This window comes from Streptomyces sp. NBC_00012, from assembly GCF_045040875.1.
In the GTDB taxonomy this organism is placed as follows: Bacteria; Actinomycetota; Actinomycetes; order Streptomycetales; family Streptomycetaceae; genus Streptomyces.
This window is the reverse complement of the sequence record NZ_CP108309.1, coordinates 1,658,862-1,769,791: the sequence shown is the minus strand read 5'-3', so window position 1 is coordinate 1,769,791 and position 110,930 is coordinate 1,658,862. Positions and strand designations below refer to the sequence as shown.

Genomic DNA, 110,930 nt, shown 5'->3' with positions numbered 1-110,930 from the left:
CCTGGTCCTGGTGAACGACGAGGGACAGCACTCGCTCTGGCCGTCCTTCGCCGAGGTTCCCGGCGGATGGGCGATCGCTTTCGACGAGAACAGTCGCGAGGCCTGCCTGGAGTTCATCGAGGCCAACTGGACCGACCTGCGCCCCCGGTCCCTCGCGGAGGCCGCCAACTGACCCCGCACGGTGAACCGCCCGCCTTCGCCCGCGGGAAGAACTCGTCGATGTTTCCGCCCCGTCGCGTCGGAGTGGCACGGCGACGAGCCGTTCTCCGATCGTGAACCGAGTGAGGAAAGTCTTGATCACGGCCACGCCGCGCCCGGTTCCGCTGCCGCCCGCGCTCCCCGTACAGACGCACTCTGTGCGCCCCGCCCGCCGCCGGGACGCTGCCGCGATCGCCGAACTGTCCCGGCCCTTCGTGCACATGGGGGAACTCCGGGAGCGGCCTGTCTCCCTCTACGCCGCCCACGCGGCCGACTTCCTCGTGGCGCAGGCCCCCGGATGCCCCGTCGACGGCGCCGTCGGCCTGCGGGTGCACCCGGCGGGCCCCGGGGAGAGGAGTGGCCCCGTCGGCGTTCTGTACAACTTCTGTGTGGCGGGGCACCGGCAGGGGTGCGGAGTGGGGACCGGGCTCCTGCGCGCCGCGCTGGCCACGGCGCGCGCCCGTTCGCTCGACGCCCTGTTCACGGCGACGACCGGCGGCGGTGACCTGTTCCTCAGGTACGGCTTCGCGCCCACGGACACGCGTCCGGCGCCCCCGTCCTGGGTGGAGTCCCTGGACCCCCGGCGCAACGCGCGGATCCTCGCGAAGATCCTCTGACCGCTTGTCACGCGTGCGCTCCGAGTGCGGCCCCGGACCGGTGTCCGGGGCCGCACTCGGGTCTTTCGCTCGGATCACGCCGGGGTCAGAGGGTGCCGCTGTCGCGCTCCGGGTCGTCGCAGGGAACCACGGTGGTGCCGGGGCCGGACCCGCCGAGGACGCCGTGGAGCACGGCGTGCGGCACGCGGCCGTCCAGCACCTGCGCCTTGCCCACGCCACCGCGGACGGCCCGCAGGCAGCCCTCCATCTTCGGCAGCATCCCCCCGGCCAGCCCCGGCAGCAGGCCGTCCAGTGCGTCGGCGGTCAACTGCCCGATCACCTCGGTGCTGTGCGGCCAGTCCGCGTACAGCCCCGCCACATCGGTGAGCATCACCAGCCGCTCGGCATCGAGCGCCACGGCCAGGGCGGACGCCGCGAGGTCGGCGTTGACGTTGTAGACCTGGCCGTCCTCGCCGCGTGCCACGGGGGAGATCACCGGGATGTGCCCCTGCTCCAGGAGCGTGCCCACCATGTCCGGGTTGACGTCCACGATGTCGCCGACGAGGCCGATGTCCACCGCCCGGCCGTCCACCCAGGCCGGCCGCCGCACCGCCGTCATGGTGTGCGCGTCCTCGCCCGTCATGCCCACGGCGAAGGGCCCATGGGTGTTGATGTGGCTCACCAGCTCCCGTTGGACGCGGCCGCTCAGCACCATGCGCACCACCTCCATGGTCTCCGGAGTGGTCACCCGCAGGCCCGCCTCGAAGCGGGTCTCCAGGCCGAGGCGGTCGAGCATCGAGCTGATCTGCGGCCCGCCGCCGTGTACGACGACCGGACGCAGCCCCGTGTGCCACAGCTCCACGACGTCCCGGGCGAACGTCCGTTGCAGCTCCGCGTCCACCATCGCGTTGCCGCCGAACTTGACGACGACCGTGCCGCCCCGCGGTTCCTCCGGCCGGCGAAGCGGCCTGGCGGACGGACGCGCGTTCGCGCGCTCCGTGACGACCGGTCCCATCTCTGCCCCCACGCTGGTCGTTCGTCCGAATCACCGAAATGCCAATTAGCTTAGCCTAACCTAAATAGATATCGGGGCTGTTGGTTCGCCCCGGTCACTCCCAGTCCCTTCATGGCGTCAGAAGCTGTCCCATCGCGATCGCGGCGGCCACCACGCCGCCGGCCGTCACCGCCGAGGCGGCGAACAGCGGGATCCTCGCGGTCCAGAGGCGCAGCAGCGAGGAGCGGGAGACCCGGTTCAGCAGTGCGTCACGGCCGCGCAGCACGATCAGGCCGACGCCCGTCAGGGTGAGGGCCATGCCCGCACCGAAGGCGGCCACCATCGCGAGGGCGGAGCCGGCCTTGCCCGTGAGCAGCCCGGTGAGCAGGACCAGGAAGGCGGACGGTGAGGGCAACAGGCCGCCGGACGCGCCGAGCAGGACCAGACCTCGCCGGGTGAGCAGCGCCGGGGCGTCGGGGATGTGGTGGCTGTGCCCGTGGCCAGGCCCGCCCGCGTCGTGGTGGTCGGGCGAACGGTCGTGCCCGTGCCCGTGCCCGTGTTCGTGGCTGTGGCTGTGGCTGTGGGAGTGATGTACGTGATGGTGTCCGCGCTGACGCAGATGCCGCCGCAGCAGGCTCACCCCCACCCCCGCCACCACCAGTGCGCCGGCCAGTTGCAGCCATCCCGTCAGCGCCTTCATGTCGGGCGCGTTCTTCGCCGCCAGCCACCAGCCGATCGCGAGGACGGCGACCGAGAGCGTGTGCATCACGGCGACGATGCCCCCGAGCCACACCGCGTCCCGCGGTCTGCCCCGGCCGCCCACCAGGTAGCCGGCGGCCAGTGACTTGCCGTGCCCGGGAGCACAGGCGTGCAGCGCGCCCACGGCCGCCGCCACGAGCAGCGCTGTCGGAAGGGCCACCCCGCGGTCGAGCAGTGAGCTGAGATCGCTGGTCCAACTCCCGTCGGCAGAAGCCGGGTCGGCGCGTGCGGCGGACTTCAGCGCGAGCGTGCGGGTGGGTTCCTTCGCCGTGTGCAGTCCGCCGCCGCCCAGATCGGTCACCGAGAGCGTCCGGTAGGCGGGATCGATGTCCGTCAGCGCGGTGACCGTCAGAGTGATCCGGTCCACCGGGTGCGGGCAGGCGAAATGGAGGGTCATGCCGTCCACCCGGTCCGCCCGGCAGGGGCTGCCGTCCTGGCGTACGACGATGTGTGCGCGCAGATAGCCCGTCACATCGCCGCCGGAGTTCTTCCGCAGGACGGCGATGTCGTCCTGCTGCGCGGACCAGGTCGCGTCCACGGCGGAGGCGCCCGCCGCCTCGACCCTGACCACGGGGGGTGTACCGAAGGGGTGCGCCTGGGCCGTCCCCGCGCTGCCGAACAGCAGCGCGGGGACGGCGGCCAGCAGGAGCAGCACCCCGGTGCGGAGTGATCGCACGGTGGTGCTTCCTCTCAGTTCCGGCGCGCGGCCAGCGCGTGGACCGTGCCGTCGTCCGTGAGGGCGAAGACCCGGTCACCGCTGACGGAGAGGGCCGACGCGACGCCCGCGCCGAGGTTGTACGCGGCGAGCTGCCGGCCGGTGGCACGGTCCAGGACGAGAAGCCGCCCGTCCCACGTCCCCACGTACACCAGCTCCGCGGTCACCAGCGGATGCATGGTCGGCGAACCGTCACCGGCCGAACACCCCATGGCGACCCGCCATTTGTCGTCCAGCGGACTCTCCCCGGGCAGATACCCGGACTTCGTCTCCCACACCGGCTTCGAGGGGTCGGCCGCGCTCGTGTCGTAGGCGCGTACGACACCGTCCCGTCCCGCCACGTAGGCGATGTCGCCCCGGACGGCCGGGCTGGTCAGCGGGGCGCGGCCCGGCTCGCAGGTGCTGCCGCCGCCCAGCTTGGACTCCCAGGTCACCGCACCCGTCGCCGGGTCGTGCCCGCGGACACCGGATGCGGTGAACGTGACCAGCTTCGCCGGGCCCGACGCGGGATCGGTGAGCACCGGCGACGAGTGGCTGTCGATGTCGCCCGCGGTGTCCTTCGCCCACAGCTGCTTGCAGCTCTTCAGGTCCATGGCGATGACCGTGTTGCTGGACGAGGAGTGCAGATAGGCGGTGTCGGAGCCGGGCTCGCGCACCGCGGTGCTGTGCGACTGGCCCCAGGAGGCGGCGGCGCCGAAGCCGCCGGGCAACGGAGCGCCGGTCTTCGCGTCACGGCAGCGGACGGTGTTCCAGTCCTGGTGGACGGCGACCGAGCGGTCCTGTCCGGTGAGGGCGAAGACGCTGACCGGTCCGCCCGCGCGGCCGTAGCGGCGCACCGTGTCGCCGTGCCGCTCCTCACGGTCGATCGACTCCCAGGCGACATGGCCGTCCCGGACGTCCAGTGCGTAGATCCGTCCGACACCGGTCGTCAGATACACCCGTCCCCCGTGGAGCGTGGGCGCCGATTCGGCGTCGCCGTCCAGGTAGGTGCGCCAGATCTCCCGCCCGGACCCGATGTCGTAGGCGAGCATCATGCTGTACGGCGAGTCGAACGCGCGGGACGAGACGATCATTTTGCCGTCCGCGACCACCGAGCCGTTCAGGTTGAACTGCTCGCCGGTGTGCCGGGCCCACTCCAGGTCGAGCTCGGGGCCCGGCTCGTCGGCGGACGAGGACCGCCCGGCCTCGTCGCCGCCCTGCCGAAGCCAGTTCTGCCCCGTCCTCGGCTCGGAGAGCTCGGACTGCCGTACGACGTCGAAACTGCTCCCGAGCGCGGGAAGCGCGGGGAACGCCTTGCCCCGGGTGTCGTACACGGTCGTCCTGGCGGTGTACGTGCCGGGCCGCAGCCCGTGCAGTGTGCCGCTCGCCCGGGTCCACGCCCCGCGCGCGTCGGGGCACGGCTCGGGGCTGCCGCCCGGCGGGGTGTAGCAGTTCTCGATGCCCGGCCCGCCGGTGTCCCGGCCGAAGCGCAGGGCGGTCCGCTTCACCACGTGCCCGCGGCTGTCCCGTACGGTCACCGAGGCTCCGGCCGGGGTGCGGCCGTCGTCCTCGGCGTACACCTCGACGGGGACTCCGGCGGTCGCGCCGTGCACGCTGTGCGGTGCGGGGCTGACCAGCGCGCTGTCGTCGTCGATGTCGAACTGCCGGTGCACACCGGTGACATGGCCGGTGTCCTCGTTGCGGCGAGTGCGCGGATCGTCCGTGATTCCGCTGAAGTCCAGCACCTTGTAATCGGGACGGGTGCCGTCGATTCCGTAGGTGCCCTGGTTGTTGATCTCCACGGACCGCTCGAAGGCACCGCGGCGGAACTCGGCCTGCTGGTTGTGGCCCGCGGCGACCATCCGGACGTCGTACCCGGCCAGCTCGTCGATCGTCGGCTGCATGCCCGCGCCAGGGCCCCACTGGGTGAACAGCGAGCGATGCGCGAAGACGAGCACCTGCTTGCCGACCGCGTGCCGGGCCAGGTCCCTGCGCAGCCACTCCAGCTGCGGCTTCAGCCCGCTCGCGTCGTAGTTGTCCTCCAGGACGACGATGTGGCGGCCGTTGCGGTCGAAGCTGTACCACTCGGGGGCGATGTTGCGGCGGTAGTACTCCATACTGCCGGCGTAGCCCTGTGAGGTGGCCGTGCCGCCGACGTCGTGGTTGCCCATGACCGGGTAGAAGGGGTGGCCGAGCCGCCCCTCCTCCAGGCCCTCGCTGAAGAGGTCGTATGCTGCCTGGCGGCGCGGCTCGTCCGCGTAGTCCGTGACGGTGAGGTCGCCGGTCGCGATCTGCATCGTGGCACCGTCGACCTCGGACATCGCCTGGACCTGACCCGTCCACTGGGGCAGTGCCGTGCGCGCCTGGGCGTCGCTGACGTTGCTGACCTCGGGGTCGGAGTTCATGACCCAGGTCTCGGTCGGATCGGCGGCGTGGCGGTCGGGTACGAGCGCGAAGTCGACGCCCTTGCCGCCGGTCTCGGGGACCTTGTGGAAGAACTGGGGGATGTAGTCCTTGCGGAGAGCGGGCGTATAGCCGTCGGGTGAGACGATGCTGACGATGTCGGTCTCGCGGCGCGCCGGATCGATGGCGAGGGAGTACGAGCCGTCCGCGCCGGTCGTGGTCCACACGGCGCCGTCGGTGACATCGACGCCGGACATGGCACGCTCCCCTCTGTCCCGCCTTCCGTTGCCGTTGGCGTCCTTGAAGACGGTGCCCTCGACGGTGACGGTGGCCGGTGCCGTGTCGTCGGCGAGAGCCGCCTGCGGAGCGAGGCAGGACAGGGCGGCGGCGCCCACGGTGGCGAGCTGGAACCGACGGCGTGTCCGCGACGACCGCAGCAGGGCGGGCAGTCGCAGCGCGGCGAGTACGAGCACGAGGCCGGCCGCCGTGAGTGCGACGGTGAGCCACGGGAAGCGGGGCAGGGCGTGCGCGCCCCCGGCGTCGACGAGCGGTGTGGCCGCGGAGGCGTCGACCGCCGTGCCGTCGAACTCGACGACGACCTGGGTCAGTCCGCCCTTGTCGATGAGCGGGCTCAGATCGAGGGCGTCGACGTGGCAGCTCCACGCCAGCTCGATCACGACCCCGCCGGGCACCCCGCCGTTGTCACCGGGGACGCCGGAGCCGGTGGCCGGGCAGCCGGCCGGAAGCAGCCCGGTCGCCCAGGCTCCGGCCCGCTCCGGGGACACGAGGTCGTGGTGGACGATGAGACGGCCGCTGGTGACGTTGTCCCCGGTGGCGACGACGAGTTCTGCGTGCTGGCGCGAGACATGCGCCAGTGCGGGCTGGGCGCCGACCCCCAGCACAAGGAACAGCAGCGCCAGACAGAGCCCGGCCGCTGTGTGTATACGTTTCATAGAAGCGGAAGCTAGCCAGTGTTCGCCGGTTTTCGATCAAGATCGAACAGCTTTCATCGACCCTTCCACGAGAATTCAGCTCCGGGCCCCGGCCGTCGAACCGGACCGGTCCGGTTCGGGTCGGTTCAGTCCTCGGACCCCTGGTGCCGGAGGACGATCTCGCGCTTGAGGATCTTGCCCGTGGCGCCCTTGGGGAGCCCGTCGGTGAACGTGATGATCCGGGGGTACTTGTAGGCGGCCACGCGCTGTCTGACGTAGTCCCGCAACTGATCGGCCGTGGCCCGTTCACCGTCCCGGAGCATCACCACGGCGGCCACCTCCTCCCCGTGCGTCCGGTGGGGCACGCCGACCACCGCCGCCTCGGCGACGGCAGGGTGCCCGTACAGCACCTCCTCGATCTCGCGCGGGTAGACGTTGTATCCGCCACGGATGATGAGGTCCTTCTTCCGGTCGACGATGAAGTAGTAGCCGTCTTCGTCGGCCCGGGCGAGATCGCCGCTGTGGAACCACCCGTCCCGGACGGCTTCCGCGGTCGCTCCGGGGCGGTTCCAGTAGCCCTTCATGATGTTCTCGCCGCGGATCGCGATCTCACCGACCTCGCCCGGGCCGACCGTGGTGCCGTCGTCCGCGACGAGCCTCAGTTCCACCCCGCGGATGGGCAGCCCGATCGAGCCGGCCTTGCGTGGCCGGTCCGGCGGGCTGAACGCGGCGACCGGAGAGGTCTCCGAGAGTCCATAGCCCTCCAGCACGGTGGCGCCGAATTCCCGCTCGAATCCGTGGAGCACTTCGACCGGCAGGGAGGCGCCGCCGGAAACGGCCAGGCGCAGCCGTGAGAGGTCATGGCCGTCGGGGATCCCGGCCTGGAGCAGGGCCGTGTACATCGTGGGGACGCCCAGGAAGACGGTGGCCCCGTCCCGGTGCATGACCTCCAGCGCCTTCGCCGGATCGAATCGCGGCAGCAGGGTCAGGGCGGCGCCCGCGGCGACGGCCGTGTTGAGGGCACAGGTCTGCCCGAAGGCGTGGAACAGTGGCAGGCCGCCGAACAGTACGTCGTCCGGCCCGACGCGGATCAGCGTCTCGACCGTGGTGAGCGCGTTGGTCAGCAGATTGCGGTGGGTCAGTCCGGCGCCCTTCGGGATCCCCGTCGTTCCCGAGGTGTAGAGGATCACAGCGGGGTCGTCCGCGGCCCGGTCGACGATGCCGGGCATCGGATCGGTGGCCCGCATCAGGAGGTCGAACGCCGTCGGGTCCGTGACCAGGCATTCGGCCCCGGCCGAAGCGGCGGCCGTCGCGGCCTCGTCGGCGAACAGCGGGGACGCCACCACGATGCGGGATCCGGAGTCCCGGAGGGTGAACTCGATTTCACGGGCTTTCAGCAGCGGGTTCATCGGAACCACAACGGCGCCCGCGCGGAGGATGCCGTAGTACGCGACGGGGAACCAGGGGACGTTGGGCATGACCAACGCCACGCGATCGCCCGGCCGAATGCCCCTGTCCCGCAACAGGTTGGCGAACCGGCCGCTCACGTCGTCGAGTTGGGCATAAGTGAGGGCGATCCCGTCCTGGCGGACGGCGATGCGACCGCCATCGGCCGAGGCGGATTCCACCAGGAGTGAGGCGAGGTTGTTCATTCGGCTTCCCCTTCGATCTGAGCTGGTGACGTCACCGATGGCCGCGGGAGCCGCGGCGGCCCGCCGGGTACTGCGTCGCGATCACGTCAACGAGCCGTTCTCCAATTCATCGGTGAGTCCGGCCAGTTCACCGGCCAGGGCCGGCAACGGAAAGTCGTCGGCGGTCACCTTCAGGAGCGGAAGGCCGCGCTCACGTACCGACCGCGGCGCCGTATCGAGTTCGCCGGTCGCGACGGCGACAGCCGCAGGACCCACTCGTTGGAGTTCAGCAGATCCGGACCCTGCCACGCGGCCGGCCCTTCGCAGGCCCGGTGCAGCACGTTGTCCACGTTCGCCATGGCGGCCTCACTCGGGTCGTCCATCCGTCCGGCCAGAACCCTTCTCCTTTCTGTGCGGAAGAATCCTGTGAATCCCAATCAGGTAATTCCGTCGAGAGCTGTTCATATGCATAGGATTCCCTGTCGATTTTCCAGAGGGCTGGTCAACGGTCGGAGTGTTTGCCATGGTGTTCTCCGCTGGATTTCCGATCGGCCGGGACGCCGAATCCGGGAGGCGGCCTCCATCGCGGTGGTGCAACGCTAGGTCACGGCCTGGCGCATCGCTTTACTTGACGTGACATCGTACTTACCATTTCGGGACAGAGCCTTGGAGTGCGCCCTTGAAGCCACTGGTCCGCAATGCGGCGCTGAACAGCTACGTCGAGGTCAGCCGGTCCCTCGGCATCGATCCGCAGGCGCTGATGAAGAGCGTGGGGCTGGACCCCGTGGGCCTCGCGGTCCAGGACAGATGGATCTCCGGCGTGGCAGTGGCTCAGCTGCTCGAACTCTCGGCGGCGGCCTCGCACCGTGAGGACTTCGGACTGCTCCTCGCCGAGCGCCGCCGCTTCGCCAACCTCGGGCCCATCAGCCTGGTCATCCGGGAGGAACCCGATGTCCGCAGCGCACTCGGGCTGCTCATGCGCCATGACTACATGTACAACGAGATGCTCCGTAGCCGAGTCTCCGAGGCGAACGGCCTGGCCACCCTCAAGGTGGGGCTGGAGCTGGGTGAGGCAATGGAGGCCCGGCAGGCCAAGGAACTGGCCGTGGGCGCCTTCCATGGAGTCCTCCGCACTTTCCTCGGCGCCCGGTGGCAGCCGGTCTCCGTATGTTTCACGCACGGCGCTCCCAAGGATCTCAGTACCCACCGACGTATATTCGGCCGGGCCGTGGAATTCGATCGGGAATTCACCGGAATTGTTTTCTATGCGGGCGACCTGGACACTCCCAATGCGATGTCGGACCCGCTGCTCCGGAACTACGCGCGGCAGTATTTCGAGTCCATCGCGGTCTCACGGGACACGACCGTGCCGGACCGTGTACGCGAGCTGATAGAAGTCCTGCTGCCGAGCGGGCGCTGTTCGATCGAGCAGGTCGCATCCAGCCTCGGCGTCGACCGGAGAACCGTCCACCGCCACCTGGCGGGTTCGGGCGAGACGTTCTCCTCCCTCCTCAACGCGACGCGTACCGAGCTCGCGGAGCAGCTCGTGGCGAACCCGCGCCGCTCGCTGACGGAGATCTCCGGGCTGCTGGGATTCTCCGGACCGAGCGGCTTCTCGCGCTGGTTCCGTGAGCAGTTCGGCAGCAGCCCGAGGGAGTGGCGCATCGGGCGGGCCAGGCAGCAGCACTCCGGCGAGGAGTGAACACCGGCGCTCGGGAGCCGGACATCGGAGCGGCCCGCCGCCCCGTCCTGCCCCGCCCGGGCCGGGGCGAGGCCGGCGGGTCAAGTCCTGTCCCCAAGTGGTAAGTCGGCTGTCACCCAGAGGAAAGCGCGGCAGGTAACCCGCCCTTAACGTTGCATTACCGCAGGGGATACCGACGGCCCCCGCAAGGACGAGCAGGAACCCTGCTCCCGGCTGTGAGCCCCCTTCCGGACTCGCTGATCGAATCCGAGCCGCCCCAGCGGGCCCGGCAACCCCGTCCGCGATCTCACCCCGCCCCTCGCCACGCCTTTCGGGTCTCGCGTCGCGGGCTGTGATGCGCGCGGCGAGTGAAGCCCCGTCCGACAAAGGAGATGGACCGTGCACTTCCTCGACGATTCCCTCTATCCGGAGAACCAGGAGAAGCTGGTGATCCAGGCGGCCCCCTACGGGCCGGAGTGGCTGCCCGGTGACGCCGACGACCTCCCGCTCACCATGGATGAGCATGTGCAGGCGGCGGTCGACTGCTACAACGCCGGCGCCACGGCACTCCACATCCATGTGCGCGAGCTGGACGGCCATGGCTCCAAGCGCATGTCCATGTTCAACGAGCTGATGGCCCGGCTGCGCGAAGCCGTGCCGGACATGATCCTCCAGGTCGGCGGGTCGATCTCCTTCGCCCCCGAGGACGAGGGCGCCGACGCCAAGTGGCTGAGCTACGACACCCGCCACCTGCTGGCGGAGATCAACCCCAGCCCGGACCAGGTGACGATCGCGATCAACACCAACCAGATGAACATCGTCGAGCTCTTCGACGACGAGGACATCGAGGGCACCTCGATGGCCAAGCCAGCGTACTACAAGGCCTACCGGGACATGGTGGTCGAGGCAGGACCGGACTTCTACCTGGAGCACCTGGAGCGCCTGCGCGCCTACGGCGTCCAGCCGCACTTCCAACTCGCCAACATGGCACAGCTGGAGACCGTGGAGCGGCTGATCCGCAAGGGCATCTACAGCGGGCCGCTGGTGCTCAACTACGTGGCCATCGGCGGCGGGTTCGCCGGCCGGCACCCGGCCGACCTGATCGAGTTCATCCGACGCGTCCCGGACGGCGCCGTGCTCAGCATCGAGGCGTCCATGCGCGCGGTGGCGCCGATGAACGCGATCGGCATCGCCCTGGGCACGCACGTCCGGGTGGGCAACGAGGACAACCTCTGGCGCCGCAAGGGCGAGCGGATGTCCTCCGTGAAGCAGGTCGAGCAGATGGTCCGGATCGCCGACGCGCTCGGCCGGGAAATCGCCACCGGGCAGGAAGCGAAGCAGATCTACCGGCTCGGCGAGTGGTACTCGGACACCGACGAGACCCTGGCCCGGCTCGGCATGGTGCCCAACCGCCGCCCCGGCCGGCGCGGATCCATGCTGCGCGACGTCAAGAGCTGACCCACCCCCACCAGCGGCAGTCCCGGGGCCGACCCCGTAGCCGTCCCGGCCGATCCGGGCCGGGCCGCGACCGCCGTACCCACACACGAGCGAACGGAGCAACCCGTGGCACACGCCATTCGCTTCCATGAGACCGGCGGCCCCGAAGTCATGCGGTGGGAGGAGGTCACCGTAGGCGACCCCGGCCCGGGCGAAGTACGGATCCGGCACGTCGCCGTCGGACTCAACTTCGCCGACACCTATTTCCGGTCCGGCCTGTACCCGGCTCCGCTGCCCGCCGGGCTCGGCGTCGAGGCCGCCGGTGTGGTCGAGGCAGTGGGCGAGGGAGTGACACATGTCGCCGAGGGCGACAACGTCACCTACACCGGCAGCCCGCTGGGGGCCTACAGCACCGAGCGGGTCATGCCCGCGGGGTCGCTGATCAAGCTGCCGGACGGCATCAGCTGCGAGACCGCAGCCGCGATGACCATGCGCGGCCTCACCTCCGCCTACCTGCTGCGCCGGATCCATCCGCTGAAGCCCGGCGACACCGTGCTGCTCCACGCGGCGGCGGGGGGCGTCGGCCTGATCGTCTGCCAGTGGGCGAAACTGCTCGGAATCAACGTGATCGGCACGGTCTCCAGCGAGGAGAAGGCCGAGATCGCCCGCGCCAACGGCTGCGACCACATCATCCACTACCGTCGCGAGGACGTGGCCGAGCGGGTGCGGGAACTGACCGCCGGCGCCGGGGTTCCCGTCGTCCTCGACAGCATCGGCAAGGACACCGTCGCCGGATCCATGGCCTCGCTCCAGCGCCGCGGTCTGCTGGTGTGCTTCGGCACGGCCTCCGGTGTGCCGCCCCTCGACGCCATGCAACTCGCCGTCCACGGATCCCTGTTCGTGACCCGGCCCGCGCTGGCCGACTACATCGCGGAACCCGCGGAGCGGGACGCCCTGGCAGGCGAACTGTTCGGGCACGTCGCATCCGGACGGATCAGGATCCAGATCAATCAGCGCTACTCCCTCCAGGACGCGGTACAGGCACACCGCGATCTGGAAGCGGGACGGACCACGGGATCCTCCGTCTTCGTCCTCTGAACACTCCGTGCCAAGCACTTCGAGAACGCCGTGCCCGGCACCTTCGAACACGCTGTGCCTCGCACCTCACCCCAGGAGTGAACACATGCCTCAAAGAGTCCACCCGAAGGAATCCGCGCCCGCTCTGGTGCGCCCGGGCGTCCTCCGCACATCGATCAAGGCCGAGCCGCTGACCTGCACCATCGGCGCAGAAGTCTTCGGCGTGAACCTCGCGGACGCCTCGCGCGACGACGATCTGTTCGCCGAGTTCAGGGAACTGCTGCTGAAGTACAAGGTCCTTTTCCTGCGGGACCAGGACATCACACGCGCCGAGCACGTCGCCATCGCCTCGCGCTTCGGTCCGCTGGAGGACCACCCCGTGGCCGGCAGCGACCCCGACCACCCGGGACTGGTCCGCATCCACAAGGAGCTGGACAGCAAGCCCGAGCACTACGAGAACGCGCTCCACTGCGACGGGACCTGGCGCGAGTGCCCGCCCATGGGGGCCGTGCTGCGCTGTGTGGAAACGCCCGAGGTCGGCGGGGACACCGTCTGGGTCAACATGGCCGAGGCCTACAGCAGGCTGCCGGAGCACATCCGGACGCAGATCGCGGGTCTGCGCGCACGGCACAGCATCGAGGCGACCTTCGGCGCCGTCATGCCCATGGAACAGCGCCACCAGCTGAAGGCCCGGTACCCGGACCCGGAGCACCCGGTGGTACGCACCCACCCGGAGACCGGCGAGCAGATCCTCTTCGTCAACGCCTTCACCACCCACTTCGTCAACTTCCATACCCCCGAGAACGTGCGCTTCGGCCAGGACCACGCCCCCGGGGCGAACAACCTCCTGAACTACCTGGTCAGCCAGGCGGCCGTCCCCGAGTACCAGGTGCGCTGGCGCTGGCGGAGGAACAGTTTCGCCATCTGGGACAACCGCTCCACACAGCACTACGCGGTCCAGGACTACTGGCCCGCCGTCCGCAAGATGGAGCGCGCCGGAATCGTCGGCGACAGGCCCTTCTGAGCCCCGACCGGAGACGAGAAGGTGACGCCGATGGGAGTTCACACCGCCGGCACGGCAGTGTCCGGCACGTCTCACCCCAAGCCGACCGTGTCCCGCGGGTACGCCCGGCTGGTCTTCGCGCTGAGTTTCGGGCTCCTGTTGATCGACTACATGTCGCGGCAGGTCCTCAACGCGGTCTTTCCCCTGCTGAAGGCGGAGTGGCTGCTCGCCGACGCCCAACTGGGTTCGCTCAGCGGCATCGTGGCCCTGATGGTGGGCGTGCTCACCTTCCCGCTGTCGCTCCTGGCGGACCGCTGGGGCCGGGTCAGGAGCCTGGTCATCGCCGCGACGGTGTGGAGCCTGGCGACCCTGGGCTGCGCCGTCGCCGCGAGCTACGGCCAGATGTTCCTGGGACGGTTCCTGGTCGGTGTCGGCGAGGCGGCCTACGGGAGTGTCGGCATCGCGGTGGTCCTCAGCGTCTTTCCCGTAACCCTGCGGGCCACACTGTCCGGCGCGTTCATCGCGGGAGGCGCCTTCGGATCCGTGCTGGGCGTGTCGATCGGCGGCGTCGTCGCCCAGCACCTCGGCTGGCGCTGGGCGTTCGGCGTCATGGGGATCGCCGGACTGGTCATGGCCGCGGTCTACGGGACTGTGGTCACGGAGAAGCGACTGGGATCCGCTGCCGGCGGCAGCAGCGGCTCATCCGGCGAACGGGCCCCGGTCCGGACCCTGTTGCCGCGGCTGTTCTCCTCGGTCTCCGTGCTCTGCGCCTACATCGGCAGCGGACTGCAGATGTTCATCGCGATGGCCCTGCTCGCCTGGATGCCCAGCTTCCTCAACCGCTACTACGGCATGCCCACCGCGAAGGCGGGCGTGGTGGCAGGCGCATTCGCACTGATCACCGGGGTAGGCATGATCCTCAGCGGGTTCGTCACCGACCGCCTCAGCAGGAGGGCCGGCGCCCGGAAGTGGACCGTCGCGATCATCTGCAGTCTCGGTTCGCTCGTGCTGCTGACGGCCGGATTCCAACTGTCCGCCGGCCCGCCGCAGCTGTTGCTGATCGGCGCCGGGACCCTGCTGTCCAACGCCACGGCCGGCCCGGCGGCCGCCATGGTGGCGAATCTGACCCCCGCCGCGGTCGCGGCGACGGCCATGGCCACGCTCACCCTGGCGAACAGCCTGCTCGGGCTCGCCCCGGGGCCCGCGGTGACGGGCATGCTGGCGGACCGCATGGGGTTGCTCGGCGCCCTGCGCCTGGTCCCTCTCGTCGCGGTCCTGAGTGGCGCGGCCTTCGCCATCGGCAAGCTCCGCTACGAGAACGATCTGCGCCGCGCGGCCCTGCTTCCCGCCGTGACCCTCACGAAACCGGAGCCATCGGCATGAGTCCCACCGCATCACCGACGGTCGTCATCGTCCCCGGCCTGCGCGATCATGTGCCGGATCACTGGCAGACCGTCCTCGCCGGCAGGATCGCCGGCGCCCGAACCGTTCCACCCCTGACGAGCGGCAGGCTGAGCTGCGGTGCCCAGGTCACCGCCCTGGACGAAGTGCTGTCGGACATTCCCGGTCCGGTCGTCGTCGTGGCCCACAGCGCCGGAGTCATGACCGTCGCACAATGGGCGCGACGACACCGGCGTCCGATCGAGGGCGCGCTGTTGGCGACGCCACCGGACTTCGCCACGCCGCTGCCCGAGGGCTACCCCACGCCGGAGGTCCTGCGTGAGAACGGCTGGCTGCCCGTGCCGCGGACGACCCTGCCCTTCCCCAGCATCGTTGCGGCGAGCACCGACGACCCCCTGGCCGATTTCGACCGCGTCGCCGATCTCGCCCGGGCGTGGGGGAGCCGTCTCGTGGACCTCGGCCCGGTCGGGCACCTCAACCCCGCATCAGGCCACGGCGATTGGCCTCGGGCGCAGGAGTTCGTGCGCGAGCTCGGCCGAGCGCTGTCCGACGTGCCCGCCGACGCCCGGCCCCACCCGCACGACCCCGCCTCCGGAGGCGCTGATGAACACCGGGACCGACCTGTTTCCTGGCCCACGCGCCGGTGAAGGCGGTGCCCGCCGCGTACTCGTCGGTGGCGAGCCGGCCCTGCGAAGATCCGTTCCACGAGCCCTGCGCACCGTGCCGGTCGGCGGACCTGAGCTGGAACCGGTTGCCGTCGGCGTCCACGATGTACCGGTCGCGTGGGCTGAGAGGAAGTCGACCGATGGCCTCAAGTGCCGTACGCCGCAAGTCTGTTGGAAACGCATCGGCCTCGATGTGGCCGGTCGGATCACAGCCAGCCGTTGCGCTGTGCCTGCAGGGCCATCTGGAAGCGGTTCGCGGCGCCCAGCCGGGCCATCAGGATCTGGAGACGGCGGAAGAGCGTGCGGCGGCTGATGCCCAGCTCACGGGCGATCACATCGTCGCCCGCGCCGCCCGCGAGGAGCCACAGCAGCCGGCGGTCGGCGGGCTGCAGGCCGCCAGGCCGAGTGGTGCGGCCGTGGAACGGCAGGGCGTTGTGCCAGGACTGCTCGAACAGTGCCATGAGTGCGGAGAGCAGCCCGCACGGCTGCACGATCAGCATGGTGTTGTGTACGTCCGCCTCCTGGATCGACAACGACACAAGTGCGTACGCCTCGTCGATGATCACGAGCTTGACCGGCACCGACGGCAGGACCCGGGCCTGCTCGCCGGCCTTGATGCACGGTTCGATGGCCTCCGCCAGGCGGCCCGGATGCTCCAGCGACTTCCGCGAGTACACGACCCGCTGTGTCACCCCTCTGGCGAGAGTGGCCAGCGCGTCGTCCGTGGCTTCGGGCAGGAGGAAGTACGGCGGTGACTCGAGCTGCCGGATCTGGTCGCGGGCGCTCGCCCAGGCGTGACGCATCCTGGGGCCGATGGCCTCGCCCGTGACGACCTCGACGAGATCGTCGTTGTACGCGGCCAGCCGCTGCCGCCGGAACGACTCGAACGCGCCCCCGACGGTGATGCGCGACTCCTCGACCTCGGCCGCACGGTGCCGGGCGAGGATCTCCAGGCCGGCGGCCGGCGGAACCGGGGCCACCACGTCCGCGCCCTCCTCGGCGGCACTGGCCAGACCGGCGTCGACCAGTGCCCCGTAAGCGTCGGCCAGCTCCGAGCCGTCCAGACCGGCCGCGGCGGCGATCGCACTCAGCGGAGCGGGGGCCAGGTCGAGCAGTGCCAGATACACCCGGCTCGCCTCTTGGCCGATGCCCAGCAGCCGGAGCGCCTCACCGAGTCGCACGTTCGTCATATGCCCCATTATCGACGCCTCCGGTCGACGGATGTGGCCGATCCGTGCCACTGGCACTGTCCGGCACCACACATGGACGGCGCGGGATAGCGTCCTGGAGCCGCCGACGACCGGCGGCGGCGAGAGTGCCGAGCGGCACCGGGAGCGAGCCGGCCCGTACGGCCCCGCTCCTCCCCTCGCCATCGAGGAACCCGACCAGAGGAAGGTGTACGCCGTGGCCAAGGGGCGAAAGAACGGTCTCTACTCAGAGATCTCCGAGGAGCTGTCCGCTCTGATGCGGACGGGCTGGGCGGACACCGAGCGGCACGACCTGCGGCTCGACGAGCAGGCGCCGTACGCGGCCCGTCGCCGTACCGCGCTGTCCGCGCGCTTCCCGGGCGAGCGCCTCGTGATCCCCTCCGGGAACCTCAAGACCCGTTCGAACGACGACACCTACCCGTTCCGTCCGCACTCGGGCTATGTGCACATGACCGGAGACCAGGCCCGGGACGGCGCTCTCGTCCTCGAACCCCGGGCGGACGGCGGCCATGACGCCTACTGCTACCAGCTGCCGCGGGACAGCAGGAACAACGACGAGTTCTGGACCGGTGCCACGGCCGAGCTGTGGATGGGCCGGCGCCGCTCCCTGGCCGAGTCGGAGCTCGTGCTCGGCCTGCCCTGCCGGGACGTGCGCACCGCGGCCGCCGACCTGGCCGCCGCCTCCGGCGCGCCGACCCGGATCGTCCGGGGCGTCGACCCGTCCCTGGAGGCCGCGGTCACCACCGACGAGGAACGCGACGACGAACTCGAGGAGGCGCTCAGCGACCTCCGCCTCGTCAAGGACGACTGGGAGATCGCCGAGCTCCGCAAGGCCGTGGACTCCACGGTGCGCGGATTCACCGATGTGATCGGTGAGCTCTCCACCGCGATCGCGTCGTCCGAGCGATGGATCGAGGGCACGTTCTTCCGCCGCGCGCGTCTTGAGGGCAACGCGGTCGGCTACGGCTCGATCTGCGCCGCGGGCGAGCACGCCACGATCATGCACTGGACGGACAACGACGGCCCGGTGCGCCCGGGGGAGCTGCTCCTGTTCGACGCGGGCGTGGAGACGCACAGCCTCTACACCGCCGACGTCACCCGCACCCTGCCGATCAGCGGCACCTTCTCCCCCGTGCAGCGCAAGGTCTACGACGCGGTGTACGAGGCCCAGGAAGCCGGCATGGCGGCCGTCAAGCCGGGCGCCGCGTACCGGGACTTCCACGAGGCGTCCCAGCGCCACCTGGCGGAACGGCTGGTCGAGTGGGGCTTCATCGAAGGCCCCGCCGAGCGCGCGTACGAGCTCGGCCTCCAGCGCCGCTTCACGATGGCCGGCACCGGCCACATGCTCGGTCTGGACGTCCACGACTGTGCGCACGCCCGGAACGAGGAGTACGTCGGCGGCGTGCTGGAGCCGGGCATGGTGCTCACCGTCGAGCCCGGCCTGTACTTCCAGCCGGACGACCTCACCGTGCCCGAGGAGTGGCGCGGCATCGGCGTCCGGATCGAGGACGACCTGGTCGTCACCGATGACGGCCACGAGAACCTGTCGGCCGGCCTGCCGCGGTCGGCGGACGAGGTCGAGGAGTGGATGGCCCGGTTCGCGGGTTGAGCGCACCCACGCGGGGCCCGGCGTCGTGACGGCCGGTCGTGTGCCGCGTACCGCGACGGACTCAGCGGTGCGGTGACCGCCGGACGGACAGGATGGCCACGTCGTCGTGTCGGCTGCCCCCTCCGGCGAACGCGCGCGCGTCGTCGTAGAGGGCGGCCGGCAGGTCGGTGGGGGAGAGCGACACGCGCTCGGTGACGCGTTCGGTGACGGGGTAGAACGTGCCGTCGGCGGCGCGGGTCTCGGTGAGCCCGTCGGTGGTCAGCAGCATCGTCGCACCGGGCGGGAAGCTGAACCAGCCGACGGTCGCGGGTTCGGCGGAGAGCCCGGCGAGTCCGAGCGGGACACCGGAGTCGAGCTCCGGCGTGATGACGGTGGCGTTGTGCAGCAGCTGCGGCAGGATGTGTCCGCAGTTGATGACCTGCACCTCGTCGTGCGCGTCGATGTTGACGACGAGTGCGGTGACGAATCGTTCGTCGTCGCCGGTCTGTGCGGCGTACGAGTTGTGCCGTACGACGGAGGCGTCGAGGGCGTCGGCGAGCGCGGTCAGGGTGGGCTCCCGGTGGGCCGCCTCACGGAAGGCACCGATGACGGCGAACGCGGCGCCGACCGCGGGCAGGCCCTTGCCCTGGACGTCGCCGATCAGAACCCGGGTTCCCCACGGGGAGTGGACGACGTCGTAGATGTCGCCGCCTACGAGCCGGTCCTCCTGCACGGGCTCGTACACCCCGTCGACCAGGACGTCGTCGGTGAGCAGCGGCAACGGGCGCAGGATGTGGCGCTGCATCGCCGCCGCGGTGGAGCGCAGCCGGAGCGTCTCGTGCTCGCGCTGGACCCGGCGGTGACAGGCGTACACGGAGGCCGCGCCCAGGGCGAGGGTGAGCAGCACCATGAGCATCCTGTCGAGCCACGACTGCCCGTCGCCGTTCTGGACCAGCACGGCGACGATCACCACGAGCGCGATCCAGGCGGACACGAACTCCGTCTGGCGTACGGTGCACAGCGCCGACGCCGTACCCGGCAGGAACACCAGGAGCCCGAGCAGCCACACCGGGGACCCGGACAGGGCACCGAGGAGCAACACAAGGAAGGTCACCGAGACCACGCCGATCACCACCTCGGTGTTGCGAGGCGCTTCCATGGCTTCGAAGGGATGTGCGAGTCGCTTCGGTTGTTTACGGGGCACGGGACCTCCCGGGCAGGTGGGTGTACTCCCCGTACGTTAGGCACGTCCGGCCGTCGGTGAGCCGCGCCCCGCCGGGCAGCGGCCTCCGCGAGGGGCCGCCGGCGCGGAGGCATGACGGTGCCCCGTCATGAACGTCCCGGTCGGGACGCGCGACGCACAGCGGCCGACGGCGGCGTTCCGGCCTTGGGATATGGTCCACCCGAACTGCGCCGAGGCCGGACGAGGCGGCCGCCCGAGGGAGAGCTGGATGCTGCAGGCATTGGGGCTGGGGCCGGCCGAAGAGCCCCTGTACACGGCACTGCTGGCCCGCCCGACAGCCTCCGCGGAGGAACTCGCCGGGCAGACCGGACTGGAGCGGGCCGAGACCGACCGCATCCTGCGGGACCTGGTGACACGTGGCCTGGTGGCGGTCGCCGCCGAGTCCGGGACACCCGTACCGGCCGACGGTGCGTCCGGCGACCGGCCCGCCCGCTACCGGCTCACCCCGCCCTCGGTGGCCCTGGCCCCGTTCCTCGTCGAGCAGCGCAACGCACTGCACCGGGCCGAAGCGGCGCTCTCGATGCTGACCGAGCAGTACCGCAGTACCGCCGCGCACCCCGCGGGCAGCGTCGTGGAGGTGGTCGTCGGCGTGGACCAGGTCGCACACCGGTTCCACCAACTGCAGCGCGGTGCCCAGCAGGAGCTGCTCGTCTTCCTCGTCGGCGATCCCATCGCGGTGCCGCGCGAGGACACCGGCATGTCGGAGAGTTCCGCACTGGACCGCGGCGTCGACTTCCGGGTGGTGGCCGCCAGGAGCTACCTCGACGGTCCTGACATGGTGAAGGAGGTGAGGGAGGGTATCGCGGCGGGCCTCGAACTGCGCCTGGTCGACTCGTTGCCGCTGAAGATGGTCGTGTCGGACCGGGAACGTGCCATGGTGCCACTGGGAATGGCGGACTGCGGCGGAGAGCCGAGCGCCATCGTGGTGCACCGCAGTGGCCTGCTGACCGCCCTGGTCCATCTCTTCGAGAAGGAATGGGCCCAGGCCCGGCCGCTGTACACCACCTCCACGGGTGTGCACGCGGAGCCGGCGGCCGACCAGTACCCGACCGAGGGGGAACTGGAGGTCCTCGCCCTGCTGCTGGCCGGGATCTCCGACCGGCGGGCGGCCTCCCAACTCGGTGTCTCCATACGCACCGTGGAGCGAAGGACGCGCCGACTGATGGACCTCGCCGGAGCGGATTCACGCCTTCAGCTCGGATGGCACGCCGCACGCGCGGGCTGGCTCTGACCTCCGGACGGGCCCTCTTGGGGAAGATCATCCGGGCGAACGCCGTCGACGGATGTGCCCGTGTGACGGAAATCCGACATGAGGGCAACCCGTCACGCGCGGCACCCCTGCACGATCCGCATGTCTGCCAGGCTGCACCGGCAGCACGGCATGTTCACGGTTTCGAGTGGGGAGATTCATGCGCTCCATAGCACGCATAGCGCTGGGCACGGCGACCGCCGCCGCCCTGACCGTCACGGCGGTCGCACCGTCCGGGGCGGCGGACGCGCCGCCCGGCGGAGTCCCGGGCAAGAGGCCCGTCGTCGGCAGCGGGACCGCGGCGAAGAACGGCAAGCAGACGACGGTCACCCTCATCACCGGCGACAAGGTGCTGGTGACCACGGACCCGTCGGGCCGCAGCTCGGCGGCCGTGCTGCCCCGCAAGGACGGCACGCAGCCCATGGTCCAGACCTATCAGCTGGGCAAGGACCTCTACGTCTATCCCGATGGCGCCTCCCGGGCGATCGCCGAGGGCAGGGTCGACGATCAGCTGTTCAATGTCACCGGGCTCATCCGCCAGGGCTACGACGACGCGCACACCGACGCGCTGCCGCTCATCGCCACCTACCGCAACGGTGTGGACGTCGCGCAGAGTGCTCCGCCGGCCCCGCGCGGGGCCGAGCGGGGACTGAGTCTGCCGGCTGTGGACGGCGTCGCGCTCAAGGCGGGCAAGGACACCGCCGCCACGTTCTGGCGGGACATCACCGACACCCGCTCACGTTCTGCCGCCACGTTGAAGAAGCTGTGGCTGGACGGCAAGGCCGAGGCCACGCTGGACCGGTCCACGGCGCAGGTGCACGCGCCGGAGGCCTGGGAGGCCGGTTACGACGGTAAGGGCACCAAGGTCGCCGTTCTGGACACGGGCGTGGACGCAGAGCACCCGGACCTGGTGAACCGGGTCGCCGAGTCCAAGAACTTCACGGACTCCCGGTCCACCGACGACCGGCAGGGGCACGGCACCCACACCGCCTCCACGGTCGGCGGGTCCGGAGCGGCCAGTGACGGTCGCAAGAAGGGGGTCGCTCCCGGCGCCTCCCTGCTCATCGGCAAGGTCCTCAACGACCAGGGCTACGGCCAGGACTCCTGGATCATCGCGGGCATGCAGTGGGCCGTCGACCAGAAGGCCGATGTCGTCTCGATGAGCCTGGGCAACCCCACGATCGGGGACTGCAGCGACCCGATGGCCCAGGCCACGCAGAAGCTCTCGCAGAACACCCGCACCCTGTTCGTCGTCGCCGCGGGCAACGCCGGTTCGGCCACCGAGACCGTCTCCTCGCCCGGCTGCGTGCCCGGCGTCCTGACCGTCGGTGCCGTCGACCGGGACGACACCACCGCCTGGTTCTCCAGCCGCGGCCCCGTGGCCGTCACCCACACCCTCAAGCCCGAGATCGCCGCTCCCGGCGTCGACATCTCGGCGGCCAGTGCGGGTGGCCGCGGCGTCTACGCCTACCGGACGATGTCCGGCACCTCCATGGCCACCCCGCATGTCGCGGGTGCCGCGGCCGTCGTCCGCCAGGCCCACCCCGACTGGACCGCGCAGCAGGTCAAGGCCGCCCTGGTCGCCTCCGCCCGCACCGGCGGCAAGGTCGCCGGCGCCGACCAGACCGGAGGCGGCGTCCTCGACGTGTTCGGCGCGGTGAACCAGAAGGTGCTCTCCGCGCCCGCCGTCCAGGCCGGCAGCTACAACTGGCCGCAGGACGCGTCGGACCGCACCACCGTGCAGGTGCCCTTCACCAACACCGGCGACAGCGACCTCACCCTGAAACTGAAGGTCAGCGGTGTGCACGGCAACGACGGCAGTGACGTCCGCTCCGGTGTCGTCGCGCTGGAGGACGGCAAGGTGAGGGTCCCCGCGGGCGCCACCGTCCAAGTGCCGCTGCGGATCGACCCCACCGCCCGTCTGAAGGACTCCCAGTACGGCGCGGTCACCGGCCGGATCCAGGCCACCGGCGACGACGTGCACGTCTCCGTGCCCGTCACGCTCCACATCCAGCCGGAGACGGTCACACTCCGGGTCGAGGTCATCGACCGTAACGGCAAGCCCGCGACCGGCGCCTCGTCCCTGGACCTCGTCAGCCTCGACACCGACAAGGGCGAGCGCCGCAGCAACAGCGGCGCGACCGACCAGACGTACCGTGTGCGCCCGGGTGACTATGCCCTCAGCAGCTTCGTGGCGACGTACGACGCGAGCAACGCGGCCGAGTCGGTCGGCTACCTCGCGAAGCCGCAGCTGCGGATCACCGGTGACACCACTGTCGTCCTCGACGCCCGCAAGGCCCACCGGCTGAGCCTGCACACCGACCGTCCCTCGACGGTGGACAACACCACGTTCAGCTACGCCCGCACGTGGGACGACACCTGGCAGATGTCCGGATCGCTCATGGCCGGCAGCACCATCCAGAAGTTCTACGCGGACGTCGACGGACGTGCCGGGAAGGGCACCTTCGAGTTCCGGCCCACCTGGCGCGCGTCCGGCTCCGAGGACGGCACGCCCTACGTCTACAACCTGTCGTTCCCGACCCAGGGTCCGCTGCACTCCGACCAGGTCCACAAGCCCAAGGACGCCAAGCTGGCCCAGGTCACCGAAAAGTGGAACGCCATGGGCAAGGAGGGCGACTACATCGACGCGATGTTCATCCGCCCCTCCGGGAGCAGCGGCAGCTACGTCCCCGTGAGCCCGTTCGGCTCCGTCCACGTGCCCGTCACCCGCACCGCCTACTACACGACCGGCGGCGACGCCTGGTCCCACGGCGCGATGACCAGCTTCCCGTTCGCCGCGTTCATGAGTGACCAACTGCGCACCTACCGGGCCGGACAGCGGAGCGCCGAGGAGTGGTACGGCGGCCCCCTGCGGCCGGCCGCACCGCGCGACGCCGACGGCGAGCTGATGCTGAACGCCGAGCGGCAGGGCAACTTGATGGGTTTCCAGAACGCGCTCTGGGTCGACGGCTCCGGCGACCACTGGTCCTACGGCGGGTCGTTCGGCGACCTCGGCAACCTGGTGCTGAAGCGCAACGGTGAGCAGATCGCCACCAGCACCTACCCGTACGACGTGTTCGAGGTGCCGGACGAGGACTCCGCGTACGAGCTCACCCAGAACCTGGAGAAGGTCGACACCTCGGACCGGAACTGGCTGCGCTCCACCGCCGTCAAAACCACCTGGAGCTTCCGCTCCCACCTGGAGCCCGACGTCTACTCGCGAGGCCTGCCGATCCTCTCCCCGGCGTACGACGCGCCGGTGGACGGCCTGAACACCCTGCCCGCGCAGAGCGGCATCGAGGTCGGCCTGTCGGCCGAGGGCCACGCCGGGTACACCCCCGGCGCCATCGAGGCGGCCACGCTGTCCTACTCCTACGACGGCGGCACCACCTGGACCAAGGCACCGACCGGGCAGAAGGACGGCGACTGGACGGCCGTCCTCGACCTCACCGGCGCCTCCGGCAAGCAGGTCACCACGAAGGTCACCCTCAAGGACGCCAACGGCAACGCGGTCACCCAGACCATCACCCGCGCCTACGACGTTCGCTGAACCACACGGTCCGGCCGGGCGGGCCTCCCACGGCGGGAGGCCCGCCCGATCGGAGTCGGCGGGCGCGGCGCACCCGCGCCGGGACGCGAGGCCGGGATGTGGAGGATCCCCGGCCGTCGGTGCACACATGCGGTGGACATATGGGGAGGTCCGGCGAGTGCCCGACCCCCTCTCCCGCCGGAAAATGTGCGCTATGGGAGCGTGAGCGGGTGAGTGAGACAACGACTGAAACCCTGCAGTACCGCTTTGACGGGCCGGACGACGCGCCGATCCTGGTCCTCGGCCCCTCCCTCGGCACCTCGTGGCACATGTGGGACCGGCAGATACCGGAGCTCACCCAGCACTGGCGAGTCTTCCGTTACGACCTCCCGGGCCATGGCGGCGCCCCCGCCCACCCCGCCACCGCCATCGCCGACCTCTCCGACCGGCTGCTCGCCACCCTCGACGGCCTCGGAGTCCAGCGCTTCGGGTACGCGGGCTGCTCCATCGGCGGCGCGATCGGCGCCGATCTCGCGCTGCGCCACCCGCAGCGGGTCGCCTCGCTGGCCCTGGTCGCCGCCTCGCCCCGGTTCGGCAGCGCCGACGAATTCCGCCAGCGCGGAGTGGTTGTGCGCACCAACGGTCTGGAGCCGATGGCCCGCAGCGCACCCGAGCGCTGGTTCACCCCCGGGTTCGCCGCCGCCCAGACCGCCATCGTCGACTGGGCCGTGCAGATGGTCCGCACCACCGACCCCGGCTGCTACATCGCCGCCTGCGAGGCCCTCGCCGCCTTCGACGTCCGCGGCGAACTCGGCCGCATCGGCGTCCCGACCCTCGTCCTGGTCGGCGCCGAGGACCGGGTCACCGGACCTGGCGACGCCCGCGTCCTGGTCGCAGGCATACCGGACGCCCGGCTCGCCCTCGTACCAGGCGCCTCCCACCTCGCCCCGGTCGAGCAGCCCGGAGCCGTCACCGATCTGCTGCTCACCCACTTCTCCTCGGCCTGGCAGGACACCCTCGCCGCCATCCCCGCACCATCCTCCATCCCGCAGCTCTCCGCCCCCGTGCTGCCCGTCGCGGAGATCACCGCCGCCACGCCGCGGCCCGACCCCGCGACCGCGGGACGCGCCGAACCGCACGAGCGCGGTATGAAGGTGCGCCGGGAAGTGCTGGGCGACGCCCACGTGGACCAGGTCCTGGCCGCCTCCGACGACTTCACCGAGGACTTCCAGGAGCTGGTCACCCGTTACGCGTGGGGCGAGGTGTGGACCCGGGAGGGCCTGGACCGCCGGACCCGCAGCTGTGTCACGCTCACCGCGCTGGTCGCCTCCGGCCGGCTGGAGAGCCTGGCCGCGCATGTCCGGGCCGCCCTGCGCAACGGCCTCACTCCGGCCGAGATCAAGGAGGTGCTGATGCAGACCACCGTCTATTGCGGAGTGCCCGCCGCCAGTGCCGCCTTCTCGATCGCCCGGACCGTGATTCAGGAAGAAACGAGGCCCCGGCCGTAGCAGGATGGGGCCATGGACGCCGTGAATCCCATGCACCTGACACTGACCAAGAAGACGCACTCCTGCATCCGGCTGGAGAAGGACGGGCGGACGCTCGTCATCGACCCGGGCGGATTCTCCGAGCAGGACGCCGCCATCGGCGCCGGCGCGATCCTGGTGACGCACGAGCACCCCGACCATTTCGACGAGGGCCGGCTGCGCGCGGCCATGGAGGCCGACCCGGCCGCCGAGATCTGGACCCTGCGCAGCGTCGCCGACCGGCTCACGGCAGCCTTTCCCGGCCGCGTCCACACCGTCGGCCACGGCGACACCTTCACAGCGGCGGGCTTCGACGTACAGGTGCACGGCGAGCTGCACGCGGTGATCCACCCGGACATCCCGAGGATCACCAACATCGGCTTCCTGGTGGACGGTTCGCTTTTCCACCCGGGCGACGCGCTCACCGTCCCCGACCGGCCGGTGGACACCCTGATGCTCCCGGTGATGGCCCCCTGGAACAAGATCTCCGAGGTCATCGACTACGTACGCGAGGTAGCGCCCCGGCGTGCCATCGACATCCACGACGCGTTGCTCACCGATCTGGCCCGCCCGATCTACGACAACCAGATCGGCAGCCTCGGCGGCGCCGACCACGGCCGGCTGGCCCCGGGGGACTCGACCGGACTGTGACCGGCGCCGGTCCGGCGGCTGTCAGTGCCAGCGGCTAGGTTTACGTACATGCGCATCGCCACCTGGAACGTCAATTCGATCACCGCCCGGCTCCCGAGGCTGCTGGCCTGGCTGGAGAGCACCGGCACGGATGTGCTGTGCATCCAGGAGACCAAGTGCACCGCCGAACAGTTCCCGGCGGACGCGCTCCGCGAGCTCGGCTACGAGTCCGCGGTCAACGCCACCGGGCGGTGGAACGGCGTGGCGCTGGTATCCCGCGTCGGCCTGTCCGACGTCGTCACGGGACTGCCGGACGGCCCGGACTACGACGGGGCGCAGGAACCGCGGGCGATCTCCGCGACCTGCGGCCCGGTCCGGGTCTGGTCGGTCTACGTGCCCAACGGCCGCGAGATCGAGCACGCGCACTACGCGTACAAGCTGCGCTGGTTCGAGGCCCTGCAGAAGGCCGTTGCCGCTGACGCGGCGGGCTCGCAGCCGTTCGCCGTGCTGGGCGACTTCAACGTGGCCCCGACCGACGAGGACGTCTGGGATCCGGCCCTGTTCGAGGGCGCCACGCACGTCACCCCCGCCGAGCGAGCCGCCCTCGCCGCGCTGCGCGAGGAAGGGCTGTCGGACATCATGCCGCGCCCGCTCAAGTACGACCGCCCGTACACCTTCTGGGACTACCGGGAGCTGCGCTTCCCGAAGAACAAGGGCATGCGGATCGACCTGGTCTACGGCAACGCGCCGTTCGTCGCGGCGGTCGAGGACAGCTATGTGGACCGCGAGGAGCGCAAGGGCAAGGGAGCGTCCGACCACGCCCCGGTGGTCATGGACCTCAGCATCTGAGGTCCGTTGTCAGTGGTGGCCGCTAGCGTGATTCCTGTCCTAATCGCGCTTGCTGGCTGCTTGCTGTGACCAGGACGGCCCCGCCCGTTCAGCGCCGGGCGGGGCTCCATCCACAGCTCTCGGTCAGACGGCGGGGACGCTGTCCCGGCCGCGCTCGGTGACCCGGCGCATTCCCAGTGACGCCCCGGCCGTGCCCAGTGCCAGGACCATCAGCAGGGCGCTGACCCACAGCGGCGACCGGAAGCCGAAGCCCGCACCGATCGCCAGCCCGCCCAGCCAGGGGCCGAGCGCGGCCCCCACATTGAACGCGGCCGTGGCGAACGAGCCGGACAGGGTCGGTGCCTCCGACGCCAGCCGGAACACCCACGAGATCAGCGCCGTGCCGGTGCCGAACGCGAGCATCCCCTGGACGAGGACCAGCGCCACCGTCGCGAACGGACTGCCGGCGGTCAGTGCGAACACGGCCCAGCCGACCACCAGCGCCACCAGGCCGAAGGCGGTGAAGGCGACCGGCCGCGCGTCGACGAGTCGGCCGGCGGCGGTGACGCCGATGAACGAACCCAGTCCGAACAACGCCAGCAGGCCGGGCACCCAGGCGGCGGTGAGCCCGGTGACGTGGGTGGCGAGTGGTTCGACGTAGGAGAACGCGCAGAACGTCGCCCCCTGCACCAGGGCACTGGTCAGCAGGGTCAGCAGCAGCCGCGGACGGGTCAGGGTCCGCAGCTCGACGCCCGCGGGAGCGGGCGTGGACTTGGGCCGCCCCGCCGGCACGGCCCTGGCGATCACGAGGACGGCCGGTACGGAGACCAGGGCGACGGCCCAGAACGCCGACCGCCACCCCCAGTGCCCGCCCAGCGCCGCACCGGCGGGCACCCCGGCGACACAGGCGATGGTGACGCCCCCGACCACCACCGAGGTGGCGCGGGCCCGGGCCTCGGGCCCGACCATGGAAACCGCGGTCACCAGGGCGACCGCCCAGAAGCCCGCATTGGCCAGTGCCCCGACGATCCGCGTGGCGAGGAGCAGCCCGTATCCGGGCGTGAGCGCGCCGATGACATGGACGGCGCTGAAGACACAGAGGAAGAAGACCAGGGCGCGGCGGCGCGGCCAATTCCGGCTGAAGAGCGCCATCAGCGGCGCCCCGACGATCATCCCGATCGCGAAGGCCGAGGTCAGCAGCCCGGCGGCGGGAATGGAGACGTGCAGGTCGGCGGCGATGTCCGAGATCAGCCCGGACAGCATGAATTCGGATGTGCCCTGGGCGAAGACGGCGAGCCCGAGCGCGTAGACGGCAAATGGCATGAAGGAACCCCATGGACGACTGATGGACGGACCAGGCAGGGGGTGTGGGCCCGCGCCCGCCCGTCGCGACGGGCGGCAACGCGGAAGAACGTCCGGGGTGTTCATGGACGTGATCCGGCGGCGCGGCAGGCGCCGGAGCCAGGGAATCCGCGCACGGCCGCATCGAGAGCGGTGCACGAGCGAGGAGGGGGAGCGCAGCCCACACAGCGGGGGTCCTGCGGCGGCAGCCGGTGGGAACCGACCCGGGCCGGTACTCGGCACCACGGGATCGGTTCGACGGCGGATCAGCCACCGGCGGACCGGTGGCTAGCCTCTGTCGGACTCGGGGCTGGACATGATCGAGAAACTACCAGCCCGCCTCGCCTCGCCTCCACCCCATTTTCCGCCGGAACCGTCCAGGGGTGGTGCGCGGCGTACGCTGCGGCGCGCGAACGGGCGCCCGCCTCGGATTCAGCACTCGAACGACAGGCCGCGCGCCCTGTGGTGCGTACCTCAGGAGGGATGCGACCCTGAGTGGTATGAACATCCCTTTCACGTTCCAACAACGGTCCAGGGATGGCGTCTGACCTGCAACTACCCGGGTTGTGTCACCGGGAGTGGGAGACGACTGGGAGTTAGCCCCACACTGCGTCTCCCATGCGGGCCGGGCACCGACTCCCACCGCTCCTGAAGCGTTTTCATGATGGCACGCTCCATCGGAACCGTCACGCTTGAGTACACGCCCTCAACGCCCGGAACTTCGTGCCCCATTCGCGACTCGACCGCGAACCGGCTGTGCCCGTCCTCGTCGAGCCAGGACTTCGCCCCATGCCGGATCAGGTACAGACGCTTCCCCGATAACGCAGGAACCTCCGGCAGAGCCAGACGCTCACCAGGCCAGCGCGGCCCCTCGTCAGCCTTCGCCCCGTCGGCGATCGGGCGCCAGTACTTGTGGTCGAAGTTCGCCGACCGCAAGTTTCCCCCGCTGATCGACGGGAACACCCACCGGGATTCGTGCTCCTTCAGGAGCCGCTCCAGCATCTCGGCGAGGAACGGGGGCACCACCAGGGTACTGAGTGACTCGTACTTCGGCGGGAAGAACTGCAACCCGCCCCCTTCGTACTGGACTTGGCGCTCCACCCGTACTGCGGGCATCAGCCCTTCGCCCTTGCCGTACCGCCCCACGTCCTCGGCGTAGCGCTCGGCCTCGTCAGGATCGACTCGCAGGTCCGACCCGGGCCACGCCGGGTAGCAGTACTCCCGGGTGAGGCCGTACAGCTCCGCCGGTCGCATGCCCGTCGCTGCCATCGTCCACATGAAGACGTACCCGGCCGGCCCGAGCACCGCGTGTGCGTTCCGCGCGAGGGCTTCGACGGCCGCGGGGGTCATGGGCGCCCGCCTCGGATTCAGCGCGCGGCATGCGCGACGAGCGCGACTGGCCCCAGTTCATCAAGCAGGGCGAAAAGTGGCCGTGGACCGCGTACAAGCCCATCGACGCCGACCAGTACACCGGCTACTCAGCGACAGGAGCGATCTGGTGACCGACCGCAACCCGCTCTACGGCGACGCCTGCGAGGCGTGCCCCACCTACGACGTCCTCCCGGAGTCCGCACTCCGCGACGGCATCGAGGGGCTCATCGCCGGCTACCGCTGCCCCAACTGCCGCCACACCTGGACGTGCGGATGGCAGATCGTCCCGGGCCGCGCGATACCGCCCGAGCCGGCCGTCGACTCGCCGATCTTCAACCGGCAAGTCACCGCCCAAGTCCACGAGCAAGCCGCCATCGCCCGAGCCCACAAGCATCTCAGTCGAGGAGACGTCGCATGACAACCACAACCGAGATCGCCCACGCCCACGGCTACACCGGACCGTTCGTCTGCCGGGACTGCGCCACCACCGCCAACCTGCACCTGATCGTCTGGGCCAACCCGGAGACCGGCGAGAGCGGAACCGCGCTGGAGTGCTGCGCCTGCGGCATTGCCGCCGGGGACCCGTCCGAGATCCACGACGACTGCGAGCCGGACGAGCCCGAGAGCGACGAGCTGGACGAACCCGACCCCGGGCCTGTAGTCCGCGTCTTCCGCCGCGACGCAGGCTGGGTGATGACCGGCTCGGACCCGGAGGCGTGCACCACCAACTTCCACCGCGAGCAGGACGGCCGGCCCGCCTGCACGGACATCGCGGCGTGGAAGGTCGTTGAAGACCACGGCATGCACCTGAGCATCGGCTTCTACTGCGACGCCGACCTGCCCGCCCAATACCGCCCGCGGGAAGGAAGCGCCGCGTGGCCCGCACGGTGACCCCCGACCCCGCCTCCGGCCGCATGAGCCCCGCCGATGGCTCGGGCGACGCGGACACCCCTCCGAGGCCGCCACGCGGGCGCACAGGGGCCCGCACGGGCCCAGCCGACATCGACGGGCCGATGCCCGGACAGACCGAGATCGAATTACGCCCCATGCAGCCGACCCTTTGGAGTCTCTGATGACCGACCACCTGCCCCACGACCCGTACATCACCGCCGTCATCGACGCACTCGCCGCCGCCGGCCTGGAGCCCGACAACTACTGGACGTCCGACGCCGAGATCGACCCCTACGCCACCGGCGACGACGCGGGCTGCACCACGATGCTGTCCGCCGTCATCGGCTGGGACGACACCGCGATCGACGAGGACGACGAAGCTGGCCAGGACGGCCTGTTCCTCTTCTGGGACCACCCCGCCGAGCAGTGGCAGTGGGCCCGCCCGCGGCCCGAAGGCGGAAACACCGAGCCCGAGTTCCTGCCCAAGCTCGGCCGGTACTCCGACCCGAACGCCGTCGTCGACACCGCTCGCGCGCTCCTCGCCGACGAGCCGCTGCCCGAGGGCTACGCCCCGTACTGGCACCCGGCCGACACGGTTCGTACCGCGGTCACCGCATGGGCCGCCACCACCCCGTGACGCACAGCTGGACGGCCCCGCCGGTAACGGGGCCGCCCGCCCCCAGCACACCACACCCTGCACGACGAACCCACCTGGAGAACCCGATGACGCAGCCCACCTCTCCTGCCGTCTGGATCGACGGCGACCTGCTCATGGAAGCCATCGCCGCCGCCGTCTGGGAGCAGTGCCACACCGAGCCCTCCAGCACCGTCGTGGACGACCCGCGGAACATCGCCGCCGTCGCCGCGGCGGCGGCCCGGCAGATCCTCGGCACCACCGAGCAGCAGCCCGCCGAGCCCGAGGCGCACCCGGCCGAGCACACCTGGGCCGCCGAGCTGCACGACCCGCTTGCCGATGAGTGGGTGCCCGGTACCCGGTACGTCCTCCGTGAGCGCGCTGTGAACCACCTGAAGCACGCGACCTCGATTGGGCCGACGTGGAAGGACGGCACCCCGACGCAGCGCCGTCTCGTCCGGGCGACAACCACGTACACCGTCGAGCCCACCCCGTGACGCACAGCTGGTCGCCCGCCCCGGGTCATAGCCGGGGCGGACGCCGGACCACTCCACCACACACCCCGAAGGAGATCCACATGTCGTACCCGCAGTTGCTCACCCCGGAAGAGAAGCTCGCCCAGGGCAAGGCCGCCCTCGGTATCCGTGACGTCGTCGTCCTCTGCGGCTCGATGCGGTTCGCCGACGCTATGGCCGAGGTCGCGATCGAGGAATCCGTGGCCGGCGCCCTCGTCCTCAAGCCTGACTGCAACATGAAGATCACCCACCCGCTGTGGGCTGACCCGGTGGAAGCGGAAGCCCTCAAGGTGCGCCTGGACGACCAGCACCGGCAGAAGATTCGCCTCGCCGACCGCGTGATCGTCGTCGGCGACTACATCGGCGACAGCACCCGCGCTGAGATTGCTTACGCGCGCCAGCTCGGCAAGCCGGTCGGCTTCACTCACCCCGAAGTCGACCCGGGTGCCGAGGAGACGGCCCGGTGACGGCCTCGCTGACCGGCAGACAGCGCGAGGTACTCCTCCTTGCCGCGAACGGGAACACCGCCGGGCACATAGCCCACTGGCTGGGCGTCAGCACCAACACCGTCAACGAAACCCTGGTCCGCGCCTACCGGGCCCTCGGTGTCCACGACCGCGCCCAAGCCGTTGCCGTCGCTCTCAAGCTCGGCGAGTTCGGGCTGGACGACATCCACGTACCGATCACCGAGCAGCAGCCGACCGCCTGACCCACCGCACCACCGGCCGGCCGGACCCCATCCGGCCGGCCACCCCGCCCAGCCCCACCGCACGCCCGCAAGGAGCCCGCCGTGAACGAGTCCGCCGAATGCCTCATCTGCCGCAGCGGCCTGTACGCCGACGAGTTCGGCAGGTACGCCTGCCGCCACTGCACCGACCGTGTCGACGAACACCTGCGTGCTCTCGCCGGACGCAAGGGCCTGTACGCCCGCCTGAGCTCCCAACTGGCCCCCAGGGTAGGGAATGGGGTGGCCCGGCGGTCTCCGGGAGCCGTGCAGCCCCCGTACCGCTCCGGCTGGATGTGCTCAACCTGATGACCGCCGGTGGCCCCGTTCTCGGCCCGCTCGAAACATGGGCGCGGGACTGGCGCGAGCACGGGCGGGCCGAGGTATGCGAAGCCGGGACACTGCAGCAGCGCGTCGACCACGCGGTGCGCACGCTCAGGTTCAACCTGCAGTGGGCCGCGGTCAATCACCCCGCTGTCGACGAGTTCGCCCGCGAGACGTCGCTCATCTCCCGCCAGTGTGAGGCCCAGGTGTCGGGGGAGCGGCGGCCGCGCACCGTGCCCGTCGCCTGCCCCTGCGGCCAGACCCTCCGCGTCACCCTCGACACCCCCGGCTGCCGCTGCCCCCGATGCGGAACTCAGTACGGACACAGCGAGTTGATGGACCTTCCGCTCGCCGAACGGCGGATCGCGGCATGACGAAGCGGCCGACCGCGGTCCTGCTCGGTTGGCCAAGGGCCGCGGGCGGGACAGGGCGGACGGGGGTGTTCCACCCGCCGCGGCTGGGCACACATGGGAGACCGCCACAGGGGAGGGAACTCGCAGTGAGCCGCAAGCTAACAGGCCTTCTGAAAGTTACCGCGATCGGTTTGGTGGCCATCGCGATCGTGGCCTGGTGGATTCTCTGCAACGGAGCCTTCGCGGCAGCGACCGCGCAGACAACGCTCAACGGCGAAATGTCCGGCGCCTGGTTCGGATACATCCTCGGCCTCTGCGGAACTCTCTTCTTCGCCGCTCTGGCGGGCGTTCCGATCGGCATCGCGATGGCCGTAACAGCATCCGCGGTCCGCGAAGAAGCGGCGCATTTGGGCTTCATCCTCGGAGCAACCCTTGGCGCCATCGCGATCCCCTGGCTCCTTTGGCATGCCGGCGTGCCATCACTCGATGCATTTCAAGGGGGATAGGAGTCCATGCCCAGGACAACCCAGCGAGGGGGCGGCGGGACACGACAAGGCCGCAGCCGGACATGGGTGTCAGTCAGTGACGGGGTGCAACTGCTCCGCCTCAAGGTCAACATCGAGGTCGGGGTGCTCGTAGTTTGCGAGGGCCAGGCCGAGGGCGAAGAACGTCGGCGCCCACTCACCCACGTAAATGCCCCAGTGATCCGCACGAGCCACCCCAAGGCGCTCGACTGTTATCGACCCGAACCACGAGGCGACCGACAAGCCGATCGTGAGGAAGCCGGCGCAGTAGGCGTGCTCGGACTTCAGGCCCTTCTCATGCAGCATCTTGACGATCATGGCTCTCCAAAGGGGAGTGAGGCCAGTGCTTCCTCCACCGTCGCGCAGGAGGCCACCCGCCGCATCTGGGGACATGGTGAAGCCCCAGCCATAGGACTGGGGCCTCGCCATGCAAGCTCTCAGCGGTACTCGGCGCGCGCCTTCACCAGCTGGGCGTGTACCGTCCGCAACTGCTCGACCCGCTCGGCCAGTGTGCCGATCACCGTCTCCAACCCATCCGGGTCCAGGCCCTCGACCCAAGAGTCCCGCATTACCTCGATGGAGACGTGCGGCCACGTCAGGAGTACCGGATAGCGGTGCCGTACCCCTGGTGGCCTGTTCGGGTCTCGATCGACTCGCCGGAAATGATGCCGTGGTGCGTGTGCGTATCTGGCATCGCGACGAACCGCACCGCGATGACCGCGTCAGCCCCTTGACTCGCGGCTATCGCCACAAGATTGGAATAAGCCTCAGTAAGAGTCCGGGCCTCAGCCCCCCAGATCATCCAGCTCAGCGCTATCTCACGCCCTGTCAATGGCGAATCTGTGGTGGTCATATGCACTTGCTGGCTCTGCTTCCCCATCGCATCAGTGTGCTGGTTGGCACAGCACCAACGAAACCCGGCCGCACCAACCGCCCACAAACGAGCCGGGCTACTCCGCGGGGAGCCGGCGGGCGACTTCAACCGCAAGGTCGATGGCCGCCTGCCCTGCCGCGCTGTCGTCGGCCAAGCGCAGCAGCAGGCGGACCACCTCCCGTGCCTCGTCCGCGGTCAGCAGCGGAAGCCGCGGGTCGGACGGGTACGTGCCGGCGACCGGGGGATAGGAGTCCAGGCCCAGGACAACCCGGCGAGGGGCCGGCAGGACACGGCGAAGCCCCAGCCATGTGGCTGGGGCTTCGTTTAGCGTCAGACCGGTCAGTCCATCTGCCGGCGCAGCACCCGCAGCGTGTCCACGAAGCTGAAGCCGCACTGTGCACCTCGCGGCCTGAGCCGAAAGGTACGAGGCCGGGTCGCGATCAACTACACCGCATGGTTCACGACTGGCTGGCCACCCACCGAGTTTTGGTTCGTGTCCCACAGCTCGACGTACACGTAGTCGGCCGCTCCAGCCCCCTCGAAGTCAACTGTGAAGTTGAAGCCCTTACTGGAGCCAGGCCCGCGACCACAAGCCGTCCGCGTCTCGAAGTACCACGTGCTTCCACGCCGGATTTGGAAGTTGGCGCTGGCACACCCCGTTGTATTCGACTTCACCGACCCAGTGATCTGAACACTGCGGTTGAAGAAGTTCACTGTCCCTGTCGTGTAACCCGTGCTCGGCACGTCAACGTTGAAAGTGCCACTGTCGATTGGTGCAGCCGAGGCCGAACCGGTCCCCAGTGTCGCCAACAGCGCGGCCGAGATAGCCGTCGCCGATGCCGCCTTGGCGAGAGTCCTCACGCGTTTCCCCTCCCAGTGGAACGAATTGGCATTCTTGATCGATGCCGAGGTGATCATAGAACGCCCGTTCGTTCATCCGTCAGGAGTGACGCGCTCTCGCGCTGACAACGCAACTGTCCCCGCCCGGATCTCCGGGCGGGGACAGTGCGCGTCACGGTCAGACCAGTCAGCCCATCTGTCGGCGCAGTACCCGCAGGGTGTCCACGAATGCCTGCGCTTGGGCGATGAAGATGTCCGCCTCGTCCGCGGTCAGGTCAATGTCCGTCTCGCCCTGGACGTACAGAAGCGGCTCAGCAACCTCCGACCCCTGATCTTCGCGATACAGCTCCGCGCGCAGCATCACCGCCGACAGGCCCGACAACGGCCTCGGGTTCGACAACTGGACCTGCTGTGACCAATGAGCCGTGGACGTCGGACCGAAGTGGTGGCCCATCGGGCGGTGACGGTCCTTGCACCACGACGGGCACGGAGATGGATGAGACACCGGGACGGACTGAGCCGGGACCAGAGCAGGCTCGGGCAGTACAGTAGTCATCGAGACTTCCTCTCCTACAGGGTGGATGGATCACTGGCCAGCGGTTGCGTCCGCTGGTTGAACAGGCCGGACGGGTGATGACCGTCCGGCCGTTCGCGTTCTCAGGGTGCTTTCACCCATGGGGCGGGGGTCCGGCTGGGGGCGAGGGCGCGCATGCTGGCCGCCACGAACGTGCCGAAGCCGTGGAGTCGCCGGATCGAGCCGTCGTTGGCGAGTTCACCGAAGGCGCGAACGACGGTGCCCTTGCTGACGCCGGAGGCCGCCGCCAGGTCCAGGGCGTCCGGGAGCCTGTCTCCTGCCTGCCATCGGCCCGCATTGATCTCGGCTCGGATAAGACCAGCCAGGGCGGCTGACTTCCCGCGAGGCGACGCCTTGACATCAGGCCAGGCCATCGGGTCGAACGGCGCCAACTCGTGGTTGTGACTGCCGTTGTAGGTGGGGCGCTCCGCGCGGATCGTGGCCGCTTCGATATCCAGGGCTTCGCGCCAGGATCCGTCAAGCCACGTGAGCTGCTTGCGCGCGACGTCTTTCCACCACCACTTCAGCAGCGCGTGCCGCTCCCAGCGGGCGTCCGGATCCGTGGTGATACCGACGTACAGCAGCCGCTCGTCGGTGTCGTAGAGGCGGTAGAGCGCGGTGCGCTTGGGGGTTTCGGGCATGCCGCTCCTTCATGGTCATCTTCACTTGGGTATCCAAGACGACGCACTGAAAGTAGCGCCAGTGGCGCGGAGCGTGCAAGTGGTGCGACGAATCGCGACGCAGGTAGCGTCGAGTCATGGAGATGCCAGAGGTGGAGCGGCGCCAGCGCTTCGCGGATGCCAGGGTGCTGCGGCTATCGACGGCGGATGCGGCAGGCAAGCCGCATCTGGTGCCAGCCACTTTCGCTGTTGTGGGGGGCCGAGTGGCGATCGCGGTGGACCACAAACCGAAGCGGCATAGCAACCTGAAGCGGCTTCGGAACATCCAGGAGAATCCTGCTGTCTCCCTGCTCGTCGATCACTTCGACGAGGATTGGGGGCAGCTCTGGTGGGTGCGCGCGGACGGCCAGGCGCGAGTGCTTGAGAACGTCGATGCCGACGAACTTGTACAGGCGCTTCTATCCAAGTACGACCAATATCGCGACCGGCGCCCGAGCGGACCAGTGATCGAAGTTCAGGTAAACCGCTGGTCAGGGTGGGTGGCGCGCACGGAGTAGACGCGCAACTTGGATATCCCGCTACGCTTTCAATGGGTATCCAAGTAGTCAGGAGCGCGATGTCAGCCGACCCGTCCAAGGTTCCGCCCTTCAGGCGGATCGCCAATGAGCTCAGAGCGGAGATCCTCCGCGGTGATCTGTCGCCCGGAGACAAAATTCCGTCACAGGAGCAGCTTGAGCAGCGCTTCGGGGCCAGCCGTGCCACCGTGCGCAAGGGAGTGGCTGTGCTGGCGACGGAAGGCCTCGTCACCACTAGCCAGGGAAAGGCCTCCATCGTCCGGGAGCGCCCCAACGTGAGTCTGCGACAGACGGGCAGTATCTATCGGGCCCGCCGTGCGACTGGGGAGGTGAACTTCAACGCTGAGGCCCGGGCTCAGGGGCAGCGGGTTCATCAAGAGATTCGCGAGGTGGCCGAAGCGCCGGCCCCGGAGGCGATCGCCGAACGCTTCCGGCTTGCGCCGGGGGCACCCATGGTTGTCCGTCGGCTGCTCTTCGTTGCGGATGGCAAGGACGGGGCGGGCGACACTCCTCTGCAATTGTGCGATGGCTACTACGATGCGACCGTCGCGAGAGGGACTCGGCTGGCCGATGCGCGTCTGATCAAGGGGGGCGCCAACGCCCTTATTGAGGACCCGGAAGGCCCCATCGGGCGTCGCATCACGCAGTTCATCGAAGACCTCGACATCCGAATGCCCTACCCGCACGAGATCGAACAGCTCAACATCCCCGTTGGTGTGCCTGTTGCCCGCGTGGTTCGTACCGCTTACGACTCTGCTGGGGATGTGCTCGAAGTCCTCGACTCCATCGTCCCCTGTGACCGGCATGTCTTCCGGTACGTGATCGATGTGTAGGCAGTGTTACCCCAGATGAGCCCCCAACTGTCCTGCGGTTGGGGGCTTTTTGCTGTCCTCGAACCTGTCGCAGTACTTGCATACCCAAGCTGTACTGGCTACGGTTGCATCAGTCGAACTTGGATAACTAAGTTTGGGAACCCAGTCCTGACCTGCCCAAATGACCGGAGGCCTCTGTGCCCACGCCCAACGACGAACTCGCCGAAGAGCTCGCCCAGTTGCAGGGCGCGCTCAAGCCGGCAGAGGTCGCCGAGTACCTGGAAGTCCACCCCGCGACCGTCTACCGCCTCATTGCCAGCGGCCAACTGCGCACCGTCCGAGTCGGAAGCGGCCAAAAGCGCCGCACCGGCCTGAAGGTTCCGCAGTCCGCCGTCGTCGAGTATCTGCGCAGCTCCCGCGCCACCCTCACTCAGCCCACTTCGGAGGTGGCGTGATCATGAGCACCGCAACCCCGACCCAGTCGACGGCCCTGATATCGAAAGCTGACGCGGCGGCCCACGAGATGGCGTCCTACGTCCGCACCCCCCGCGAGAACCGCATCCTGGCCGAGCCCGCGCCCCCCACCACGTGCCGCCGCGACTACGAGGCCGGCGCCGATGTCCGCGCCACGGCCGACCGGCAGCAGGCCCGCGCGCAGCGCTAACCCCTTACCGCCGCGGTCGCGCGGTGAGGCCCCAGCCCCCGCGACCGCGGTACTTCACCACACCCCAGACCACCCTGAAGGGCACCACCATGTCTCCGTACCTGATGACCGCGACCGACCTCGCCGCCCTGTCCGACGGCGACGACGCGACCGTGTCCGACCTCGCCACCCACCGTCGGGCCCGGATCACCGTCGCCCAGGCCGAGCAGGCCGCCGCCGGCGTCGACACCGACCGGCTCGGCCGCAACCTGCTGGACGAGTTCCGGGCCGCCTGGTCCGCCGGCGACCACGACCAGATGACGGCCGTGATCCTCGCCGCGATCGAGCTCGACCAGGCCACGCCGGGCGAGCCCCGCCTCATGGACGAGATCCGCGGCATCAACACCCCCGCCGCCGCCTGAACTTCCGAAGCCTCTGCCGCCAACACCAGTACCCACCGCCTGACCACCGCGCCTCGACCCGAAAGGACACCGCCCGACATGACCACTGCCGAGCAGCCCCGCGAGTACCACTTCGTCCTCACCGTGCAGAAGCCCGCATCGGGCGGCTGCATCGTCGCCGACTGGTCCGGCTACTTGACGCCCGAGCCCGGCTGGACCCGGCACGACACGTACCAGGCAATCCGGGCGGAGCACGTGAAGCAGAACCCGACCCTGGCCCATGCCGGCGTCCTCTTCTTCTCCCTCGAACCGAACCAGCTCTGAACACCCCTGCCCCCAGGAGGAGCCCCGATGATTTCCCGACCCGTCGCCGACCTGATCTGCCTCTGGCACGGCCTCGCTGCCCACCCGCGCGAGGCGCTCCTCACCCGCAACCACCACCAGTGGCGGGGCGCCGGATTCATCGCCCTCATCGCTCTCCTCGTCGTCACGGGAGCGCCTGGTTTCCCGGCCGGTGTGCTGCTCCCCGCGCTCCTGTTCGCCGGCCCCAGCTGGGCCCTCGACCTGATCGGCACCCTCACCCACGGGCTGTGGGAGTCCGGGCGGATCTGGCAGGGCGTCGAGTGCCAGTGCTGCGGCGGCGACCCCGACGACGGCGACGACGAATCCGGACCGGACGACCCGGCCGACGACGGCGGTCTCGCCCGCGACGTCGAGGACTGGCTCAAGAACCAGCCCACCAACGCCACCACCTGAACAGGAAGGACCGCCATGACCAGCCTGCTTGACCGCATCCTTCGCCGCCCCGCCACCGACCTGGAGAACCTTATGAGTACCGAGATCGCGACCGTCGATGAGAAGCCCGCACCCCGGATCCTCATGCAGTTCCTGACCCAGGGCGGCGCCACCGTCGACCTGTACGAGCACGCCTGGACCGTCCACCAGTACGGCGGCGGTGAACAGCGCGAACCGCTCAGGCGGAGCGGAATCCAGTGGGTCTGCCAAGGCTGCGACCAGGCAGGCAAGGACCACAGCCTCGGCTGGGGCTATGTCGAGACCGAGCCGCACTACTCCCGTGAGGCCGCCAACGCACACGCCGCCGAGTGCCGGCCATGCCGAAGCCCAAGGTCTGACAGCCCCTTCCCTCCTGATTCAGCCCCTCTCTGTAGAAAGGACTGCACGTCGTGACGACCAGCCCGCCCCAGGTGAACGGCCACGACCGTACCGCCGTACCCGTCATCCGGGACTGGCGGAGCGCGTTCAATGTCCCGTCGGTCGAACAGCCGGTCGTCGAGCCCGCCCCCGAACCGACTGGCCCCGTCGTTGACCTCGTCGCCCAGGCCGAAGCCGACGCGATCCGTACACGTGCCTACGCCGAGGCGGAGGAGCAGCGCATCAGGGCCGAGGCGGAGGCCGAGGCCCTGAAGATCAAGGCGGGCGAGGAAGCCCGCAAGCTCAAGCTCGCCAACGACAAGGCCGCGGCACGCGCCGCTGAGGAGCAGGCCGCCCGCGACGCGCGCATTGCAGAGTCCAACCGGAAGCGCGAAGAAGCCGACCGGGCCAAGTTGAAGGCGCGGCAGGACGAGGAGGAAGCGCAGCGGGCGGCGGCAGGCGTAGCCGAGGAGGTTGCGGTAGCCGACGACAAATGGCGGTCCTACGCTCTGTGGTTCTACCGCGTTTGCGCCGTCGTCGCGATGCCCGTCCAGATCGCCGCGTTCTACAACCCGCGCGCCCTGTGGCTGATGGTCGCACCGGTGATGCTCGAAGGTGGCGCCTGGGTCGTACAGAAGGGCGCTGCCTCAGCGGTGGCTAACGGGCGTCCGTCCTGGCACTACCGCCTGATCGCCTGGCTGCTGGCGTTCATCGCTGCCGGGATCAACCTGTGGCACGGCCTGAACGCATTCGATCCGGCAACCGCTCTTGGTACCGCCTTCGCGTCCCTCGCCGGCCCTGGCGTGTGGGACCTCCACGAGCACGGCCGGATCCGGCGGCGCGACGGGGTACTGACCCGGCGGGAGCGGAAGTCCGCGAAGAAGGCGGCCAAGAAGCAGGCCGCCGAGAAGGCGCTGCAGCAGGCTGACGAGCGGGCCGCACGCGAGGTCGCGACGAAGGCTGCAGCCGAGACTGCGAAGCGGCTCGCGGAGCGCCGCGCCAAGGAGTTCCCGAAGGTCTGGGAGCACGCCCAGAAGCTGGCTGCGGACCTCGGCGAGACGACCATCACCGAGTCCATCTGGAAGCGCGCCAAGCTCGACGTCGACGGCGCCCTGCCGGGCGAATCGGCCGAGGTGCTGCGCATGCGGAACGCGGCCGAACGACGCGTCGCCGCGGCCCGGGAAAACACGTCCGTCAACGCCGTCGGCAAGACCACGAACGCGCAGCGTGCAAACCAAATGCCCCGTACTCAGCGAGGGCCCGCGCGCAAGCCCCCACTGCGCCGCCGAGGCGACACCGCCCCCTACGTCGCAGCCGCCCGCAAGCAGGCCGCCATCACCGCCCGCAGCACCTCTGCAGAGAACAACTGACCACACGTTCCGGCGGGCGCCACCCGGGCGCCCGCCCACTCGAAGGAGAACCTCGTGAGCACTCCGCCCCGTCCGACTACCCGGCCCACTAACGGCGCCACCGTAGGCCCGCAGACCGTGAACAGGAACCGCAGCGGCGGCGGCTTCAACCCTGCCGCGTCCGTCGCCTTCAACAAGACGACCATCGTCAACGGCGGCGGGACCGCCGGGCAGGCCGGCGGAGCAGGTACCGCTGGAGGCGGGAAGGTCCCCGGCTCCGACTTCATGAGCAACGAGGACATTCGCGCGTTCTGCGAGCACCACCGTAAGAAGTCGCGGAACGGGGCCACCGAGCTGGCCATGGACGCCGACCATCTGCAGGCCGTCCTGCGCACCATCCCGGACGCGTCCGGGAGCCTCAGCGGATCCCGCGCCCGTGCCCGTCGGGTCGCGCGCTGGCTGAAGAAGGCCGCGGCTGCGGACAAGGCCAAGCAGAAGTACTTCGCCTCGGTGTACGCGACGTTCGAGAGGGAGTACGAGTCCGAGCTCCGCAAGATCGGCAAGGGGCGCCAACAGCAGCGCCCGGCCAGCAAGTTCGGCTGGCGCTAACCCCCGTTCTCCGTCCCTCACGAAGGAACGCACTCATGAAGCAGGCATGGACCGCCACCACCATCGCGGAGGCCATCAACCTCCTTGAGGCGGCGACGAAGCAGCTCGAAGCCCAGGCGCTGGCCCTGGAACCCGGGGACTACAGCGCCCGCAAGGACATCGAGCGCACCACCCCGATCCATCTCGCGATCGAGTTCGACCTCACCGACCTCATCCAGCAGACAGCCGACAAGCATGCCGACCGGAACAGCTGACCTTCCTCACGCACCCAGAACAGGAGTACATCTCGTGGCTGACAGCCCGAAGGCCGACCTGTGGAAGGCCACCAAGCACCCCCGCATGAGGCCGTGGCTGGCTGTCGCCGCCGAGGTCCCAGCCACGTTCGCCGCCCACCACTACTGGGGCGACTCCGTACCCGCTGCGATCGGGCTTACCATCGCAGCCGGCGTACTGACCGCCGCCACGTGGTGGGCGGGGGAGGGCACCAAGACCGGTCGCCGCGTCCACGCCACCCTGTCCACCGGCGTCGGCACCGCGTACCTCGTCGTCGGCACAGTCACAGGCCCGTTCGAGCCCGCCATGGCGTCCGTGCTCGTCATCGGCGGGTCCGTAGCCGCAGGGTCGTGGAACATCCGCCAGGCTCTCCGCGTCAACGTCGACCCGCAGAAGGAAGGCGGCTCGGTCGAGACGGGCATCCTCGTGAAGTCCATCGGCAACGCCAAGGCTGCACTGCGCGGCCAGCCGAAGGTCGAGCCGAACAAGGTCACAGCGCCGCTCAAGCTGGACGGCATCACCAATGACGAACTCGGCAACCGACTCAAGGAGATCGCCGTCGAGTTGGGCATCGCTCCCACGAGCGCGCGTCTCCAGCCCGACCCTGAGCGAGCCGATCACACCAACCTCGTGATCGTCCCCCAGGACATGCTGAAGACCAGTGTGGTCTGGCCCGGCCCGTCCAACCCTGACGGCAGCATCACGGATCCGATCGCCATCGGCATCTACGAGGACGGTCAGGAGGCTGTCCTGTGGTTCCCCTACGACGATCAGACCAAGCGCAATGGCACCCATTTCCTGGCCGCTGGGATGAACGGCTCCGCGAAGTCCACGGGCATCTCCGTCGCCATGACCGAGGTCCTGACGAAGCCTGATGTCATCGTGTGGGGCGTCGACCCGTCGAAGGGCATGCAAACGTTCGCGGCATTCCTGCCCTACATGGACTGGGTGGAGATGACGGAGGCGGGCGGCAACAACATGATCGACGCCCTGTCGCAGGTCATCACCGCCCGTGCCAACACCCTTGGCCAGCACGGATTCAAGAACTGGACTCCCGCCGCCTTCGAGCAGCTCGGCATGCCGTACATGATCGTGTGGATCGAGGAAGCGGCGAAGTTCTTCCGCAACGGCACCGAGATGGAAGGCCTCGGCTCGATCCGCCGGAATCAGCGTCATTATCAGCCTTCAGCGACCTTCCGCTACCTCGATGCCGACGGACGTCCGCGAACAGCTGGGCGGCGTCGTCTGCTTCGGCGTCAAGGGCTCCACCACCGCCGACATGGCACTGCCCGACGATGTGCGCGACGCCGGCGCTCGCCCCGAAGCATGGGAGAACCGCAAGCCCGGATACGCCTACCTCGTGGCCCCTGGCGTGGAGGAGGAGCGCTACGCCGTCCCGCTGCGCACCTACATGATCGACGACGACCAGATCAGCGGGACGCTCGCAGTCACAACGCGCGCCGATGTCGACCCAATCACTGCCGCCGCTGCGGGCGAGGCCTACGCCAACCGGACCCGGTACGACGCCGACACCGCCCTGACCAGCACTGACAGCCCGCGACAGGAGAGCATTGTCATGAGTAAGGACGAGACTGAGCAGGCCGAGAGGGAACTGCTGGAGAAGCAGGTCGACCGGGAGATCAGCGCCGCGGTCGGCGATGACCCCGACGATGACGGATACGCGCCTGACGTCGACGCCGACCAGGAGATCCCCCCGGCCGCCGAGACGTGGTCGTTCGGGCAGGTCCCGGCGCCCACGCTGGAGAACACCCCGGAGGCCGGCATGGACGTCCTGATGGCCATGCTCGACGAGTTCCGGGCCGAGGAACGCGAGTTCATCGGACCGAAGGACTTCGGGCCGTTCGGTAAGGGGGAGCGCATCGGAAGGTCCCGTGCGTGGGTGTCAGGAGCCCTCGGGGACCTGTCAGACGCCGGAATCCACCTGTCAGAAACCGATGACGCGGGCGTGTACCGGCTGCTGTACCCGGAGATGGCAGAGGTCTGACACCTAGGGGTGTCAGTGCTGACACCCCCTCTGACCTGCGGTGACGCCAGTTCTGACACCAAATTCCATGATCAGGAGTCAGTTTCGGGTGTCAGAACCCCTCCGGAGGGCCGATCTCTATAGGTCATGCGCGTGCGCGCGCGAGACGGCCCTCCGGTGACACCCCCAACCTGACACTGGAGACAAACCTCATGAAACCGCCCGAATCGGATGGCTCGCCTGCCAAGGTCTTGGCCGCCGCGTTTCGGACCTGGACCACCGTCGATGCCGACCCTGAACCGGCCGTTGCACGCCTCGAAATCCGGTACCCGCCCGACTGGGCGTTCGCATCTACCAACAGCCTGACCGCCCGGCAGCAGAAGAGGCTCCTCGCCTTCCTGCGCGACGACCTCGCCGAGAACCGGCCCGGCTACTCCACCCCCGAACGAGCCGCCCGAGTCATCGACGGAATGCTCGCCGAACTCGTGGCAGCCGGACAGACCCGCATCACAACCGCGGATCTCGCCCAGGCCGCCCCACGCATCGGCCGGTCTCGCACCTGGATCGCCGAGCACATCACCGAACTGGTCGATGCCGGCCAGCTCACCGAAACCCGCCGACCCGACACCTTCCGAATCGCATAGCCCGGCACCCTAAGGAGACTGGCATGCGCTTGCTCGACCTCATCCTCAAGGCCCTTGCGGCGCCCCAGCGTGACCCTAGCCGCACGCATCAATCCGACGAGCCAGCACCCGCGATCGAGCATGACGCGACTGACGAGAGCGTGGCATACCTGATCACCAGGGGATCGAAGCCTCTAGCGGTCGTTTCCACCCCCGCCGAAGCGCGAGAGCTGATTCTCATCGCCCACGACGGACTCGACTGGACGCGATTCGGCTCCCATGTATTCGCTCTCGCCTCGGGCCGCTGCGCGTGCGGCCTGACCGAAGCGCAGCTAGCCCGCCTCAACGGCCATGGCCGCTGGACTGGCGGTAGGCCGACCGATCCGTACTGGGCCGTCGAACCCGTGCCCGCCATTGAAGCCCGCCGACCTGACACCTTCCGAATCGCATAGGAGACCCACCGCCATGCAGCTGCCCGAGCCGTACCAGCAGCAGGCCCAGGCCGGGCAGCCCACCCCCGGCCAGCCAACCGCCCCCGCCAATGACCAAGCGCAGAAGCTCATCGACGCAGTAAACGAGGCGCTGGCCGCAGAGCAGGCCACGTCCTACCGCGACCTCAGCCCCATTCCGGCTGTCGGCTCCGCACCCCCCGTGCCCCAGCCTGGCCGGCCCCCGATGGGCCAGCGAGCCACGGATGCCAGCGCCCTCATGCTGTCCGGGGGAGCCGCGTCGCTCCTCGTCGGCGGTAGCGCCTCTCTCGTGATGCTGGCGTCCGGAAGTGCCGACCCGGTCGTGTGCGCCGTCGTCCTTGGCGCCCCGGCCGTGCTCGTCCTGGCGATCGGCCGGCTGGTTGGGCGGGTCAAGGACACCGTCGAGGCCGCCCCGGCCCCGGTTCACAACCACTTCAACGGCGACGTCCACCAGGACCAGCGCAGCATCAACACCACCACCCGCGGCGTCATCGCCCACACCCGCAACCAGACCCGCTGAGGAGGAGCCCATGACCGCTCAGACAGCTGCCACCGCCCCGCCCACCTGGCCATACCGAGAGGTGACATGACCGAGACCGAGACCCCCGAGCTCATCCGCTACACCGCCGACACGGTATCCACCGACCGCCGCCGCCGCCGCGTCCTGCTCATCAAGCGGGGCTGGGACCCCTACGTGGGCCACTGGGCGCTGCCCGGCGTTCACTAGGCAAGTGGGTTGTCGGGATGACACTTGTCGGGGCTTGGGTCAGTCGCTCGGGCTCGACGAGCCACGGTGGGGAGGTTGGGTTCCACCCCAGGGTGAGCCTGAAGCCCGCTACCAGATGACCTTGAAGCCCTGACGAGGAGGCCACGCGACCTGGCCCGCTCCCCACGTCCGGCTGTCATCGGTGTGATGCGAGAACTCGGCCTTCAGGTGATACGAACCGGATCACGAGACTCTAGCCCTGCCGGTCCAGCCATTCTGAAATCACGCGGTTGGTTTCTTCGGGCATTTCCCCCTGGATCCAGTGACCGCAGTCCAGGCCGACCACTTCCACGTTGGGCACGAACTCTGTCAGGGTCTCGGACCTCGGGACCGCAAGGTCCCGGTCGCCGTAGATCATGAGGGCGGGCTGCTTGATGATCGGGTCCGCGTCCGCCAGCTGGTGCCAGTTGCGGTCGAGGTTCCTGTACCAGTTGATGCCGCCCGTGAATCCCGACGTCTCGAACGCGGAGATGATGACGGCGAGGTCGCTCTCGGTCATGGCGGGGTCACCGAGCGGTGTTTCCGCCTTGGCGAGATTGATAAATGCCATGCCCGGCTCAGGGGGTGCGGGGGGCACGTTCTTCCGGTAGAGGTTGCGGATGAACTGGGAGGTATTGGCATCGAACACGGCGTCCGCGACGCCCGGCTGCCGGTTGAAGTGGACGAAATAGAAGTCACCGCCGAGGAAGGTTTCCATGACCTCGATCCACGGCGTTTCTCCGCGTTCCATGTAAGGCAGGCTCAGGTTGATCAGCTTGTTCACCTGGTCGGGGTGCAACAGGGCCAGTCCCCAGACGACGAACGCACCCCAGTCATGGCCGACGAAGGTGGCGTCCTCGTAGCCATAGTGGTCCAGGAGCGCGACGAGGTCACCCGTCAGGTGTTCGATGTCGTAGTCCGTCACCTCGGTCGGGCGGGATGAGTTGCCATATCCCCGCTGGTTCGGTGCGATGACGTGGTAGCCGGCTGCGGCGAGGACGGGCATCTGGTGACGCCAGGTGATGGCGTGCTCCGGCCAGCCGTGGCAGAGCACGATGGGCTTGCCCTTGTTTTCTCGGCCTGCTTCGAAGACTTCGAGCTCCACACCGTTGACCTGGATGAGGGTGGGCTCGGGAAATTCTGCTTGATTGAACACTGCATTTCCTCTCTGGGGGCGTTCGCTGGCGGTCGACCTCCTCGATGAGGTCATGTCGCCAGCTTGCTCCCCAAACCGGTCACCTCATGACCGGTTTTTATGAGAGTTTTGTCAGTATGCGATCCGATCGGCTGGTGGCCATACTCCTCTTGCTCCAACGGCGCGAGCAGGTGACAGCCGCAGAGGTCTCCCGAGAGCTGGACGTCTCCGAGCGCACCGCCCGCCGTGACCTCGACGCCCTGGCCATGGCCGGGGTGCCCGTGTACTCCGTGCAGGGCCGAGGTGGCGGCTGGCGCCTGGTGGGCGGTGCTCGTACCGACCTGTCCGGGTTGACCGCCAGTGAGGCACGCGCCCTGTTCCTGGCTGTCGGTCCGGCCTCGGATGCGACGCCGGCGATGAAAGCAGCTCTGCGCAAGCTCGTCCATGCTCTACCGAAGCCCTTCCAGGTGCAGGCCGAGGCAGCGGCGGCGTCGCTGGTCGTAGACCCGCAGCGATGGGGGGCGAGCCGGATCGAGCACCGGCCGCCTCGCTTCCTCGACGAACTCCAGGACGCGGTGATCAGCGGCGTCCAGGTGTCGCTCGGCTACGTCGACAGCAAAGGCGTCGAAACCCGGAGAACCGTCCACCCGCTGGGCATCGTCGCCAAAGGTCCTGTGTGGTACCTCGTCTCCAACACCGAGACCGGCCGACGGGTCTTCCGGATCGACCGCGTGTCGTCCGCCGACCCGACCGGCGACCCTGTGCACCGACCCGGGGACTTCGACCTTGCCGAGAGCTGGAATGAGATCGCCAAAGAGGTCGATCGCAAACGAACGCCGCTGGAGGTCCAGGCGGTATGCACACCCGACGGGATAGGCATACTCCGGATGGCGCTCGGCGACCGGCTCGACGTGGGAGGTTCCACGACCGACGGCCGCATCGAGGTCGTGATCCGCGGCCCTAATGAGTACATGCTCGCCGGCGAGCTCTCCGGGCTGGTCGAATGGGTCGAGGTGACCGGCCCTCCGGGGGTCCGAGACCGCCTGGCCTCGATCGGCAACGCCCTCGTCGAACGATACGGCCGGCCGCGCACCAGCGGAGACCTTCACCCGTCTTGAAGCGGACGAGGCAGGGCTTCGAGAACAGTTCCGCTCAATAGGGTGGGTTTGTCCGTTCCGGCAGTCGCCTGGTCACGAGTCGGCGGGTCTGCCGGCCTGGCTCGCTGCGGGTGGACCGTCTCGTGCCGGGCCAGCATCGCCACGCACTCGGCGCACTTCCGGGGTCGAGGTCGCGACGGGCGGTGCAGGTTGTGGCGGCGGCTGGCGCCTCGTAGGCGGCGCTGTCGATCACGGGCCGTGGGCCATGGGCGGCTAAGCCTCGATCCACCGACGTGCTCTGAAGATGATCTCTTGATCGTTTTGTGAGCTGGTTTCGGTCGGTGGTCGTGGATGGGCAGGTGGTATCTGCTGGTCTGCCCAGCTTTTCCACGGGTTCGGTTCCGGTCGGGCCCTGGCGGGCGGGGTGGTCAGGGGGATCAGGCCGATGCGGGTGGGTCGTGGACGGTGTCGAAGAGGTGTGCCCAGGCTTGCTCCCAGGGCCAGTTGTGTGGCAGATGCAGGGTGATGCGTCGTGCGGATCGCGCGATCCGGGCCGGGACCTGGACCAGATGGGCCCGGAGGGTGGCGGTGGTGGCCTTGGTGTGGAACGCGGAGGCCAGGGAACCTGCGGCCCGCAGCAGGTTGTAGGTCATCGCCCACAGGGTCAGCCAGGCAGCGTTGGCGTGGAAGTGCCCGGACGGCAGATGGGCCAGGGCACCGGCCTTGCTGTCCGCGATGACCTGCTCGACCACCGCATGGTGCCGGTGTTCCCGCTCGGCCCGCAGCGCTGCGGCAGGCTGATCGGTGAAGAAGGGGTGGTAGCGCCAGACGGGAAACAACTCGCCCTGCTCGCCCACGACGGCGGGTTTGGCCAGGTCACGGACCCGACGCACGATCAGCCGCGCGGTGACCCGCTCCGCTTTCTTTCGGCTCGCGAACGCGGTGTATTCGGGTATCCCGGCGACTTCGGCGTCCGAGATGAGTTCACCGGTCTCGGGGTCGGGCACCGCGGTCGGGTAACTGATCTGCTGCCAGGCCTCGTTGGGGATGCCGAGGACAGCCCGCTTGATGGAGGGGTTCATGCCGGTGGTGAGCGAGAAGTGGGCTCCGGCCCGGTGGCAGGCGGCGATCACCCCGGCGTTGTAGAACTGCGAGTCGGCCCGCAGGATGCGCAGGCCGGTGCAGCCGGCCTCGACGGCGGTGGCCAGGGCCTCGCTCACGAATTTCGGGGCGCCTCGGGAGTCTGCTGCTTTGCCGCGTCGCATCCGGACCCCGGCGATGACCGGCCGTGCGTGCGGGGTGCAGACCGTGGCGAGGAGGGGGTGCAGGGTGCGGATGCCCTTGAACCGGCCGTACTCGGCGCCCTGCTTGGTCCGGCCGTAGACGCGTTTGTGGGTGGAATCGACATCGATGAACGCCTTCTCTCCAGAGCCGGGCAGCAGTGGAGTGCGTGCGGCCAGCGCGGCCAGGAATCTGCGGTGCACAGCATGGAGTTGGAGGGCGTGACCGTGGGTGAACGCGCGAAGGAAGGTGCCCAGCGTGGACGGGGCGCGAATACCGCCGAACAGCGTCGGCATCGCCCCGTGCCGCAGCACGCGGAGGTCGTCGATACTGTCCGCGCCCGCCGCCATGCCGGCCACGATGCTGCTGATCTTGGAGTCCGCCGCAGCCCCCGCGCCGTTCGTCGTCCCGGTCAGCTTCACCTTCTGCGTCACCAGGTCCGACAGCCCACACCGTTCGGCCAGCCGCATCACCGGAACCAGCCCGGCATGCGCAACCAGGTTCGGGTCATCGAACACAGCGGACACCGCACGTGGCGGCGTGGAAGAATGCATCCCGGAGATGCACCTCCGAACTGGTTGAGTAGAAGCCTAGAGAACTCCTATTTTCCCAGGTCAGAGTGCATCTCCACTTTCATGTCCAGGCACTGGACGAACCATCACCCGGTGGATCGAGGCTAAGGCCAATACCGTTCAGTTAAGTGCTTCTGGGTTATCGTGGGGGATGCCGCGTTCTGGTTGGGTGAAGCCGTCGTCTGATGTCCGGTTGTCGGATTTGGTGTCTGTGGGGTTGCTGACGCGGGTGTTTCCCGCGGATGTGGTTGACGCGGTGATCGAGGAGGCGGGGCGTACCGAGCGGCGTCACCGGTCGTTGCCCGCACGGGTGATGGCGTACTTCTCGATCGGGATGGCGCTGTATTCGGATGGCTCCTACGAGGATGTGTTCGCGCAGCTCACGGACGGGCTGTCGTGGGCGTCGGGGTGGTCGGAGTCGTTCACGCCGCCCTCGAAGTCGGCGATCTTCCAGGCCAGGTCTCGTCTGGGGTTCGAGCCGGTGCGGGATCTCTTCGCTCGGGTTGCGCGTCCGCTGGCGGGGCCTGGCACGCCGGGGTCGTGGCTGGCCGGGCGTCGCCTGGTGGCGATCGACGGGACGTGCCTGGATGTGGCAGACACGGCAGCCAACGCGGAGTTCTTCGGGCGGCCCGCTTCCAGCCGGGGGGAGCGGGCCGCGTTTCCGCAGGCCCGCCTGGTGGCATTGGCGGAATGCGGCACCCATGTGGTCTTCGACGCTGCCACCGGCCCGTGCAGCGTGTCGGAGATCGAGTTGTCCCGGCAGCTCGTCGGGCGGCTGGAGCCGGGCCAGCTGGTCCTGGCAGACCGGGGCTTCTACGGGTTCCGCCTCTGGCAGCAGGCCGCGGCCACGGGTGCGGATCTGCTCTGGCGAGTGAAGACGAACCTGCGGCCCCGGTATCTGGAAACCCTGGCCGATGGGTCCTGGCTGGCCCGGATCGTCCCGACGTCGGGCACGAACCGGGCCACGACGGAGCCGCTCACGGTCAGAGTGATCGACTACACGGTCGATGACGGCCGGGACAACGCCGAGGAGTACCGGCTGTTGACCACGATCCTCGACCCTGCCGAGGCCGGCGCCGAGGACCTCGCAGCCGCCTACGCCCAACGGTGGGAGATCGAGACCACCTTCGACGAGCTGAAAACCCACCAGCGCGGGCCCCGCGCGGTACTGCGCTCGAAAGCCCCCGACCTTGTCCAGCAAGAAATCTGGGGACACCTGTGCTGCCACTACGCCATCCGCACCCTGATGGCCGACACTGCCGCACTCTCCGGCCACGACCCCGACAGAGTTTCCTTCGTCAAAGCCCTCCGCATCGCTCGCCGTTCAGTCGCGCAGAGCGCATTTCCCCCCTCCGGGCGCTGACGCAGCCGACGCGATCTGGCATCACGCCATCCGATGGCTCACCCAACACCTCAACCCAACACGCCGAAAACGCTCACACCCCCGAGTCGTCAAACGCAAAGTCCTGAAATGGGCCGCGAAACGCTCCCACCACACACACTGGCCCCAGCCCAAACACAGCCCCCACATCACCATCCAAGCCACTAACTGAACGGTATTGAGGCTAAGGCCAGCCCGAGGGGTTCCCGGAGCGGCAGGTCCCGCGCTGGACGGCCGAGCTGGAGGGCTACGCGATCGCGCTCGGCCTGTTACAGCGGGCCCTCAGGTTCCAGGTCGCCGGAACGGCTTGAGCCGCACCCCCTCCAGGCTGTCGGCGATCAGCTGGTCCAACCGCCGCTCCCGAGTCTCGTCCAGCTTGGCACTGATCACATGGTGGATGGCCGACTTGCGGTAGGACGGCGCCTGCCCGCTGAACCACTCCCACGCCCGCGGTTCCGCTTGGAAGCGAGCCAGCTGCGCCGCCTCGAACTCCAAGACCGACTTCTCCTCGCGATCCCGGTCACGGGCTTCGAACACCGCGGTACCGGCCGGCCGCATGAGCCCCTGCGCGGTCAGCTCCTCGATCTTGCGGAGGTTGACCAGGCTCCAGTTGCTGCGCGGCCTGCGCGGAGTGAACCGGATCGTCCAGGAGAAGTCGTCAATCGGGCTCTGCCGGCCGTCGATCCAGCCGTAGCACAGGGCCTGGTCGACCGCCTCCGACCAGCTCAGGGTGGGCTTACCCGCTCCCTTCCTCCACATGCCCACCCGACATTCGGAGGCAGTCGCGTGGTGCTCCTCCAGCCAGTCCCGGAACTCCCCAGGACTTGAGAAGAAGATTGGCTCCATGCGCGGTGCTCCCGTCGGTCGTCTCGTCGGTTCCATTGAACCTGTCGGGTACGACAATCCGAGAGTTTCACCGCGCCGCCCGGGATCTGCGCCGGGGTGTCATCACCATGACGGGCAACCACAGGAGCCGAGCGGGGGCGGATCGGCCGCAGGCCCCTCGTTCGAGGGAGCGGAAGAGGCGCCGGCCTCGCCAACGCGAGTGGACAGCCCAGCTCAAAGTGCGCTGACGATATCTTTCTCGTCCTCCGGGATCGGCGCGTTCGGATCGCGAGACGGGCTGTTGATCAACTTAGCCGAATTGTTCTTCGATGCCGCCTCGACACGCCTCGTCTCCTAGGCCAGAGCCCAGGCCGCTGGAGCGGCCATAGCTTGATCTTTAACCTGTGCGGCGTGGACGTGGGGTCGTTGGCTTCTTCGTTCGTCGCTTTGCGGGGTCCGTTTTGCCGACTGTGTGCACGTCGTGGCGTGGGGTTGGCCGGGTGTTCTTGCGGCCGGGTGGCCGGCCTGGGCCGGGGTGGGAGGATTTCGGTGCTCCGGCGGGACAGGCTGCCTTGGGGCGGAGGTGCCGGTAATCGCGGCGGACTCGTGCGGGGGTGAGTCTGTCGGGCGGGCTCGGTTTCTCCCACGGCCGCCGGAGGTCGGCTGCCAGCGGGCGGGCCAGACGTAGCTGGGTGAAGACGGCGAGGATCAGCCAGGTCCAGCGGTCGGCTGCTTCGGGGGTGCGGATCTTGGGGCAGGTCCAGCCCAGGGTCTGCTTGAAGAGGCGGAAGGTGTGCTCGATGTCGAAGCGCCGCAGGAATGCCTGCCAGAGCAGGTCGACCTGGGTGGCGGTGGCGTCGGTGCCCGACCACCACAGCCACACCGGCTTCGGTGTCGCGCCGCTGGGCAGGTGCTCGACCTGCAGGCGGATCACGGTCCCCTCGATGACCGGCAGGGAGCCCAGCTGGGCGGTCCAGGCCGAGCGGTGGGTCAGTCTCGGGTGGAGCCGGTCCCAGGCCCGTGCGGTGGCGGTGCCGTAGAGACGGGTTGCGGTCACCGTCTGCGCGTCGGGTGTGTTCCAGGTGGTCGGGTCGCCGAAGACGAACTCGCCGCCGTGGCGGGGCGGGCGGCCCCGGGCGCCGGGCTCGCGGGGCGGGACTGCACGGCGCAGGACGCGGTCCGAACGCATCCGGCCCAGCACCTGCACCGGCAGATCCTTCAGCAGGAAGGCCAGCCGTGGCACGTCGTATCCGGCGTCCACCACGATCAGAACGTCCGGATCGCCGTCCTTCCACTGCCCGGCCGCCATCAGCCGCTCGACGAGCTCACGCATCTGCCCGGCCGTGACCGTGGCAGCATCATCCCCCGGGGCCAGACGCAGCGCGTCCAGCGGCGCCGTCCACGAACTGCGGCCCGTCTCCAGTGCGCAGATCACCGAGTACGGCCAGCCGGGCACGGGAATGTGCTGGTCCTTGCCCCGCCCGTAGGTGTGACACAGGATCCGCTGCGGTGAGGTGTGCGCGCTGGGCCGCAGCCAGCAGGTGATATCGGCGGCCAGGACCAGCCGGCCGTCCGCCGATCGCGGCAGAGGCACCGCGGTCAGGGCCCGCCGAAGCCGGGCCACATCGACCTCGCCCGCGGCCAGAGCGTCGTAGAGCCCACCATGCCCGCGACGATGCTCGCCCACCAGCGACAGCTCCACCAGCGACCGAACCGGACCATCGGCGCACAACACGGCGTCCGCGAGCTCGAACAACGCATCCGCCCGCCTGGTCAGACAGGAATAGAACTCACCCCGGAAGCGTGACAGTTCCGCAAACGGATCCTGCCGTACGACGCGATGCGACAGACTCATTCCCACGGCCTTCGTGCTGAGTGTTGTGTGTTCCTTGGTCGGATCACATGCTCAGACGAAGGCCGCCTGCACGTACGGCAGTTACCGGTCCGAGTGATCAAGTACGAGGACTCGTTCGGGCCCCGAGGTTAAAGATCAAGTTAGTACCGCTCACGCACCCACGACCGCTACTGCTCGACCGTCCGACCCGACGCGTGCGCCGACATCACGCCCCCGGCAGCTCCACCGCCGCCATCGCCCTGGCTCTCGTCAGCTGTCGGATCCGGGCCGGCCAGGCAGCCGTGTGACCTGCTGGGCTGTGGCGAGTTCGTCGCGCGCCTGCTCCAGTTCTAGCGACAGCTCTGCAGCGGCCCGTATCAGAGCACGGACTCGTTCCCGCTCCGTGGCGAGGTCCGTCTTGGTCTTCGCCAATGCTTCTCGGAGCCCGGCATTGTCCTCGGCCATGTTCTGCACGACCTGAGGAGTGAAATTCCGGGCCCGGGCCCGCGCTCGGAAGTCATCTACGAGGTCCTTGTGATCTCCATAGACGACGTCTCGCCGCAGCCCGCACTCGGCAATCAGCTCGGTTCCCGTGAGCGTGCTGACCCTGGAGCGCAGTGGTGTGCCGGCCAAAAGACGCTCCGCAGCGGCTCGGATCTCCTCACGCTCGGAATCCCTGTCTCTGTTCCTTCGTGTCATGCGAGTGGGCCGCCTTCGTCGAGTGCACGGGGTCGGGATGCTTCATGCCGCGCCACTGCGTTTGCGCACCTGGGGCGTGCTCCCTGCCGCTACTCTGCACGGTCACCGACGCGACGCCCGCGACGGGGTGCGGGAAGACGGGTGACGTTCCCGGACTGCTCAAGTTCCTCTCGGGCTTGCATCAGTTCAAGGTCGAGCTCGGCGGTGATCCGCCGCAGTACGGCGCTGACTGCTTGCTCATTCGCGAGTTCCTTCGTGACGGCCGCGAGTTTCATCTTCACCTCGCTGTACTTGCCGACCAGTTGCTGCACGGCGGCTGGTGTGGCGTTCTGAGCTTTGACGCGGGCCTGGAACTCTTCGACGAGGTCTCTGTGGTCGCCGTAGGCGACGTCTCGCCTCAGACTGGACTCACGCAACAGTTCGGTGGCTGTGAGCCGCCCCGACTCCGACCGAAGCGGAGTTCCGGCGAGGAGACGGTCTGCGGCACTGCGCAGCGCAGCACGCTCGGCTTCCCGGTCCCGGGCGCGTCGACTTGTCATGGGGTGTCTTTTTCGTCTTCCGTCGTGCGGCGGTGGTGGCGTTCGATGATGTTCAGGTGCTGTGCGGCCTGGGCGGCGGCCCGGTCCTGGCGCGGCTTGGGCGCCAGCGGGTCTGCGGCGTCTGCTCGCAGGATGACGAGTTCTTGCTGCAGCTCGGTAATGTCGCGGTCGGTATAAGCGAGGTTTACGCAGGTGGACCGGCACTCGGCCTCGTCCGGGGTGTCGACGCCGGGCAGGCCCAGGGTGAGCTTCGCCTTTCGGCAGGCAGCTGTCGCGGCTTGCCACACACAGGTCATGCCCTGTCCGTGGTAAACGGCGGGGTCGGCTTGTTCGAGGAGCCGCTCGACGTTGCGTACACCTGTCACGACACGGCCGGCGAAAGGTGCCGACCGTGCGACGCGGTCCCGGTACTCCTGGGCGGAAGGCCCGCTGACATGCTCACCGGCTTCAAGGCGGCGGGCGTCCTCCTCGATCTGGTCGACGATCAGTTCGAGTTTCTCCACTGCCACGTCCTGCAGCCATGCGGGATCCTCGTTGCCCGCATAACTAAGTGTCACTTTCGTATCCACATGTCCGTATTGCAGGGCGGCTGCGATCAGCCTGAGGTTCCCCCGAGATGTGGGGATGGGTGACAGAAGGTCAGATGGGTCTCATGAGAGGAGCCCAGACGATGCCTGCGCCGAGGAAGTACCCGCTGGAGTTGCGTGAGCGGGCGGTACGGATGTACCGGACCGCCGAGCCGAAGCCCGTGATCCGCCGCATGGCCGAGGAACTCGGCGTGCACCACGAGGCCCTGCGCAACTGGATCCGCCAGGCCGAGGCCGACGCCGGCGAACGCGACGACCTGCTCACCACCGCCGAGCGTGAGGAGCTTGCCGCCCTGCGCAAGGAGAATGCCCAGCTCAAGCGTGTGAATGAGGTACTGCGGACGGCCTCGGCTTTTTTCGCGGCCCAGCTCGACCCGACCCGGCCCAGGTGACAGCGCTCGTTGACGGGCACCCGCATCTGGGGGTCGAGCCCGTACTCCGGGAACTGAACATCCCTTCCTCCACCTACTACCGGTGGCGCCAGGCCGAGAAGGAACCGTGCGAACGGCGCCGCCGGGACGCCGAGCTGACCGGGCGGATCCGGCAGGTCCACGACGAGTCCGGCGGGTTCTACGGCTCACCTCGCGTGCACGCCGTCCTCAAGCGTGAGGGCGTCCACGTCGGCAGGAAGCGCGTCGAGCGGCTCATACGGGAGGCCGGCCTGGCCGGGATCAGCCCCCGCCGGGGCAGGGGTTTCACTCGCCGTGACCCGGACGCCGATCTGGCCCCTGACCTGGAGCAACGCGACTTCACTGCGAATGGGCCGAACCGGCTGTGGGTTACCGACTTGACCATGATCTCCACCGGGGAGGGGCCGTTGTGGCTGCCCGCGATCCGCGACGCGTTCTCCCGCCGGGTGGTCGCCTGGGAGACCTCCGCCCGCGCGGACGCCGACCACCTGGTCCTCACCTCGCTGGAGTATGCCCTGGCCAGCCGCGAGGTCGCCCCCGGTGAGCTCATTCACCACGCCGACCACGGCTGTCAATACACGTCCGTGAAGCTCACAACACGCCTGGTCAGGGCCGGTATCCAGGCGTCCATGGGCTCGGTCGGCGACTCGTTCGACAATGCCCTGGCGGAGAACCTGTGGATGGTCATCAAGACCGAGTGCATCCGCGGCCGCGTCTTCGCCACCAGAGCCGAAGCGAACCTCACGCTCTTCAAGTACATCGACGGACCCTGTTGCCCAATTGGTCTCATGCTGCGAGGTCGAGGGCCGCCAGTCGGGACGTGCGTGTGCGGGCGAGGGGAGTTTCGTTCCACCAGGCGTCGAGGCGGATCAGATTGATGGCGGTGGCTGTAAGGATGTGCGCGAGACGCGTCTTGGCTCGGCCGATGTAGCGGGTGCGCCGGGCTCCGGCGGTCGCGACGGCCTGATGGATGGTGCCTTCCACGCCGGCGCGGGCCGCATAGCGGTCCTTCCACTCATCCGTGGACTGCTCAGCGCGGACGCGTTCCAGCACCGCATCCTGGTCCTGGGGGCGGACGGTGAGCTGCCGCCCATACTTGGTGGAGCGGGTGCACTGGTCTCGCACGGGGCAGGGTGCGCAGGTGGTGGTCGCGAAGCGGATCCGGATCGCGTCCCGGCCATTGTTGTCCACTCCCGCCGTCCAGTACCTGCTCGTGGCACCGGTCGGACAAGTTGCCTGCCCAGACTGCCAGTTGATGGTGAAGGAGGACTTGCCGAAGCCGCTTCCTTTGGCTGCCTGCCGGGTGTTGTTCGACCGGACTGGGCCGACGACGTGGACACCGCGGGTGGTTGGCGCGGTCAGTAACAGCTCGGCCGAGGTGTATCCGGTGTCCAGGAGGTGCTCCGCTGGCAGGAGGTCCTTGCTGGTGAGACGGTCGTGAATCTCCTCGACGACCATCGCATCGTTGACCGTGGCATCGGTCGTGACGACGTGGGTGATCAAGTGGGGGCGATTCGTCTCCCCGGGGTCGTCGCAGCTCTCGCTGAGGTGGATCTTGTAGCCGACCCAGGCGGATCCACGCTTCTTCGCGTAACGGGCCTCAGGATCATAGGGCGAAGCGACCATCGCTCTGCTCGGCGGGAGATCGTCTTTCCCCCGCCAGGCCACCTCTTCCTCGCCGTCAGTGACCGTGCGGGTGAACTGCTGCACCCACACCGTGCGCAGGATGGAGACGACGGGCACCTGTCGCAACCATGCCGGCGCCGTCGGTGCGAAGACCTCTTCGAGCAGGCGGTATCCGTCGGCGGCGATCTGCCGTGCGAGAGTGCGCCGCTCCTGCTCGTCGGTCGGCAGCCGGTAGGCGTCGACCCGTGTCCCGTAGCGTTCCTGCCATGCCGGGTCCATCGACGCGCGCATCCAGTCCGGCGCAGCCATGGCGAGCGCCTCCAGCGACGCCCGCAACGTCTCGCCGATGAATTCCAGGCGGTTGAGGCTGCGGACCGCGGCCAGGACGTGCGTGGAATCCGTGCGCTGCCGCCCGCCGGAGGCGACCAGCCCCATCTCGGCCAGCCGTTCCAGAAGCAGGTCCAAGATCCTGTCCTCCAGCCCGTGTGTCAGCAGCCGTTCCCGGAACCCGGTCAGCACGGTGTGGTCGAAACCGGGGTCGGTCAGCTCCAGGCCGAGCAGGTACTTCACGTCGATCCTGGCCCGCACCGCGTGCGCGGCCTGGCGATCGGTCAGGTTCTCGGCGAACTGAAGGATGCTGACCAACGCCAGTCGCCCGGGCGAGATGCCAGGGCGCCCCCGAACCCCGAAGGCCGCTCTGAACTCCTCGTCCAGGAACAGCGGACCGAGACTGTCCCGGATCCTCATCGCCAGACACCCCTTGGGGAACGCTGCCCGAGCGACATCCCCTGTCACCGCGGGCACCTCCGCCCCCGAACTCGGCCGCATGGACACAGCACACCACCCCCGAGTTCCGCGGCCGGACGCCCAGTTCGCGCCCTCAGAACCGCCTCGCACCACACACTCACGGACCGGAATGTCACGCGACGGACGATCACGGCAGCTTCACCCAATTGGGCAACAGGGTCATCGACGGCTTCTACAACCCCCGCCGCATCCAGAAACGGCTGGGCTACCTCAGCCCGATCGAGTTCGAGGAGAAGTACTACGCCGACCAGGCAGCGACCGAACAAGTGAACCTGAAACCACGTCAACCCGCTCTGACCATCTAGTCAGCCACTCCCGCGCTGCGGGGGAACCTCAGCCCTCTCGGCCTGCGGACGATGAAGCGGGCCAGGGTGCGGCGATAGCGCCTGGCATAGATACGGCCGACCGGGTCCGCCGGAATGGTGTCGCCGCCGTCCGGGTGTTTGTGGCCCAGCAAAATCGACATCTGGAGCCAGATGTCGCCGAGCTGGTCGCGGAAGTCCTCGATCTCCTCCGCGGAGAAGCCTTCGAGACGGCGCTCTTCCACCAGAGACCTTCTTCGGCAGCCCGCTCACCGACAGCCACAGCCAGAGCGGCTCCAGACCGCGGGGCGTACGGCGGAAGAGAAACCGCCGCTCATCCGGGGCCAGCACGTCCAGCGCCAGCGTCGCGGACCCGTCGGCCCCCTCGACGTGCAGTTCTCCGGTCCGGGGAGTGTGCCCGGTGACGATGCGCACTCCACGCAGTCGCTCGTAACGGCCCGCACGCTGGGCACGGCGGATCGCCTCGGCCCGCGACCCCTCAAGTGGATCCGCGTAACCCTCCACCGACTGCAGCACCCGCCGCGGTATCCAGTACGTCCGCCCCTCCTCAGCCCCCTTGACGCACTTCGCCGCCAGCCACGCTTCCCCCATCCGCTCGCTCCCCGATGCCGGGAGCTCGACGTCCAGGACGCTGGCCCACTCACGGACGCGCAGCCCGGTCCCGTACAGCCCGTCGACGAAGGCGCAGTCCCGGTCCTCGTCGAAGCCCCGCCAGCCTGCCCCGCGCACCCCGTCGAACCCGTAGCCGCGCAGCCCGATGTTCCGCCACTGTTCCAAGGCCGATCGCAGCAGCCACTTCACCTGGCGCCGTGTCGATCCGCCAGGGCGGAGCGGATCCCGTCGCTTGCGAGCGTATCCACGCCCGAATGCGGCGTCGCTCTCATCCGCGGCGCCGGCGTGCACGGTCGGGACGGGGTTGCAGATCCCGTAGCGCTTGCTCGCCCATGAATAGAAGGAGTTGAGGCCAGCCCGGTCGGTGTCGAAGGATGTCGACCTGATCCGCTCTTCGTTGCGCAGATCTGTGAGTCTCCAGTCCTTGAACGCTTCGACGTCCCGTACCGTCGCGCTGTCCCATGAGCGGTCGATGGCGGCCAGGAAGTCGAGCCAGACGATCAACGTGTAGGCGTACCGCTTCCACGTCCCGGGCTGGGAGGCTGCCATCTTCCCTTCCCTGAAGAAGCGATTGATCCTGTGGTCCGGTCGACCCGACGGCGAGAGGATCACGGGGGTGCCGTGCCGTGCGCCGTTGCGGGCGGCTCTCGCGTGCAGGTTCCCGAACTTCAAGACAGCGGGATCGTCGCTGGGTTCAGGTGGAACGGTGAAATCGTAGAAGTCGACACTCCAGTGCTCCAGGACGTCCATGGGCCTCTTTCCAAGGCGGTCTCAACCGACAACGGAGAGGAGCCTAAAGAACCGGCGGGCATGTGGACCCCTGGGAGACGAGTCGCGCGGCTGCTGCCCGCGAGCTGTGCGAGGAGACGGGCGTGCACGTGGCCGCCGCCGACCTGCGCCAGATCGGCATCTGGGACCGGCCCGACCGTGATCCGCGCGGCCGGTACATCACCGTCGCCTACCACGTCATCGTCCCCGCCGGCACCCCGATCGTCGCCGGAGACGACGCGGCGGACGTGCGCTGGTGGCCCCTGGACGCCCTGCCGCAGCTCGCGTTCGACCACGCGGACATCATCCGTGCGGCCGTGAGATCAGCCCACTGAGACACCACAGCTAGCGCCCGGCACGGCCCCGGACTTCAGGTCCGGGGCCGTGCCGTACCCCGCACCGTTGCCTGCTGGCTGGGTGGCTGGGACTGTGGTCGCATGGTCGACACTCACTCGCGCGGGTACCTGCTCGCCGCACGCCGAATGGTCTGGTGCGGAATCCTGCTCTTCGTGCTCGGCTTGGCTGCCATCGCTGGTTCGCATAGCGATGGGGCGATTTCGTGGGAGTGCGACCCGACTTGCCGACGCACGGAGAGTGAGCTGTGGAACGCCGTTGAGCTGGTCGGCGTCGTGAGTGCCGGGCTGGGGTCGGTGCTGCTGGTCGCGGCGTTCCTGATGGTCATGCTTCGTCGGCCCCGCTCCGAACCGGAGAGCGGCGGTAGGTGATTGACACCGCCCGCGCCAGCCACCGCTCAGTGCCCGTACTGCGTGTCGGCGGCAGGAGCGGGCGCAGGTCGAAAGCCGCGCACATGCGGGCCAGTTCGGCGGCGCACTCCTCCTGGGAATCCGCCTGCACCATGTAGACCGTCGGCATGCGGCCAGTCTGATGGATAGCGGCTGGCTATCGCAGGTGAATGATTCATAGCTTGACGCGATGACGTGGGCGAACGTATCGTCTGCCTCACTGGACACGCATGTCGCTGAGGGCCGCCCAAAGAGGCGGCCCTCAGTCATTCCCGGCGGAGGTGAACATGGCCGCCCGTGGACTCGTCAGCGAGAAGGACGCCGCTTACTACGCAGGCCGGCCCGGAGCCACCATCCGGCGTTGGGCCTACGAAGGGCGGATCCGGCGGTATGGGTCCGGCCGCGGCAACGTGCGCTACAGCGTCTTCGAGCTGAACAAAGCCGGGCGCGACGAGTGGACGCGCGAACTCATTACCCCAGGCGAGTCGCCGCCGCTGCCCAGAGTCGCGAACGCTGCCTGACGGGGGCTGAGGATGCCGATGATGGCGGGTCTTCGCATTTCCTCCGCATAGTGCGCACGTGCATGCCACACTGCCCCCTCCACAGCACATCCCTGGGGAGACGTGATGCCCAGCTACAGCGACGTACAGAAGGCCGTGCGAGTCGAGAAGTTCCGCATCTGGTTCGCCTGGCTCTCCGGCAACGTGATCATGCTGATCATCGCTGGCGCCACTCGCAACATCAGCGTCGTCAGCACCATCACCCAGATCCTCTTCACGGCCTCCTTCTTCCTGCTCACCTTCGTGGCGATCCGCATGGCCAACGCCCTCAACCGCAAGGCCCTCGCCGCCCGCCGCGAGGTACTCGGCAACGACCTGTAGCAGGAGGTGGCGCCCATGACCGGCAACCCCCGCAACGGGCGCCCCTACCGCCGCCTCGTCGCCGACGTGAAAGCCCTCGGCCACCCGTGCTGGCGCTGCGGCCACAACATCGACCCCGCGCTCGACGCGCGGCACCCGATGTCGTTCACCCTCGACCACGTGATCCCGCTGTCCAAAGGGGGTAGCCTCCTCGACCCGGCCAACGCCCGCAGTATGCACAGGCGGTGCAATAGCGCCAAGGGCAACAGGGGCGGACCGCAGCCGCTCAAGACGTCACGGACCTGGTGACGCCGTGCTGTACGTCGTTACCGGTCCTCCCGGCGCCGGCAAGTCCAGCTGGATCAGGGCGCACGCCAAGCCGTGCGACATCGTCATCGACCTGGACCTTATGGCGCTGGCCATGGCTGGCCCGGGTGCTGACCACCACAACCACAGCGATGTTTCAGGGTGCGACGGGCTGCTGCTCACAGCACCCCGAGTTCTGTGTCCGGCCTGCAGTGCGCGCACGCCCGGATCCCCTCGGCGAGAGCGGCGAGGGCCTGCTCGCGGCTGATGGCCCGGTGGCGTTTCCCGATGGCATAGCAGTGCCCGGCGTGGACCTCGATGGGCCGGGCGCCGAGGCCGATGCTGAGCTCCATCACCCAGTCCGGGGCGGGCGGACGCCGCTCCTCACCCTGCTTCTGCTCAGCCTCGCGGCGCTCCTCGTCGGCGATCCACCGGTCGGTCTGAGCGAGCTGCTGCTCCTGCACTCTCCTGAGGAAGCGCAGCATGACCAGGCGCGACGGAATATCGGACATAAGTTCGATTCTAAGTCTTTCCCCGACCTCCGCGAACTTCGCCCGCCCCTGTCCCGTGTCACTGAACTTTGACCGCGTGCCATCGAACTTTGATCGCGCAGGTCGGAGGATCGTGTGGGTGTCAGTCCAGGGCTGTGTCGAAGGTCGCGCGATTAGCGGAGGTGTAGGCGTACTCCCGCTCGGACCACCGGATTCGCCCGGTGATCTCGTGGTCGTCGGCGACTCGTGGGGACGGGCGCGCGAGATGGCTGCGCCACCACTGGGCGTTGCGGGTCTGGCGGTCGAGCGCGGCATCGATGAGGCTGGAGCGGGAGGTGGCATCGAGCCTGTACGCGTCGGCGAGGATGCGTAGCTGTGCGGCCTGGACGGTAGCGGGCGGAGCGTCGGGCTTGGAGGAGATGCACCAGGTCCACGCCATGTAGCCGAGGTCTTCGAGGGGATCGCCGGGGGCAGCGGTGTCGAAGTCGATGAAGGCGACCGGGACGTCGTCTGCGAAGACTGTGTTGTTCGGCCCCGGGTCGTGGTGGCAGATCACGGGGTGCCGATCGGTCAGGCGGCTGCCGCGGGTGGCGTCGTGGAAGGCGCGGAGCAGGGAGCCGGCGGCGGCAACCTGGGGGTCGGTCCAGCGCTGGAAGCGGGCGGGCACGCGGCCGGGGAGGTAGCTGAGGATCTCGCGACCGGCCATGTCGAACCCGAGGTGACGCGGAGCGCCGGCGAAGCCCTGCCGCCGGAGGTCACCGAGCAGCTCGGCAACGAACGAGGACGACGCGGTGGCCGGCCGACGGACGGTGTTGCCGACCCTGACCACGCCCGTGGTGATGCGCCCGCCGGACAACGGCACTTCGTTCTCCATGGCTACATCCTGCATGCACGGACCACCGGTCAATCTTCAGTGGCAAACGGTCAAGGTTCAGTGTCACAGGACAGCCCCTGCCACACTGGCCGTGGCCCGCCGTGTCACCCCCGTCGCGGCGGGCCGCCCCGGTTGTCATACCGCCCCAGTACCGTGGACTCATCACATTCGCGCCTATGGCTGGGCGCAGCTACGAGACCGCCCCTCACCCGGAACAGCGCCCGGGGGAGGGGCGGACGTCACGCTTCGGGCCGGTCGGCGACGAACGTCCCCTTGCCGCGCACTGTGACGACGAGCCCTCGCTCCCGCAACTCCCGTACCGCCCGAGCCACCGTCATTCGGGCGATGCCGTACAGCTCGGCCATGGCCAGCTCTCCCGGCAGCCTCGCTCCGACCGGCAGTCGCCCGTCGGCGATCTGTGCCGCGATGTGGTCGGCCACGACTACGTACACCAGTTGCGGGCCGGCCGGGTTGATCACAGGCATGTCGTCGTCGTCCACCATGTCAACGACCGTATGACCCCCTTGACCTGCAGAGACACACGTAGTACTGCACATAGGTCTATAGGGCGCTGTATGGTGCCAGCGCAGAACCCCCGCAACCGCGCAAACGGTCCGGGGGCATGGACACCAGCAGTCGGAGCTGATGACGTGCCTGAGAATACCGGGCCAGTGGCAGCCCGGCACAGGGCCGCGAACGCCGCCGTCCAGACCGCATACAGCGCCTTCATTCACCACACTGTGGCGTGTGCCGAGTGCCGTACTGACGGCATGGACTGCGCGGACGCCGGCGCTCTGCGGCAGGCGTACCGGGCGGCGAAGGAACGCGCCACGGAGGTCCGATGACCTCCCGCCCATGGACGCGCCAGTCCCGTACTTGCTGAGCTTCCGCCTACACCCGAGGTCGGTGGGGGTCGGGATGGAGGCGGGGCTACTGCTGCACTAGCTCGGCGACCGTGGTGTCGAGTGCTGCGGCAATTCGCCAGAGGTGGCTGATTCGCGCGTCGGAGTGGCCGCCCTCGATGCGTTGGACGGTGTCGCGGGAGATCTCGGCCAGGTGGGCGAGTTGCTCCTGGGTGAGGTTCTGGTGCATGCGCCGGTCGCGGATGTGTTCGCCGAGGGTGCGGCGGTGATCGAGGATCCAAGGCGGCAGGTCGGCAGGCACTCGACAAACGCTCTGACCTGCAAGATCATAAGTCAGCAGCTATTTTCCGGCATTTTTCGATCATGATTGATCGAGGGATTCGCCAGAGAGGCGGCGTGGCAGCCCTGCGGCTTCATGGCATATGCCGTAGGGCTGGATGTACTGTCGTTGCTCGAACATATGTTCACACGAACGAGTGATCACCGTAGAGCCGTCTCCATCGTTGGTCACATTGCCGGTCTCGGGTCGCAGTCCACACCCCCCAAGGTGCAGCGACCCGGGGCCGGTTTTGTGTCATGGTGGGCTGATGTTCGCACTTCGAAGGTTCGGCGTAAGGGAGCCCGGTGGGAGCCGAGTGGGAGATGATCATGGTGAACGTGAGCCAACTGACGCTAACTAGAGCTAACCATCTGCTTCCGTCCGGGTCGGCTGCCGCCCAGGTGGGGCTTGTATTCGGCGGTTGCGGCCTCAGGGGGGTCTAATCATGAACATCCCTTTCTTGGACAACTGGCGTAAGCGTCACGACGGTGGGCGGGGGGCGGGGTTCGCCGCCGCCGTCGCGGCCGATCCCGATGGCGTGGCCGAGCTCCTCGCGGAGTGCGAGCTGCTGCGTGTCCGGGCGGGGCAGCGCGGGCTCGAACTCGACGACAGCCCGGCCTCATTGGCGGCTCTCGACCAGTTGCCGCCGCGCTGGCGGGACGACCCCGAGGAACTGCCCTGGCTGGGCAACGACGCGGGGCTGTACCTCGGGACGGTCCTGGTGCGGAACGTCCCCGGCGCGGTCTGGAGCATCTGGCCGAGCGGGCAGCCCGTGGTGCGGCTCGCCTCCGGGCGGGAGATCGACGTGGTCGAGGCCGGGCTGGACTGGGCCATGGCGGGCAGCCCCGAGCTCTCCCAGGTCTATTCGGAGTCGGCCGAGGGGTAGAGGAGGGGCAGAACTCCCGTGACAATCGGATAAGACGCCTTATGCCCCATTTGTGCGTGTCGGGGGCGAAGCCCCTTTTCAGGCTGGATAGTTTGCGCTGACCTCGACACAGCGAAAAGTGGGTAGGGCAGCGTATGGCCGTCGATCCGTTGATCGAGCTGCGGGACGTCAACAAGTACTACGGACAGTTGCACGTACTGCAGGACATCAATCTCACCGTCGGCCGCGGGGAGGTGGTGGTGGTCATCGGCCCCTCCGGCTCCGGTAAATCGACGCTCTGCCGGACCATCAACCGGCTGGAGACGATCGAGTCCGGCCATATCGCGATCGACGGCAGACCCCTCCCCGAGGAGGGGAAGGGTCTGGCCCAGCTCCGCGCCGAAGTGGGCATGGTCTTCCAGTCGTTCAACCTGTTCGCGCACCGGACCGTGCTGGCCAATGTCTCGCTCGCCCAGCTCAAGGTCCGCAAGCGGAAGAGGGACGAGGCGGACCGGCGCTCCCGTGAACTGCTGGAGCGGGTCGGACTGGCCTCGCAGGCCGACAAGTTCCCCGCCCAGCTCTCCGGCGGTCAGCAGCAGCGCGTGGCCATCGCCCGCGCCCTCGCCATGGACCCCAAGGCGCTGCTCTTCGACGAGCCCACCTCGGCGCTCGACCCGGAGATGATCAACGAGGTGCTGGAGGTCATGCAGCAACTCGCCCGGGACGGCATGACGATGGTCGTCGTCACGCACGAGATGGGCTTCGCCCGTTCCGCCGCCAACCGTGTGGTCTTCATGGCCGACGGGCGCATCGTCGAGGACCGCACTCCCGACGCGTTCTTCACCGCTCCCGAGAGCGACCGCGCCAAGGACTTCCTGTCCAAGATCCTCAAGCACTGACGGGAGGCTCCGTGTTGCGTACGAAAAGAGTTCTGGCCGCCTGCGCCGGCCTCCTGCTGGCCGTGCTCGCCGCCGCGTGCGGCAAGGAGGGCAGCCCGCCGGTGAAGGGCCCCAAGCCCGAGCAGCTGCCCGTCTACAAGGTCGACACCGCCTTCCGGCTGCCCGCCTCGCCGACCTGGACGAAGGCGAAGAAGCGCGGCTACCTCCGGGTCGGGGCCAAGGAGGACCAGCCCTACCTGGGCGAGAAGGACCCGGCCACCGGCGTCTACTCCGGCTTCGACATCGAGATCGCCAAGATGATGGCGGCCTCGCTCGGCTTCGACCCGAAGACGATCCGCTTCAAGACCATCGCCTCCGCCAACCGCGAGACGGCGCTGCAGAACGGGCAGATCGACTACTACGTCGGCACCTACACCATCAACGCCATGCGCAAGAAGCTCGTCGGTTTCGCCGGTCCTTATTTCATGGCCGGACAGGGCCTCCTGGTCCGCACCGACGAGAACGACATCAACGGGCCGCAGGACCTGGCAGGCAAGACGGTCTGCTCGGCCGCCGGGTCGACCCCGTACCAGCGCATCGCCGCCGACTACCCGAAGGCGATCCTGGTCGCCTACGACACGTACTCGATCTGCGTCGACAACCTGCTGACCTACCAGGTCGACGCCGTCACCACCGACGACGCCATCCTGCTGGGCTTCGCGGCCAAGGCGCCCGAGGAGATGAAGGTCGTGGGCAAGCCGTTCTCCCAGGAGCCGTACGGCATCGGCGTCCCGCGCAGCGACAACGCGCTGCGGTTCGCCCTCAACGACGCCCTGGAGGCGAACGAGAAGAACGGCAACTGGAAGAAGGCGTTCGAGGCCACGCTCGGCCTGTCCGGGGTGCCCGCGCCGACACCGCCGCCCATCGACCGCTACCCGGCCACCTGAGAGGGCGGGCATCGACCATGGACGTACTCACCGAGAATTTCTCGCTCTACGGCAAGGGTTTCCTGGGCACGGTCGAACTGACCGTCTACTCCTCGATCCTGGCCCTGGTCCTCGGCTTCATCATGGCCTCCTGCCGGGTGGCCCCCGTCGGCTCGCTGCGGGTGCTCGGCACGGTGTGGGTGACGGTGCTGCGCAACACCCCGCTGACCCTGCTCTTCTTCGCGGTGCTGCTCGGACTGCCGCGCTTCGGCCTGGTCCTCCCCTTCGAGGTCTTCGCGGTACTCGCGCTCGGCTGCTACACCTCCGCGTTCATCTGCGAGGTGCTGCGCTCGGGCATCAACACCGTGCCGGCGGGACAGGGCGAAGCGGCCCGCAGCCTCGGCATGACGTTCGGCCAGACGCTGAACACCGTGGTTCTGCCCCAGGCGTTCCGGTCCGTGATCCCGCCGGTCGGCTCCACGCTCATCGCCCTCGCCAAGAACTCGGCGATCGCCGGGGCGTTCAGCGTCACCGAACTGCTCGGCACCTACAAGACCCTCAACGAGCTGGGCTACAGCATCATCTGGACCTTCGTCTGGATCGCCATCGGCTACCTGATCATCACCCTGTCCATCAGTGCGCTCTTCAACGTGATGGAGAAGCGCTGGGGAGTCGCCCGATGACCACCCGTACCGCGCCGTCCGCCACCGCGCTCTACGACATCCCGGGCCCGGCGACCCGCAGACGCCACCGGCTGTACGGGATCGTCTCGACGGCCCTGATCCTCGCCCTGGTCGGCTGGGTCGTCTATCTGCTCTTCGACACCGAACAGTTCACCAGCGCCAAGTGGACCCCCTTCACGTACAAGGGAATCCAGGAACTGCTGCTGCGCGGACTGGGCAACACCCTCAAGGCGTTCGCGTACGCCGCGGTGCTCTCGCTCCTGCTCGGCGCGGTGCTCGCCGTCGGACGGCTCTCCGACCACCGGCCGGTGCGCTGGATCGCGACGCTGCTGGTGGAGTTCTTCCGGGCCATGCCCGTACTGGTGATGATCTTCTTCATCTTCGTGGCACTGAAGGTGCAGCCGCTGCCCGCCCTGGTCACCGGTCTGACCCTGTACAACGGCTCGGTGCTCGCCGAGGTGTTCCGTACCGGGATCATGTCGGTGGAGCGCGGCCAGTCCGAGGCGGCGTACGCCCTGGGGCTGCGCAAGACGCAGGTCACCACGTTCGTGCTGGCCCCGCAGGCGGTGCGCGCCATGCTGCCCACCATCATCAGCCAGCTGGTCGTGGCGCTGAAGGACACCTCGCTCGGCTATCTGATCACCTACGAGGAATTCCTCCACGCGGGCAAGCTCATCGCGTCCAACCTCGACTACGATCTTCCCTTCATCCCCGTGGTGATGGTGATCTCGCCGATCTACATCGGGATGTGCATGCTGCTCTCCTGGTTCGCGACCTGGGTGGCCAAGCGGGAACGGCGCAATCCGAAGATGAAGGCCGTGAAGATCGCACCGGCCGAACCAGGAACGCTGCTGCCGGGAGTGCAGTAGCCGGGGCCGCCGCCAAGCGGTTCCAGCAGAGCGGTGCCCACCCGGCAGCAGCCGGTGATCACTTCTCGCGCAACGGCACGGACACGTACGACGGGTCCACCGGGGACGAGGAGAAGGTCAGCTGCGATCCGGTCGGGTTGTGCTCGATGTAGAGGGGGTCGACGGTGTCGATCACCAGGGTGAGACGGTGCCCGGCCGGAACGTCGTAGGCGGTGGAGAACAGCTCCAGGTCCACGGGGAACGGCCGGCCCGGCGTCCGCCCGTGGAAGGTATAGGGGGCGTTGCTGACCAGCTTGCCGAGTCCGAGCGGCCCTTCGTCGTAGAGATACGCGACGAAGGTGCCGCTCTCCTTGTTCGGGGTCACCGTGGTGTGGAGCTTCACCGTGCCGCGGATGCGCTGCTCCTTCGGGTACTTCCCGGACTGCCAGACGCCCGCGAAGGCACGGGGCAGCAGCGGGACGGAGGCGAGCGGCGGCAGCTTCACGAACTGGTCGAGGGCGTTGGACAGCATGACGATGCCGCCGTTGGCGCCCGAGTCGATGTTCGCGAGGATCCGCTTCGTGCCGTCGAGCCCGATCCGCTCCTCGGCGGCGCCCACCGACCTCCAGTCCGGGTAGCCCTCGTAGCCGCCGTCGGTACGGGACTTGAGCTGGACCGGTGGCTCCCGGTCGATCCCGTTGCGCTCGCCCTTGAGGTAGCGGTCGAACCAGCGGTGGGCGTCGGTCCAGGTGTCGTTGGGCAGGCCGAGCAGGCCGGTGGCCTCCGCCGTGGCGTGGTCGCCCGGACGGAACTCCAGGCGCTTGGGGCCGCTGAGCTTCTCGTAGAAGGAGGCGTACTGGTTGGGCGGGAAGATCGTGTCGCCCCAGGCGTTGCCCATCATGATGGCCGCGCCGTTGGCGTTGATCTCGTCGAGGCGTTCGGCGGGGGAGCGCTCCTTCCCCCAGGCGATCATGTCCTCCTCCCTGTCGAGGTCGGAGCCGAGGAAGTCGGTGAGTGTCCGGGTCAGTTCGTCCCCCGGGCGGCCGGTCAGCAGGCCGGCGCCGCCGAGCAGGGCTGCGGCCTGGAGGTGCTGGGTGCGGCCGCTGTAGATCGAGTCGATGAGATCGGCCCAGCCGCTGAGCGCGACCACGGCCTTGATCCGCTTGTCGTGCCCGGCCGCGAGGAGGCTGATGCCCGCGCCGTAGGAGACTCCGCCCATGCCGATGCGGTCCGGGTCGGACGGGGTGCTGGCGAGGGCCCAGTCGATGACCGAGGAGACGTCCGCGAGGTCCGGCGGGCCGGCGACCTCGATCTCGCCGCCGGAGAGCCAGAAGCCCCGCGAGGTGTAACTGACCACCACATAGCCGGAGTCGGCGAGCTGCTGCGCCTGGGCGAAGTACTCGATCTGCGGCATGCCCCAGCTGGTGGGCAGCACGATCAGCGGGTGTTTCGAGCCCGGCTCCGCTCCGGCGGGCGTGAACACATTGCCCTTGAGCGTGATCCCGCCGGAGCCGGGGATGTCGTGGAACTCCAGTCCCGGCGCGGACGCCGCGACCGGCGCGGCGGGCGGCAGGGCGGCGGCGGCCGGAGCCGCGGCGAGGGCGGCTCCGGCGAACAGGGCGGCGGCAGTTCCGATGGAAGTAGTGGTGCGCAGAGCCGGGTACGGACGTCCCACGGGTCACTCCTCACGCGTGGAGGGCAAAGTGACCCGACGGTAACCCCGGCCCCTTACTCGTGTTAACTCATCGGTAAGTTACGCGAGGGTAACAATCGCCGGGCCCGTATCGGCAGGCCCGGTGCCCCGGCCCGCTACAGCGCGCTCTTCGCCTGCCAGTCGGCCCACGACACGTTCCACGCCCCGTACCCGTTGCCCTCCGCGACCGTGCCCTTGGCGTCCGCGCCGGTGATCTCGAACGGGTCGCCGACCCGGACCTGCCCGTACAGCGCGCCGGCGTCGGCGTCGCTCATCCCGACACAGCCCGAACTGCGGTTGGCCACGCCGAAGTAGCCCGCGTTCCACGGTGCCGCGTGCGCGTACATCCCCGACCAGGTCAGCCGCATCGACGAGTCGACCATCTTGTCGTAGGCGTCGCCGAGGCCGACCGTCTCGGAGCGCATGTTGATCGTGCCCTCCTTGGACATCAGCACGGCTGTCCCGCGCCAGGACGCCTTCTCGCCGCCGGGGGTACCGGCCGACATGGGCACGTCCATGACCGTCTGCCCGTCCCGCTTCAGCGCCAGCCGGTGGCGGTCCAGGTCGACCTCGACCACCTGGTCGGCGCCGATCGTGAAGGTGGTCCGGTAGTCGCGTACGAACCAGCCGCCGGACGGGCCCGAGTCGATGCCGTTGAGATCGGCGTCGAGCGTGACCTTCGTGCCGGACTTCCAGTACTTCTCGGGCCGCCAGTCGACACGGTCCTTGCCGGAGTAGTCCTGCAACCAGCCCCAGGAACCCTCGGTGTCGTTCGAGGTGGAGACCTTCAGGGCCTTCTCGACCGCCGCCCTGTCCTTGACCGGGTTGTCGAAGACGATCGAGAGCGGCTGGGCGATGCCGACCGTGGTGTTCTTTCCGGGAGCCAGCGTCAGCTTGTTGACCTTGTCCGCGGCGGCGGTGGTGAAGCCGGCCTTGCCGCTGCCGCCCTCGGTGTTCTTCGCCTCGACGCCGTACGTCGTGCCGGGAGCGGCCGGCCGGTCCGATGTCCACGTCCTGCCGTCGGCGGATATCCGGCCGGTGAGCGTCTCGCCCCCGTCCGTGCTCACCGCGACCGACTTGAGCCTTCCGGTGTCGAGCGTCACCTTCACCGGCGTCCCCGGGGTGGCCCGGCCGCCCCGCAGGTTCACCGAGATCCTGGCCCCGGAGGACGCTGCCGCGCCGCCCTTGTCCGACTCCGGGCCCGAGGCGGCACCGGAACAGGCGGTGAGCATGGCACCGAGCGCCGCGGTACCGGCGACCAGAGTGAGCCGGACCGGGCGGCCGGACGGAGCGGTGCGGCGTGCGGGCCGACGTGCAGCGATCAACGGAAAGACCTCCAAGGCATTGCTTCTCGCCGAGGGAGAGGGGCGCATCCGGCATCAGGTTCCGCAAATCGCCCGAAAACGAGGAAACGCCCTGTGTGACATGTACCTCAGCACAACGGACACCGTCCGGCCCGACGCGTCGCCCGGCTCCGCCGCGGACCGTCGTCGGGCGTCCTGTGCGATGCGCGGCGCGGGGTACCCTCCACCCTTGACCGCGCAGAGTTGGGGGACACCGGTGGGCGGAACCGCGAACAGCACGTTGTACCGGGCGTTCCGGGCGCACCCGGCCCGCCGGTGACCGCCGCCGAAGCGACCACCACCGAGGTCGCGGACCACAAACCCCGTTCGGTGCTGCGCAACGGCGCCGTGATGGCGGCCGGCTCCGTCGTCTCCCGGGCGACCGGCTTCATACGCTCGGCGGTCGTCGTCGCCGCGCTCGGCACCGGGCTCCAGGCCGACGGGTACAACGTCGCCAACACCGTGCCCAACATCCTCTACACCCTGCTCATCGGCGGCGCGCTCAACGCCGTCTTCGTCCCCGAGCTGGTGCGCGCGGCGAAGAACCACGCCGACGGCGGAGCCGCGTACACCGACCGGCTGCTCACCGTCTGCGCCCTCGGCCTGATCGCCCTGACCGGCCTCACGGTCCTCGCCGCCCCGTGGATCGTCTCGGTCTACGCCCCCGGCTACCACGGCCCGCAGGCGGAACTGACCGTCGCCCTGGCCCGCTACTGCCTGCCGCAGATCCTCTTCTACGGGCTGTTCACCCTCCTCGGTCAAGTGCTCAACGCCCGGGGCCGGTTCGGCGCGATGATGTGGACCCCGGTCCTCAACAACGTGGTGATCATCGCCGTGTTCGGGCTCCACCTGACCATCGCGGCGGGCTCCGACGGCACACTGACCCCGGAGCAGGCCCGGCTGCTCGGCTGGGGCACGACGGCCGGGATCGTCGTCCAGACGCTCGCCCTGGTCCCCGCGCTGCGCGCCGCGAAATTCCGCTGGCGGCCCAGGTTCGACTGGCGCGGCAGCGGCCTCACCCGTCCGCTGCGAGCGGCCGGCTGGCTGGTCACGCTCGTGCTGACCAACCAGATCGCGTACTGGGTGGTGACCCGGCTCTCCACCACCGTCGGCCGGCGCGCCGCGGACATGGACCTGGCGGGAGGCCCCGGCTACACCGCGTACAGCTACGCCTTTCAGCTGTGGGTCGTCCCGCACGGCATCGTGACCGTCTCGCTCGTCACCGCGCTGATGCCCCGGATGAGCCGGGCGGCGGCCGACGGCGACCTGCCCGGCCTGCGCCGCGACGTCTCGTACGCCCTGCGCACCTCGGCGGCGGTCGTGGTGCCCGCGGTGGCCCTGCTGTTCGCGCTGGCACCGTGGGTGATGGGAGCGGTCTACGGGTACGGGCGCACGGACGACGCGGACATCGACGTGATGGCGGGCATGATGATGGCGTTCGCGCCCGGACTCATCGCCTACTCCGGGCAGTACGTGCTCTCCCGGGCGTTCTACGCGATGAGCGACACCCGCACCCCGTTCTTCCTCAACCTGGTGATCGCGGCGCTCAACGCCGGGCTGTCGGTCGCCGCCTATCTGCTGCTGCCGGTCCGCTGGGCCGTCACGGGGATGGCCGGCGCTTACTCCGTCGCGCTGTTCGCCGGCTTCGCCGCCACCGCGTACGTGCTGCACCGCAGAGTCGGTGGCGCGTCCTCACCGCTGCGCTCGCCCGCGCTGTGGGCGCAGCTCCGGCTCGCGGTGGCGGCCGTGCCCGCCGGTCTGCTCGGGTACCTGGCGGCCCGGTCCTGCGAGGGGGCCGGGGACTTCGCGGCGGTGGGCGCGGGCACCCTCGTGCTGCTGCTCATGGTGGCGCTGCTGGCGGGGCCGCTGCGGCTGCGGGAGGTCGACGCCGTGCTCGCGGCGGGGCGCAGGCGGCTGCGGCGGGCCTGAACCCGCCGGCGGCAGGCACTCAGCCCGTCGCCCGGTGCGAGTTGCGCGGCGGCGGTACGGGGGTCTGCGCGGCACGGGTCACATCGGCGACGAGCTCGACCACATCGGGGCCGTACGCCTGTGAGTTGACCACCTTCAGCAGCAGGCAGAAGGTGTTGTTGCCGTGCTTGCGGGCCAGCTTCTCGTAGTTGCGGGCGAGGTAGCGGGAAGCCGCCTGATTGGTGATCGCCTGCTGCCCGCAGAACAGGAACACCGGACGGGCGTCCTGACCGGCCGTCAGCCGCGCGAGCACCACGTACTCGGCGACCCCCTTCTCGACCCGGTAGCGCTCCGAACCGATCTGGAAGGCGTTGCGGTCGGGCCCGGGTTCGGGGTCGGTGTTCACCTTCACCCCGGGCAGCAGCGAGTGCAGATGGGCGGCCATCCGCCGGTTGGAGACCGGCCCGCCGACACAGAACTCGGTGCGCTCGCCGAAGCCCTGCTGCGCCACGTCGTGGGACAGGATCTGCGCGTGTGCCGAGCAGTCCTTGATCAGCGCGGAGAGTTCCAGCAGGGCGAAGACGTCGTGACGGTGGACCGAGCCGTCACCGCCCGCGTCGCGGTTGACGACCAGCAGGCACTCGGAATTGCCCGGCAGGCCGAAGAACGCCTGTTTGCGGCGGAGTTTGCGGCGCCAGAGATAGGTGCGGGCGATCCAGCCCAGGCAGGCGCTGATGCCGGCGGCTATCACGCCCAGCAGGATATTGCGTACGTCGTCAGTCATGGGCGGGCATGTTAGCGGGCATTCGACCTCGGCTTCACGGCGGACCTGACGGGGCGGGCGGCGCGGCGTTACCCTGCGCGGACGATCCAGCACTGGAGGTGCGCATGCGACGTTCCGTTGCGCGGAATGTGTCGTTGTCGGCTGTTCTCGCCGCTGTCGTCACGGTAGGGGCGGCGGCCCCGTCCTCGTCCGCGCCGCCGTCGGCCCCACCGCCCAAGTCGCCCGTCGCGGTGGGCTACGGAGGGGCGGTCGCCAGTGTCGACGCGGACGCGTCGGCCGCCGGTATCGAGGTGCTCCGCAAGGGCGGCAACGCGGTGGACGCCGCGGTGGCGACCGCGGCGGCGCTCGGTGTGACCGAGCCTTATTCGGCGGGCCTCGGCGGGGGCGGCTACTTCGTCTACTACGACGCCAAGAGACACACCGTGGAGACCATCGACGGCCGGGAGACGGCGCCGCGCAGCGCGGACTCCTCGCTGTTCCTGGAGAACGGCAAACCGCTCGCCTTCGACCAGGCCGTCACCAGCGGACTGGCCGTCGGCACTCCGGGCACCCCGGCCACCTGGGACACCGCGCTCGACACCTGGGGCAGCAAGTCGCTGCGGCAGGTGCTGAAGCCGGCCGAGCGGCTCGCCAGGGACGGCTTCGTCGTAGACAGCACCTTCCGCTCGCAGACCGAGGGCAACCAGGCCAGGTTCGCCGACTTCCCGGCGACCCGGAAGCTCTTCCTGCCCGGCGGCCGGTTGCCGGTGGTCGGCTCCGTGTTCAAGAACCCCGACCTGGCGCGCACCTACGCAGAGGTGGGCCGCAAGGGCATCGACGAGCTGTACCGGGGCGAGCTGGCCGACGACGTCGTACGGACCGTCCGCAACCCGCCCGTCGACCCCGACTCCACCCGGGTGGTGCGGCCCGGCGACCTCACCGCGAAGGACCTGCGGTCCTACCGGGCGCTGCGGCAGGCACCGACGAAGAGCGGCTACCGCGGCCTCGACGTGTACGGCATGGCACCCTCGTCGTCCGGCGGCACCAGCGTCGGCGAGGCGCTCAACATCCTTGAATCCACTGACCTTTCGAAGGCGAGCGAGGCACAGTATCTGCACCGCTACATCGAGGCGAGCCGGATCGCCTTCGCGGACCGCGGGCGATGGGTGGGCGACCCGGCGTTCGAGGACGTGCCGACGCGGGGGCTGCTCAGCCGGCGGTTCGCCGATGCGCGGGAGTGCCTGATCAAGGACGACTCGGTGCTGACCAGCCCGCTGGCGCCGGGCGATCCGAGCCACCCGGCCGACTGCGGGGCCGGCGCAGCGGCCGCGCCGACGACGTACGAGGGGGAGAACACCACCCATCTGACCGCGGCCGACAAGTGGGGCAACGTCGTCGCGTACACCCTGACGATCGAGCAGACCGGCGGCAGCGGGATCACCGTGCCGGGACGTGGCTTCCTGCTCAACAACGAGCTGACGGACTTCTCGTTCGCGCCCGCCAACCCCGCCGTGCACGACCCGAATCTGCCCGGCCCGGGCAAGCGCCCGCGCTCGTCCATCTCGCCGACGATCGTGCTGAAGAACGGCGAGCCGGTGCTGGCGCTGGGGTCGCCCGGTGGCGCCACGATCATCACGACCGTGCTCCAGTCGCTCATCGGCACGGTCGACCGGGGTCTCCCGCTGGTCGACGCCATCGCGGCGCCGCGCGCCAGCCAGCGCAACTCGGCGACGACGGAGCTCGAACCGGGGCTGTGGGACAGCCCGGTCCGGGCAGAACTGGAGTCGCTGGGGCACGCCTTCAAGCTCAACCCGGAGATCGGGGCGGCGACAGGTGTGCAGCGACTGCCGGACGGACGGTGGCTGGCGGCCGCCGAGAAGGTGCGCAGGGGCGGCGGCTCGGCGATGGTCGTGAGGCCGAGCGGACGCCCGTGACGGTCGCCGGCAGCAATCGGTGACGATGCGTCAATAACCATCTGTGCGGGGCTGGTTACCGGTGAGCATTCGCCAGGAGCCAGCCCCGCGGTCTTGACGGGGGCATCCGTGCGGGGCCATGTTGTGCGCGTCGGTAAGGAAAGTTTCCTAATGGAAGGGCACCCCCACTGTGCGTACCCGAACGCTCGCCCTCGCCGCCGCCTCCGGCGCAGCCCTGCTCGCGACCATCACCCTGACCCCGGCCGCACACGCCGGTCCGGCCTCAGGCACGGACCTCAAGGAGGGCTCCGTCAGCGCGGCCGATCTGCTGGCCAAGGTCACCTCGTGCTCGCAGATCTCCAACGGCAAGTACCGTGCGGACGAGGAGACTTCGGCGACCATTCCGGTCTGCGGCAAGAACGGCGCCGTGTTCTGGAAGGCCGACATGGACATCGACTGCGACGGTGAGATCACCGTCGCCTGCAACGAGGACACCGACCCCTGGTTCCAGAACGGGACGGCGTTCGAGACCTCCGCCGGAAAGCCCCTGAACGCCGAGAAGCTGCCGTACGTCGTCGTCCCGAGCGTCAGCAGCATCTGGAACTACGGCGACGCCGGGATCAAGGGCGGCGGTGTCGTGGCCGTCATCTACAACAACAAGGTCGAGTACGCGGTCGTCGGCGACACCGGCCCCAACAAGATCATCGGTGAGGCGTCGTACGCCACCGCCAAGGCCCTCGGCATCGACCCGGACCCGGAGACCGGCGGCGCGGAATCCGGCGTCACCTACATCCTGTTCAAGAACTCCAAGGTGTCGCCGATCGAGAGCCACAGTGCCGCCGTCACCGCGGGCGACGCCCTCGCCAAGCAGTTCATACAGAACAACTAACTCGACTCTGTCGGTGATCTCGGATGGTCGAGGTCAGGTGCCGAGGGTCCGCCAGGACTTTGATCGGGGGATCCGCTGCTGGTCCAGCAAGGTTTGAAAGGCGGTCGACAGTCTTGTTGGAGGGGCTTCCTGGGTTACTGGCCGGGTCAGGTCGCGCACCGCGGCCAGGACGTGAGTGGAGTCGGTGCGCTGGGTGGTGCGCTCGCGCACGAGTCCGGCCTCTTTCGGACGCGCGAGCACCAGATCGAGAAGACGGTCGGCGCGGTCGTCCTGGGCCAGGCGCTCGCGGAAGTCGGCCAGCACACTGTGGTGGAAGCCGGGATCATCCAGTTCCATGGCCATCGCGTACTTGAAATCGATGCGGCAGCGGACCGCTTCCGCTGCCTGCCGGTCCGACAGACCGAGCAGGAACTGCAGGACACAGACGGTGGCCAGTTGGGCGGGTGAGAGCCCGGGGCGTCCGTCACGCGGGTACCAGCCCGCGAAGTCCTCGTCGCACCACAGCCCGTCCAGCCGGTCTCTCACCCACATCGCCGTCGTACCGCCCGGGTTGCTCGCCCGCGCGATTCGCGCGGTCAGAGACGGGACTTGCTCACCGGAACGAGGGCGGAGCGACAACGGACACCTCGGTAGCTACATCGGTCTTCGGAGCAGCCCTTAGCGGTTCGCCCTGGGTGGTTGGCGGCTTTGCCCGGCCCGGCGCCCGGGGTCGGTCACAGCGCGGTCAGGATGCGCGGGCCGTCGTCGGTGATCGCCACCGTGTGCTCGGCGTGCGCGGCCCGGCTGCCGTCGGACGTGCGCAGCGTCCAGCCGTCCCGGTCCGGATGGAAGGCGTCGTTCCCGCTGCCGATCAGCATCGGCTCGATCGCCAGCACCATCCCGTGCCGCAACGGCATGCCGCGACCCGGCCGTCCCTCGTTGGGGACGGCCGGGTCCTCGTGCATCGACCGGCCGATGCCGTGGCCCCCGAACCCCTCCGGAATGCCGTATCCCGCACCTCGGCAGACCGTGCCGATCGCATGCGCGATGTCGCCGATCCGATTGCCGACGACCGCCGCCGCGATGCCTGCCTCCAGTGCCTCGAAGGCCGTCTCGACGAGCCGGGTGTCGGCGGGCCGGGCCCGCCCGACGGTGAAGCTGATCGCCGAGTCACCGGCCCAGCCCCCCAGCGTCGCGCCCGCGTCGATGCTCACCAGATCACCGTCGCGCAGCCGCTGGTCGGTCGGGATGCCGTGCACGATCGCGTCGTTGACCGACGCGCAGATCACGGCGGGGAAGGGGGTGGGTGCGAAATGCGGCCGGTAGTTCAGGAACGGCGATCCGGCGCCGGCGTCACGCAGCACGCCACCTCGTCCAGTTCGCGCAGGGAGACGCCGACCGCGGCCGCTTCCTGTGCGGCGGTCAGCAGCTGAGCCACGACCCGGCCGGTCTCGCGCATCGCTTCGATGGATGTGTCTGCCTTGAGCTGCACCATGCCAATTACTATACCGGTCGCGGCGGTATTAGAATGACGGCATGGTACGAACGCCCCTGACCCCGGAAGAGCGCCGTCGCGGCGAACGCCTCGGCGTGCTGCTGCGTGAGGCGCGCGGCGGGCGCAGCATGGTCGAGATCGCGGCGAGCGCCGGAATCTCCGCCGAGACGCTGCGCAAGATCGAGACGGGCCGCGCCCCCACCCCCGCCTTCTTCACGGTCGCCGCGCTGGCCGGGGCGCTCGGACTCTCGATGGACGAGATCCTCGCCCGCTGCGCCCCGGAGCCGGAGGCGGTCCCACTGGCCGGGTAGGGGCCGGCGGACCCGATGGGGACCGCATCGCGCTCGAAAACCCCGCGTCGCCGTGGCGCAACACGGCTGATGTCGAATGCTCGCGGGCTGGAAGGCTCCGGCCGACGCCGGCGAGAGCAGGATTGACAGAGCGTCAACACGCTGGAGAAATACGGGAATTCACGCGATACCTGCGGGACCTCGTGGCACTGCTGGACCCCGGATTCCCTCCCCCGGAGCCCCGGATTCCCTCCCCCGGAGCCCCGGAGCCCCGGAGCCCCGGAGCCCCGGCCGTGCCGGTCTCAGGGCACCTCGGCCCCGTCGGCCTGCACGATGTGATCGAGCCGCGTCACCCGGTCCTTCCCGGGCTGCGGTGGGTAGAACCGCCGGGCCCAGCGCCGGAACGGGCCGATCGGGCCGTCGCCGGGAGCGAGCCGGGGCGGTTGCTGGTACTGCTTGTGGTTCCAGATCGGGAAGTCCGCGGCCGTGAACTCACAACTGGACTTGAAGACGGCGCGGTCCAGCAGCCTGGCCGCGGTACGGCTCACCGCGCGGGCGAGCGGGGCCGGCAGCCTGGCCGGCTCGGCGAACGAGATGCGGTTGAGCTGGCGGAACTGCATCCGGTTGGGCGCGATCGCCGTGGGCATCACCATCGTGCACATCCGTAGTCCCAGCCGGGGCGTGTGCACATCGGCGTGCAGGCAGCCGAGTCCGTAGCCGTCCACGTCCACATCGACGACGAAACTGCCCAGCAGCGGCGCCGACTCGTGGGCCCGCATGGACACATGGAACGCGGCGTCGTCGTAGACCACGGGCCCGCCGATCTCGGCCCTGTCCCAGCCGTGCAGGGTGGCGAAATGCCCGAGGTCCACCGAGTTCTCGATGACTTCCTGGACGTTGCCGGCCAATTCCCAGGCCGCGCTCCGCGCGGGCCGGTGACCGATCCTGTGCCAGTCGGGGATGAACCAGTCCGGAGCCCGGCCGTCGTGGTGCCGCCAGACGAACACGGCACCGTTGACCTCGTGCACCGGCAGCTGCGACAACGGCGACCGCGGTGGCGTCGTGTCGTACCCCGTGCGCACACACGTGCCGTCCGGGCCGAACGCGAAGAAGTGGAAGGGACATACGAGATCGTCCCCGTCGACCTTCGCCAGACCGAGGTGGGCGCCCAGATGCGGGCAGTACGGACGGACGGCGCGGACCGCCCCGCTGCCCAGCCGGTACAGCACCACGTCCTGACCCGCCAGCGGACGGGTGAGCACCGTGCCCGGCCGCAGCTCCTCGGAGAACGCCAGTGCGGCCCAGCCGCTCGGATAGGGCAAGGCGGGCGCGCCCGCAGCATCGGCCGGTGTCGGCCCCTCGCTGATGGCGCGCCCGTACTCGCGTGACTGTCCCACCACATCCCCTTCCGGATCGGGTCGCCCGGAGCCTGCCCAGACCGACCCGGAATCCTCCCGGAACACCGCAGATCACCCTGACGGGAAGAAATGTGGCGGAGGTTGACGGGATGCTCAGTGTGCCCGCTGCTCGTACCCCACGAGCCTGACGCAGACGGCGAGCCCCGCGATCGCCTGTTCCAGCTCCGTGAGCCCGGGGTAGCTGGGGGCGATCCGGATGACCGCGTCGCGCGGGTCGTCGCCGTACGGGTGCGTGGCACCGGCCGGGGTCAGCACGATGCCCGCATCGGCGGCACGGCGTACGACCTCCTTGGCACAGCCGTCCGGCACCTCCAGGGTGACGAAGTACCCGCCCTTGGGCGAGGTCCAGGCCGCGAGCCCGGTGGAGCCGAGCTCGGCGTCCAGGATCCGGGCCACCGCCTCGAACTTGGGCTGGAGCAGGGCACGCTGGCGCTCCATGTGGCCCCGCACCCCGTCGGCGTCGCGCAGGAACATCACGTGCCGCAGCTGGTTGATCTTGTCCGGGCCGATCGAACGCTTGGCGTTGTTGCCGAGCAGCCACTGGAGGTTCGCGGACGACGAGCCGAAGAACGCGACGCCCGCGCCCGCCGCGGTGATCTTCGAGGTGGAGCCGAACACGAATGCCCGGTCCGGGTTGCCGGCCTCGGCGCAGCCGGCGAGCAGATCGGCTGTTTCGACGGGCTCGTCGGTGAGGTGGTGGGCGGCGTAGGCGTTGTCCCAGAAGATCCGGAAGTCGGGAGCGGCCGTGCTCATCGAGGCGAGCCGGGCCACGGTCGCGTCGCTGTAGCAGGCGCCGTCCGGGTTGCTGTACTTCGGCACGCACCAGATGCCCTTGACCGTCGGGTCCTCGGCGACGAGCCGCTCCACGGTCTCCATGTCCGGGCCGTCGGCGGTCATCGGCACCGGGATCATGTCGATCCCGAAGCGCTCGCAGAGTGCGAAGTGCCGGTCGTAGCCGGGCACCGGACACAGGAACGCGATCCGCTCCTGGTCCACCCAGCGCGACTCGGCGCCCGGCACCACGCTCAGCAGGGCGTGCACCAGGCAGTCGTGCATCAGCTCGAGGCTGGAGTTCCCGGCCGCGATCAGCCGGTCCGCCGGCACCTGGAGCACCTCGGCGAAGATCTCCCGGAGCTCGGGCAGTCCCTGGAGCCCGCCGTAGTTGCGTACGTCGGTGCCGTCGGCGGAGGTGTGCCGCCCGCCGGGCAGGCTCAGCAGGTCCTCGGAGAGGTCGAGCTGCTCGGGGGCGGGCTTGCCCCGGGTGAGGTCGAGCGAGAGGCCCAGTCCCACCAGGTCCTGGTAGTCCTGACGGGCCCGGTCGAGGAGCCCGGACAGGGCGTCGGGGCTCAGCTCGGTGGTCATGGTGGTGTTTCCTCTCGCAGGTGCCGCTCGGAAAAGGGCGCCTGCCGAGAATACAAACCGGCGTGGGGGAGCGAAGGGCCGGGAGTCCTGGTGGCCGCCGGCGGATCTCCCCGGGCGGGAAGCGGCGGGGCCCACCTCGGCCACCGCCTGACCGGCCGAACGGACGTGTGGACCGCACGGGTGTGAAACGCGATCGACTCAGCCGGTTCACCGCGATGGTCTTGCCCCGCTGTGTGGCGGGGCTTACGTTCTCCTCACGCACGTGTCTACGGGCGTAGAAACGCGTTGAGGCTCTCTGACGCCGCGTCGAAGGAGCAGCTCATGTCCCAAGTCGTACGCGCCGCACTAGTCCAGGCGACCTGGACCGGCGACACCGAATCGATGATCGCCAAGCATGAGGAGCATGCGCGCGAGGCCGCCCGGCAGGGCGCGAAGATCATCGGCTTCCAGGAGGTGTTCAACGCCCCCTACTTCTGCCAGGTACAGGAACCCGAGCACTACCGCTGGGCCGAGCCCGTTCCGGACGGGCCGACCGTCCGCCGGATGCAGGAGCTCGCCCGCGAGACCGGCATGGTGATCGTCGTGCCGGTCTTCGAGGTCGAGCAGTCCGGCTTCTACTACAACACCGCCGCCGTGATCGATGCGGACGGCTCCTACCTCGGCAAGTACCGCAAGCACCACATCCCGCAGGTCAAGGGGTTCTGGGAGAAGTACTACTTCAAGCCCGGGAACGTGGGCTGGCCGGTCTTCGACACCGCAGTCGGCAAGGTGGGCGTCTATATCTGCTACGACCGGCACTTCCCCGAGGGATGGCGCCAACTTGGCCTCAACGGTGCCCAGTTGGTCTACAACCCGTCCGCCACCTCGCGCGGTCTCTCCGGCTATCTCTGGCAGTTGGAACAGCCCGCGTCCGCCGTCGCGAACGAGTACTTCGTCGCCGCGATCAACCGCGTCGGCCAGGAGGAGTACGGCGACAACGACTTCTACGGAACCAGCTACTTCGTCGACCCGCGCGGCCAGTTCGTCGGTGAGGTGGCCAGCGACAAGGAGGAGGAACTCGTCGTCCGCGACCTCGACTTCGGCCTCATCGACGAGGTCAGGCAGCAGTGGGCGTTCTACCGGGACCGCCGCCCCGACGCGTACGAAGGACTGGTGGAGCCGTGAGCAATCTGCACCAACGGCATCTCGCCGTCAGCCCCGACTGGCTGGCGCTCTATTACAAGCATCCCCTGGAGATCACCCACGGCGAGGGCCGCCATGTCTGGGACGCCGACGGCAGGCGCTACCTCGACTTCTTCGGCGGCATCCTCACCACCATGACCGCCCACGCACTGCCCGAGGTGACCAAGGCGGTCAGCGAGCAGGCCGGCCGCATCATCCACTCGTCCACGCTCTACCTCAACCGGCCGATGGTCGAGCTGGCCGAGCGCATCGCCACACTGTCCGGCATCCCGGACGCCCGGGTCTTCTTCACCACCTCCGGCACCGAGGCCAACGACACCGCACTGCTGCTCGCCACCACGTACCGCGGGTCGAACCAGGTCCTCGCGATGCGCAACAGCTACCACGGCAGATCGTTCTCCGCCGTCGGAATCACCGGCAACAACGCCTGGTCGCCGACCAGCCTGTCGCCGTTGCAGACGCTGTACGTGCACGGCGGCGTCCGTACCCGGGGACCGTACGAGCACCTGGGCGACGCGGAGTTCATCAAGGCCTGTGTCGCCGATCTGGAGGACCTGCTCGGGCACACCCGCGCACCGGCCGCCCTGATCGCCGAGCCGATCCAGGGCGTCGGAGGGTTCACCTCACCGCCCGACGGGCTGTACGCGGCGTTCCGCCAGGTCCTGGACCGGCACGGCGTCCTGTGGATCTCCGACGAGGTGCAGACCGGCTGGGGCCGGACCGGCGAACACTTCTGGGGCTGGCAGGCGCACGGCCGCAACGGCCCGCCGGACATCCTCACCTTCGCCAAGGGCATCGGCAACGGCATGTCGATCGGCGGTGTCGTGGCCCGGGCAGAAGTCATGAACTGCCTGGACGCCAACTCCATTTCGACGTTCGGCGGTTCTCCGGTCACCATGGCGGCCGGGCTCGCCAACCTCTCCTACCTCCTCGAACACGACCTGCAGGGCAACGCCCGGCGCGTCGGCGGTCTGCTGATCGAGCGGCTGCGGGCGATCGGCGCGGGTTCGAGTTGCGTACGGGAGGTGCGCGGCCGGGGCCTGATGGTCGGCATCGAGCTGGTGAAGCCCGGCACCGACGAGGCGAATCCGGAGGCCGCCTCGGCCGTGCTCGAAGCGGCCCGCGAGGGCGGCCTGCTCATCGGCAAGGGCGGCGGCCACAACACCAGCGTGCTGCGGATCGCGCCGCCGCTCTCGCTGACCATCCCGGAGGCGGAGGAGGGGGCGGAGATCCTGGCCGAGGCTCTCCGGTCGGTGGACTGAGCCCGGCGGTCCGGGGGTCCGCCGGGCTCAGTCCGGCGGACCGACCGGTGGATGGGCCCCGGCCTCGGGGGCGGCTGCGGGGCTCAGCCGGGCCGTCCTCGCGCCCTGCGGAACGGCCAGCTCAAGACGCTCGACGGTGTTGCTGTCGGCCCGGTAGGACTTGACGAGCTGCGGGGTGCCGCCGTCGTACGAGACGTAGACGTCGCCGGTCTGGGGGCCGTCGACCCGGTAGTTCGTCGCGTACGAGACGGTTGCCTTCGCCGCGCCGTTGAGCCGGTACGCGGGGCTGACCAGGGTGGAGTCGAACTGTCCGGCGCCGTGTGCCTTGTCGTCCCACTCGTCGGAGTCGGCGACCGCGAACACATCACGGGCGCGGACGTTCGTCTCGCGGCCCTGGCCGCGTTCGGCGTCGGTCCAGAACTCGTCCGTGGCGAAGGACCAGCCGCGCCACTCGGTGACGCCGCCGGACGGCATCTTCGAGTTGTCGATCGACCAGCCCTCGGGCGCGGTGTTCGTCCACCCCTTGGCGTCGGCCGGGAGCTTGCTCTCGTCGACGCGAGTGCGCAGCGAGGGGCGCAGCGCGTCGAAGGCGTCCGGCTTCAGCTCGGCGAGCGAGGTGCCGTCGAGGTTCCAGGCGGGGTCCGTGGCGACGCCCTCGTGGCGCAGCACGGTGGGTGCGATGTCGGTGATCTCGACGTCGTCGCGTACCGAACCGGGGCTGATGCCCTTGCCCTGGGCGATCACGAACGTGCCGCGCTCCAGCGGGGTGTTGCCGCCGTGCCCGCCGGTGGGGGTGTGGCCGTGGTCGGCGGTGAGGACGACGAGCCAGTCCTCCTGCGCGTACGTCGGACGCGACGTCACGGCGTCGAGCAGCCGGCCGATCTGGGCGTCGGCGGTGTTGAGGGCCTTGAGGTAGGTGTCGCTCAAGGAGCCGGTGCTGTGGCCGGCGCCGTCGACCTCGTCGAGGTGGACGAAGGTGGAGTCGGGGTTGCCGTGGGCGAGGTAGTCGGCGGCCTTGGCCGTGGTGCCCTCGTCGTTGCCGCCGGCGATCCGCAGATCGGTCTTCGCGCCGAAGACGATCTGGGGGATCGGGCTCCAGGTGCCGACCACCAGGGTGGACGTGGCCGGGTCGGCGGTCTCCAGCCGGGTCGCGTAGTCCGGGTACTGGCCGTAGTTCGGGGCCGTGAAGTTGTTGTCCTTCACGTTGTGCTTGTCGGGCCAGACTCCGGTGGCGATGGACGACCAGCCGGCGCCGGAGACGGTCGGGGCCATCGGGTTGGCGTACAGGTTGCTCCGGGCGGTCAGGCCCTTGGCCATCAGCTGCTGGATGTGCGGTACGTCGGCGCGCGAGAAGGCGTCGAAGGTGGCGCCGTCGACGCCGATGACCAGGGTCTTCGCCTGCTTGGTGCCGGACGGCAGACCGGCGTACGGGGCGGCGGCCGGGGCCTGGGACCCCTGGGCGTTGGCGGTGGTCGTGGCGAGCGGCAGTGCGACGGCGGCGACGGTGGCGGCGGCCAGCACCGTACGCGCGGAGCGCGACCGGGACACGAGATCCTCCGGGATCGGTCGTTGGACACCGGACCGCGGGGGCGTCCGGTGATGTGTCCGAGGCTCGCCGTCGGTGGTGATCGGATCACACCACGTACGGGACGGGCGCATGAACCGTACCCAACATTTGGACCAGACCCGTAATCGTTTTGTTGTCAATCGGGCCGGTGGGTGCCGCCCGCCCGGTCGACGCGTGGACGGATGTCCGTGGGGCGTGCGTTGTGGGCCGGTGGAGTGCCGGGCGGGTGAAACCGAAACGTCTTCAGTGGTTGGCGGCAGCGGTATTGCCACAGTGGGTAACCCGCTTCTACGTTCTTCATCACGCACCTTGTCTACGTGCGTAGACCCATTCCGCCACGCGTGAGGAGGGGTACATGAGCCGCACAGTCGTCCGCGGTGGTCTCGTCGTCACCGCGTCCGGATGCGGAGACATTGGCCGGCGGGAGGGGCGGATTCGCCTGTCCGTCCCGCCGGTAGAGCCTCATCAGCACGCACCGGGCGAGCGCGAACGGCTCAGGAGCGAACGCCGTTGATCCGACGCGAATGGAGCAGAAGCTATGGCACGCACTCTCATCACCGGCGGACTGGTGATCACGGCCTCCGACGAATTGCACGTCGATGTGCTCGTCGACGCCGGCCGCGTCGTGGCCATGGCCACCCATGACAGCCATGGGTGGACGGCCGACCATGTCATCGATGCTGCCGGGAAGTACGTGATCCCGGGTGGGGTCGATGGCCACACGCACATGGAGATGCCGTTCGGTGGCACGTTCGCCTCCGATACGTTCGAGACCGGCACCCGGGCCGCGGCGTGGGGTGGCACGACAACCATCATCGACTTCGCGATCCAGTCCAAGGGCGGGTCCCTGGGCGAAGGGCTCGACGCCTGGCACGAGAAGGCGGATGGAAAGTGCGCGATCGACTATGCCTTCCACATGATCATGTCCGATGTGAACGAGTCCTCGCTCAGAGAGATGGACGGCCTCGTCTCGGCCGGCGTCACCTCGTTCAAACTCTTCACCGCGTACCCGGGGGTCTTCCTCTCCGACGACGGTCAGATCCTTCGAGCCATGCAGCGCGCCGGTTCGAACGGCGGGCTGGTGATGACACACGCGGAGAACGGTCTCGCGATCGACGTGCTCGTGGAGCAGGCGCTGGCACGCGGCGAGAGGGACCCGCGCTATCACGGCGAAGTCCGCAACGCGCTCCTCGAGGCGGAGGCGACGCACCGGGTGATCAAACTGAGCCAGGTCGCGGGTTCGCCCCTCTACGTGGTGCATGTGTCGGCTCAGGAGGCTGTCGCAGAGCTGGCGAGAGCTCGGGACGAGGGGCTTCCCGTGTTCGGGGAGACGTGTCCGCAGTACCTCTTCCTGTCGACCGACAACCTTGCTGAGCCCGATTTCGAAGGTGCGAAGTACGTCTGCTCCACTCCGCTGCGCCCGAAGGAGCACCAGGAAGCACTGTGGCGCGGCTTGCGGACGAATGATCTGCAGGTGGTGTCCACGGACCATTGCCCGTTCTGCTTCAAGGGGCAGAAGGAGATGGGGCGGGAAGACTTCTCGAAGATCCCGAACGGCATGCCGGGAGTCGAGAACCGTATGGACCTGTTGCATCAGGCCGTTGTCGACGGGCATATCAGCCGGCGTCGCTGGATCGAGATCGCCTGTGCCGCGCCTGCTCGGATGTTCGGTCTGTATCCGAAGAAGGGCACGATCGCTCCGGGGGCGGATGCCGACATCGTCATCTACGACCCGGCCGCCGAGCAGGTCATCTCCGCCGAGACGCACCACATGAATGTCGACTACTCGGCCTACGAGGGCAAGCGGGTGACGGGGCGGGTCGAGACGGTGCTGTCGCGCGGGGTGCCGGTGATCGAGAACCGTGCGTACGTGGGGAAGGCCGGGCACGGAGGCTACCTGCCGCGAGGCATCTGCCAGTACACGAACTGAGCGCCCGCCCGGGACGGTCCGATCGCCACCCCCCGGTCGGCCGCCCCCGGCCCCCGAGGCCGGACAGCCCCGGAGCGGGCCGGGCAGCGCTGTCCCGGCCTGCCCGGCCCGCGCCGGGCAGGCGCTACCCGGCGCCCCCTTCCAGCAACCGCTCGGGCACGAAGTCGGCCTCCGCGAGCCGCTGCCACAGTTCGTCCGGGACCGGGAAGCGGGCAGCCGCCGCGTTCGCCGTCACCTCGGCCGCCGAACGGCAGCCCAGGACCACCGAGTTGACGGCGGGGTGCAGCAGCGGGAACTGGATCGCGGCCGCGGGCAGCGGCACCTCGTACGCCTCGCACAGCGCCCGGCACCGGCGCGCCCGCTCCAGTGTCTCCGTGGGGACCGGCCGGTAGTTGAACATGGCGCCGGGGGACGGGTCGGCCAGCAGGCCGGTGTTGAAGACGCCGCCGACGACCACCGCTGTACCCGTCGCGGCGCACAGCGGCAACAGGGTGGTGAGCGCCTCGTGGTCCAGCAGCGAGAAGCGGCCCGCGATGAGCACGACGTCGACCTCGAACTCCGACACGTACGAGGCGAGCGGTCCGCTGTGGTTCATGCCGAATCCGATCGCCCGGATCAGCCCTTCGTCGCGCAGCTTGCGTACCGCCGGATAGGCCGTGCGGCGTATCTCGTCCGGGTAGTCGTCCGGGTCGTGCAGATACAGGATGTCGACGCTGGAGCGGCCCAGGCGGGTCAGGCTCGACTCCAGGGACTCCCGGATGCCCCGCTCCGTCCAGTCGGTGATCACCTCACCGGGTGAGCCGTCCGGCCGGGGGCGCAGCAGCCAGCCCGTCTTGGTGGAGATCACCGGGCCGTTGTCCCCGGACGGGGGCAGCAGGCGGCCCAGGCGCTGTTCGGCGAGGCCGTGTCCGTAGCGGGGCGCGGTGTCGAAGTACGTGATCCCGGCCTCGGCCGCGGCCTGGACGGTCGCGGCGGCATCCTGCTCGGTGACCTCCTCGAAGAGCCCGCCCAGGGGAGCGGTGCCGATGCCGAGGCGGGGCAGGGTGAAGGGCAGCCGGCTCGTCGCGGCGGTGTCGGTCATGCCGTCTCCCACGGGGAGGTACAGGCCGCGCGGTTCGCACGCAGCGTCATGGTCAGGGTCAGCCGGATCCGTGAGTTTCCGGGAAGGCCGACGCGGCAGTACGGTCCGTCGACCGGCCGCTCGGGTCCGTCGTCCACGCGGACGGTGGCGACGTGGTGCTCGGCGAACGACCCCGTCTGCACCAGCAGGGAGCGCGCCGCACCACCGAGGTTCACCAGCTCCACCACCGTGTGGTCCGGGCGGATGTCGGACACCAGCGCGGCGACGTCCTGCGGGAGGCCGGGGCGGCGGGCCTCCGCGTCGTGGTAGCGCACATGCAGTTGGGCGAGGCCGCCGTTGTAGAGGACCTGCGGCGAGCCCGTGGTCAGCTGCAACAGGGCTTCCGTCACCACGGGGTTGAGGTGTTGCCAGTGGTGGATGTCCAGGGCGTCGGGACCGACGGCCGGGTCGACGGTGTCGTTCTCGATGGCCTCGACCCGCTCGGCGCAGCTCGCGAGGGCGCTGCGCAGCATCCGCTCGGGGAAGTGCGGGTTGCGCCCGTGCAGGAACTCGTACCAGGGCTCCTCGTGCCCGGCCTCGTCCTTGATCCGCTGCGTGTGCACGGCGGTCCAGTCCCACTGGGACCCGGCGCGCAGGTGCTCGATCCGGTCGCGGTCGGCCTGCTCGCGGCTGAAGTGCCACAGCGTGAGCGGTAGCTGGCCGGGCATGACGGTGAAGTCGAACCAGCCGGAGTCGTTGTGCCGCTGGGGCACCATCAGGGTGCGCTCGGCCTCCATCGCGCGCAGGTGCGGCTCCCAGCGCTCGCCCAGGGTGCCCATCTGACCGGAGCCGCGCTGCTCGGCGTGGCGCAGCACCGCGTCGAGCGGATTGCGGGCGAGGTCCAGGAAGCCCCGGTCCCCGGTGAGGAGTGTCGCGTTGGCGGCGCCGATGACGGTGGCGCTCCCGACCGGGGAGAGCCCGTGCGGCCACGACCATCCGTAGTGGCCCCCGTACCAGCGGCCGTCCAGATACTCGCCCACCACACCGCTCAGGCCGACGTTGTCGGGCACGACGTCGCGACCCGCGAGCCGCTCCTGCCACACGCCGACGTACTCGGCCACCCAGTCCGCGTAGCGCTGCTCCCCGCTGAGCAGGAAGGCGTTGGTGGCGAGGCCGGTGGCGGCGAGGTTCACGATCGTGTCACCCCGGCCCATCCGGTCCCACATCGCATGGCCGTACGCGCGGGCACGCTCGGGCGACGCGGCCAGGTCGTCGAAGGACGTGACGTCGTCGACCCCGTCCAGCGGAAGACCGTACGGCCGCAGGGCCAGGCTCCACGGGAAGTACGCCTCCTCGTCGCTGAAGCCGAAGCGCGGTCCCGCCGAGCCGTTGTGCGGGGCGCGCAGCAGGCGGTGCGCGGGGTCGTAGTTGGGGCCGCCGGGAAGGTAGAAGTCGGCGAAGCGCACGGCGAGTTCGCGCAGCTCGGGGTCGTCCGGGTCCGCCAGGCACAGACCGTAGAAGAGGAGCAGTCCCTCGCCCTGGTGGAACCAGTCGTAGCCGCGCTCCAGGCCGTCGGCGAGCATGCCCATCTCGGTGAGCTGCGCGGTCACTCCGCGCCAGTGGCGCCGCGCGGCGGTCAGCAGCTCCCCGCTGCCGCCGAGCAGGTAGAGCGTCGGCCAGTTGAAGAACGGCTCGTAGAAGTCGTCCACGCCGTCCCGGCCGTCCATGCCCTGACCGAGCGTGTCACGGAAGACGAGGCGGCCGTCGCCCTCGGTGTAGCGGTCGGCGAAGAGTCGCCATGCCTTGTCCTGGACCGCGAACAACTCCCTTTCCAAGTAAGCCCACTCGGGGACCTCGCTGACGCGCCGGGTCGCGGTCAGCACGGGTCCGTGCGCCTCGCCCGTGCTGTGCGCGTCGCCGGTTCGTTCAGGCCTGAGCATGGGGAACACCTGCACCCTCGTCATGTACGGATTGAACAATCGCCCATCGATAGCCGATAGTTAGACTCATGGGAGGGGGGCCGAAGTGTCAATACTTCGGAGCGGCCCCGACAGGCCCGAGGAGGAGGCGCACCGTGATCGACTGCCATGTCCACCTGTGGGATCCGGCCGAGGGATTTCCATGGATCCGGCCGGGAGGCGAGCACCATCGCGCCTTCGACGAGGAAGACTTGGCGCATTCGGGTGCGGGTCTCGGCCTGGCCGGAGCGATCCTGGTCGAGGCGTCGCGCGGCGACGCGGGGGAGACACTCGCGCTGCGTGAGCTGCGCAGGCGCCGCCCGGATCTGGTCGCCGGATACGTGGCCAACCTGCACGTCCACGGCGCGGACGGGCCCGATGCCCTGCGTTCTCTGCTTCAGGAGCAGGGTGACTCCCGCCCCAACGGGATGCGGCTCGGCGGCTCCTCGTGGCGGGAGACCCCGGAGCCGGCCCGCGCGCTCGTTCCCGTGCTGGCCGAAGCGGGGGTCGCGCTGGAGCTCAATCTGCACCGGAAGGCGTTGACGGCGGCCGTCGAGGCCGGCGCCCGGTATCCCGGGCTCACCGTCGTCGTCGACCATCTGGGCAACGCCCCGGACCCGCGCACACCACAGGCGGGTGAGTGGTTCCGCGAAGTGGAGAGCGCCGCCGCCAGCCCGAACGTGGTGGTGAAGATCTCCGGGCTGCTCACCCAGCAGCACGGGCTCGAGCCGCAGCGCATCGCGCACATGGTGCGACACGTCGTGGACACGCTCGGGCCCGACCGCTGCCTCATCGGCTCCGACTGGCCGATCTGCCTGCCCCGCGGCTCCCGGGCCGACTCGCTCGCCACGTCCCGGCTCGGGCTGTCCCATCTGGCGGCCGATCAGCTCGATCGCGTACTGCACACGAACGCGGTCCGCGTGTACGGGCTCGGTGGCTGATCCCGCGTGGCCGATGTGCATGCGCTCGGCGTCGGCGTGGTTGACAGTGCTCGAACGCCCCTGCTTCGATTCCCTCGATGATCGATAGGCGATGAACAGTGACGGACTTCACCTCGCCTTCGGGACAGTCCTTGGAGTCGGTCCCCACCTCCGCGGAGAAGCCCGATGGCACGTTCCGATCCGCCCATGAGGTTGTCGAACGGGAATGGCCGGATGACAGGCAGCTGGAAACCCCGATGTGACTCCATCGGGAGAAGACGGGCGCGTACTATGTCGCAACTGACGTGCCCCAGTGCAGGATTGGGTATTCATGGCATCTAATGCGTCGGGTGGATTCGTCTCCACGCTGGCCACCAACAAGGACCGGTTCCGCAAGACCCTGATCTCGGACCAGGTGTACGAGCTGCTTCGCCAGGCCGTCGTCGAGGGTGAACTCGCGCCGAACGACCGCGTGGTCGAATCGGAGATCGCCCGGCGGCTCGGCGTCAGCCAGGCCCCGGTGCGCGAGGCGGTCAAGCGGCTCGCCCGTGAGGGCCTGTTCACGCACGTCCCGCGCCGCGGCCACTTCGTCGTCGAGATCTCCTCGCAGGACGCGGAGTACGCCCGTCAGGTCCGCGAGCCGTTGGAGGGACTGGCCGCTCGGCTCGCCACCGAGCACATCACCGAGGAGCAGCTCGCCGGGCTCGACGCACTGGTCGAGCGGATGCGCGAGGCGGTCGCCGCGAACGACGTCAGCGGCTTCCGTGACGCGGACATAGAGTTCCACACCCTGGTCAGCCGGTACGCGGGCAATCCGTTCCTGGCCCGGATGTGGGAGGTCATCGAGCCGAGCCTGCGCACTCTTCGGGCCATCTCCGACCCGCTCTTCGAGGGCGACTGGTGCGCGATGGCCGAGGAACACGGCCGTCTCGTCAGCCTGTTGCGGTCCGGGGAGCCCGACAAGGCGGCCGAGGCCTTCGCCGACCACGCCGCCGGCCGCGGGCCCGTCCCGGACGCGAGGGGGGCCGAGAAGCCGCGCAAGAAGGCCGCCGCGACGAAGAAGACGGCGTCCGGCAGGACGGCAGCTGCGAAGACGACGGCCGTCAAGACGGCAGCCGGCAAGGCGACGGCCAGGAAGACGGCGGCCGTGAAATCGGCCGCCGAGTCGAATTGACCGATCGGCCGTGGGCCCGGTCCGGAATCCCGGACCGGGCCCACGGCCGTGTCGCGCGCCGGCTACCTGCGGGCGCCCGCGGTCCACTTGGGTGCCCCGTACTGGAAGGCGCCCAGACTCGGAGTCGCGTCCGTGGAACCGTCATTGATCCCCGGCAGCGGAATCGCCTGATTGCGCGCGGGGGATCGGGCGGTCAGCCGGTAGTCGTGGGTCGCCGCGTCGACGAACAGCGGATCGACGCCCGTGGGAAGGTTGTTGGAGAGCACGAGCCCACCGTCGGTGGCGCCGTCGAGGCCACGGATCGTGCCGATGTTGTTGTAGATCCTGGTACCGGTCGACTGCCCCGGCTCCTTCACGTAGAACAACGTCATTCCACCGGTGTTGTTGTAGACGCTGTTGTCGTGCGACCCGGTGCCCAGGCCATTGAGCATCACCGTGCCCTCCCGGTTGCCCCAGCCCACATTGTTCGCGATCACCAGATCGCTCTGCCCGTTGTCCGCGTAGATCCCGGAGATCCCGAACGTGGTGGAGGTCGTGGCCGGCGCCGGGTCGTGCAGCACGTTGTGGTCGATGGACGTGCCCATCATCCAGGCGCTGCAACAGGTGTAGATCGCGGCGACGTCCAGGCTCAGCCGGGCGTAACCGGAGATGTCGTTGTACGCGATCAGGTCCTTGCCCGGGGCGAGGCCGCTCACCTCGTTCCACTGGAGGTTGATCCCGCTGCGGCCGACGCGGGAGATCGTGTTGTACGTGACCGTCTGGCTGTTGCCCTGCACGGCGATGCCCGCCGCGTAGGTGCCCATGTAGTCCACGTCGTGGATCACGTTGTCCGTGGCCGTGTTGTTCTGTCCGCGGAGCGCGATGCCGTTCCCGGCGCTGAAGGCCAGATCGCTGTTCACGATCTTGTTGTGGGTGCCGTCGAGGATGATGCCGGTGTCGCCGACGCCCCGTGTCACCGTGCTGCCGCAGTCCGTCGCACCCTGGGTGATGTTCGTGTAGTGCGACAGGTACCGGCCGTTGATGCCGTCCAGAGTGACGCCGGTGCTGGAGGGACCCGTCCTGATCGTGGTGGCGAACAGGCCGATGTCCGTGATCGTCGTGTGACTGGCGTTCGTCAGGTCGAAGCCGAAGGCGCGCCGCTTGGCCTCGACGGTGTGGGCGTCCGGGTCGTCGGTGCCGTACATGTACAGGCGCTTCGCGGCCGGGTCGTAGAACCACTCGCCGGGACGGGCGAGTTCACCGATCTTCCCGGACAGCGCGTACCGGGTCTCCTTGGGCACCACCTTGTGCACGCACGGCGGCGCCGCGTCCAGCGTCACCGAGCCGGCGGCGGAGCTCTTCACCGTGGTGGTGGCCGAGATGTACCAGTAGCCGGTGAGGGCGCGCGCACCGTCCCAGTACCCCGCAGGGCGGGTCAGGTCCGCGTCGGCGATGGTGGCGTCCGCGCTGCCCGCACCGGCGTACCGGAGCTCGGGGTCGAGCAGATCGAGGCCGGGGTACGGCCACTGCGCCTCGATGCCCATCTTCTTGTCGGTGAACACCTGCACGGTGGTCACGTCCGCGCCGAGGTCGACACCGGTGCTGTAGATGTGCCCGGCCGCCACCGCGTCGCTGAACTGCGAGTCGGCGGCGAAGGGGTCGGACTTGGCGATCTCGGTGACATCGGCGGCGGTGACCGGCTCGAAGCCGCCGATCCGGGAGGCCCCGCTCACCGTGACCTCCGCCCCCGGGGCGGCGCGGTACGTGATCGGCAGTCCGGCGGTGCCGGACCGGGCCGGCACCACGGTCTCCTCGTACGTGCCGGACATGACCAGGCACGTATCGCCCGGCACCATCACGTCGGCGCACTTCTGGATGTGGCGGAACGGCGCCCTGGGGCTCCTGCCGCCGGCGATGTCCTGGCCGGACGGTGAGACGTAGTACGTCTTCCCCGCTCGGATCTTGACCGGATGGGCGGTGGCGGGCTGACCGGCCACCACCACGGTCAGGGCGGCGAGCAGGGCGGCTGCGGACCATGGTCCCCTGCGGGACCGTGGCATCCATCTCCTCAGCACTCCGTGATCCTCTCTCTTCTTTCGGCTTTCTCTCGGACGGGACACTTCGAGCCCGGTCGTTCTGCCGGGACGCGTGCTCCCGCGGCTCATCCCTTCACCGCGCCGACAGTGAGACCGCTGATGATGTGGCGCTGCATGTAGATGAAGAAGATGACGACGGGCGCGACGGCGAGCAGCAGGTTCGGGAACACCTTCGTCAGGTCGGTCGAGTACTGGCTGATGCCGGCGTAGATCGCCGTCGTGACCGTGTAGTGCCCGGAGGACGGACTGAGCAGGATCTGCGGCGAGACGAAGTCGTTCCAGATCCCGATCGAGTTGAGGATCAGCACCGTGACGACCGCAGGGCGCATCAGCGGGAAGACGATGGACCAGAACGTCCGGTACCGGCCCGCGCCGTCGATCGTCGCCGCGTTGTCGATGTCCACCGGGATGGTGCGGATGAAGCCGACGAACAGGAAGATGCTCACCGGCAGTGTGGACGCCACGTCGTGCGCGACCAGCCCGGTCACGGTATTGGCCAGGCCCACCTCGCGCAGCACATAGATCACCGGGATGATCACGGCGGCGCCCGGGATGAACGTGCCGGCCAGGAAGTACAGCAGCACCAGCTGCGTACGCCGCTTGAGGCTGCGCGCGATCGCGTACGCGGCCGGGCCCGCGAGCAGGATGCACAGCACGTCCACGACCACGACGAGGAACAGCGTGAAGCCGTAGCCGCCGATGACGTTGAACTGCGGGCTGTTGATCGCCGCCGACATGTGCTCGAAGGTCAGCCCGCTCAGGGGGATCGAGAACGGGTTGTCGAGGATGTCCTGCTGCGACTTGAACGCGTTCACGACGAGCAGGTAGATCGGCACGATCATGAAGACCAGGAGCGCGCCGAGCAGCGCCCACCGCACGGGCGAGCGCGGCTCCTTGTGCTCCGTACGCCGCGACGCGGCACCACCACGGGTCGGCGCAGCCTTCGGCCTGTCGCGGACCTCTGCCTCTAGTACGACCACCACCGGCTCCTAACTAACCTGTCGCAGCTTGGTCTTGACGGTTGCGCAGCGCCGTCACGAGGAGGGCGAGCACGGCGGACACCACCATCAGGAACACTGCCTGCGCGGTCGCGTACCCGACCTTGGTGCCCTCGAAGGACCGGGCGAGAATGAGGTACGTGAAGGTCTGTGTCGAGCCGGCCGGCCCGCCGCCGGTGAGGCTGACCACGATGTCGTACGCCCGGATGAGCCCCACCAGGTTCAGCACCGTCGCCACGGTGACCACGGGAGCGATCATGGGGATCACGATCCGCAGATTGATCTGGCGCTTGGAGGCGCCGTCGATCGCCGCGGCCTCCAGCAGCTCGGCGGGCACCGTCTGCAGGGCGGCCACGAACAGGACGACGTTGAAACCGAATCCGGCCCACACGATCACCGCGATCAGCGAGATCAGCGCGAACTTCTCGTCGAAGAGGAAGCCGAGCGGTTCTATGCCGAACTTGGCGAGCGTGTTGTTGATGGCGCCGTTGGTGCCGAGGATCGCCGCCCACAGATAGCCGAGGATCAGCGCGCTGATGACGTGCGGGAAGTAGGCGACGGCCCGGAAGAAGGAGTTCGTGCGCGAACGGCCCTTGAGGGCCAGCGCGTACACGAGTCCCAGCCCCACCATGAGGACCGTGCCGGCCGCGGCGATCAGACCCGTCACGTACCAGGCGTCCGACGAACTCGGATCGTCGAACAGGTGCTTGTAGTTGTCGAGCCCGGTGAACGTGGCGGTGGAGAAGCCGTCCCAGTCGGTCAGGCTGAGATACACCGCGACACCCACCGGCACGACCGTCATCACCGTGTAGAGCAGGACGGCCGGGCCCATCATCCCGAGGGAGACGGCCGAGTCGCGCAGTCTCGCCCGGCGCCGGCGCTTCAGCCCCGCGTTCAGTTCTGCGAGTTCCACCACTTGTCCAATCCGTCGGCCGCGCCCGCGGAGGACGAGCCCGTGTACAGGGACTGGATCTGCTTGTTGAGTTCATCGCTGAACCCGGCGATCGGCTGGCTCTTACCGGACTTCACGATCACCGACGGCGCCTTGTCCAGGATCTTCTGCACGGACGTACCGAGGCTGGACATCGGGTAGGTGAAGCCCTCGCGCAGATTGGCGTCGGAGGCGAGCTGGCTCTGGATGGCCTTCGGGTCGGTGGTCGCCCACTTCACGAACTCGATCGCCTCGGCCTTGTGGCGGGACTTGTTCACCACGACGTACGGGTTCGAGATGTTGCCGAACTGGCCGGACGGGTAGGCCCCGTCGGTCGGCATGGTGAACACACCGATGTCGTCGCTCTTCTTCGCGGCGTCGGCGGCGGGCACGAAGAACGAACCCATGATGTACATCGCGGACTTGCCGTTCAGGAAGGCCGTCTGGCCGTCCGCGTAGGTGAGACCGAGCGCGCTCTTGTCCAGGTAGCCCTTGTCGATCCAGCTCTTGTAGTGCTCCAGGTAGGGCAGGTAGCCGCTCTTGGCGAAGGAGGCCTTGCCGTCGTTGCGCTTGGCCGTCCACTCGGGGTCGGCGGTGAGCACACCCGCGTCGGCCATCATCGAGAACTGGGAGCCGGTGACCCACTGCCCGGCGGTCTGCAGCGGCTTGTACCCGGCACCCTTCAAGCTGCCCATGGCCGCGGTGAACTGATCCATGGTCCGGATGCTCGTGGCGTCGATCCCGGCCTTCTCGAAAGCGGCCTTGTTGTAGAAGACGAGCGACTGGATCTGCTCGCCCACACCGACCACGTAGTGCTTGCCGTCGATGGCGTACTGGTCGGCCAGCGGAGTCTTGGCGGTCCAGGGCTGGTCGGACAGGTCGGCGAAGAGCGACGCGGTGTCGGCGGTCGGCGTGATCTGCTGGGCGACGTCCGGCGGGTCACCCGCGGCCAGGTCCTGCCTCAGCTTCGCGTCCGCCGATATCGTGCCGGTCAGTTCGAGCTTGACCGTGACACCGGGGTGGGACTTCTCGTAGGCGTCGAAGAGATCGTTCCAGTACTTCTCCGTCAGGTTCGGCGTGATGTTCACGATGACGCGGAGGGTCGTGCCCTCCGAGGCCTGGTCGGACCCGTTGCCACAGGCGACGGCCGATGCCATCACCAGGGGAGCCAGGGCGAGTCCGCAGGTACGACGCCACATTGTTTTCATCGGGACACGCTCCGTTGCGTAGTCGTGAATAATCGATAGCTGGTGTTCAGCCGCAGAGTTCCCGGTGGAGCAGTAAGTGGGAGGGGGTCGCGGGCGGTCAGCGGTGCGGGCCGCCCGGCGGGGTGGTGCGATGCGGTGGAGGCGGGGCTGAGCCCTCGTCTCCGTGACTATCGTCTATCGATTGCTGATGCTAGGGGTGGCATCCCGCTTCTTCAAGAGTGCTGCGCCAAACCTCTGAGTTCGTTCTTCCGGTCCCGCCGACCGCTCGGCGGGCAACCACCGCACAACTAAGTGACCTTGGGTTCCCAGGGAGCGGACCGTGAGCGTGAGCCGGATGAGGCGATCTCCCCAACTCCCGGTCAGCTGAGGGTCGTCGAGATCCTTGCGATGCCCTCGTCGATCCCGCCGTCGTCGGGAAGCGTGACTACATAGTGGTCGAGGCCATGAACGACCAGCTGTACGAGGCGGGCGCGCCGGGCGTCGTCAGCGCAGAGCAGCGGCGCGGCGGCGAGCACGGCACCATGGATCCACGGGTTCCAGTTGTTGGCGCCGCCGTCCGCCCCGATCCAGCGCCAGTCCCGGCGGCGTTCGAAGGGCAGTAGCACCCGCCGCTCCACCTCGCGGCGCAGCCGGCGCCGTAGCCCCGGCATCCGCCGGTCGAGACGAGGCCCCAGGACATGGTCCGTCCAGGCGAACAGCGAGGCGACCTCGGCGGCGCCCAGGTCGAGAAAGGGTTCGTCCGGATCGGGCACGAGGTCGCCCCGCTCCGCCGCGAAACGCTCGTGCGGCGCCCAGCACCAGGTGCTCGCCTCGGCTTTGAGCGTGTGGCAGGCCTCCCACACCACCCGTTCGCCGCCGCGCTCCAGCGGCCGGTCGGGCTGGTACTGCTCGGGAGTCACGTAGTCGCCCGGTATCCCGAGCCTGTCATTGACGAGAATGCCGGGCTGCAACTCTCTTGCCAGGGAATGAAGTTGCTGCGCGCCCCACTCCTGTGGGCCCTTCTCCGGATATGTGAAGTCGAAGAAGAGCAGATCGATGGGACCGTAATCGGTGAGGAGTTCGCGCAGCTGCCCCTCCATGTATGCCCGGTAGCGCGCCATGTCGCCAGGATCCCGCCGGGCCTCGGTGTCCCGCAGCGGGTGGTGTTCGTCGACCGTGAAGTCGGGGTGGTGCCAGTCGAGCAGCGAGTAGTACAGGCCGACCCGCAGCCCCTCGGCACGCATGGCCTCGACGAACTCGCGCACCAGGTCACGGCCGGTCGCACGCACCGAGGTGTAGTCCGACAGAGCCGAGTCGAACAGGCAGAAACCGTCGTGGTGCTTCGCTGTCAGAACCGCGTAGCGCATGCCGGACTCCCGTGCGGTACGGGCCAGTTGCCGGGCATCGAAGAGATCGGGATCGAACCGGTACAGGTAACGGTCGTACTCCTGCTGCGACATGGCCTCCCGGCTGCGCACCCACTCGTGCCGCGCCGCCAGGCTGTACAGGCCGAAGTGGACGAAGAGCCCGAAGCGTGACGCCTCGAACCACCCGGTGCGGACAGGGGAATCGGCGGAATCGGTGGAAGCATCGGTCACGGGAGGCTCCTGACGCATTGACATCACTAATCGATTGGCTGTTATCTACCATCGATAGGCGATGATGTCACTGGCGTTGCGTGCGGCGAGCACGCGGAGAGGCAAGTGCATGAACCCGATTGGGGATCAGGAAACGCCGTCGGCGGGGGCGACCCGCGTCAAGGAGGCGGAGGAGACCCGTACCTACGAGTCGATGCGAGCGCCGGTCCACACCTCGTCCTACGTACGACCCACCTCGCAGATGGTGGAGGCCCTCAAGGACGTGAGCGCGGCGACGGCCTGCGCGAAGCTGCATCAGATGGGCATCACCCGGACGTTCATCGACGGCCCGGTGCCGCTGCACCGCGAACCGGACGTCAAGATCACCGGCGGTGCCGTGACGCTGGAGTTCCTGCCGCAGCGCGAGGACGTCTTCAACGGCGCGGAGCAGGAGGACATCGAGCGCAAGACCCCGCTGTGGGGCGTCCTCGAATCCATCCAGCCCGGCGACGTGCTCGTGGTGTCGGCCCGAGGCAGCCACTTCACCGGCTGCCTCGGCGACATGCTCGTGCGCTACTTCAAGCTGCGCGGCGGCGCCGGGATCGTGGTGGACGGACGGGTGCGGGACGCGGCCCGGGTCCGCGCGCTCGGTGTGCCCATCTGGTGCACCGGAGTCACCCCGCACTACGCTTCGCAGACCGAGCTGTTCCCGTCCGCGTTCAACGTGCCCGTCGGTGTCGGCGGCTCCCTGGTGACGCCCGGCGACCTGATCGTCGCCGACGAGGACGGCGCAGTCGTCGTCCCCCAGCGGAACGCGATCCCGCTCGCCGAGGACTCCCTGCTGCATCAGGACCGGGAGGAGTTCGCCCGCCGCCGTCTGGACGAGGGAGGACGGCTCTCCGACTACTACCCGCTCACCGGCGAGGGCCTGACCGAGTACCTGGCCGGCCGGCCCGCCGCCACCTGAGCCCCGGCGGGCCGGCTGGCCTCCCGGAACCACAGCTCCGGCGAACGGTGCCGGGCGGCCATGCTCGGCGAACCGGCCCGCCGGGTCGCACGGGGCGGGGGAGCGCGCGAACGGATGCGGGTGCTGCTGCCTGAGTGGTCGTGCTGTTGCCCTCAGCCGTCGTGCTGCGGTCTCAGCCTTCGTGCAGCGCCGTTCTGAGGGCGTCCACGGCGAGCTTGCGGGCCACGTGGGCGGCGCGGGTGTCGCGCAGGCTGTCCAGGAGGAGAAAGTCGTGGACCATGCCCGCGACCCGGACGCAGGTGACGTCGACGCCCGCCTCGCGGAGTTTGTTGGCGTACTTCTCGCCCTCGTCGCGCAGGACGTCGGCCTCGTCGGTGATGACGAGGGTGGTGGGCAGTCCACTGAGCTGTTCCAGTGAGGCCCGGAGCGGGGAGGCATGCGCCTCGGCCCGCTGGGCCGGGTCGGTGGTGTAGGCGTCCCAGAACCACCTCATGCCGTCGCGGGTGAGGTAGTGGCCCTCGGCGAACTGCAGGTAGGACGGGGTGTCGAAGTCCGCGTCGGTCACTGGGTAGAGCAGGACCTGCGCCTTGAGGCCGAGGCCACCGCGTTCCTTGTTCATGAGCGCGAACACCGTCGACATGCAGCCGCCGACCGAATCACCGGCCACCGCTACCCGGGTGACGTCCAGTCCGTGTTCCGCGCCGTGTTCCGCGACCCACTGGCCGACGGCGAAGTTCTGTTCGACCTGAGTGGGGTACTTCGCCTCCGGTGCGCGGTCGTAGACGGGAAAGACACCGGCCGCACCGGCGCCGACGGCCAGCTCGCGGAAGAGGCGGTCGTGTGTCCTGTCGTCGCCGAAGACCCACCCGGCACCGTGGATGAAGAAGACCACGGGCAGCGGTCCGGTGGCTCCCCGGGGCCGGATGACGCGGGTGCGGACCGTGCCCCACCGGCCCGCGTCCACGTCGGCCCACTCCTCGTCGACATCGGGTCGGGGCACGCTCGGGTCGCTCTGCAGGCCCAGAAGAATCTCCCGGCCCTTCTCGGGCGGGACCTCGTAGATCCGCGGGTGCGGACCGGTCGCCTCGGCCAGTTCCTTCGCGGCGGGTTCGAGGCAGGGGGTGATCGGCGGAGGCAGCTGGGTCATGTTCACTCCATGTCACGAGCGGGCACGGGCGTGCCCTCTGTTCCCGCGGCCGCACCGGGCCACGGCTGATGATCTGTCCCCGGGTGAAGACCCGCCCCCGGGTGAAGACCCGCCCCCGGCCACATCTCTCCCGTTCCATCGTCCTGGCCTGCCCGTGAAGCGCAACCCGCGCCCGGTCTCGCCCCGTCCGACACGGTGCCGCCCATGCTCACCGGCGATCAGTGGGTACGCGCCGGGACCTCTTCCCAAAGGCCGGAAAGCAGTCCAGAATCGTCCCCCCACGACTCGCGTCCGAGGCGGCGTTGTACAGGGTTCGGTGCGGCCTCATGTGGAAGGATCTGCAGACACGTCACTCAAGGGCAGCGCCCCCGGAGCCGCTACCGGCGTGCGCTTGAGTACCTGAAGAACGGTGCTTGGGAGAGGGCGGTATGCGCACTGGGCGACCACGACGGCACACCGGTTCCCCCTCGTCCGGGCTGCCCGAGCTCCACATCACCGGCACCATCGGCCCGCGTCTCCCCGGCCCGGACGTCCGGCCCCCGAAGAAGCGCACCATCGCCCCGGCCGCCGACGTCGGCAGCCACGCCCCGGCGGCCGAACAGGCCGGCTCCGCGAAGACCCACCACGCGTACGCCGTCTGCTCGGCGTACGAGGGAAAGTGGATCACCGGTCGAGCCGAACCGGTCCTCCCGTGCGGTGAAGTCATCTCCGGTGCAAGGAAGTTGACCCGCCGGGCCGGACGCGTCACGTACACCCCGCAAGCCACCTGTCAGTACCTGGACTAGGAGCACCCGTCATGGACTTCGGACTCGTCCTCCAGACCGATCCGCCCGCCTCGGCCGTCGTCGGCCTGATGCGCCGCGCCGAACGCAACGGTTTCCGCTACGGCTGGACCTTCGACTCGACGGTGCTCTGGCAGGAACCGTTCGTCATCTACAGCCAGATCCTCGAACACACCGAACACCTCGTCGTCGGCCCCATGGTCACCAACCCCGGCACCCGCACCTGGGAGGTGACCGCCTCCACCTTCGCCACCCTCAACGACATGTTCGGCAACCGCACCGTCTGCGGCATCGGACGGGGCGACTCGGCGATGCGCGTCGCCGGCCGCAGACCCAACACGCTGGCCCGGCTCGGCGAGGCCATCGACGTCATCCGTGACCTCGCCGAAGGACGGGAGGCGACCGTCGACGGGCAACCGGTCCAGATCCCCTGGGTGAAGGACGGCAGACTGCCCGTCTGGATGGGCGCGTACGGCCCGAAGGCGCTCGCCCTCGCCGGACAGAAGGCCGACGGCTTCATCCTCCAGCTCGCCGACCCGTTCCTCACCGAGTGGATGATCAAGGCGGTGCGGGACGCGGCGGCCGAGGCGGGCCGCGACCCGGACTCCGTGACCATCTGCGTGGCCGCCCCCGCCTACGTGAGCGACGACCTCGACCACGCCCGCGAGCAGTGCCGCTGGTTCGGCGGCATGGTCGGCAACCACGTCGCGGACCTCGTCTCCCGGTACGGCTCGCACTCCGGGCTCGTTCCCGAGGCCCTGACCGAGTACATCGCCGGGCGGACCGGCTACGACTACAGCCACCACGGCCGGACCGGAAACCCCGACACCACCTTCGTGCCGGACGAGATCGTCGACCGGTTCTGCCTGCTGGGTCCCGCCGAGGCGCACATCGAGAAGCTGCGGGCCCTGCGCGACCTGGGCGTCGACCAGTTCGCGCTCTACAACATGCACGACGCGCGCGAGGCGACGATCGACGCCTACGGCGCACGGATCATCCCCGCGTTGTCCGACTGACCCGCCCCTCCCCGCAGGCTGTCCGCACCCCTTCCCCACTCCGCTGCTTCCCCCTCCCTCGTATCTCGCGTCCCTCCCCGCACCGCTGCTTCCCCCGTATCTTGCGCCCCGCCCCGCACGGCACCGTTCCCGAGCGAAGGGTCCAGCCGCCATGACTTCGTCCGTCCCACCGGTTCCATCCGTTACACCGCAGGACCCGATACCCGACTCCTCGGGCCGCGTGGAACTCGCCCCCGGCACCGTTCCCGCCGACAGCCGGTTCGTCAACGCGGACCTGTTGCCCGTGCCGCTGGAACGGCGCAGCTGGACGACGTACAACTTCACCGCGCTCTGGGTGGGCATGGCCCACAACATTCCGTCCTGGCTGCTCGCCTCCGGCCTGGTGGCCCTCGGCATGGACTGGAAACAGGCCGTGCTCACCATCGCGCTGGCCAACCTGATCGTGCTCGGGCCCATGCTGCTCACCGGGCACGCCGGGCCCAAGTACGGCATCCCCTTCCCGGTGCTGGCCCGCGCCTCCTTCGGACTGCGCGGCGCCAATCTGCCCGCCCTGATCCGGGCCGCGGTGGCCTGTGCCTGGTTCGGCATCCAGACCTGGATCGGCGGCGTCGGCATCTTCACCCTGCTGGGGAAGATCTTCGGCGGCTGGGCGAAGGCGTCCGAGATCGGCGGCCAGCCGTGGACGCTCTGGCTCTGCTTCGTCCTCTTCTGGGCGCTCGAACTCGCCATCATCTACCGGGGTATGGACGCTCTGCGACGGTTCGAGAACTGGGCGGCACCCTTCGTCATCGTCGGCGCCGTCGTGCTGCTGGTCTGGATCGCCGTCAAGGCGGGAGGCCTCGGCCCACTGCTCGACCAGCCCTCCGAGCTCGGCTGGGGCAAGGAGTTCTGGCCGGTCTTCTTCCCCTCACTGATGGGCATGATCGCCTTCTGGGCCACGCTCTCGCTGAACATCCCCGACTTCACCCGCTTCGGGGCCGGCCAACGTGCCCAGATCCGGGGCCAGTCGCTCGGCCTGCCGACCACGATGACGCTCTTCGCCCTGCTCTCCGTCCTCGTCACCTCCGGATCGCAGGCGGTGTACGGGGAAGCCATCTGGGACCCGGTCCAGCTCGTGGCGCGGACCGACAACGTCTTCGGGCTGCTCTACGCCCTGGTGACGGTGCTCGTCGCGACGGTCTCCGTGAACATCGCGGCCAACGTCGTGTCGCCCGCGTACGACCTGGCGAACCTCGCGCCCCGGTTCATCAACTTCCGTACGGGCGCGCTGATCACGGGCGTCGTCGGCGTCCTCATCATGCCGTGGAAGCTCACCGAGACCCCCGAGCTGTACATCTTCACCTGGCTCGGGCTGGTCGGCGGACTGCTCGGAACGGTCGCGGGCATCCTGATCGCCGACTACTGGATCGTCCGCCGCACCGTGCTCGACCTCGCCGACCTCTACCGCCCCGGCGGCCGTTACTGGTACACGAACGGCTGGAACTGGCGGGCGGTCGTGGCGTTCGTGCTCGGCGGCGTCCTCGCGATCGGGGGCTCCCACTCCGCCCCCGGGGCGGGCCCGTTCCCGGCCGACGGCCTGATCCCGTTCCTGAAACCGCTCGCTGACTACGGCTGGGCGGTCGGGCTCGCCTCGTCGCTGGTGCTGTACGTGGCGCTCAGCGGGCGGTCCGGCGTCACACCGGCGCGGACGTACGGCCCAGCAGGGCGCTGATGTCGTACGTCTGATCCGGCGGCGGCGTGGTCGTGGGCACCGGCTTGTCGAAGGCCGAGAAGCCGACGACCGCGTCCGCCCCGTCGCCCTGAACGGTGATCCTCAGGGGGTACGGCTTGCCGGTGGCGGCGACGTACGTGGTCAGTGTCCGGCCGTCCCGCATCCTGATCAGCGGCACCACCGGAGCCCCGTCGAGCGTGGTCTTGTGGCCCTTGTTCAGCGTCCCCCGGTCGTTGTCCGCGTTGTCGCTGACCAGCTTCCGGAAGGTGTCCAGGTCACAGCCGTTCGACAGATCGCGCAGCCGCGGGTCGTCCGCCGATCCCTTCATGTAGCGCCCGTTCAGGATCGCGGCGAAGGCCGAACCACCACCGGGGACCTGGTTCTTCCAGAAGTTCGCATCCGGCTTGACCCAGACGTCGTCGCCGCGCTTCACGATCCGGACCGACCCCTGGCTGTGGCCCAGATCCACCGATCCGGCGCAGTTGCCGTCCCGGTCCAGGGTGAGCTCCAGCGTCATCGGCGGGGTGCTGTTCCCCAGCTCGCCGCGGGCGCTCAGATGCAGGGAACGGGCGCCCAGGAGGGCGTCGCGGGAGCGGTCCGCGATCTGCTGCGCGGAGAGCTTGTCGATGCCGTTGTCCGCCCGTGCCGCACCGCCGCCCATGACGCTGCCGCCGGTGATTCCCAGCACGACGACCGCCGCCCAGGCGGCCCGGCGTGTGCCGCTGTGTCGACCGGTCACGTCGCCTCCCTGGTAGTACCCGTAGGGCCTGTTCAGGTGCCATCCGATTCTTCCGAGCGTACGCCGGGGCGGATGCGGTCGCGCGGCGGAGCGCACCCCCGGCGACGCATACGCAGTGTGAGGTTTTGCCTCGTTTTGGGGCATGGAGGGTGGGGGACGGTTGTCGGCGCACCGAGTTCACCACCAGCGAGGAGGAACAGGTACATGAAGCTGTCGATGGGGAGTGTGTCCAGGGCCGTGCTCCGAGGAGCCGTCGTGGCCGGGGCGGCCACCGCGCTCGCCGTTCCCGCCACTGCCGCGACCGCCCTGCCGGCCGTGGCGACGCCGCCCGGCCTGTCCTGCGACACCGGCAAGCACGAGATCGACGACTACACGGGCTTCGCGCTGTGCCGCAACGACGGCAGCACGGCGCAGACCTTCTGGGTGCACCTGGTCTGCGGCTGGTCCCCGGACGTGGACGGCGAGCACGTCACCCTCAATCCCGGACAGTCCGGTCAGTCCACCGCGCACTGTGCCGGTATCGGCACCGGCATCGGCGAGATCAGCGTCCAGCCGTAGGCGGTGCGGGACGCGTGGGCCGCACCGGCACGTCCGCCGGTGCGGCCGCTGCGGCGCTACGGAACGCTCCGCTCCAGCAGCCGGGGCAGCGCGGCGGCCAGCCGCTCCCGCAGAAGGTCCGGTCCGCCCTCCACCCACGGATGTCCGGCGCGGAACGCGGACCAGTCCACCAACCAGTCCAGCACCGCTCCGGGCGTGAATCCCGGCGCGTGCGGTCCCAGCACGGTGCGCAGCAGGCGGGGCGACAGACGGGTCGCGTGGTGCTCCGCGAGCAGCACCGCGTCGTACAGGTCCTTGGCCCCCGACCGACCCTCCGCCTCCTGGTCCTCGGCGAGCCACAGCAGCTTCCAGGCGAGCGAGAGCCCCGGACCCGCGGTGCGGACCGGCGTCGGGGGCCCGCCGTCACCGCGCGGGCAGGCCGTCCACTGCGGGGCCCGGGGGAGCCTTTCGTCCTGGGCGAAGTCCATTCGCAATTCGCCCGGCGGCAGCCCGTCTGCCTCCCAGGGGACGACGACACGCACCCCGGGCGTCTCGTACGCCCGGTACATCCACGTGCCGTCCGACTTCACCCGGAGCGGATCGATACGAATCCCCGCGGGGAGCGGCGGACCGGCCGCCAGGGCGGCCACGACCTCCTCGGCGGGGGAGGCCGACGGCTCCCACTCCTCGGACTCGATCCAGCGCAGCCCCTCCGGCGCCGGCACCGGCCGGATGCCGCCGGTTTCATGGCACTCGCCGTCCGTCAACAGCTCGGGAGAGGCCCCGCCGTGCGCGGCCTCCGGCCACTGCTGGACGGCCTCCAGCCCGTTGACGTACGGGTAGGGATCCAGGCCGTCGACGAAGCAGTCCGACGGCTCCAGCACGATCCAGTCCAGGTCGCCCGGCTCCCGCGCGGCTGCGCCCACCCACGCCTGGAGCGGGACGCTGCCGCGCAGGACCAGACCGTCGCCCCACGGCGACTCGGCGATCACGCGCAGCAGATGGTCCTGGACGGCGCGCCGGGCGGCCCGCCAGCGCGGCGCGAGCGACGGGTCCTCGTACGCCGGTTCCCCGGGAACGGGCCGGGTGTCCGCGCTCACAGCGAGGCCCCGGCCCGCTCGTCCAGCCAGCCGGCGTCCACCGCCGGACGGTCGTCGTGCACCACGAACTCCTCCTCGACCTCCAGCACTTCGAGCCCGGCGGCGGCAAGCCCGCCCAGCAGCGCGTCGAGCTCGGCCCTCGCCTCCGGACGGCCCACCCCGTGGCAGCGCTGCGTGACGAACCGCTCGTGGCGTCCGGGGCCGGTGGTGCGGCGGGCATTGCGCGACAGCCGCGCGCGGTGCCGCTCGGCCACCGCCCGTGCGACAGCGACCTGCGGCTCACCGGTCAGCAGCAGCTTGACGTGATGCTCGAAGTGGCAGTCGGGAGCGAGCGCGGCGGCCTCGTCGGCCGTCCGCGGTATGTCCTCGTTCCACGGAGCGGCCTCGATCTTCACGCGTATGACGGGGAAGCCCGCAGCGTGCAGCTCGGCCGACCGGAGGCCGGCGGCGGCCCGCTGCGTGGAGAGCGAACCCCGTCCCCGTTCGGTCAGCATGGGCTGGTCGGGCGTGGCACCGTGGTCCAGGAGGATCCGGGTGAGCTTCAGGCCGTTGCGTTCCGCCCAGCGCCCCAGCCGGTCGGCCTCCCGCGCGCCTCCCGTCCCACCGTCGGCGCGGGGATCGAGACGCACCGTCAGATGTGTCTCGAACTCGCCTTCGAACTCCGCCTCCACGCGCCCTCCACCAGTACTTTTCGCCGTTCTCTTCCGCCGCAGAACGTAGCAAGCGGCACTGACATCCCCCGGATGCGACCGGGCGTTCCCAGGAACGCGCGCGAGACGCGCCCCGGCCGGTTTCCACCGAACGGTTGAGCGGACCGCTCATTCGTCGTTACCCTCCGGTAAGTTCGTTCGGGCGTAACAGGCGCGCTGCGCACAGGCCCTGCGCAGGTGTCCCGCGACACGAGGAAGGCGGTCAGCCCATGTCCTCAACGGAAGCGGTGGAAACCACCGAACCGGCCGGCCCGACGGGGCTGGCCGACAGCGCACGGGAGCTGGCCGAGGGCCGTACCACCTCGGCCGAGCAGGTGTCCGCAGCCCTGCGCCGCATCGAGGCGAGCCAGGGCACCCTCAACGCCTTCCGGCACCTGCGTGCCGAGGCCGCGCTCGCCGAGGCCGCCGAGGCCGACCGCCGGCTCGCGGCGGGGGAGCGGCTGCCGCTGCTCGGCGTACCGGTCGCCGTCAAGGACGACACGGACGTCGCCGGGTTGCCGACCCACTTCGGCTGCGACGGCGATCTTCCGGCCGCGACCGCCGACAGCGAGGCCGTACGCCGGCTGCGGGCGGCCGGGGCGGTGATCGTCGGGAAGACCAACTCCTGCGAGCTCGGCCAGTGGCCGTTCACCGAGGGCCCCGCCTTCGGCGCCACCCGCAACCCGTGGCACACCGGCCACACCCCCGGCGGCTCGTCCGGTGGCTCCGCCGCCGCCGTCGCGGCCGGTCTGGTGCCCGCCGCGCTCGGCTCGGACGGCGCGGGGTCCGTACGCATCCCGGCGGCCTGGACCCATCTCGTCGGCATCAAACCCCAGCGCGGCCGGATCTCCGGGCACCCGCGCATCGACGCCTTCCAGGGCCTGACCGTCAACGGACCGCTCGCCAGGACCGTCGCCGACGCCGCGCTGCTGCTCGACGCGGTGGCCGGTTCCCACCCCGACGACCAGCACCGGCCGCCGCCCGTCGCCGCCGCGGCCGCCGCCCGCCGAGACCCCGGCCGACTGCGCATCGCCCTCGCCTGGCGCCCCCCGCTCACCCTCACCGGCTCCGCGCCCCACCCCGATGTGCGACGGGCCGTCCTCGAACTGGCCGAGGCCCTCGCCCGCCTGGGCCACGACGTCGAGGAAGCCAGGCCCCGGTACGGGCTGATCGGCCTCGGGTTCGTCCCCCGCGCCACCGCCGGGATCGCCGAACTCGCCGCCCGCCACCCCGACCCCGCGCTCCTCGACCCGCGTACCCGCAGCGCACTGCGCACCGGCACCCGGCTCGGCGGCCGGGCGGTACGGGCGGCCAGGGGGCGCGAGGTGCGCCAGCACCGCAGGATCGGCGGGTTCTTCCGCCCGTCCCGGGCCGCCGCCGGGTACGACGTACTGCTCACCCCGACGACCGCCCTGCCGCCGCCCCCGATCGGCCGCTTCGACGGGCTGAGCGCCTGGCGCACCGATCTGGCGATGACCGAGGCATGCCCGTACGCCTGGCCCTGGAACGTACTGGGCTGGCCCGGCATCAACGTACCGGCCGGGTTCACCGCCGACGGGCTGCCCGTCGGAGCGCAGCTGCTCGGCCCGTCCCGCAGCGAGGAACGGCTGATCTCCCTCGCCGCCCAGCTGGAGGCCGACCGGCGCTGGTACGAGCACCGGCCCCCGGCCCCGCCCGCCCGGTCCGGGCCGGGGCCGGTGCGCTGACCACCTCCTGTTCCCGC

Annotated in this window: 117 protein-coding genes and 1 pseudogene (1 of these 118 only partly in view); 71 read left to right on the top strand and 47 right to left on the bottom strand. The window is 69.3% G+C overall.

Going from position 1 to position 110,930, the window contains the following annotated elements; genetic code table 11:
• Both OHA19_RS08300 and OHA19_RS08295 read left to right on the top strand, forming a co-directional pair.
• A protein-coding gene (locus OHA19_RS08300; RefSeq protein ID WP_405718035.1) for an MbtH family protein crosses the window boundary here: on the top strand, positions 1–172 show its 3' portion. The gene continues 38 nt to the left of window position 1, outside the view; 172 of the gene's 210 nt are visible here — the last part of the coding sequence; the start codon falls outside the window, past its left edge; the stop codon is at positions 170–172.
• A 121-nt stretch (positions 173–293) separates the two neighbouring features.
• On the top strand, positions 294–815 hold the full coding sequence (locus OHA19_RS08295) for a GNAT family N-acetyltransferase (RefSeq protein WP_405718038.1): 522 nt from the start codon (positions 294–296) through the stop codon (positions 813–815).
• Between the two features lie 85 nt (positions 816–900).
• On the opposite strand, the gene argB is transcribed toward OHA19_RS08295, so the two are convergent.
• The 5 genes from argB to OHA19_RS08270 all read right to left on the bottom strand — a co-directional run bounded on the left by argB (position 901) and on the right by OHA19_RS08270 (position 8,483).
• Entirely contained in the window at positions 901–1,809 is a 909-nt protein-coding gene (gene argB / locus OHA19_RS08290) for an acetylglutamate kinase (RefSeq protein ID WP_405721976.1), read from the bottom strand.
• Between the two features lie 109 nt (positions 1,810–1,918).
• Complete coding sequence (locus OHA19_RS08285) at positions 1,919–3,223, bottom strand: hypothetical protein (protein WP_405749793.1); 1,305 nt, start codon at positions 3,221–3,223, stop codon at positions 1,919–1,921.
• A 14-nt stretch (positions 3,224–3,237) separates the two neighbouring features.
• Positions 3,238–6,597 carry a PQQ-binding-like beta-propeller repeat protein gene (locus OHA19_RS08280; protein ID WP_405749792.1) on the bottom strand — a complete coding sequence of 1,120 codons (3,360 nt, stop codon included), beginning with the start codon at positions 6,595–6,597 and terminating at the stop codon, positions 3,238–3,240.
• A 125-nt stretch (positions 6,598–6,722) separates the two neighbouring features.
• Complete coding sequence (locus OHA19_RS08275; protein ID WP_405718045.1) at positions 6,723–8,228, bottom strand: long-chain-fatty-acid--CoA ligase; 1,506 nt, start codon at positions 8,226–8,228, stop codon at positions 6,723–6,725.
• An 81-nt stretch (positions 8,229–8,309) separates the two neighbouring features.
• The gene (locus OHA19_RS08270) at positions 8,310–8,483 is read right to left on the bottom strand and encodes a hypothetical protein (protein ID WP_405718047.1); all 174 of its coding nucleotides are present in this window, start codon (positions 8,481–8,483) and stop codon (positions 8,310–8,312) included.
• A gap of 403 nt (positions 8,484–8,886) precedes the next feature.
• Between OHA19_RS08270 and OHA19_RS08265 the strand changes: the two genes are divergently transcribed.
• The 6 genes from OHA19_RS08265 to OHA19_RS08240 all read left to right on the top strand — a co-directional run bounded on the left by OHA19_RS08265 (position 8,887) and on the right by OHA19_RS08240 (position 15,453).
• Entirely contained in the window at positions 8,887–9,909 is a 1,023-nt protein-coding gene (locus OHA19_RS08265; protein ID WP_405718049.1) for an AraC family transcriptional regulator ligand-binding domain-containing protein, read from the top strand.
• Positions 9,910–10,287: 378 nt separating this feature from the next.
• Positions 10,288–11,346 (top strand): 3-keto-5-aminohexanoate cleavage protein, encoded by a 1,059-nt coding sequence (locus OHA19_RS08260; RefSeq protein WP_405749791.1) that lies wholly within the window; start codon positions 10,288–10,290, stop codon positions 11,344–11,346.
• Between the two features lie 105 nt (positions 11,347–11,451).
• A complete protein-coding gene (locus OHA19_RS08255; RefSeq protein ID WP_405718053.1) occupies positions 11,452–12,423 on the top strand; it encodes a quinone oxidoreductase family protein in 972 nt (323 codons plus the stop codon).
• A gap of 85 nt (positions 12,424–12,508) precedes the next feature.
• Positions 12,509–13,426 (top strand): TauD/TfdA dioxygenase family protein, encoded by a 918-nt coding sequence (locus OHA19_RS08250; protein WP_405749790.1) that lies wholly within the window; start codon positions 12,509–12,511, stop codon positions 13,424–13,426.
• A 30-nt stretch (positions 13,427–13,456) separates the two neighbouring features.
• A complete protein-coding gene (locus OHA19_RS08245; protein WP_405718058.1) occupies positions 13,457–14,788 on the top strand; it encodes an MFS transporter in 1,332 nt (443 codons plus the stop codon).
• On the top strand, positions 14,785–15,453 hold the full coding sequence (locus OHA19_RS08240) for an RBBP9/YdeN family alpha/beta hydrolase (protein ID WP_405749788.1): 669 nt from the start codon (positions 14,785–14,787) through the stop codon (positions 15,451–15,453). The genes OHA19_RS08245 and OHA19_RS08240 overlap by 4 nt, the downstream gene beginning before the upstream one ends.
• A 224-nt stretch (positions 15,454–15,677) precedes the next feature.
• Here the strand turns inward: OHA19_RS08240 and OHA19_RS08235 are convergent, their stop codons facing one another.
• Positions 15,678–16,661, bottom strand: a complete 984-nt coding sequence (locus OHA19_RS08235; RefSeq protein WP_405718063.1) for a LuxR family transcriptional regulator — start codon at positions 16,659–16,661, stop codon at positions 15,678–15,680.
• Between the two features lie 214 nt (positions 16,662–16,875).
• On the opposite strand from OHA19_RS08235, the gene OHA19_RS08230 reads away from it, so the two are divergent.
• Positions 16,876–18,288 (top strand): aminopeptidase P family protein, encoded by a 1,413-nt coding sequence (locus tag OHA19_RS08230; RefSeq protein ID WP_405718065.1) that lies wholly within the window; start codon positions 16,876–16,878, stop codon positions 18,286–18,288.
• A gap of 61 nt (positions 18,289–18,349) precedes the next feature.
• Here OHA19_RS08230 and OHA19_RS08225 read toward each other — a convergent pair whose 3' ends face one another.
• Positions 18,350–19,426, bottom strand: a complete 1,077-nt coding sequence (locus tag OHA19_RS08225) for a PP2C family protein-serine/threonine phosphatase (RefSeq protein WP_405718067.1) — start codon at positions 19,424–19,426, stop codon at positions 18,350–18,352.
• 292 nt (positions 19,427–19,718) lie between these two features.
• On the opposite strand from OHA19_RS08225, the gene OHA19_RS08220 reads away from it, so the two are divergent.
• The 5 genes from OHA19_RS08220 (at position 19,719) to OHA19_RS08200 (ending at position 27,293) form a co-directional block, all read left to right on the top strand.
• Positions 19,719–20,741 (top strand): helix-turn-helix domain-containing protein, encoded by a 1,023-nt coding sequence (locus OHA19_RS08220; protein WP_405718070.1) that lies wholly within the window; start codon positions 19,719–19,721, stop codon positions 20,739–20,741.
• A 178-nt stretch (positions 20,742–20,919) separates the two neighbouring features.
• The gene (locus OHA19_RS08215; RefSeq protein ID WP_405749786.1) at positions 20,920–24,309 is read left to right on the top strand and encodes a S8 family peptidase; all 3,390 of its coding nucleotides are present in this window, start codon (positions 20,920–20,922) and stop codon (positions 24,307–24,309) included.
• A gap of 209 nt (positions 24,310–24,518) precedes the next feature.
• Positions 24,519–25,796 carry a 4-carboxymuconolactone decarboxylase gene (gene pcaC, locus OHA19_RS08210; RefSeq protein WP_405749785.1) on the top strand — a complete coding sequence of 426 codons (1,278 nt, stop codon included), beginning with the start codon at positions 24,519–24,521 and terminating at the stop codon, positions 25,794–25,796.
• A 12-nt stretch (positions 25,797–25,808) separates the two neighbouring features.
• Positions 25,809–26,465, top strand: coding sequence for an MBL fold metallo-hydrolase (locus tag OHA19_RS08205; RefSeq protein WP_405718077.1), 657 nt, complete (start codon positions 25,809–25,811; stop codon positions 26,463–26,465).
• Positions 26,466–26,513: 48 nt separating this feature from the next.
• Positions 26,514–27,293: an exodeoxyribonuclease III gene (locus tag OHA19_RS08200; protein ID WP_405718080.1), complete on the top strand. Its 780-nt coding sequence runs from the start codon at positions 26,514–26,516 to the stop codon at positions 27,291–27,293.
• A 123-nt stretch (positions 27,294–27,416) separates the two neighbouring features.
• Here OHA19_RS08200 and OHA19_RS08195 read toward each other — a convergent pair whose 3' ends face one another.
• Both OHA19_RS08195 and OHA19_RS08190 read right to left on the bottom strand, forming a co-directional pair.
• Positions 27,417–28,595, bottom strand: a complete 1,179-nt coding sequence (locus OHA19_RS08195) for a Cmx/CmrA family chloramphenicol efflux MFS transporter (protein WP_405749784.1) — start codon at positions 28,593–28,595, stop codon at positions 27,417–27,419.
• Between the two features lie 573 nt (positions 28,596–29,168).
• A complete protein-coding gene (locus OHA19_RS08190) occupies positions 29,169–29,963 on the bottom strand; it encodes a hypothetical protein (RefSeq protein WP_405749783.1) in 795 nt (264 codons plus the stop codon).
• 29 nt (positions 29,964–29,992) lie between these two features.
• On the opposite strand from OHA19_RS08190, the gene OHA19_RS08185 reads away from it, so the two are divergent.
• From OHA19_RS08185 to OHA19_RS08140, 10 genes are all read left to right on the top strand, one after another.
• A complete protein-coding gene (locus OHA19_RS08185) occupies positions 29,993–30,115 on the top strand; it encodes a hypothetical protein (RefSeq protein WP_405718087.1) in 123 nt (40 codons plus the stop codon).
• Positions 30,112–30,402, top strand: coding sequence for a hypothetical protein (locus OHA19_RS08180; protein WP_405718089.1), 291 nt, complete (start codon positions 30,112–30,114; stop codon positions 30,400–30,402). Before OHA19_RS08185 ends, OHA19_RS08180 begins: the two co-directional genes overlap by 4 nt.
• Positions 30,399–30,875, top strand: a complete 477-nt coding sequence (locus tag OHA19_RS08175; protein WP_405718091.1) for a hypothetical protein — start codon at positions 30,399–30,401, stop codon at positions 30,873–30,875. Before OHA19_RS08180 ends, OHA19_RS08175 begins: the two co-directional genes overlap by 4 nt.
• Positions 30,876–31,056: 181 nt before the next feature.
• Complete coding sequence (locus tag OHA19_RS08170; protein WP_405718093.1) at positions 31,057–31,512, top strand: hypothetical protein; 456 nt, start codon at positions 31,057–31,059, stop codon at positions 31,510–31,512.
• Positions 31,513–31,598: 86 nt separating this feature from the next.
• Positions 31,599–32,006: a hypothetical protein gene (locus OHA19_RS08165; protein ID WP_405749781.1), complete on the top strand. Its 408-nt coding sequence runs from the start codon at positions 31,599–31,601 to the stop codon at positions 32,004–32,006.
• A gap of 80 nt (positions 32,007–32,086) precedes the next feature.
• Positions 32,087–32,491, top strand: a complete 405-nt coding sequence (locus OHA19_RS08160; protein ID WP_405718099.1) for a hypothetical protein — start codon at positions 32,087–32,089, stop codon at positions 32,489–32,491.
• On the top strand, positions 32,488–32,733 hold the full coding sequence (locus tag OHA19_RS08155) for a LuxR C-terminal-related transcriptional regulator (RefSeq protein ID WP_405718101.1): 246 nt from the start codon (positions 32,488–32,490) through the stop codon (positions 32,731–32,733). The genes OHA19_RS08160 and OHA19_RS08155 overlap by 4 nt, the downstream gene beginning before the upstream one ends.
• Positions 32,734–32,814: 81 nt before the next feature.
• Entirely contained in the window at positions 32,815–33,057 is a 243-nt protein-coding gene (locus tag OHA19_RS08150) for a hypothetical protein (protein ID WP_405749780.1), read from the top strand.
• A complete protein-coding gene (locus OHA19_RS08145; RefSeq protein WP_405749779.1) occupies positions 33,057–33,446 on the top strand; it encodes a hypothetical protein in 390 nt (129 codons plus the stop codon). Before OHA19_RS08150 ends, OHA19_RS08145 begins: the two co-directional genes overlap by 1 nt.
• Positions 33,447–33,571: 125 nt before the next feature.
• Positions 33,572–33,931, top strand: a complete 360-nt coding sequence (locus OHA19_RS08140) for a hypothetical protein (RefSeq protein ID WP_405718110.1) — start codon at positions 33,572–33,574, stop codon at positions 33,929–33,931.
• 69 nt (positions 33,932–34,000) lie between these two features.
• On the opposite strand, the gene OHA19_RS08135 is transcribed toward OHA19_RS08140, so the two are convergent.
• The 6 genes from OHA19_RS08135 to OHA19_RS08110 all read right to left on the bottom strand — a co-directional run bounded on the left by OHA19_RS08135 (position 34,001) and on the right by OHA19_RS08110 (position 36,878).
• Positions 34,001–34,267, bottom strand: coding sequence for a hypothetical protein (locus tag OHA19_RS08135; RefSeq protein WP_405718112.1), 267 nt, complete (start codon positions 34,265–34,267; stop codon positions 34,001–34,003).
• Positions 34,268–34,386: 119 nt separating this feature from the next.
• Positions 34,387–34,548 (bottom strand): DUF6907 domain-containing protein, encoded by a 162-nt coding sequence (locus OHA19_RS08130; protein ID WP_405721978.1) that lies wholly within the window; start codon positions 34,546–34,548, stop codon positions 34,387–34,389.
• On the bottom strand, positions 34,545–34,829 hold the full coding sequence (locus OHA19_RS08125; RefSeq protein ID WP_405749778.1) for a hypothetical protein: 285 nt from the start codon (positions 34,827–34,829) through the stop codon (positions 34,545–34,547). The genes OHA19_RS08130 and OHA19_RS08125 overlap by 4 nt, the downstream gene beginning before the upstream one ends.
• 438 nt (positions 34,830–35,267) lie before the next feature.
• Complete coding sequence (locus OHA19_RS08120; protein ID WP_405749776.1) at positions 35,268–35,741, bottom strand: hypothetical protein; 474 nt, start codon at positions 35,739–35,741, stop codon at positions 35,268–35,270.
• Between the two features lie 109 nt (positions 35,742–35,850).
• The gene (locus OHA19_RS08115) at positions 35,851–36,219 is read right to left on the bottom strand and encodes a DUF6907 domain-containing protein (protein ID WP_405749774.1); all 369 of its coding nucleotides are present in this window, start codon (positions 36,217–36,219) and stop codon (positions 35,851–35,853) included.
• Positions 36,220–36,320: 101 nt separating this feature from the next.
• Positions 36,321–36,878 carry a GntR family transcriptional regulator gene (locus tag OHA19_RS08110; protein WP_405749772.1) on the bottom strand — a complete coding sequence of 186 codons (558 nt, stop codon included), beginning with the start codon at positions 36,876–36,878 and terminating at the stop codon, positions 36,321–36,323.
• Positions 36,879–36,994: 116 nt separating this feature from the next.
• Here OHA19_RS08110 and OHA19_RS08105 point away from each other — a divergent pair, with 116 nt between their 5' ends.
• From OHA19_RS08105 to OHA19_RS08025, 17 genes are all read left to right on the top strand, one after another.
• A complete protein-coding gene (locus OHA19_RS08105) occupies positions 36,995–37,414 on the top strand; it encodes a TIGR03668 family PPOX class F420-dependent oxidoreductase (protein ID WP_405718124.1) in 420 nt (139 codons plus the stop codon).
• A gap of 59 nt (positions 37,415–37,473) precedes the next feature.
• Positions 37,474–38,265: a GntR family transcriptional regulator gene (locus OHA19_RS08100; RefSeq protein ID WP_405749771.1), complete on the top strand. Its 792-nt coding sequence runs from the start codon at positions 37,474–37,476 to the stop codon at positions 38,263–38,265.
• A gap of 176 nt (positions 38,266–38,441) precedes the next feature.
• Entirely contained in the window at positions 38,442–38,699 is a 258-nt protein-coding gene (locus OHA19_RS08095; RefSeq protein WP_405718129.1) for a helix-turn-helix domain-containing protein, read from the top strand.
• 2 nt (positions 38,700–38,701) lie between these two features.
• Entirely contained in the window at positions 38,702–38,908 is a 207-nt protein-coding gene (locus OHA19_RS08090; protein ID WP_405718131.1) for a hypothetical protein, read from the top strand.
• Between the two features lie 89 nt (positions 38,909–38,997).
• Complete coding sequence (locus OHA19_RS08085) at positions 38,998–39,309, top strand: hypothetical protein (protein WP_405718134.1); 312 nt, start codon at positions 38,998–39,000, stop codon at positions 39,307–39,309.
• 78 nt (positions 39,310–39,387) lie between these two features.
• The gene (locus tag OHA19_RS08080) at positions 39,388–39,612 is read left to right on the top strand and encodes a hypothetical protein (RefSeq protein ID WP_405749770.1); all 225 of its coding nucleotides are present in this window, start codon (positions 39,388–39,390) and stop codon (positions 39,610–39,612) included.
• Positions 39,613–39,639: 27 nt separating this feature from the next.
• Complete coding sequence (locus OHA19_RS08075) at positions 39,640–40,044, top strand: hypothetical protein (RefSeq protein WP_405749769.1); 405 nt, start codon at positions 39,640–39,642, stop codon at positions 40,042–40,044.
• A gap of 15 nt (positions 40,045–40,059) precedes the next feature.
• Positions 40,060–40,476: a hypothetical protein gene (locus tag OHA19_RS08070; RefSeq protein ID WP_405749768.1), complete on the top strand. Its 417-nt coding sequence runs from the start codon at positions 40,060–40,062 to the stop codon at positions 40,474–40,476.
• On the top strand, positions 40,473–41,810 hold the full coding sequence (locus tag OHA19_RS08065; protein WP_405718143.1) for a hypothetical protein: 1,338 nt from the start codon (positions 40,473–40,475) through the stop codon (positions 41,808–41,810). The genes OHA19_RS08070 and OHA19_RS08065 overlap by 4 nt, the downstream gene beginning before the upstream one ends.
• A 54-nt stretch (positions 41,811–41,864) precedes the next feature.
• Positions 41,865–42,398 carry a plasmid transfer protein TraA gene (traA, locus tag OHA19_RS08060; RefSeq protein ID WP_405718145.1) on the top strand — a complete coding sequence of 178 codons (534 nt, stop codon included), beginning with the start codon at positions 41,865–41,867 and terminating at the stop codon, positions 42,396–42,398.
• 35 nt (positions 42,399–42,433) lie between these two features.
• A complete protein-coding gene (locus OHA19_RS08055) occupies positions 42,434–42,652 on the top strand; it encodes a hypothetical protein (RefSeq protein ID WP_405718147.1) in 219 nt (72 codons plus the stop codon).
• A gap of 34 nt (positions 42,653–42,686) precedes the next feature.
• Positions 42,687–44,222, top strand: a complete 1,536-nt coding sequence (locus tag OHA19_RS08050; RefSeq protein ID WP_405749766.1) for a hypothetical protein — start codon at positions 42,687–42,689, stop codon at positions 44,220–44,222.
• 25 nt (positions 44,223–44,247) lie between these two features.
• The gene (locus tag OHA19_RS08045) at positions 44,248–44,676 is read left to right on the top strand and encodes a hypothetical protein (protein ID WP_405718152.1); all 429 of its coding nucleotides are present in this window, start codon (positions 44,248–44,250) and stop codon (positions 44,674–44,676) included.
• Positions 44,677–44,867: 191 nt separating this feature from the next.
• Positions 44,868–45,299 (top strand): hypothetical protein, encoded by a 432-nt coding sequence (locus OHA19_RS08040; protein WP_405718154.1) that lies wholly within the window; start codon positions 44,868–44,870, stop codon positions 45,297–45,299.
• Positions 45,300–45,322: 23 nt separating this feature from the next.
• Positions 45,323–45,730, top strand: a complete 408-nt coding sequence (locus OHA19_RS08035; RefSeq protein WP_405718157.1) for a hypothetical protein — start codon at positions 45,323–45,325, stop codon at positions 45,728–45,730.
• A gap of 13 nt (positions 45,731–45,743) precedes the next feature.
• Positions 45,744–46,268 carry a hypothetical protein gene (locus OHA19_RS08030; protein ID WP_405718159.1) on the top strand — a complete coding sequence of 175 codons (525 nt, stop codon included), beginning with the start codon at positions 45,744–45,746 and terminating at the stop codon, positions 46,266–46,268.
• A 66-nt stretch (positions 46,269–46,334) separates the two neighbouring features.
• Positions 46,335–46,475, top strand: coding sequence for a hypothetical protein (locus OHA19_RS08025; protein ID WP_405718162.1), 141 nt, complete (start codon positions 46,335–46,337; stop codon positions 46,473–46,475).
• A gap of 232 nt (positions 46,476–46,707) precedes the next feature.
• Here the strand turns inward: OHA19_RS08025 and OHA19_RS08020 are convergent, their stop codons facing one another.
• Entirely contained in the window at positions 46,708–47,649 is a 942-nt protein-coding gene (locus OHA19_RS08020) for an alpha/beta fold hydrolase (RefSeq protein WP_405718165.1), read from the bottom strand.
• A 116-nt stretch (positions 47,650–47,765) separates the two neighbouring features.
• On the opposite strand from OHA19_RS08020, the gene OHA19_RS08015 reads away from it, so the two are divergent.
• Complete coding sequence (locus tag OHA19_RS08015; RefSeq protein ID WP_405721981.1) at positions 47,766–48,746, top strand: helix-turn-helix transcriptional regulator; 981 nt, start codon at positions 47,766–47,768, stop codon at positions 48,744–48,746.
• Positions 48,747–49,162: 416 nt separating this feature from the next.
• Here the strand turns inward: OHA19_RS08015 and OHA19_RS08010 are convergent, their stop codons facing one another.
• Positions 49,163–50,560, bottom strand: a complete 1,398-nt coding sequence (locus OHA19_RS08010; RefSeq protein ID WP_405749764.1) for an IS1380 family transposase — start codon at positions 50,558–50,560, stop codon at positions 49,163–49,165.
• A gap of 169 nt (positions 50,561–50,729) precedes the next feature.
• On the opposite strand from OHA19_RS08010, the gene OHA19_RS08005 reads away from it, so the two are divergent.
• The gene (locus OHA19_RS08005) at positions 50,730–51,941 is read left to right on the top strand and encodes an IS4 family transposase (RefSeq protein ID WP_331734825.1); all 1,212 of its coding nucleotides are present in this window, start codon (positions 50,730–50,732) and stop codon (positions 51,939–51,941) included.
• 300 nt (positions 51,942–52,241) lie between these two features.
• On the opposite strand, the gene OHA19_RS08000 is transcribed toward OHA19_RS08005, so the two are convergent.
• From OHA19_RS08000 to OHA19_RS07980, 5 genes are all read right to left on the bottom strand, one after another.
• Positions 52,242–52,805: a YdeI family protein gene (locus OHA19_RS08000; RefSeq protein WP_389997667.1), complete on the bottom strand. Its 564-nt coding sequence runs from the start codon at positions 52,803–52,805 to the stop codon at positions 52,242–52,244.
• A gap of 376 nt (positions 52,806–53,181) precedes the next feature.
• Complete coding sequence (locus OHA19_RS07995) at positions 53,182–54,639, bottom strand: NF041680 family putative transposase (protein ID WP_405718174.1); 1,458 nt, start codon at positions 54,637–54,639, stop codon at positions 53,182–53,184.
• A gap of 249 nt (positions 54,640–54,888) precedes the next feature.
• Positions 54,889–55,083, bottom strand: a complete 195-nt coding sequence (locus OHA19_RS07990; RefSeq protein ID WP_405718177.1) for a hypothetical protein — start codon at positions 55,081–55,083, stop codon at positions 54,889–54,891.
• 323 nt (positions 55,084–55,406) lie between these two features.
• On the bottom strand, positions 55,407–55,856 hold the full coding sequence (locus OHA19_RS07985) for a hypothetical protein (protein ID WP_405718179.1): 450 nt from the start codon (positions 55,854–55,856) through the stop codon (positions 55,407–55,409).
• On the bottom strand, positions 55,853–56,425 hold the full coding sequence (locus OHA19_RS07980; RefSeq protein ID WP_405718182.1) for a hypothetical protein: 573 nt from the start codon (positions 56,423–56,425) through the stop codon (positions 55,853–55,855). Before OHA19_RS07980 ends, OHA19_RS07985 begins: the two co-directional genes overlap by 4 nt.
• Positions 56,426–56,526: 101 nt before the next feature.
• Between OHA19_RS07980 and OHA19_RS07975 the strand changes: the two genes are divergently transcribed.
• Both OHA19_RS07975 and OHA19_RS07970 read left to right on the top strand, forming a co-directional pair.
• On the top strand, positions 56,527–56,835 hold the full coding sequence (locus tag OHA19_RS07975) for a transposase (RefSeq protein ID WP_405749762.1): 309 nt from the start codon (positions 56,527–56,529) through the stop codon (positions 56,833–56,835).
• Positions 56,832–57,731, top strand: coding sequence for an IS3 family transposase (locus OHA19_RS07970; protein ID WP_405749760.1), 900 nt, complete (start codon positions 56,832–56,834; stop codon positions 57,729–57,731). The genes OHA19_RS07975 and OHA19_RS07970 overlap by 4 nt, the downstream gene beginning before the upstream one ends.
• Here the strand turns inward: OHA19_RS07970 and OHA19_RS07965 are convergent.
• A complete protein-coding gene (locus OHA19_RS07965; protein WP_405749758.1) occupies positions 57,640–59,313 on the bottom strand; it encodes an IS1182 family transposase in 1,674 nt (557 codons plus the stop codon). The two genes, OHA19_RS07970 and OHA19_RS07965, sit on opposite strands and share 92 nt — an antisense overlap.
• A gap of 119 nt (positions 59,314–59,432) precedes the next feature.
• Here OHA19_RS07965 and OHA19_RS07960 point away from each other — a divergent pair, with 119 nt between their 5' ends.
• A complete protein-coding gene (locus OHA19_RS07960) occupies positions 59,433–59,591 on the top strand; it encodes a hypothetical protein (protein ID WP_405718191.1) in 159 nt (52 codons plus the stop codon).
• Here the strand turns inward: OHA19_RS07960 and OHA19_RS07955 are convergent.
• The gene (locus OHA19_RS07955; RefSeq protein WP_405718193.1) at positions 59,588–59,833 is read right to left on the bottom strand and encodes a hypothetical protein; all 246 of its coding nucleotides are present in this window, start codon (positions 59,831–59,833) and stop codon (positions 59,588–59,590) included. The genes OHA19_RS07960 and OHA19_RS07955 overlap by 4 nt on opposite strands.
• Positions 59,834–61,033: 1,200 nt before the next feature.
• Between OHA19_RS07955 and OHA19_RS07950 the strand changes: the two genes are divergently transcribed.
• The 5 genes from OHA19_RS07950 to OHA19_RS07930 all read left to right on the top strand — a co-directional run bounded on the left by OHA19_RS07950 (position 61,034) and on the right by OHA19_RS07930 (position 62,901).
• Positions 61,034–61,324, top strand: coding sequence for an NUDIX domain-containing protein (locus tag OHA19_RS07950; protein ID WP_405718195.1), 291 nt, complete (start codon positions 61,034–61,036; stop codon positions 61,322–61,324).
• Between the two features lie 102 nt (positions 61,325–61,426).
• A complete protein-coding gene (locus tag OHA19_RS07945) occupies positions 61,427–61,714 on the top strand; it encodes a hypothetical protein (RefSeq protein ID WP_405718197.1) in 288 nt (95 codons plus the stop codon).
• Positions 61,715–62,019: 305 nt separating this feature from the next.
• Positions 62,020–62,253: a DNA-binding protein gene (locus OHA19_RS07940; protein ID WP_405749757.1), complete on the top strand. Its 234-nt coding sequence runs from the start codon at positions 62,020–62,022 to the stop codon at positions 62,251–62,253.
• A 105-nt stretch (positions 62,254–62,358) separates the two neighbouring features.
• Positions 62,359–62,613, top strand: a complete 255-nt coding sequence (locus tag OHA19_RS07935; protein WP_405718199.1) for a hypothetical protein — start codon at positions 62,359–62,361, stop codon at positions 62,611–62,613.
• Positions 62,614–62,628: 15 nt separating this feature from the next.
• Positions 62,629–62,901, top strand: a complete 273-nt coding sequence (locus OHA19_RS07930; RefSeq protein WP_405718201.1) for an HNH endonuclease — start codon at positions 62,629–62,631, stop codon at positions 62,899–62,901.
• Between the two features lie 176 nt (positions 62,902–63,077).
• On the opposite strand, the gene OHA19_RS07925 is transcribed toward OHA19_RS07930, so the two are convergent.
• From OHA19_RS07925 to OHA19_RS07910, 4 genes are all read right to left on the bottom strand, one after another.
• A complete protein-coding gene (locus OHA19_RS07925; protein ID WP_405718203.1) occupies positions 63,078–63,410 on the bottom strand; it encodes a DUF6233 domain-containing protein in 333 nt (110 codons plus the stop codon).
• 121 nt (positions 63,411–63,531) lie between these two features.
• Entirely contained in the window at positions 63,532–64,263 is a 732-nt protein-coding gene (locus OHA19_RS07920) for a phosphotransferase (protein WP_405718206.1), read from the bottom strand.
• A 239-nt stretch (positions 64,264–64,502) separates the two neighbouring features.
• Complete coding sequence (locus OHA19_RS07915) at positions 64,503–64,766, bottom strand: GntR family transcriptional regulator (protein ID WP_405749756.1); 264 nt, start codon at positions 64,764–64,766, stop codon at positions 64,503–64,505.
• Between the two features lie 427 nt (positions 64,767–65,193).
• Positions 65,194–65,427 (bottom strand): helix-turn-helix domain-containing protein, encoded by a 234-nt coding sequence (locus OHA19_RS07910; protein WP_405718212.1) that lies wholly within the window; start codon positions 65,425–65,427, stop codon positions 65,194–65,196.
• A 463-nt stretch (positions 65,428–65,890) separates the two neighbouring features.
• Between OHA19_RS07910 and OHA19_RS07905 the strand changes: the two genes are divergently transcribed.
• The 5 genes from OHA19_RS07905 (at position 65,891) to OHA19_RS07885 (ending at position 69,666) form a co-directional block, all read left to right on the top strand.
• Positions 65,891–66,331, top strand: coding sequence for a DUF6278 family protein (locus OHA19_RS07905; protein WP_405718215.1), 441 nt, complete (start codon positions 65,891–65,893; stop codon positions 66,329–66,331).
• Positions 66,332–66,465: 134 nt separating this feature from the next.
• Complete coding sequence (locus OHA19_RS07900; protein WP_405718218.1) at positions 66,466–67,209, top strand: amino acid ABC transporter ATP-binding protein; 744 nt, start codon at positions 66,466–66,468, stop codon at positions 67,207–67,209.
• Between the two features lie 14 nt (positions 67,210–67,223).
• Positions 67,224–68,135: a glutamate ABC transporter substrate-binding protein gene (locus tag OHA19_RS07895; RefSeq protein ID WP_405721983.1), complete on the top strand. Its 912-nt coding sequence runs from the start codon at positions 67,224–67,226 to the stop codon at positions 68,133–68,135.
• A 17-nt stretch (positions 68,136–68,152) separates the two neighbouring features.
• Complete coding sequence (locus tag OHA19_RS07890) at positions 68,153–68,797, top strand: amino acid ABC transporter permease (RefSeq protein ID WP_405718220.1); 645 nt, start codon at positions 68,153–68,155, stop codon at positions 68,795–68,797.
• Positions 68,794–69,666, top strand: a complete 873-nt coding sequence (locus OHA19_RS07885) for an amino acid ABC transporter permease (protein WP_405718222.1) — start codon at positions 68,794–68,796, stop codon at positions 69,664–69,666. Before OHA19_RS07890 ends, OHA19_RS07885 begins: the two co-directional genes overlap by 4 nt.
• A 58-nt stretch (positions 69,667–69,724) precedes the next feature.
• On the opposite strand, the gene OHA19_RS07880 is transcribed toward OHA19_RS07885, so the two are convergent.
• Both OHA19_RS07880 and OHA19_RS07875 read right to left on the bottom strand, forming a co-directional pair.
• Positions 69,725–71,320: a CocE/NonD family hydrolase gene (locus tag OHA19_RS07880; protein ID WP_405749754.1), complete on the bottom strand. Its 1,596-nt coding sequence runs from the start codon at positions 71,318–71,320 to the stop codon at positions 69,725–69,727.
• A 134-nt stretch (positions 71,321–71,454) separates the two neighbouring features.
• Positions 71,455–72,711 carry an Ig-like domain-containing protein gene (locus OHA19_RS07875; protein WP_405718227.1) on the bottom strand — a complete coding sequence of 419 codons (1,257 nt, stop codon included), beginning with the start codon at positions 72,709–72,711 and terminating at the stop codon, positions 71,455–71,457.
• Between the two features lie 246 nt (positions 72,712–72,957).
• On the opposite strand from OHA19_RS07875, the gene murJ reads away from it, so the two are divergent.
• Entirely contained in the window at positions 72,958–74,610 is a 1,653-nt protein-coding gene (gene murJ / locus OHA19_RS07870; protein ID WP_405718230.1) for a murein biosynthesis integral membrane protein MurJ, read from the top strand.
• Between the two features lie 19 nt (positions 74,611–74,629).
• Here murJ and OHA19_RS07865 read toward each other — a convergent pair whose 3' ends face one another.
• A complete protein-coding gene (locus OHA19_RS07865; RefSeq protein ID WP_405718233.1) occupies positions 74,630–75,373 on the bottom strand; it encodes a hypothetical protein in 744 nt (247 codons plus the stop codon).
• A gap of 104 nt (positions 75,374–75,477) precedes the next feature.
• Here OHA19_RS07865 and ggt point away from each other — a divergent pair, with 104 nt between their 5' ends.
• On the top strand, positions 75,478–77,286 hold the full coding sequence (ggt, locus tag OHA19_RS07860; RefSeq protein ID WP_405718235.1) for a gamma-glutamyltransferase: 1,809 nt from the start codon (positions 75,478–75,480) through the stop codon (positions 77,284–77,286).
• 169 nt (positions 77,287–77,455) lie between these two features.
• Positions 77,456–78,154, top strand: coding sequence for a glycoside hydrolase family 75 protein (locus tag OHA19_RS07855; RefSeq protein WP_405718237.1), 699 nt, complete (start codon positions 77,456–77,458; stop codon positions 78,152–78,154).
• 33 nt (positions 78,155–78,187) lie between these two features.
• Here OHA19_RS07855 and OHA19_RS07850 read toward each other — a convergent pair whose 3' ends face one another.
• On the bottom strand, positions 78,188–78,679 hold the full coding sequence (locus tag OHA19_RS07850) for a transposase (protein WP_405718239.1): 492 nt from the start codon (positions 78,677–78,679) through the stop codon (positions 78,188–78,190).
• A gap of 188 nt (positions 78,680–78,867) precedes the next feature.
• Positions 78,868–79,628 (bottom strand): annotated as a pseudogene (gene map, locus OHA19_RS07845) (type I methionyl aminopeptidase).
• Positions 79,629–79,669: 41 nt separating this feature from the next.
• On the opposite strand from map, the gene OHA19_RS07840 reads away from it, so the two are divergent.
• Complete coding sequence (locus OHA19_RS07840; RefSeq protein ID WP_405718242.1) at positions 79,670–79,939, top strand: helix-turn-helix domain-containing protein; 270 nt, start codon at positions 79,670–79,672, stop codon at positions 79,937–79,939.
• A 281-nt stretch (positions 79,940–80,220) separates the two neighbouring features.
• Here the strand turns inward: OHA19_RS07840 and OHA19_RS07835 are convergent, their stop codons facing one another.
• Positions 80,221–81,315: a Rieske 2Fe-2S domain-containing protein gene (locus tag OHA19_RS07835; RefSeq protein ID WP_405718245.1), complete on the bottom strand. Its 1,095-nt coding sequence runs from the start codon at positions 81,313–81,315 to the stop codon at positions 80,221–80,223.
• Positions 81,316–81,429: 114 nt separating this feature from the next.
• Entirely contained in the window at positions 81,430–82,698 is a 1,269-nt protein-coding gene (locus tag OHA19_RS07830) for an aminotransferase class I/II-fold pyridoxal phosphate-dependent enzyme (protein WP_405718248.1), read from the bottom strand.
• 321 nt (positions 82,699–83,019) lie between these two features.
• Here OHA19_RS07830 and OHA19_RS07825 point away from each other — a divergent pair, with 321 nt between their 5' ends.
• Positions 83,020–83,862: a nitrilase-related carbon-nitrogen hydrolase gene (locus OHA19_RS07825; protein ID WP_405718250.1), complete on the top strand. Its 843-nt coding sequence runs from the start codon at positions 83,020–83,022 to the stop codon at positions 83,860–83,862.
• The gene (locus tag OHA19_RS07820) at positions 83,859–85,142 is read left to right on the top strand and encodes an aspartate aminotransferase family protein (protein WP_405718252.1); all 1,284 of its coding nucleotides are present in this window, start codon (positions 83,859–83,861) and stop codon (positions 85,140–85,142) included. Before OHA19_RS07825 ends, OHA19_RS07820 begins: the two co-directional genes overlap by 4 nt.
• Positions 85,143–85,169: 27 nt before the next feature.
• On the opposite strand, the gene OHA19_RS07815 is transcribed toward OHA19_RS07820, so the two are convergent.
• Positions 85,170–86,690 carry an alkaline phosphatase family protein gene (locus tag OHA19_RS07815; protein ID WP_405718254.1) on the bottom strand — a complete coding sequence of 507 codons (1,521 nt, stop codon included), beginning with the start codon at positions 86,688–86,690 and terminating at the stop codon, positions 85,170–85,172.
• A gap of 557 nt (positions 86,691–87,247) precedes the next feature.
• Between OHA19_RS07815 and hydA the strand changes: the two genes are divergently transcribed.
• On the top strand, positions 87,248–88,639 hold the full coding sequence (hydA, locus tag OHA19_RS07810; RefSeq protein ID WP_405718256.1) for a dihydropyrimidinase: 1,392 nt from the start codon (positions 87,248–87,250) through the stop codon (positions 88,637–88,639).
• A 124-nt stretch (positions 88,640–88,763) separates the two neighbouring features.
• Here hydA and OHA19_RS07805 read toward each other — a convergent pair whose 3' ends face one another.
• Both OHA19_RS07805 and OHA19_RS07800 read right to left on the bottom strand, forming a co-directional pair.
• Positions 88,764–89,720: an aldo/keto reductase gene (locus OHA19_RS07805; RefSeq protein ID WP_405718258.1), complete on the bottom strand. Its 957-nt coding sequence runs from the start codon at positions 89,718–89,720 to the stop codon at positions 88,764–88,766.
• Positions 89,717–91,639 (bottom strand): hypothetical protein, encoded by a 1,923-nt coding sequence (locus OHA19_RS07800; protein WP_405749753.1) that lies wholly within the window; start codon positions 91,637–91,639, stop codon positions 89,717–89,719. The genes OHA19_RS07805 and OHA19_RS07800 overlap by 4 nt, the downstream gene beginning before the upstream one ends.
• A 134-nt stretch (positions 91,640–91,773) precedes the next feature.
• On the opposite strand from OHA19_RS07800, the gene OHA19_RS07795 reads away from it, so the two are divergent.
• Entirely contained in the window at positions 91,774–92,598 is an 825-nt protein-coding gene (locus OHA19_RS07795; protein ID WP_405749751.1) for an amidohydrolase family protein, read from the top strand.
• Positions 92,599–92,908: 310 nt separating this feature from the next.
• Positions 92,909–93,751 carry an FCD domain-containing protein gene (locus OHA19_RS07790; protein ID WP_405749750.1) on the top strand — a complete coding sequence of 281 codons (843 nt, stop codon included), beginning with the start codon at positions 92,909–92,911 and terminating at the stop codon, positions 93,749–93,751.
• A gap of 62 nt (positions 93,752–93,813) precedes the next feature.
• On the opposite strand, the gene OHA19_RS07785 is transcribed toward OHA19_RS07790, so the two are convergent.
• The 5 genes from OHA19_RS07785 to OHA19_RS07765 form a co-directional block, all read right to left on the bottom strand.
• Positions 93,814–95,790: a right-handed parallel beta-helix repeat-containing protein gene (locus OHA19_RS07785; RefSeq protein ID WP_405749749.1), complete on the bottom strand. Its 1,977-nt coding sequence runs from the start codon at positions 95,788–95,790 to the stop codon at positions 93,814–93,816.
• A 101-nt stretch (positions 95,791–95,891) separates the two neighbouring features.
• Complete coding sequence (locus tag OHA19_RS07780) at positions 95,892–96,806, bottom strand: carbohydrate ABC transporter permease (protein ID WP_405718272.1); 915 nt, start codon at positions 96,804–96,806, stop codon at positions 95,892–95,894.
• Positions 96,807–96,819: 13 nt separating this feature from the next.
• Positions 96,820–97,740 carry a carbohydrate ABC transporter permease gene (locus tag OHA19_RS07775; RefSeq protein WP_405718275.1) on the bottom strand — a complete coding sequence of 307 codons (921 nt, stop codon included), beginning with the start codon at positions 97,738–97,740 and terminating at the stop codon, positions 96,820–96,822.
• A complete protein-coding gene (locus OHA19_RS07770) occupies positions 97,719–98,963 on the bottom strand; it encodes an ABC transporter substrate-binding protein (RefSeq protein WP_405718278.1) in 1,245 nt (414 codons plus the stop codon). The genes OHA19_RS07775 and OHA19_RS07770 overlap by 22 nt, the downstream gene beginning before the upstream one ends.
• Before the next feature lie 359 nt (positions 98,964–99,322).
• A complete protein-coding gene (locus OHA19_RS07765; RefSeq protein ID WP_405718281.1) occupies positions 99,323–100,540 on the bottom strand; it encodes an alpha-L-fucosidase in 1,218 nt (405 codons plus the stop codon).
• Between the two features lie 109 nt (positions 100,541–100,649).
• On the opposite strand from OHA19_RS07765, the gene OHA19_RS07760 reads away from it, so the two are divergent.
• Entirely contained in the window at positions 100,650–101,486 is an 837-nt protein-coding gene (locus OHA19_RS07760) for a ribonuclease activity regulator RraA (protein WP_405718283.1), read from the top strand.
• A gap of 172 nt (positions 101,487–101,658) precedes the next feature.
• Here the strand turns inward: OHA19_RS07760 and OHA19_RS07755 are convergent, their stop codons facing one another.
• The gene (locus tag OHA19_RS07755) at positions 101,659–102,633 is read right to left on the bottom strand and encodes an alpha/beta hydrolase (RefSeq protein ID WP_405718286.1); all 975 of its coding nucleotides are present in this window, start codon (positions 102,631–102,633) and stop codon (positions 101,659–101,661) included.
• Positions 102,634–103,061: 428 nt separating this feature from the next.
• Here OHA19_RS07755 and OHA19_RS07750 point away from each other — a divergent pair, with 428 nt between their 5' ends.
• The 3 genes from OHA19_RS07750 (at position 103,062) to OHA19_RS07740 (ending at position 106,142) form a co-directional block, all read left to right on the top strand.
• Entirely contained in the window at positions 103,062–103,418 is a 357-nt protein-coding gene (locus OHA19_RS07750) for a hypothetical protein (protein WP_405718289.1), read from the top strand.
• An 11-nt stretch (positions 103,419–103,429) separates the two neighbouring features.
• A complete protein-coding gene (locus OHA19_RS07745; RefSeq protein WP_405718292.1) occupies positions 103,430–104,431 on the top strand; it encodes a TIGR03842 family LLM class F420-dependent oxidoreductase in 1,002 nt (333 codons plus the stop codon).
• Positions 104,432–104,582: 151 nt separating this feature from the next.
• Positions 104,583–106,142, top strand: a complete 1,560-nt coding sequence (locus OHA19_RS07740; protein WP_405749747.1) for an NCS1 family nucleobase:cation symporter-1 — start codon at positions 104,583–104,585, stop codon at positions 106,140–106,142.
• Here OHA19_RS07740 and OHA19_RS07735 read toward each other — a convergent pair.
• A complete protein-coding gene (locus OHA19_RS07735; RefSeq protein ID WP_405718298.1) occupies positions 106,105–106,881 on the bottom strand; it encodes a hypothetical protein in 777 nt (258 codons plus the stop codon). The two genes, OHA19_RS07740 and OHA19_RS07735, sit on opposite strands and share 38 nt — an antisense overlap.
• A gap of 204 nt (positions 106,882–107,085) precedes the next feature.
• Here OHA19_RS07735 and OHA19_RS07730 point away from each other — a divergent pair, with 204 nt between their 5' ends.
• Positions 107,086–107,439: a hypothetical protein gene (locus OHA19_RS07730; protein WP_405718300.1), complete on the top strand. Its 354-nt coding sequence runs from the start codon at positions 107,086–107,088 to the stop codon at positions 107,437–107,439.
• Positions 107,440–107,495: 56 nt separating this feature from the next.
• Here OHA19_RS07730 and OHA19_RS07725 read toward each other — a convergent pair whose 3' ends face one another.
• On the bottom strand, positions 107,496–108,518 hold the full coding sequence (locus OHA19_RS07725; protein WP_405718303.1) for a nucleotidyl transferase AbiEii/AbiGii toxin family protein: 1,023 nt from the start codon (positions 108,516–108,518) through the stop codon (positions 107,496–107,498).
• Entirely contained in the window at positions 108,515–109,189 is a 675-nt protein-coding gene (locus OHA19_RS07720) for a hypothetical protein (RefSeq protein WP_405718306.1), read from the bottom strand. Before OHA19_RS07720 ends, OHA19_RS07725 begins: the two co-directional genes overlap by 4 nt.
• Positions 109,190–109,437: 248 nt before the next feature.
• On the opposite strand from OHA19_RS07720, the gene OHA19_RS07715 reads away from it, so the two are divergent.
• Positions 109,438–110,913: an amidase gene (locus tag OHA19_RS07715; protein ID WP_405718309.1), complete on the top strand. Its 1,476-nt coding sequence runs from the start codon at positions 109,438–109,440 to the stop codon at positions 110,911–110,913.
• Positions 110,914–110,930 lie beyond the last annotated feature (17 nt).

Bases quoted from the DNA above. Each gene is read 5' to 3' on its own strand.
- argB (WP_405721976.1), bottom strand. From the start codon at position 1,809: ATGGGACCGGTCGTCACGGAGCGCGCGAACGCGCGTCCGTCCGCCAGG.
- OHA19_RS08280 (WP_405749792.1), bottom strand. From the start codon at position 6,597: ATGAAACGTATACACACAGCGGCCGGGCTCTGTCTGGCGCTGCTGTTC.
- OHA19_RS08275 (WP_405718045.1), bottom strand. From the start codon at position 8,228: ATGAACAACCTCGCCTCACTCCTGGTGGAATCCGCCTCGGCCGATGGC.
- OHA19_RS08250 (WP_405749790.1), top strand. From the start codon at position 12,509: ATGCCTCAAAGAGTCCACCCGAAGGAATCCGCGCCCGCTCTGGTGCGC.
- OHA19_RS08245 (WP_405718058.1), top strand. From the start codon at position 13,457: ATGGGAGTTCACACCGCCGGCACGGCAGTGTCCGGCACGTCTCACCCC.
- OHA19_RS08240 (WP_405749788.1), top strand. From the start codon at position 14,785: ATGAGTCCCACCGCATCACCGACGGTCGTCATCGTCCCCGGCCTGCGC.
- OHA19_RS08235 (WP_405718063.1), bottom strand. From the start codon at position 16,661: ATGACGAACGTGCGACTCGGTGAGGCGCTCCGGCTGCTGGGCATCGGC.
- OHA19_RS08225 (WP_405718067.1), bottom strand. From the start codon at position 19,426: ATGGAAGCGCCTCGCAACACCGAGGTGGTGATCGGCGTGGTCTCGGTG.
- OHA19_RS08220 (WP_405718070.1), top strand. From the start codon at position 19,719: ATGCTGCAGGCATTGGGGCTGGGGCCGGCCGAAGAGCCCCTGTACACG.
- OHA19_RS08215 (WP_405749786.1), top strand. From the start codon at position 20,920: ATGCGCTCCATAGCACGCATAGCGCTGGGCACGGCGACCGCCGCCGCC.
- OHA19_RS08205 (WP_405718077.1), top strand. From the start codon at position 25,809: ATGGACGCCGTGAATCCCATGCACCTGACACTGACCAAGAAGACGCAC.
- OHA19_RS08200 (WP_405718080.1), top strand. From the start codon at position 26,514: ATGCGCATCGCCACCTGGAACGTCAATTCGATCACCGCCCGGCTCCCG.
- OHA19_RS08195 (WP_405749784.1), bottom strand. From the start codon at position 28,595: ATGCCATTTGCCGTCTACGCGCTCGGGCTCGCCGTCTTCGCCCAGGGC.
- OHA19_RS08190 (WP_405749783.1), bottom strand. From the start codon at position 29,963: ATGACCCCCGCGGCCGTCGAAGCCCTCGCGCGGAACGCACACGCGGTG.
- OHA19_RS08185 (WP_405718087.1), top strand. From the start codon at position 29,993: ATGCGCGACGAGCGCGACTGGCCCCAGTTCATCAAGCAGGGCGAAAAG.
- OHA19_RS08175 (WP_405718091.1), top strand. From the start codon at position 30,399: ATGACAACCACAACCGAGATCGCCCACGCCCACGGCTACACCGGACCG.
- OHA19_RS08170 (WP_405718093.1), top strand. From the start codon at position 31,057: ATGACCGACCACCTGCCCCACGACCCGTACATCACCGCCGTCATCGAC.
- OHA19_RS08165 (WP_405749781.1), top strand. From the start codon at position 31,599: ATGACGCAGCCCACCTCTCCTGCCGTCTGGATCGACGGCGACCTGCTC.
- OHA19_RS08160 (WP_405718099.1), top strand. From the start codon at position 32,087: ATGTCGTACCCGCAGTTGCTCACCCCGGAAGAGAAGCTCGCCCAGGGC.
- OHA19_RS08145 (WP_405749779.1), top strand. From the start codon at position 33,057: ATGACCGCCGGTGGCCCCGTTCTCGGCCCGCTCGAAACATGGGCGCGG.
- OHA19_RS08135 (WP_405718112.1), bottom strand. From the start codon at position 34,267: ATGATCGTCAAGATGCTGCATGAGAAGGGCCTGAAGTCCGAGCACGCC.
- OHA19_RS08125 (WP_405749778.1), bottom strand. From the start codon at position 34,829: ATGGGGAAGCAGAGCCAGCAAGTGCATATGACCACCACAGATTCGCCA.
- OHA19_RS08120 (WP_405749776.1), bottom strand. From the start codon at position 35,741: ATGATCACCTCGGCATCGATCAAGAATGCCAATTCGTTCCACTGGGAG.
- OHA19_RS08115 (WP_405749774.1), bottom strand. From the start codon at position 36,219: ATGACTACTGTACTGCCCGAGCCTGCTCTGGTCCCGGCTCAGTCCGTC.
- OHA19_RS08110 (WP_405749772.1), bottom strand. From the start codon at position 36,878: ATGCCCGAAACCCCCAAGCGCACCGCGCTCTACCGCCTCTACGACACC.
- OHA19_RS08105 (WP_405718124.1), top strand. From the start codon at position 36,995: ATGGAGATGCCAGAGGTGGAGCGGCGCCAGCGCTTCGCGGATGCCAGG.
- OHA19_RS08100 (WP_405749771.1), top strand. From the start codon at position 37,474: ATGTCAGCCGACCCGTCCAAGGTTCCGCCCTTCAGGCGGATCGCCAAT.
- OHA19_RS08090 (WP_405718131.1), top strand. From the start codon at position 38,702: ATGAGCACCGCAACCCCGACCCAGTCGACGGCCCTGATATCGAAAGCT.
- OHA19_RS08085 (WP_405718134.1), top strand. From the start codon at position 38,998: ATGTCTCCGTACCTGATGACCGCGACCGACCTCGCCGCCCTGTCCGAC.
- OHA19_RS08080 (WP_405749770.1), top strand. From the start codon at position 39,388: ATGACCACTGCCGAGCAGCCCCGCGAGTACCACTTCGTCCTCACCGTG.
- OHA19_RS08075 (WP_405749769.1), top strand. From the start codon at position 39,640: ATGATTTCCCGACCCGTCGCCGACCTGATCTGCCTCTGGCACGGCCTC.
- OHA19_RS08070 (WP_405749768.1), top strand. From the start codon at position 40,060: ATGACCAGCCTGCTTGACCGCATCCTTCGCCGCCCCGCCACCGACCTG.
- OHA19_RS08055 (WP_405718147.1), top strand. From the start codon at position 42,434: ATGAAGCAGGCATGGACCGCCACCACCATCGCGGAGGCCATCAACCTC.
- OHA19_RS08045 (WP_405718152.1), top strand. From the start codon at position 44,248: ATGAGTAAGGACGAGACTGAGCAGGCCGAGAGGGAACTGCTGGAGAAG.
- OHA19_RS08040 (WP_405718154.1), top strand. From the start codon at position 44,868: ATGAAACCGCCCGAATCGGATGGCTCGCCTGCCAAGGTCTTGGCCGCC.
- OHA19_RS08035 (WP_405718157.1), top strand. From the start codon at position 45,323: ATGCGCTTGCTCGACCTCATCCTCAAGGCCCTTGCGGCGCCCCAGCGT.
- OHA19_RS08030 (WP_405718159.1), top strand. From the start codon at position 45,744: ATGCAGCTGCCCGAGCCGTACCAGCAGCAGGCCCAGGCCGGGCAGCCC.
- OHA19_RS08025 (WP_405718162.1), top strand. From the start codon at position 46,335: ATGACCGAGACCGAGACCCCCGAGCTCATCCGCTACACCGCCGACACG.
- OHA19_RS08015 (WP_405721981.1), top strand. From the start codon at position 47,766: ATGCGATCCGATCGGCTGGTGGCCATACTCCTCTTGCTCCAACGGCGC.
- OHA19_RS08010 (WP_405749764.1), bottom strand. From the start codon at position 50,560: ATGCATTCTTCCACGCCGCCACGTGCGGTGTCCGCTGTGTTCGATGAC.
- OHA19_RS08005 (WP_331734825.1), top strand. From the start codon at position 50,730: ATGCCGCGTTCTGGTTGGGTGAAGCCGTCGTCTGATGTCCGGTTGTCG.
- OHA19_RS08000 (WP_389997667.1), bottom strand. From the start codon at position 52,805: ATGGAGCCAATCTTCTTCTCAAGTCCTGGGGAGTTCCGGGACTGGCTG.
- OHA19_RS07995 (WP_405718174.1), bottom strand. From the start codon at position 54,639: ATGAGTCTGTCGCATCGCGTCGTACGGCAGGATCCGTTTGCGGAACTG.
- OHA19_RS07990 (WP_405718177.1), bottom strand. From the start codon at position 55,083: ATGGCCGAGGACAATGCCGGGCTCCGAGAAGCATTGGCGAAGACCAAG.
- OHA19_RS07985 (WP_405718179.1), bottom strand. From the start codon at position 55,856: ATGACAAGTCGACGCGCCCGGGACCGGGAAGCCGAGCGTGCTGCGCTG.
- OHA19_RS07975 (WP_405749762.1), top strand. From the start codon at position 56,527: ATGCCTGCGCCGAGGAAGTACCCGCTGGAGTTGCGTGAGCGGGCGGTA.
- OHA19_RS07945 (WP_405718197.1), top strand. From the start codon at position 61,427: ATGGTCGACACTCACTCGCGCGGGTACCTGCTCGCCGCACGCCGAATG.
- OHA19_RS07940 (WP_405749757.1), top strand. From the start codon at position 62,020: ATGGCCGCCCGTGGACTCGTCAGCGAGAAGGACGCCGCTTACTACGCA.
- OHA19_RS07935 (WP_405718199.1), top strand. From the start codon at position 62,359: ATGCCCAGCTACAGCGACGTACAGAAGGCCGTGCGAGTCGAGAAGTTC.
- OHA19_RS07930 (WP_405718201.1), top strand. From the start codon at position 62,629: ATGACCGGCAACCCCCGCAACGGGCGCCCCTACCGCCGCCTCGTCGCC.
- OHA19_RS07925 (WP_405718203.1), bottom strand. From the start codon at position 63,410: ATGTCCGATATTCCGTCGCGCCTGGTCATGCTGCGCTTCCTCAGGAGA.
- OHA19_RS07920 (WP_405718206.1), bottom strand. From the start codon at position 64,263: ATGGAGAACGAAGTGCCGTTGTCCGGCGGGCGCATCACCACGGGCGTG.
- OHA19_RS07915 (WP_405749756.1), bottom strand. From the start codon at position 64,766: ATGGTGGACGACGACGACATGCCTGTGATCAACCCGGCCGGCCCGCAA.
- OHA19_RS07905 (WP_405718215.1), top strand. From the start codon at position 65,891: ATGAACATCCCTTTCTTGGACAACTGGCGTAAGCGTCACGACGGTGGG.
- OHA19_RS07900 (WP_405718218.1), top strand. From the start codon at position 66,466: ATGGCCGTCGATCCGTTGATCGAGCTGCGGGACGTCAACAAGTACTAC.
- OHA19_RS07890 (WP_405718220.1), top strand. From the start codon at position 68,153: ATGGACGTACTCACCGAGAATTTCTCGCTCTACGGCAAGGGTTTCCTG.
- OHA19_RS07885 (WP_405718222.1), top strand. From the start codon at position 68,794: ATGACCACCCGTACCGCGCCGTCCGCCACCGCGCTCTACGACATCCCG.
- OHA19_RS07875 (WP_405718227.1), bottom strand. From the start codon at position 72,711: ATGCGCCCCTCTCCCTCGGCGAGAAGCAATGCCTTGGAGGTCTTTCCG.
- OHA19_RS07865 (WP_405718233.1), bottom strand. From the start codon at position 75,373: ATGACTGACGACGTACGCAATATCCTGCTGGGCGTGATAGCCGCCGGC.
- ggt (WP_405718235.1), top strand. From the start codon at position 75,478: ATGCGACGTTCCGTTGCGCGGAATGTGTCGTTGTCGGCTGTTCTCGCC.
- OHA19_RS07840 (WP_405718242.1), top strand. From the start codon at position 79,670: ATGGTACGAACGCCCCTGACCCCGGAAGAGCGCCGTCGCGGCGAACGC.
- OHA19_RS07830 (WP_405718248.1), bottom strand. From the start codon at position 82,698: ATGACCACCGAGCTGAGCCCCGACGCCCTGTCCGGGCTCCTCGACCGG.
- OHA19_RS07825 (WP_405718250.1), top strand. From the start codon at position 83,020: ATGTCCCAAGTCGTACGCGCCGCACTAGTCCAGGCGACCTGGACCGGC.
- hydA (WP_405718256.1), top strand. From the start codon at position 87,248: ATGGCACGCACTCTCATCACCGGCGGACTGGTGATCACGGCCTCCGAC.
- OHA19_RS07805 (WP_405718258.1), bottom strand. From the start codon at position 89,720: ATGACCGACACCGCCGCGACGAGCCGGCTGCCCTTCACCCTGCCCCGC.
- OHA19_RS07800 (WP_405749753.1), bottom strand. From the start codon at position 91,639: ATGCTCAGGCCTGAACGAACCGGCGACGCGCACAGCACGGGCGAGGCG.
- OHA19_RS07790 (WP_405749750.1), top strand. From the start codon at position 92,909: ATGGCATCTAATGCGTCGGGTGGATTCGTCTCCACGCTGGCCACCAAC.
- OHA19_RS07785 (WP_405749749.1), bottom strand. From the start codon at position 95,790: ATGCCACGGTCCCGCAGGGGACCATGGTCCGCAGCCGCCCTGCTCGCC.
- OHA19_RS07770 (WP_405718278.1), bottom strand. From the start codon at position 98,963: ATGAAAACAATGTGGCGTCGTACCTGCGGACTCGCCCTGGCTCCCCTG.
- OHA19_RS07760 (WP_405718283.1), top strand. From the start codon at position 100,650: ATGAACCCGATTGGGGATCAGGAAACGCCGTCGGCGGGGGCGACCCGC.
- OHA19_RS07755 (WP_405718286.1), bottom strand. From the start codon at position 102,633: ATGACCCAGCTGCCTCCGCCGATCACCCCCTGCCTCGAACCCGCCGCG.
- OHA19_RS07750 (WP_405718289.1), top strand. From the start codon at position 103,062: ATGCGCACTGGGCGACCACGACGGCACACCGGTTCCCCCTCGTCCGGG.
- OHA19_RS07745 (WP_405718292.1), top strand. From the start codon at position 103,430: ATGGACTTCGGACTCGTCCTCCAGACCGATCCGCCCGCCTCGGCCGTC.
- OHA19_RS07740 (WP_405749747.1), top strand. From the start codon at position 104,583: ATGACTTCGTCCGTCCCACCGGTTCCATCCGTTACACCGCAGGACCCG.
- OHA19_RS07730 (WP_405718300.1), top strand. From the start codon at position 107,086: ATGAAGCTGTCGATGGGGAGTGTGTCCAGGGCCGTGCTCCGAGGAGCC.
- OHA19_RS07715 (WP_405718309.1), top strand. From the start codon at position 109,438: ATGTCCTCAACGGAAGCGGTGGAAACCACCGAACCGGCCGGCCCGACG.